114 protein-coding genes, 16 tRNA genes and 1 riboswitch (1 of these 131 cut by a window edge) are annotated in these 90,732 nt (G+C 34.2%); of the genes, 23 read left to right on the plus strand and 107 right to left on the minus strand.

The features are described from left to right. Positions 1 to 521, minus strand: the 5' portion of a protein-coding gene (gene sagB, locus FH144_RS07660) for a peptidoglycan release complex glucosaminidase SagB (protein ID WP_242314825.1). The gene continues 328 nt to the left of window position 1, outside the view; only the first 521 of its 849 coding nucleotides appear in the window; its start codon is at positions 519 to 521; its stop codon lies off the left edge, out of view. Positions 522 to 731: 210 nt separating this feature from the next. Beyond that, entirely contained in the window at positions 732 to 956 is a 225-nt protein-coding gene (locus tag FH144_RS07665) for a hypothetical protein (RefSeq protein WP_103167139.1), read from the minus strand. A gap of 361 nt (positions 957 to 1,317) precedes the next feature. Between FH144_RS07665 and FH144_RS07670 the strand changes: the two genes are divergently transcribed. Then, the gene (locus FH144_RS07670) at positions 1,318 to 1,698 is read left to right on the plus strand and encodes a LuxR C-terminal-related transcriptional regulator (protein ID WP_277953154.1); all 381 of its coding nucleotides are present in this window, start codon (positions 1,318 to 1,320) and stop codon (positions 1,696 to 1,698) included. Position 1,699: 1 nt separating this feature from the next. Continuing rightward, the gene (locus FH144_RS07675; protein WP_107507581.1) at positions 1,700 to 2,146 is read left to right on the plus strand and encodes a competence protein ComK; all 447 of its coding nucleotides are present in this window, start codon (positions 1,700 to 1,702) and stop codon (positions 2,144 to 2,146) included. Here the strand turns inward: FH144_RS07675 and FH144_RS07680 are convergent. Together FH144_RS07680 and FH144_RS07685 are read right to left on the minus strand one after the other, a co-directional pair. Next, positions 2,130 to 2,591, minus strand: coding sequence for a hypothetical protein (locus FH144_RS07680; protein ID WP_242314827.1), 462 nt, complete (start codon positions 2,589 to 2,591; stop codon positions 2,130 to 2,132). The two genes, FH144_RS07675 and FH144_RS07680, sit on opposite strands and share 17 nt — an antisense overlap. A 174-nt stretch (positions 2,592 to 2,765) precedes the next feature. Further along, positions 2,766 to 3,485, minus strand: a complete 720-nt coding sequence (locus FH144_RS07685) for a transaldolase (protein ID WP_242314829.1) — start codon at positions 3,483 to 3,485, stop codon at positions 2,766 to 2,768. A gap of 273 nt (positions 3,486 to 3,758) precedes the next feature. Between FH144_RS07685 and FH144_RS07690 the strand changes: the two genes are divergently transcribed. From FH144_RS07690 to crcB (FH144_RS07700), 3 genes are read left to right on the plus strand one after another with little or no spacing between them, the layout of a single operon-like run. Continuing rightward, positions 3,759 to 4,067 (plus strand): hypothetical protein, encoded by a 309-nt coding sequence (locus FH144_RS07690; RefSeq protein ID WP_198611634.1) that lies wholly within the window; start codon positions 3,759 to 3,761, stop codon positions 4,065 to 4,067. Between the two features lie 47 nt (positions 4,068 to 4,114). Beyond that, positions 4,115 to 4,477, plus strand: coding sequence for a fluoride efflux transporter CrcB (gene crcB, locus FH144_RS07695; RefSeq protein ID WP_242314830.1), 363 nt, complete (start codon positions 4,115 to 4,117; stop codon positions 4,475 to 4,477). Further along, positions 4,477 to 4,833 carry a fluoride efflux transporter CrcB gene (gene crcB, locus FH144_RS07700; protein ID WP_198611697.1) on the plus strand — a complete coding sequence of 119 codons (357 nt, stop codon included), beginning with the start codon at positions 4,477 to 4,479 and terminating at the stop codon, positions 4,831 to 4,833. Before crcB (FH144_RS07695) ends, crcB (FH144_RS07700) begins: the two co-directional genes overlap by 1 nt. A gap of 54 nt (positions 4,834 to 4,887) precedes the next feature. Here the strand turns inward: crcB (FH144_RS07700) and FH144_RS07705 are convergent, their stop codons facing one another. From FH144_RS07705 to metK, 3 genes are all read right to left on the minus strand, one after another. Continuing rightward, positions 4,888 to 5,724 (minus strand): aldo/keto reductase, encoded by an 837-nt coding sequence (locus tag FH144_RS07705; RefSeq protein ID WP_242314832.1) that lies wholly within the window; start codon positions 5,722 to 5,724, stop codon positions 4,888 to 4,890. A 147-nt stretch (positions 5,725 to 5,871) separates the two neighbouring features. Continuing rightward, the gene (locus FH144_RS07710) at positions 5,872 to 6,780 is read right to left on the minus strand and encodes an NERD domain-containing protein (RefSeq protein ID WP_242314834.1); all 909 of its coding nucleotides are present in this window, start codon (positions 6,778 to 6,780) and stop codon (positions 5,872 to 5,874) included. 97 nt (positions 6,781 to 6,877) lie between these two features. Next, a complete protein-coding gene (gene metK / locus FH144_RS07715; protein ID WP_242314835.1) occupies positions 6,878 to 8,074 on the minus strand; it encodes a methionine adenosyltransferase in 1,197 nt (398 codons plus the stop codon). Between the two features lie 115 nt (positions 8,075 to 8,189). After that, positions 8,190 to 8,301, minus strand: a riboswitch (SAM riboswitch). 162 nt (positions 8,302 to 8,463) lie between these two features. On the opposite strand from metK, the gene pckA reads away from it, so the two are divergent. Next, entirely contained in the window at positions 8,464 to 10,056 is a 1,593-nt protein-coding gene (gene pckA, locus FH144_RS07720) for a phosphoenolpyruvate carboxykinase (ATP) (RefSeq protein ID WP_107507589.1), read from the plus strand. A gap of 430 nt (positions 10,057 to 10,486) precedes the next feature. On the opposite strand, the gene FH144_RS07725 is transcribed toward pckA, so the two are convergent. Together FH144_RS07725 and ytkD are read right to left on the minus strand one after the other, a co-directional pair. After that, positions 10,487 to 11,260: an alpha/beta hydrolase family protein gene (locus FH144_RS07725; RefSeq protein WP_242314837.1), complete on the minus strand. Its 774-nt coding sequence runs from the start codon at positions 11,258 to 11,260 to the stop codon at positions 10,487 to 10,489. Beyond that, a complete protein-coding gene (gene ytkD / locus FH144_RS07730; RefSeq protein ID WP_242315035.1) occupies positions 11,241 to 11,678 on the minus strand; it encodes an RNA deprotection pyrophosphohydrolase in 438 nt (145 codons plus the stop codon). The genes FH144_RS07725 and ytkD overlap by 20 nt, the downstream gene beginning before the upstream one ends. Positions 11,679 to 11,779: 101 nt before the next feature. Between ytkD and yidD the strand changes: the two genes are divergently transcribed. Continuing rightward, entirely contained in the window at positions 11,780 to 12,022 is a 243-nt protein-coding gene (gene yidD, locus FH144_RS07735) for a membrane protein insertion efficiency factor YidD (protein ID WP_107508675.1), read from the plus strand. Here the strand turns inward: yidD and menC are convergent. After that, complete coding sequence (gene menC / locus FH144_RS07740) at positions 12,019 to 13,026, minus strand: o-succinylbenzoate synthase (protein ID WP_242314839.1); 1,008 nt, start codon at positions 13,024 to 13,026, stop codon at positions 12,019 to 12,021. The two genes, yidD and menC, sit on opposite strands and share 4 nt — an antisense overlap. A gap of 4 nt (positions 13,027 to 13,030) precedes the next feature. Then, positions 13,031 to 14,422 carry an o-succinylbenzoate--CoA ligase gene (gene menE, locus FH144_RS07745; protein ID WP_242314841.1) on the minus strand — a complete coding sequence of 464 codons (1,392 nt, stop codon included), beginning with the start codon at positions 14,420 to 14,422 and terminating at the stop codon, positions 13,031 to 13,033. 760 nt (positions 14,423 to 15,182) lie between these two features. Here menE and FH144_RS07750 point away from each other — a divergent pair. Next, complete coding sequence (locus FH144_RS07750; RefSeq protein ID WP_242314843.1) at positions 15,183 to 15,422, plus strand: hypothetical protein; 240 nt, start codon at positions 15,183 to 15,185, stop codon at positions 15,420 to 15,422. 553 nt (positions 15,423 to 15,975) lie between these two features. Here the strand turns inward: FH144_RS07750 and FH144_RS07755 are convergent. Then, positions 15,976 to 16,491: a hypothetical protein gene (locus FH144_RS07755; RefSeq protein ID WP_242314845.1), complete on the minus strand. Its 516-nt coding sequence runs from the start codon at positions 16,489 to 16,491 to the stop codon at positions 15,976 to 15,978. Between the two features lie 493 nt (positions 16,492 to 16,984). On the opposite strand from FH144_RS07755, the gene FH144_RS07760 reads away from it, so the two are divergent. Continuing rightward, positions 16,985 to 17,617, plus strand: coding sequence for a hypothetical protein (locus tag FH144_RS07760; RefSeq protein ID WP_242314847.1), 633 nt, complete (start codon positions 16,985 to 16,987; stop codon positions 17,615 to 17,617). A gap of 1,034 nt (positions 17,618 to 18,651) precedes the next feature. Here the strand turns inward: FH144_RS07760 and FH144_RS07765 are convergent. The 56 genes from FH144_RS07765 to FH144_RS08045 all read right to left on the minus strand — a co-directional run bounded on the left by FH144_RS07765 (position 18,652) and on the right by FH144_RS08045 (position 54,420). Next, positions 18,652 to 18,867 (minus strand): hypothetical protein, encoded by a 216-nt coding sequence (locus tag FH144_RS07765; RefSeq protein ID WP_242314848.1) that lies wholly within the window; start codon positions 18,865 to 18,867, stop codon positions 18,652 to 18,654. A 222-nt stretch (positions 18,868 to 19,089) separates the two neighbouring features. Beyond that, positions 19,090 to 19,872 (minus strand): protein NO VEIN domain-containing protein, encoded by a 783-nt coding sequence (locus tag FH144_RS07770; protein WP_242314850.1) that lies wholly within the window; start codon positions 19,870 to 19,872, stop codon positions 19,090 to 19,092. Next, a complete protein-coding gene (locus tag FH144_RS07775; protein ID WP_242314853.1) occupies positions 19,873 to 20,949 on the minus strand; it encodes a DNA adenine methylase in 1,077 nt (358 codons plus the stop codon). A 255-nt stretch (positions 20,950 to 21,204) separates the two neighbouring features. Further along, the gene (locus FH144_RS07780) at positions 21,205 to 22,926 is read right to left on the minus strand and encodes a peptidoglycan recognition protein family protein (protein ID WP_242314856.1); all 1,722 of its coding nucleotides are present in this window, start codon (positions 22,924 to 22,926) and stop codon (positions 21,205 to 21,207) included. Beyond that, positions 22,926 to 23,228, minus strand: a complete 303-nt coding sequence (locus FH144_RS07785; RefSeq protein WP_107365878.1) for a holin — start codon at positions 23,226 to 23,228, stop codon at positions 22,926 to 22,928. The genes FH144_RS07780 and FH144_RS07785 overlap by 1 nt, the downstream gene beginning before the upstream one ends. 179 nt (positions 23,229 to 23,407) lie before the next feature. Beyond that, positions 23,408 to 23,818 (minus strand): DUF2951 family protein, encoded by a 411-nt coding sequence (locus FH144_RS07790; RefSeq protein ID WP_242314858.1) that lies wholly within the window; start codon positions 23,816 to 23,818, stop codon positions 23,408 to 23,410. An 85-nt stretch (positions 23,819 to 23,903) separates the two neighbouring features. Further along, on the minus strand, positions 23,904 to 24,176 hold the full coding sequence (locus tag FH144_RS07795) for a hypothetical protein (RefSeq protein WP_242314860.1): 273 nt from the start codon (positions 24,174 to 24,176) through the stop codon (positions 23,904 to 23,906). Between the two features lie 8 nt (positions 24,177 to 24,184). Continuing rightward, entirely contained in the window at positions 24,185 to 26,101 is a 1,917-nt protein-coding gene (locus FH144_RS07800; RefSeq protein WP_242314861.1) for a tail tube TT1 domain-containing protein, read from the minus strand. Positions 26,102 to 26,153: 52 nt separating this feature from the next. Further along, positions 26,154 to 28,091 carry a hypothetical protein gene (locus tag FH144_RS07805; protein ID WP_242314864.1) on the minus strand — a complete coding sequence of 646 codons (1,938 nt, stop codon included), beginning with the start codon at positions 28,089 to 28,091 and terminating at the stop codon, positions 26,154 to 26,156. Positions 28,092 to 28,103: 12 nt separating this feature from the next. Further along, complete coding sequence (locus tag FH144_RS07810; protein WP_347341116.1) at positions 28,104 to 29,084, minus strand: phage tail domain-containing protein; 981 nt, start codon at positions 29,082 to 29,084, stop codon at positions 28,104 to 28,106. 7 nt (positions 29,085 to 29,091) lie between these two features. Beyond that, entirely contained in the window at positions 29,092 to 32,898 is a 3,807-nt protein-coding gene (locus tag FH144_RS07815; protein ID WP_242314868.1) for a phage tail protein, read from the minus strand. Positions 32,899 to 32,913: 15 nt separating this feature from the next. Next, positions 32,914 to 33,264, minus strand: coding sequence for a hypothetical protein (locus tag FH144_RS07820; protein WP_242314871.1), 351 nt, complete (start codon positions 33,262 to 33,264; stop codon positions 32,914 to 32,916). A gap of 47 nt (positions 33,265 to 33,311) precedes the next feature. Then, positions 33,312 to 33,737, minus strand: a complete 426-nt coding sequence (locus FH144_RS07825; RefSeq protein ID WP_481914059.1) for a tail assembly chaperone — start codon at positions 33,735 to 33,737, stop codon at positions 33,312 to 33,314. 74 nt (positions 33,738 to 33,811) lie between these two features. Then, positions 33,812 to 34,381, minus strand: a complete 570-nt coding sequence (locus FH144_RS07830) for a phage major tail protein, TP901-1 family (protein WP_242314873.1) — start codon at positions 34,379 to 34,381, stop codon at positions 33,812 to 33,814. Positions 34,382 to 34,439: 58 nt separating this feature from the next. Next, entirely contained in the window at positions 34,440 to 34,832 is a 393-nt protein-coding gene (locus tag FH144_RS07835; RefSeq protein ID WP_242314875.1) for a hypothetical protein, read from the minus strand. Positions 34,833 to 34,849: 17 nt separating this feature from the next. Continuing rightward, positions 34,850 to 35,197, minus strand: coding sequence for an HK97-gp10 family putative phage morphogenesis protein (locus FH144_RS07840; RefSeq protein WP_242314877.1), 348 nt, complete (start codon positions 35,195 to 35,197; stop codon positions 34,850 to 34,852). 301 nt (positions 35,198 to 35,498) lie between these two features. After that, positions 35,499 to 35,828, minus strand: coding sequence for a phage head-tail connector protein (locus FH144_RS07850; protein ID WP_242314882.1), 330 nt, complete (start codon positions 35,826 to 35,828; stop codon positions 35,499 to 35,501). Between the two features lie 14 nt (positions 35,829 to 35,842). Beyond that, positions 35,843 to 36,112, minus strand: a complete 270-nt coding sequence (locus FH144_RS07855) for a fibronectin type III domain-containing protein (RefSeq protein WP_242314883.1) — start codon at positions 36,110 to 36,112, stop codon at positions 35,843 to 35,845. Between the two features lie 70 nt (positions 36,113 to 36,182). After that, positions 36,183 to 37,106 (minus strand): capsid protein, encoded by a 924-nt coding sequence (locus FH144_RS07860; protein ID WP_242314884.1) that lies wholly within the window; start codon positions 37,104 to 37,106, stop codon positions 36,183 to 36,185. A gap of 20 nt (positions 37,107 to 37,126) precedes the next feature. Continuing rightward, a complete protein-coding gene (locus FH144_RS07865; protein WP_242314908.1) occupies positions 37,127 to 37,753 on the minus strand; it encodes a DUF4355 domain-containing protein in 627 nt (208 codons plus the stop codon). A gap of 113 nt (positions 37,754 to 37,866) precedes the next feature. After that, on the minus strand, positions 37,867 to 38,040 hold the full coding sequence (locus FH144_RS07870; protein WP_242314910.1) for a hypothetical protein: 174 nt from the start codon (positions 38,038 to 38,040) through the stop codon (positions 37,867 to 37,869). Then, on the minus strand, positions 38,024 to 39,007 hold the full coding sequence (locus tag FH144_RS07875) for a minor capsid protein (RefSeq protein ID WP_242314913.1): 984 nt from the start codon (positions 39,005 to 39,007) through the stop codon (positions 38,024 to 38,026). Before FH144_RS07875 ends, FH144_RS07870 begins: the two co-directional genes overlap by 17 nt. Before the next feature lie 6 nt (positions 39,008 to 39,013). Beyond that, positions 39,014 to 40,462, minus strand: a complete 1,449-nt coding sequence (locus tag FH144_RS07880) for a phage portal protein (protein WP_277953156.1) — start codon at positions 40,460 to 40,462, stop codon at positions 39,014 to 39,016. Between the two features lie 12 nt (positions 40,463 to 40,474). After that, positions 40,475 to 41,752, minus strand: coding sequence for a PBSX family phage terminase large subunit (locus FH144_RS07885; protein WP_242314914.1), 1,278 nt, complete (start codon positions 41,750 to 41,752; stop codon positions 40,475 to 40,477). Then, positions 41,733 to 42,170: a helix-turn-helix domain-containing protein gene (locus tag FH144_RS07890; RefSeq protein WP_242314916.1), complete on the minus strand. Its 438-nt coding sequence runs from the start codon at positions 42,168 to 42,170 to the stop codon at positions 41,733 to 41,735. Before FH144_RS07890 ends, FH144_RS07885 begins: the two co-directional genes overlap by 20 nt. A 255-nt stretch (positions 42,171 to 42,425) precedes the next feature. Further along, positions 42,426 to 42,842, minus strand: a complete 417-nt coding sequence (locus FH144_RS07895) for a transcriptional regulator (protein WP_242314919.1) — start codon at positions 42,840 to 42,842, stop codon at positions 42,426 to 42,428. A 98-nt stretch (positions 42,843 to 42,940) separates the two neighbouring features. Next, the gene (locus FH144_RS07900; protein ID WP_242314921.1) at positions 42,941 to 43,099 is read right to left on the minus strand and encodes a hypothetical protein; all 159 of its coding nucleotides are present in this window, start codon (positions 43,097 to 43,099) and stop codon (positions 42,941 to 42,943) included. Continuing rightward, positions 43,099 to 43,281, minus strand: coding sequence for a transcriptional activator RinB (gene rinB / locus FH144_RS07905; protein ID WP_242314922.1), 183 nt, complete (start codon positions 43,279 to 43,281; stop codon positions 43,099 to 43,101). The genes FH144_RS07900 and rinB overlap by 1 nt, the downstream gene beginning before the upstream one ends. After that, positions 43,274 to 43,510: a DUF7366 family protein gene (locus tag FH144_RS07910; protein ID WP_242314924.1), complete on the minus strand. Its 237-nt coding sequence runs from the start codon at positions 43,508 to 43,510 to the stop codon at positions 43,274 to 43,276. Before FH144_RS07910 ends, rinB begins: the two co-directional genes overlap by 8 nt. Beyond that, entirely contained in the window at positions 43,503 to 43,652 is a 150-nt protein-coding gene (locus tag FH144_RS07915) for a DUF1381 domain-containing protein (protein WP_277953157.1), read from the minus strand. The genes FH144_RS07910 and FH144_RS07915 overlap by 8 nt, the downstream gene beginning before the upstream one ends. A gap of 3 nt (positions 43,653 to 43,655) precedes the next feature. Continuing rightward, a complete protein-coding gene (locus tag FH144_RS07920) occupies positions 43,656 to 43,856 on the minus strand; it encodes a hypothetical protein (protein WP_242314926.1) in 201 nt (66 codons plus the stop codon). Positions 43,857 to 44,039: 183 nt separating this feature from the next. Further along, complete coding sequence (locus FH144_RS07925) at positions 44,040 to 44,564, minus strand: MazG-like family protein (RefSeq protein ID WP_242314928.1); 525 nt, start codon at positions 44,562 to 44,564, stop codon at positions 44,040 to 44,042. Continuing rightward, a complete protein-coding gene (locus FH144_RS07930) occupies positions 44,565 to 44,747 on the minus strand; it encodes a hypothetical protein (protein ID WP_242314929.1) in 183 nt (60 codons plus the stop codon). A gap of 3 nt (positions 44,748 to 44,750) precedes the next feature. Continuing rightward, positions 44,751 to 45,098, minus strand: a complete 348-nt coding sequence (locus FH144_RS07935; RefSeq protein ID WP_242314931.1) for a thermonuclease family protein — start codon at positions 45,096 to 45,098, stop codon at positions 44,751 to 44,753. Continuing rightward, positions 45,095 to 45,280 carry a hypothetical protein gene (locus FH144_RS07940; RefSeq protein WP_242314933.1) on the minus strand — a complete coding sequence of 62 codons (186 nt, stop codon included), beginning with the start codon at positions 45,278 to 45,280 and terminating at the stop codon, positions 45,095 to 45,097. Before FH144_RS07940 ends, FH144_RS07935 begins: the two co-directional genes overlap by 4 nt. Further along, complete coding sequence (locus tag FH144_RS07945) at positions 45,277 to 45,993, minus strand: HNH endonuclease (protein ID WP_242314935.1); 717 nt, start codon at positions 45,991 to 45,993, stop codon at positions 45,277 to 45,279. Before FH144_RS07945 ends, FH144_RS07940 begins: the two co-directional genes overlap by 4 nt. A 2-nt stretch (positions 45,994 to 45,995) precedes the next feature. Next, on the minus strand, positions 45,996 to 46,427 hold the full coding sequence (locus FH144_RS07950; RefSeq protein WP_242314937.1) for a DUF3310 domain-containing protein: 432 nt from the start codon (positions 46,425 to 46,427) through the stop codon (positions 45,996 to 45,998). Between the two features lie 4 nt (positions 46,428 to 46,431). After that, a complete protein-coding gene (locus FH144_RS07955) occupies positions 46,432 to 46,689 on the minus strand; it encodes a hypothetical protein (RefSeq protein WP_242314939.1) in 258 nt (85 codons plus the stop codon). Then, on the minus strand, positions 46,682 to 46,855 hold the full coding sequence (locus FH144_RS07960; protein ID WP_242314941.1) for a helix-turn-helix domain-containing protein: 174 nt from the start codon (positions 46,853 to 46,855) through the stop codon (positions 46,682 to 46,684). The genes FH144_RS07955 and FH144_RS07960 overlap by 8 nt, the downstream gene beginning before the upstream one ends. A gap of 2 nt (positions 46,856 to 46,857) precedes the next feature. Then, on the minus strand, positions 46,858 to 47,046 hold the full coding sequence (locus tag FH144_RS07965; protein ID WP_242314943.1) for a hypothetical protein: 189 nt from the start codon (positions 47,044 to 47,046) through the stop codon (positions 46,858 to 46,860). Next, positions 47,046 to 47,450 carry a DUF1064 domain-containing protein gene (locus tag FH144_RS07970; RefSeq protein ID WP_242314945.1) on the minus strand — a complete coding sequence of 135 codons (405 nt, stop codon included), beginning with the start codon at positions 47,448 to 47,450 and terminating at the stop codon, positions 47,046 to 47,048. Before FH144_RS07970 ends, FH144_RS07965 begins: the two co-directional genes overlap by 1 nt. Positions 47,451 to 47,459: 9 nt before the next feature. Further along, positions 47,460 to 47,684 carry a DUF3269 family protein gene (locus FH144_RS07975; RefSeq protein ID WP_242314947.1) on the minus strand — a complete coding sequence of 75 codons (225 nt, stop codon included), beginning with the start codon at positions 47,682 to 47,684 and terminating at the stop codon, positions 47,460 to 47,462. After that, on the minus strand, positions 47,672 to 47,845 hold the full coding sequence (locus tag FH144_RS07980) for a hypothetical protein (protein WP_242314949.1): 174 nt from the start codon (positions 47,843 to 47,845) through the stop codon (positions 47,672 to 47,674). The genes FH144_RS07975 and FH144_RS07980 overlap by 13 nt, the downstream gene beginning before the upstream one ends. Before the next feature lie 32 nt (positions 47,846 to 47,877). Then, positions 47,878 to 49,113 (minus strand): DnaB-like helicase C-terminal domain-containing protein, encoded by a 1,236-nt coding sequence (locus tag FH144_RS07985; protein ID WP_242314951.1) that lies wholly within the window; start codon positions 49,111 to 49,113, stop codon positions 47,878 to 47,880. Further along, positions 49,106 to 49,465: a hypothetical protein gene (locus FH144_RS07990; protein ID WP_242314954.1), complete on the minus strand. Its 360-nt coding sequence runs from the start codon at positions 49,463 to 49,465 to the stop codon at positions 49,106 to 49,108. Before FH144_RS07990 ends, FH144_RS07985 begins: the two co-directional genes overlap by 8 nt. Further along, a complete protein-coding gene (locus FH144_RS07995; protein ID WP_242314956.1) occupies positions 49,462 to 50,172 on the minus strand; it encodes a DnaD domain protein in 711 nt (236 codons plus the stop codon). The genes FH144_RS07990 and FH144_RS07995 overlap by 4 nt, the downstream gene beginning before the upstream one ends. Beyond that, entirely contained in the window at positions 50,172 to 50,840 is a 669-nt protein-coding gene (locus FH144_RS08000; protein ID WP_242314959.1) for a putative HNHc nuclease, read from the minus strand. Before FH144_RS08000 ends, FH144_RS07995 begins: the two co-directional genes overlap by 1 nt. A 13-nt stretch (positions 50,841 to 50,853) precedes the next feature. Further along, a complete protein-coding gene (locus tag FH144_RS08005; RefSeq protein ID WP_242314961.1) occupies positions 50,854 to 51,285 on the minus strand; it encodes a single-stranded DNA-binding protein in 432 nt (143 codons plus the stop codon). Further along, positions 51,285 to 51,920, minus strand: a complete 636-nt coding sequence (locus tag FH144_RS08010; protein ID WP_242314964.1) for an ERF family protein — start codon at positions 51,918 to 51,920, stop codon at positions 51,285 to 51,287. Before FH144_RS08010 ends, FH144_RS08005 begins: the two co-directional genes overlap by 1 nt. Then, positions 51,913 to 52,134 carry a DUF2483 family protein gene (locus FH144_RS08015; protein ID WP_242314966.1) on the minus strand — a complete coding sequence of 74 codons (222 nt, stop codon included), beginning with the start codon at positions 52,132 to 52,134 and terminating at the stop codon, positions 51,913 to 51,915. Before FH144_RS08015 ends, FH144_RS08010 begins: the two co-directional genes overlap by 8 nt. Further along, positions 52,091 to 52,345 (minus strand): hypothetical protein, encoded by a 255-nt coding sequence (locus FH144_RS08020; RefSeq protein WP_242314968.1) that lies wholly within the window; start codon positions 52,343 to 52,345, stop codon positions 52,091 to 52,093. Before FH144_RS08020 ends, FH144_RS08015 begins: the two co-directional genes overlap by 44 nt. A 63-nt stretch (positions 52,346 to 52,408) precedes the next feature. Continuing rightward, positions 52,409 to 52,600, minus strand: coding sequence for a hypothetical protein (locus FH144_RS08025; RefSeq protein WP_242314970.1), 192 nt, complete (start codon positions 52,598 to 52,600; stop codon positions 52,409 to 52,411). A gap of 12 nt (positions 52,601 to 52,612) precedes the next feature. Next, complete coding sequence (locus tag FH144_RS08030) at positions 52,613 to 52,921, minus strand: hypothetical protein (RefSeq protein ID WP_242314971.1); 309 nt, start codon at positions 52,919 to 52,921, stop codon at positions 52,613 to 52,615. Between the two features lie 37 nt (positions 52,922 to 52,958). After that, positions 52,959 to 53,705: a phage antirepressor KilAC domain-containing protein gene (locus FH144_RS08035; RefSeq protein ID WP_242314972.1), complete on the minus strand. Its 747-nt coding sequence runs from the start codon at positions 53,703 to 53,705 to the stop codon at positions 52,959 to 52,961. 15 nt (positions 53,706 to 53,720) lie between these two features. Further along, a complete protein-coding gene (locus FH144_RS08040) occupies positions 53,721 to 54,167 on the minus strand; it encodes a hypothetical protein (RefSeq protein WP_242314974.1) in 447 nt (148 codons plus the stop codon). Positions 54,168 to 54,177: 10 nt separating this feature from the next. Continuing rightward, positions 54,178 to 54,420, minus strand: coding sequence for a helix-turn-helix domain-containing protein (locus tag FH144_RS08045; RefSeq protein ID WP_242314976.1), 243 nt, complete (start codon positions 54,418 to 54,420; stop codon positions 54,178 to 54,180). A gap of 175 nt (positions 54,421 to 54,595) precedes the next feature. Between FH144_RS08045 and FH144_RS08050 the strand changes: the two genes are divergently transcribed. From FH144_RS08050 to FH144_RS08085, 8 genes are all read left to right on the plus strand, one after another. Next, complete coding sequence (locus FH144_RS08050; protein WP_242314979.1) at positions 54,596 to 54,928, plus strand: helix-turn-helix domain-containing protein; 333 nt, start codon at positions 54,596 to 54,598, stop codon at positions 54,926 to 54,928. Positions 54,929 to 54,942: 14 nt separating this feature from the next. Beyond that, positions 54,943 to 55,404 carry an ImmA/IrrE family metallo-endopeptidase gene (locus FH144_RS08055; protein WP_242314980.1) on the plus strand — a complete coding sequence of 154 codons (462 nt, stop codon included), beginning with the start codon at positions 54,943 to 54,945 and terminating at the stop codon, positions 55,402 to 55,404. 101 nt (positions 55,405 to 55,505) lie between these two features. Then, on the plus strand, positions 55,506 to 56,123 hold the full coding sequence (locus FH144_RS08060) for a DUF4352 domain-containing protein (protein ID WP_242314983.1): 618 nt from the start codon (positions 55,506 to 55,508) through the stop codon (positions 56,121 to 56,123). A 117-nt stretch (positions 56,124 to 56,240) separates the two neighbouring features. Continuing rightward, a complete protein-coding gene (locus FH144_RS08065; RefSeq protein ID WP_242314985.1) occupies positions 56,241 to 56,990 on the plus strand; it encodes a hypothetical protein in 750 nt (249 codons plus the stop codon). 347 nt (positions 56,991 to 57,337) lie between these two features. Next, on the plus strand, positions 57,338 to 57,742 hold the full coding sequence (locus FH144_RS08070) for a sporulation protein (RefSeq protein WP_242314987.1): 405 nt from the start codon (positions 57,338 to 57,340) through the stop codon (positions 57,740 to 57,742). Positions 57,743 to 57,791: 49 nt separating this feature from the next. Then, on the plus strand, positions 57,792 to 57,953 hold the full coding sequence (locus FH144_RS08075; protein WP_242314989.1) for a hypothetical protein: 162 nt from the start codon (positions 57,792 to 57,794) through the stop codon (positions 57,951 to 57,953). A gap of 43 nt (positions 57,954 to 57,996) precedes the next feature. After that, entirely contained in the window at positions 57,997 to 58,200 is a 204-nt protein-coding gene (locus FH144_RS08080) for a hypothetical protein (protein WP_242314991.1), read from the plus strand. A gap of 124 nt (positions 58,201 to 58,324) precedes the next feature. Further along, positions 58,325 to 59,374, plus strand: a complete 1,050-nt coding sequence (locus FH144_RS08085; RefSeq protein WP_242314993.1) for a tyrosine-type recombinase/integrase — start codon at positions 58,325 to 58,327, stop codon at positions 59,372 to 59,374. A gap of 52 nt (positions 59,375 to 59,426) precedes the next feature. Here FH144_RS08085 and FH144_RS08090 read toward each other — a convergent pair. The 12 genes from FH144_RS08090 to hemE form a co-directional block, all read right to left on the minus strand. After that, positions 59,427 to 59,517 (minus strand) — tRNA-Ser (locus FH144_RS08090). Positions 59,518 to 59,569: 52 nt separating this feature from the next. Then, a tRNA-Glu gene (locus tag FH144_RS08095) sits at positions 59,570 to 59,641 on the minus strand. 1 nt (position 59,642) lies between these two features. Then, a tRNA-Asn gene (locus FH144_RS08100) sits at positions 59,643 to 59,717 on the minus strand. Positions 59,718 to 59,729: 12 nt separating this feature from the next. Continuing rightward, positions 59,730 to 59,803 (minus strand) — tRNA-Gly (locus tag FH144_RS08105). Positions 59,804 to 59,816: 13 nt separating this feature from the next. Continuing rightward, a tRNA-His gene (locus FH144_RS08110) sits at positions 59,817 to 59,892 on the minus strand. A gap of 13 nt (positions 59,893 to 59,905) precedes the next feature. After that, positions 59,906 to 59,978, minus strand: a tRNA-Phe gene (locus FH144_RS08115). An 11-nt stretch (positions 59,979 to 59,989) separates the two neighbouring features. Then, a tRNA-Asp gene (locus FH144_RS08120) sits at positions 59,990 to 60,065 on the minus strand. A gap of 15 nt (positions 60,066 to 60,080) precedes the next feature. Continuing rightward, positions 60,081 to 60,154, minus strand: a tRNA-Met gene (locus FH144_RS08125). Positions 60,155 to 60,549: 395 nt separating this feature from the next. Then, the gene (locus FH144_RS08130) at positions 60,550 to 61,110 is read right to left on the minus strand and encodes an RBBP9/YdeN family alpha/beta hydrolase (protein ID WP_242314996.1); all 561 of its coding nucleotides are present in this window, start codon (positions 61,108 to 61,110) and stop codon (positions 60,550 to 60,552) included. A 106-nt stretch (positions 61,111 to 61,216) separates the two neighbouring features. After that, positions 61,217 to 62,611, minus strand: a complete 1,395-nt coding sequence (gene hemY / locus FH144_RS08135; RefSeq protein WP_242314998.1) for a protoporphyrinogen oxidase — start codon at positions 62,609 to 62,611, stop codon at positions 61,217 to 61,219. 18 nt (positions 62,612 to 62,629) lie between these two features. After that, positions 62,630 to 63,553, minus strand: a complete 924-nt coding sequence (gene hemH / locus FH144_RS08140) for a ferrochelatase (protein WP_198611647.1) — start codon at positions 63,551 to 63,553, stop codon at positions 62,630 to 62,632. Between the two features lie 30 nt (positions 63,554 to 63,583). Continuing rightward, positions 63,584 to 64,621 (minus strand): uroporphyrinogen decarboxylase, encoded by a 1,038-nt coding sequence (gene hemE, locus FH144_RS08145; RefSeq protein ID WP_242315001.1) that lies wholly within the window; start codon positions 64,619 to 64,621, stop codon positions 63,584 to 63,586. A 270-nt stretch (positions 64,622 to 64,891) separates the two neighbouring features. Here hemE and FH144_RS08150 point away from each other — a divergent pair, with 270 nt between their 5' ends. Further along, on the plus strand, positions 64,892 to 65,392 hold the full coding sequence (locus FH144_RS08150; protein WP_242315003.1) for a signal transduction protein TRAP: 501 nt from the start codon (positions 64,892 to 64,894) through the stop codon (positions 65,390 to 65,392). 65 nt (positions 65,393 to 65,457) lie between these two features. Here FH144_RS08150 and ecsB read toward each other — a convergent pair whose 3' ends face one another. Together ecsB and ecsA are read right to left on the minus strand one after the other, a co-directional pair. Then, positions 65,458 to 66,681, minus strand: a complete 1,224-nt coding sequence (ecsB, locus tag FH144_RS08155) for an ABC transporter permease EcsB (protein ID WP_242315004.1) — start codon at positions 66,679 to 66,681, stop codon at positions 65,458 to 65,460. Beyond that, positions 66,674 to 67,414 (minus strand): ABC transporter ATP-binding protein EcsA, encoded by a 741-nt coding sequence (gene ecsA / locus FH144_RS08160; protein ID WP_242315006.1) that lies wholly within the window; start codon positions 67,412 to 67,414, stop codon positions 66,674 to 66,676. The genes ecsB and ecsA overlap by 8 nt, the downstream gene beginning before the upstream one ends. Before the next feature lie 131 nt (positions 67,415 to 67,545). Between ecsA and FH144_RS08165 the strand changes: the two genes are divergently transcribed. The 4 genes from FH144_RS08165 to prsA all read left to right on the plus strand — a co-directional run bounded on the left by FH144_RS08165 (position 67,546) and on the right by prsA (position 70,339). Then, positions 67,546 to 67,971 (plus strand): HIT family protein, encoded by a 426-nt coding sequence (locus tag FH144_RS08165; protein WP_103167165.1) that lies wholly within the window; start codon positions 67,546 to 67,548, stop codon positions 67,969 to 67,971. A 104-nt stretch (positions 67,972 to 68,075) separates the two neighbouring features. Next, positions 68,076 to 68,450, plus strand: coding sequence for a YtxH domain-containing protein (locus FH144_RS08170; protein WP_107508443.1), 375 nt, complete (start codon positions 68,076 to 68,078; stop codon positions 68,448 to 68,450). 132 nt (positions 68,451 to 68,582) lie between these two features. Further along, the gene (locus FH144_RS08175) at positions 68,583 to 69,140 is read left to right on the plus strand and encodes a DUF3267 domain-containing protein (protein ID WP_107508444.1); all 558 of its coding nucleotides are present in this window, start codon (positions 68,583 to 68,585) and stop codon (positions 69,138 to 69,140) included. Positions 69,141 to 69,367: 227 nt separating this feature from the next. Further along, the gene (gene prsA / locus FH144_RS08180) at positions 69,368 to 70,339 is read left to right on the plus strand and encodes a peptidylprolyl isomerase PrsA (RefSeq protein ID WP_107508445.1); all 972 of its coding nucleotides are present in this window, start codon (positions 69,368 to 69,370) and stop codon (positions 70,337 to 70,339) included. A gap of 169 nt (positions 70,340 to 70,508) precedes the next feature. Here prsA and yhaM read toward each other — a convergent pair whose 3' ends face one another. From yhaM to FH144_RS08220, 8 genes are all read right to left on the minus strand, one after another. Next, on the minus strand, positions 70,509 to 71,450 hold the full coding sequence (gene yhaM, locus FH144_RS08185; RefSeq protein ID WP_107508446.1) for a 3'-5' exoribonuclease YhaM: 942 nt from the start codon (positions 71,448 to 71,450) through the stop codon (positions 70,509 to 70,511). Beyond that, entirely contained in the window at positions 71,450 to 74,383 is a 2,934-nt protein-coding gene (locus tag FH144_RS08190) for an AAA family ATPase (protein ID WP_242315013.1), read from the minus strand. Before FH144_RS08190 ends, yhaM begins: the two co-directional genes overlap by 1 nt. Further along, positions 74,373 to 75,569 carry a metallophosphoesterase family protein gene (locus FH144_RS08195; RefSeq protein ID WP_242315015.1) on the minus strand — a complete coding sequence of 399 codons (1,197 nt, stop codon included), beginning with the start codon at positions 75,567 to 75,569 and terminating at the stop codon, positions 74,373 to 74,375. The genes FH144_RS08190 and FH144_RS08195 overlap by 11 nt, the downstream gene beginning before the upstream one ends. Positions 75,570 to 75,716: 147 nt before the next feature. After that, positions 75,717 to 76,061 carry a YlbF/YmcA family competence regulator gene (locus FH144_RS08200; protein ID WP_107508449.1) on the minus strand — a complete coding sequence of 115 codons (345 nt, stop codon included), beginning with the start codon at positions 76,059 to 76,061 and terminating at the stop codon, positions 75,717 to 75,719. A 69-nt stretch (positions 76,062 to 76,130) separates the two neighbouring features. Continuing rightward, on the minus strand, positions 76,131 to 77,261 hold the full coding sequence (locus tag FH144_RS08205; protein WP_242315017.1) for a DUF445 domain-containing protein: 1,131 nt from the start codon (positions 77,259 to 77,261) through the stop codon (positions 76,131 to 76,133). 301 nt (positions 77,262 to 77,562) lie between these two features. After that, positions 77,563 to 78,027, minus strand: a complete 465-nt coding sequence (xdrA, locus tag FH144_RS08210; protein WP_053030612.1) for an XRE family transcriptional regulator XdrA — start codon at positions 78,025 to 78,027, stop codon at positions 77,563 to 77,565. A gap of 265 nt (positions 78,028 to 78,292) precedes the next feature. Continuing rightward, positions 78,293 to 78,916 (minus strand): response regulator, encoded by a 624-nt coding sequence (locus FH144_RS08215; RefSeq protein WP_198611658.1) that lies wholly within the window; start codon positions 78,914 to 78,916, stop codon positions 78,293 to 78,295. Positions 78,917 to 78,940: 24 nt separating this feature from the next. Beyond that, positions 78,941 to 80,050 carry a GAF domain-containing sensor histidine kinase gene (locus FH144_RS08220; protein ID WP_242315018.1) on the minus strand — a complete coding sequence of 370 codons (1,110 nt, stop codon included), beginning with the start codon at positions 80,048 to 80,050 and terminating at the stop codon, positions 78,941 to 78,943. Positions 80,051 to 80,266: 216 nt separating this feature from the next. On the opposite strand from FH144_RS08220, the gene FH144_RS08225 reads away from it, so the two are divergent. Beyond that, entirely contained in the window at positions 80,267 to 81,091 is an 825-nt protein-coding gene (locus FH144_RS08225; RefSeq protein ID WP_242315020.1) for an RluA family pseudouridine synthase, read from the plus strand. Between the two features lie 182 nt (positions 81,092 to 81,273). Here FH144_RS08225 and fumC read toward each other — a convergent pair whose 3' ends face one another. The 17 genes from fumC to FH144_RS08310 form a co-directional block, all read right to left on the minus strand. Then, on the minus strand, positions 81,274 to 82,659 hold the full coding sequence (gene fumC / locus FH144_RS08230) for a class II fumarate hydratase (protein ID WP_242315021.1): 1,386 nt from the start codon (positions 82,657 to 82,659) through the stop codon (positions 81,274 to 81,276). Between the two features lie 214 nt (positions 82,660 to 82,873). Beyond that, positions 82,874 to 83,269, minus strand: a complete 396-nt coding sequence (locus FH144_RS08235) for a hypothetical protein (protein ID WP_242315023.1) — start codon at positions 83,267 to 83,269, stop codon at positions 82,874 to 82,876. A 107-nt stretch (positions 83,270 to 83,376) separates the two neighbouring features. Beyond that, on the minus strand, positions 83,377 to 83,556 hold the full coding sequence (locus tag FH144_RS08240) for an SAS053 family DNA gyrase inhibitor (protein ID WP_107508456.1): 180 nt from the start codon (positions 83,554 to 83,556) through the stop codon (positions 83,377 to 83,379). A 23-nt stretch (positions 83,557 to 83,579) separates the two neighbouring features. Beyond that, entirely contained in the window at positions 83,580 to 84,179 is a 600-nt protein-coding gene (locus tag FH144_RS08245; protein ID WP_107508457.1) for a 6-phosphogluconolactonase, read from the minus strand. A 172-nt stretch (positions 84,180 to 84,351) separates the two neighbouring features. After that, positions 84,352 to 84,822, minus strand: a complete 471-nt coding sequence (gene trmL / locus FH144_RS08250) for a tRNA (uridine(34)/cytosine(34)/5-carboxymethylaminomethyluridine(34)-2'-O)-methyltransferase TrmL (protein ID WP_242315025.1) — start codon at positions 84,820 to 84,822, stop codon at positions 84,352 to 84,354. Then, on the minus strand, positions 84,823 to 85,950 hold the full coding sequence (gene queG / locus FH144_RS08255) for a tRNA epoxyqueuosine(34) reductase QueG (RefSeq protein ID WP_242315027.1): 1,128 nt from the start codon (positions 85,948 to 85,950) through the stop codon (positions 84,823 to 84,825). A 225-nt stretch (positions 85,951 to 86,175) separates the two neighbouring features. Continuing rightward, positions 86,176 to 86,898, minus strand: a complete 723-nt coding sequence (locus tag FH144_RS08260) for an amino acid ABC transporter ATP-binding protein (RefSeq protein WP_242315029.1) — start codon at positions 86,896 to 86,898, stop codon at positions 86,176 to 86,178. Then, the gene (locus tag FH144_RS08265; RefSeq protein WP_242315030.1) at positions 86,891 to 88,345 is read right to left on the minus strand and encodes an ABC transporter substrate-binding protein/permease; all 1,455 of its coding nucleotides are present in this window, start codon (positions 88,343 to 88,345) and stop codon (positions 86,891 to 86,893) included. Before FH144_RS08265 ends, FH144_RS08260 begins: the two co-directional genes overlap by 8 nt. 242 nt (positions 88,346 to 88,587) lie before the next feature. After that, positions 88,588 to 89,646 (minus strand): PTS sugar transporter subunit IIC, encoded by a 1,059-nt coding sequence (locus tag FH144_RS08270; protein ID WP_242315032.1) that lies wholly within the window; start codon positions 89,644 to 89,646, stop codon positions 88,588 to 88,590. 299 nt (positions 89,647 to 89,945) lie between these two features. Next, a tRNA-Leu gene (locus tag FH144_RS08275) sits at positions 89,946 to 90,029 on the minus strand. 42 nt (positions 90,030 to 90,071) lie between these two features. Further along, positions 90,072 to 90,146 (minus strand) — tRNA-Gly (locus FH144_RS08280). 13 nt (positions 90,147 to 90,159) lie between these two features. Then, positions 90,160 to 90,234 (minus strand) — tRNA-Gly (locus FH144_RS08285). A gap of 14 nt (positions 90,235 to 90,248) precedes the next feature. Beyond that, positions 90,249 to 90,323 (minus strand) — tRNA-Gly (locus tag FH144_RS08290). Between the two features lie 8 nt (positions 90,324 to 90,331). Continuing rightward, positions 90,332 to 90,405, minus strand: a tRNA-Cys gene (locus tag FH144_RS08295). 5 nt (positions 90,406 to 90,410) lie between these two features. Beyond that, a tRNA-Gln gene (locus FH144_RS08300) sits at positions 90,411 to 90,482 on the minus strand. A 14-nt stretch (positions 90,483 to 90,496) separates the two neighbouring features. Then, a tRNA-His gene (locus FH144_RS08305) sits at positions 90,497 to 90,569 on the minus strand. A 2-nt stretch (positions 90,570 to 90,571) separates the two neighbouring features. Further along, positions 90,572 to 90,645: transfer RNA gene (locus FH144_RS08310), tRNA-Trp, on the minus strand. Positions 90,646 to 90,732 lie beyond the last annotated feature (87 nt).

Below are 90,732 nucleotides of genomic sequence, written 5' to 3' on the forward strand. Positions count from 1 at the left end.
TATTTTTTACCGTCTATTTCTACGCCATTCGCAAGTTCACTTTTAACTGATCCTGTTTCTAATAATGCGTGAGAAATTAAATATACTTCATTAACATGCTTGTCTTTCGCCGCTTCGATAAATGCATCAGTATGTTTCAACAACATAGGTCTATCAAATAACATACGTTTAATACGATTTTCATCAATACCTTGATATTTTGATAAATCTAAAAATTGGTATTTTTGTTTGTCATTTTCAATGAATTTACTACTATCCATTGCTGATTTAATTTCGCCAGCTGACGCATCTCGCCACGCTGTATTATTTTTATTTGAGACTTGTTGACTTGTGTAGTTATCGATTTGTTTCTCAGCAGCTTTATTTAATGTAACATCTAAATGTTCTACACTTTCTTCTTCATCAACGTTCTTGAAAAATATTTGATCAGAAATCATTGAGAAAAAGACAAAACCCGCTACTATTAAAACAATAAGCAACCCTACTAAACTTATAATAGAGCCCTTCTTGTGCTTTGTCATATTCACACCTCTTAGGTCATTGTTGTAATCTTATTTAAAGTCTTTCATGATAATAAAGTTTAACATTATTAATACCTTTAAACAATTTTATAGTTACAATGTTACAAATTCATAAAATAAAAGTAATCAAATTGAAACTTAATAAAATAAAAAGTAATGAAACAAGATTAATTTCATTACTTTAATACGAGTCCGTCGATTTTATAAAATTTACTTATTTTCATTGCGATAATCCATCATGATGAAACTCGCTGCTTGTGATCTATTCTTGTAAAAATATTGATTCAAATCAATAGTTCCTTCGATTTCACCGTCACGGTACATCATTTCATTAGTAAAATTATTAATCATTACAAATTCTGAACGATCTCTAATAATGTCTAACTCATCATTTCTTGCAAAAAAATGCTCAAGATTTAAGTGTGCATAATCCAACGCTATACCTCCCATATTTTAGATTGGCCTTTAGCCTATAGTTTCAATTAATTTACCAATGTTAGGTTCAATTCTATATAAATGTCGAATCACGTTCAAACAAACGAATTTAGACAAATTTTCACTAATATTAGCTATTCTATGTTTACTATTTAACACCTATTTTTTAAATTACGCAAATGATATTTCATTGTTTTTATTTTAATATCTTCTTATCCGGAAAATTTAATTTATGTACATAAATAAGGAGAATTAAAATTTAGCATTGAATTTTGAAGAAATATATCTTAAACATCATAAAATTATTCACTATTTGTTAAAATAATATCACATCAAGTATAATTATGATGAATTTTATCAATTGTTATTAATTAAATTATGGCATTTATCCACGTTATATCATCCCACTTCACACATTACAATGGCTTCCTTTTTCTACACTCGCTTAAAATTCTATCTTATTGACCTTTTCAGAAAAGAAAATTTAAAGCTTGAAGCAATGACTATGGATACTCAAATGATGTCCACTTTACCTATCTCTTCCGACGATTATCATGCATGCTATTTGAACGATGTTAAACTGTTTCTTACGCCTCGTGAATACAGATGGCTTAATTATTATGTTCAAGGTTACAAACAATATGAAATAGCTCAATTTATGCATGTATCAGTGTCGATGATTAAAAAATATAAAACGAATGCGCTTATGAAACTCCGTAACTACTATCATGAAGGTGTATAGTATGTTACCTCATAATTCCTATAATTTATTATATCTCCAAACTTTAAAAAGTAGTTCGCTTAAGACTAAGTGCTGCTTTACCACTTATGACATGGTTCTTCCTTTTCCTATAAAAAAAGTACTTATCTATTATTTGGAGCAACATCATAAATCTTACTTACAACAAGTAAAATTGGCGAAACGTCTGCTCACAATTAATAAATTAGTACCTTTATATATTTCTGAAAAAGTTGTGTTATTTCCTGTTAAACATCAACGCGCTCCCCTACAAGTTTATATTAATGCCTTTACCGTGATAGGTTTAAGTTCACATAAGGATGGAACGCTCATTACTTTTGAAAATAATTTGTCGTTTTACGTGACTGAGCCTTATACCTTAGTATATAAGAAATGGCAAGAATGCTTACTCTTAATGCATTTAGTCCAAAAAACTACCTCATTTTATTAAATTTATATTCAAGTAGCTTTTTAGTAAATAATGCGGTTACCGATTTGATGAGCAATAGACTTACTAATGCTAGGAGTATTGACCCGATTAAAATTAAGATTACGTTAATAACTGACATCGATACTTGGGGATTTATAAAGTAATGAATGGCTGTCAGACTTGTAATAAAACCTACCAGAAACACTCCCATTAAACATGCGTAAATAAGCACCATGCCTATTAACAAAATGAGTAAAGATGTACTAGATACACTCTTTTCTTTAAAAATATTTTGTTTTAAAAAGTTGTTGGCAAATTGTATAGGTTTGTTATATTTCTTAGTATTCTCTTCTACATGGTCATTTTGACTATACTCGTATAATTTATCTTGCAATAATGCCTTTTCTTTCTTATTTAAAAACCACAGTTGTTTTTTTACTTTTTGTTCAAACGCTGCTTGTTTCATACCGTGTTGTCTCTCCTTTTTCTCTCTTAAAGTAAATCTTAATGAGATTTGTTAACAGACACAAGCGTTTAAAGTATATATTTTTCCAAATAAAAACTCCGTGAAAGGAGCGATAGTAAAGCGCTACATAAAACATGCTTTAATACCTCCCTTCACGGAGATGAATTATAAAATTTATAGAATTGATAAACCTGAACTTTGGATATCTTTTGCGAAACCTTGAACAGTGTCTACAGATAATTCATTAATGTCGCGTCCTAAGTTGTTATTTACTTTTTTAACAACGTCGGCTGGACATGTAATGATGTCGGCACCAATTTCATCTGCTTGGATGACATTGAATAATTCACGACAACTTGCCCATAATAATTTAACGCCATCTTTACTGTGCGCCACTTCAACAGATTCTTTCATTAATGGTAGTGGATCTACGCCAGTATCAGCTATACGACCAGCAAATACAGAGATATATGTTGGTACGCCGGCAGTAACTGCTTCAGTAATTTCTTTTACTTGTTCAATTGTATACACTGCAGTAACGTTTAAACGTACATTATCAGCTGATAATTTTTTAATTAATGAAATTGTTGATTCACCTTTTGAGTTAACCACAGGAATTTTAACAAATACGTTATCGCCGTATTGTTTTAAGATTTCTGCTTCTTTCTCCATTGTTTCTAAATCATCTGAAAAGACTTCAAATGAAATTGAAGCATCTTGAATTTCACGAACCGCTTCCTCAGCAAATGCTTTATAGTCAGTCACACCTGCTTTAGCCATTAAACTAGGATTCGTTGTGAAACCATCAACCTCTTTATTTTTATAAGCTGATTTCATTTGTTCGATATCTGCACCATCTGCAAATACTTCTACTTTAAGATTACCTTTAGCCATATTAATTTCCTCCTATATGTATTACGAATATAGTCAAATTCCATCACCATGGAATTAAATTGCTTTGTATATAATGTCCTGTCTCACATGATGTATTTACTATTCCGTATAAATTAAACATTTATAATTTATTTATATCATTCTTAAAGACTGTTAGCGAATGTTTTGCTCTTTTGAAAATGAATTCCCTATGAAAAGAAACTTTAATGACACTATTATATCTTTCTCTAAATATGGTAATATTGTTTAGTGATATCGAGTAGGAGGATATATATGTCGAAATCAAAAAAATACTTCTTTATTTCAGTCGTATTATTAATCATTAGTTTTTACTTTAATACATTTAATCCATTTTTAAGTCAACAAATTACATCTGTTAAATACCTATTAATAGCGTGTAGTATCGTCAATGTCATTATTTTAATCGTTGCAATTATATTTTCAGATAAAGCAATTAAACATTTAGATAAACAACAACGTGGTTGGCTTAGAATTTGTAGCAAACTATTACCTTTTATCATTCTTATAGTGATTTTATTCCACATTTACGCTTCTATTAGTACATTTGGCGTTTTATCATAATCCATGGTAAGTACTATTTCATAATATTGAGTAAAGGTGAAATACAAATGCAGTACGTTTTTATTTTTATAGGGGGTATGGTTGGCGCATTGCTTAGATTTTTAATATCTACGCTTAATCACACATCTTCCTTACCCATTGGCACACTTATTGCTAATTTAGTAGGTGCTTTTTTAATGGGTTACCTGTCCACTGTTGCTATACAATTATTTCAGAAATATCCTTTGATAAAAAAAGGAATGACAACTGGATTATTAGGTGCGCTTACCACATTTTCAACGTTTCAATTTGAACTTGTGAAAATGTTCCATCATGAGTCGTTTAGTTTGTTGTTAATATACGGGCTAACGAGTTATATCGCTGGTATAGTAATGTGTTGGTTTGGTGTTAAACTAGGAGGTCGCACATGATGATTAATGGTTTACTAGTTATGTTAGGTGGCGGTTTAGGTGCAGTGGTGAGAGCATGGCTATCTGATTATATTAAGGAGAAATGGTCTCCAAACTTCCCTATTGCTACGTTAATAGTGAATGTGTGTGGCAGTTTCTTAATTGGATTAGTAGTTGGCGTGACACTACACTATCAATGGTTCAGTATGCTTGTCGTGACAGGATTTTTAGGTGGGTTAACTACCTTCTCAACGATGTCTTATGAACTTGTTCAAATGATGACATCGAAATTTAAGCCATTGCGCTTTATAAGCTATACACTATTGCAATTTATTGTAGGCTTTATCGCTTGCTATATAGGATATTCGATAAATTAAACACTTCATAATTAACGCTATCATCGTCGCTAATTATGAAGTGTTTTCGTTTACTTATTTACCTTCAAATGTATTTGGATCTGGCCCCACTCGTTTATCCTTATTTAAATCATCAATTTTCTTCATTTGCTCCTCAGATAATTCAAAATTAAAGACATTGATATTTTCTTCTATTCTACTAGGTGTAACTGATTTAGGAATGACGATGACACCGTGCTGAATGTTCCAACGTACAATCACTTGTGCAGTAGAAACATTTAGTTCATCGGCCACTTCTTTTAATGTTTCATCATTTAGAATTTGAGCGTTCATAAATGGTGACCATGATTCCATATAAATGTTTTGTACTTCTAAATATTTTCGAAGTTCTTTTTGCGTAAAGTAAGGGTGAAATTCAACTTGGTTAATGACTGGTTTAATAGAAACTTGTGCGAGTAAAGCTTCAAAATGGTCAGCATTAAAATTACTTACACCAATATTTTTTACTTTATTGTCTTTATATAAATCTTCCATACCTTTCCATGTATCTATCATGAGTGCCTCGTTAGTTCCAGGCCAATGTACTAAATATAAATCTAAATAATCTAAGCCTAATTTTTTTATACTCGTTTCATATGCTTGTGCCACATTTTCACGACCGAAATCTTCAAAATACAATTTAGAAGTGATAAATAAATCTTCACGGTTTAAACCAGTAGACTCGAGTCCTTCTTTAATACCTAGCCCTACTTGTTCTTCATTACCATATACTTTAGCTGTATCAATACTACGATATCCCACTTCAATAGCATGTTTCACTGCTTCTTTACATTCTTCATTATTAGCAACTCTAAATGTACCTAAACCAACCTTAGGCATTTTATGGCCATTATAGAATTCAATTGTCTCCATAGTATTCACTCCTCTTCTTACATTATTATAGTTTCATATTCCCTAAATAATAGTATATAAAAACTGTTTTTTTGTATAAAAAATAGGCTAAAGATAAATTCTGTTCGAAATCATCTTTAGCCTATCATATGTGTAGTCATTAGTTATTTAATTAAATGTTTCAATTTTATCCATCACATCTTGTAGTTCATCTACATTATATTGGATACGTCCGTGGAAGACGAACTTATTAAAGAATTCATCTAACTGTTCAGGACCAACTAATACTTTGACACTTGAGCTTTGTGCATAGTTTGAAATAGTGACATCGCCTTCATATTTAGGATTGAAATATAAAATAGATGTTGGTGTATATTTAGCACCTAATTGAGTTTGTAAATCTGTCGCTAACTTTTCAATTGCTGCAAGTTGGTCGGAATAATTTACAAATGATAATGAGTGTTTATCGTCGTTTTGATCTAGCACTAATGTTTGTGGAGATGTAGCGTCTAAATCTAACGTATTAAACACTTGCTCCATTAAAGGTAGCTCTTGGAATTGGTTACCACTAATACCATTATAAACATGACCTTTTAACAGTTGAGAATCAATAATGTAAAGTCCTGTACGTGTTAATACAAGGTGACTAATACGTTGAACATCGTTAAATTCATTACTTGGTAAGAAGATGTTCGCCATAATATGCATATCTTCACGTCTGATACGTTTTTCATTAACTAGGCGATCACGTATACCAATTAAACGCATATCAGTAATATATTCGCTTTTATTTTTTGAGAATACTTTAAGTGCATCGATTTCACGGTTTTTACCACTTACGGTTGCGTCGAAATCTTCTTTTTGTTTCGTCACTTGCTTTTTATTCTCAATTCGTTCTTTTTCAAGAGCTTCTTCGTGAGTAGCTCTCATTTCTTTCTCTTTATGCTCATACTCTTCTTTGGTTTTTTGTTGAATATTATTTTTACTTTTCAAAGCAACTAAGAATAATATTAGGCAGATAATAGCAATTACTACCGCTACAATTAAACCAATCTCGACTGGTCCGAATGAATTCATTAAAACAACGCTCCTTTTAAACTGTCAATTATGTTCATTATAATAGAAAATATCTATAATTTCGACAATTAGCATATCAAATTGCTTAAAGCATTAATTAAGCTTGTACTGCATCTTTCAGTACATTGACTTTATCTAATTTCTCCCATGGTAATAACACATCGGTACGACCGAAATGACCATAAGCTGCAGTTTGTTTGTAGATTGGGTGTTTTAAATCTAACATTTTGATAATGCCTGCTGGACGTAAATCAAAGTTTGTTCTCACTGCTTCTACGAGTTGTGCTTCTGTCACTTTACCAGTGTTAAATGTATCAATCGCTATTGAAACGGGTTCAGCTACACCAATCGCGTAGGCTAATTGTACTTCACATTGATCAGCTAATCCGGTTGCTACGATATTCTTCGCGACATAGCGTGCTGCATATGCTGCTGAGCGGTCAACTTTTGTTGGATCTTTACCACTGAAACAACCACCGCCATGACGTGCATAACCACCATATGTATCTACAATGATTTTACGCCCAGTTAAACCAGCGTCACCTTGAGGTCCACCAATTACAAATCGGCCTGTTGGATTAATAAAGAATTTAGTATCTTCATCAATAAGTCCTTCTGGAACTGTAGGATAAATGACATGTTCTTTAATATCGCTTTGAATTTGTTCTAATTCAATATCATCCGCATGTTGTGAAGATACGACGATTGTGTCGATACGTTTAGGTTTATCATTGTCATCATATTCAACTGTTACTTGAACTTTACCATCTGGACGTAAATATTTTAAAATGCCATCTTTACGTACATCTGATAAACGTTTCGCAAGTTGATGTGATAAGAATATTGGTAGAGGCATATATGTTTCTGTTTCGTTAGTCGCATAACCAAACATTAAACCTTGGTCTCCTGCACCAGTCGCTTCAATTTCTTCTTCTGAAATATCATTTCTATATTCGTATGCTTTGTCTACTCCTTGAGCGATGTCAGGAGATTGTTCATCAATAGCTGTTAATACAGCCATTGTTTGATAATCGTAGCCATATTTAGCACGTGTATAACCAATATTTTTAATCGTTTCGCGTACAACTTTAGGAATATCCACATATGTAGAAGTTGAAATTTCCCCTGAAATTAAAGCCATGCCAGTAGTTACTGTAGTTTCACACGCAACACGGGCATTTGGGTCATCCTTTAAGATTTCATCTAAAATAGCATCAGAGACTTGGTCAGCAATTTTGTCCGGGTGGCCTTCTGTAACTGATTCTGAAGTAAATAAACGTTTATTATAAGTCATGATTGGCTCCTTTTTTCTTGTATTTACGAAAATTCTCTTTAAAATTATGAGCTAAAAAAATAAAAAAGCCTTCTTCACTAATAAGATAGAGAGAAGGCTCAGATACGTCCATTCGCTCTTATCGTTCAGACCATATTTGTCTGCAAACGGTTTGGCACCTTTCTTTAATAAAAAAGAGGTTGCTGGGTTTCATTGGGTCCATGTCCCTCCACCACTCAGGATAAGAGAATCCGCTAAGAACTATACTACCGAATTCACTTATCAATGTCAATTTTGTTTTTTAATGATTTTTTGTCTTTTCCATGTGGAATAATCGTTGTATTGTGTTATACTACTTTAATGTAAAGGCTTACACGAAATATTTATAATTTGATGTTGGAGGGAAAGGTATGTCAGTAGATACATATAGCGAAACACCTAAAATTAAACACTTATTAGAAAAAGAAAGTTCATTATTTCAACTTTCTACTACTCAACTTTATTACAAGATTTTAAACAACAACGAAGGCGAATTAACAGAACTAGGTGCTGTTAACGCAAGCACTGGTAAATACACAGGACGTTCTCCAAAAGATAAATTCATCGTAACTGAACCTTCTTACAAAGACAATATTGCTTGGGGCGATATTAACCAACCCATCGATGAAGAAACATTCTTAAAACTTTACAATAAAGTTTTAACTTACCTCGATCAAAAAGATGAACTTTATGTATTTAACGGCTACGCTGGTAGTGATAAAGATACACAATTAAAATTAACAGTGATCAATGAACTTGCATGGCATAACTTGTTCGCACAAAATATGTTCATCCGCCCTGAATCTAAAGAAGAAGCTCAAAATATTAAAGCTAACTTCACTATCGTTTCAGCACCATATTTCAAAGCTGACCCTGAAGTAGACGGCACTAAATCTGAAACATTTGTTATTATTTCATTCAAACATAAAGTCATTTTAATTGGTGGTACAGAATACGCTGGTGAAATGAAAAAAGGTATCTTCTCAGTTATGAACTATTTATTACCTATGCAAGATATTATGAGTATGCATTGCTCAGCTAACGTTGGTAATAAAGGCGATGTAGCTTTATTCTTCGGATTATCAGGTACTGGTAAAACAACATTATCTGCTTCACCAGATCGTAAATTAATTGGTGACGACGAACATGGTTGGAATAAAAACGGTATCTTTAACATTGAAGGTGGTTGCTATGCAAAAGCGATTAACCTTTCTAAAGAAAAAGAACCTCAAATCTATGACGCGATTCAATACGGTACAATTTTAGAAAATACTGTTGTAGACGAACGCGGCCGTGTAGACTTTGACGATAATACACATACTGAAAACACACGTGCAGCTTACCCTATTCATCATATCGATAATATCGTATTACCATCTAAAGCAGCACACCCTAATACAATTATTTTCTTAACTGCTGATGCCTTTGGTGTACTTCCACCTATTTCAAAATTAACGAAAGCTCAAGCTATGTATCACTTCCTAAGTGGTTTCACTTCTAAATTAGCAGGTACAGAACGTGGTGTAACAGAACCAGAACCATCATTCTCTACATGTTTCGGAGCACCATTCTTACCATTAAATCCAATTAAATATGCTGATTTATTAGGTGAACTTATCGATGAACATGACGTAGATGTTTATTTAGTAAATACAGGCTGGACTGGCGGTAAATATGGTGTAGGTCGTCGTATTAGCCTACATTATACACGCCATATGGTAGATCAAGCGATTTCAGGTAAATTGAAAGATGCTGAATTCACTAAAGATGAAAAATTCGGCTTAAACATTCCAGCTGAAATGGAAGACGTACCTAAAACAATCCTTAACCCTATCAATGCATGGAGCGATTCAGATAAATATCGTGAACAAGCAGATGACTTAATCAAACGCTTTGAAGAAAACTTCAAGAAATTTGGTTCTGAAGTAGAAGACATTGCTCAAACTGGTGGATTTAACAAATAATATTAGAGTTTTCTATTTAATAAGATGAAAACAAGATACTGAGTAAAAGTTCCTATATATAGACGTAGACATGATTCAAAATGGAATCATGTCTACGTCTATTTTCTTCGATTTATATCAATACTTCGTATTGTTTGGCTCGCATTTTCTAGGGGGGAGCGGGACAGAAATCTAATGCAATTTCTAAGATTTCGTAGTCCCGCCCCGGCAAGGTTGACTAGAAATGAAGAAAGTGAGGCTCGAACGCCTCTTCATTTCAGACAACTACTGCCAAGCCGAGCCACGGTCTCGACGCTCATCCTATTCCCTCAGGAGTCTCGCCTACAATACTACATTAGTTATAAGTAATTTCACATTATAATATTAAAAAAATATCTCATAATTATAGTAATTACTATCTTCTCTTTTTTCCAAGATATTTATATCCCTATTAATTGTCGCTCTCAATGCGTTTCATCCAGTTTTTAACGTAAGTTAATGTATCTTTCATTGCTTCTGGTCGTAGTACATGGCCTTCATTGGGTTGATAAAACGTTTCATATTTGGCATCTTTTACTTTTAATTGCTTTTCTAAATAATGCGCCTGGTCAATATTCACTTGTTTATCTTTTCCCCCGTGAACAATTAATATCGGTGGACTTTGACTATCAATTGATTTAACGGCATCTCGCTTATCGTATTGGGCTGCATCTTTCTTAGGATGACCTACCATACGACGTAACATACCACGTAAATCAACACGTTCTTCATACATTAAACGTACATCTGAAACGCCACCCCAAATAATATAACTATCGACTGGGTAATCTTGAAATGTGAGCAATCCTTGTAACCCGCCTCTAGAGAAACCAATCATATGGAGAAAGGCATTCGGATACTGTTGTTTTAAAATACGAATAAGATACGTGACATCTTTTAAATCTGCATTACAGAACTCATCTTGTCCTTCGCTACCACTACTGCCTCTATAATAAGGACCAACCACTAACGTTTGTTCATTTGCAAACTGCATTAATCTCGCGGCTCTTACACGCCCTACTTGCCCTTTACCACCACGTAAATATATCACGATGCGTTGTACTTCTTCACGAGAAGGCACCATTTGTAAGGCTTTTAGCTTTAATTCATCTACAGTATAAGTAATCTCTTCAAAATCATGCGTTTTGGAAGTAATAGGCTTTTTTTTATTCTTGATAATATCCAAGCGCTATCACCCTTTCTAAACAATGTAAGATGGCATCATCTTGAATCAAATAACTTCGTTCATCATGAGGAATATCATTTATATGCTTATATAACAAAGGACCTTTTGTTTCTAAATAATCTTCTTTGGTTTCTAATTGCTCTACATTTATAAGATAGACATCTTTTTTGAACATGGAGCGATCTTGTGTAGATACGTCATATTGAGCAATATAGTGTACATCTTGAGCAATGCCACCCGTTTCTTCATACAATTCCCTTTCAATCGCATATCTACTTTCTTCACCCTGTTCAACTTTACCTCCAGGAAATTCAATCCCCCTTATTTTGTGTTGGGTAAATAAGAGTTGATTTTGAAAAATAGGAATAGCTAAAACGTGATTACCATTTGGCCTATCATTGTCTGTTTTATACTGCATTGTTACGCGTCTATTATCTTTATCTATAAACTCCACATTGCTCACTACTCCTTTATATGTGTTAAAATATTTAATAATTGAAAATCAGTTGGAGGCTTAAAATGCTTAAAAAATTATTTTTAGGAATAATTCATATATATCAACGTTATATTTCGCCTATGACACCACCTACGTGCCGTTTTTATCCTACCTGTTCTGAATATACCCGTGAAGCAATTGAAGTTTACGGGCCATTAAAAGGTGGCTATATGGGCGTTCGTCGTATATTAAAATGCCATCCGCTTCATAAAGGTGGCTTTGACCCTGTCCCTTTAAAAAAAGATAAAGACAAACATAAACATTAATTAAAATATAATAATTTAGACTTATCAACTTGAGGAGGATTAAATGAAATTAATCCTCTTTTTAATTTGCCTACCCCTTGTGTGAAATCTTCATCAAAGTAATATCCATCTGGCGTGACATCACCTGGATAAGATCCCTCTTTAGCTAGTAAAGCCGTGAAATACTTACTTAACCCATATTCATACATTCCACCGACCACAAATTTCACATTATGCGCTTTTAATTGAGTGATTAGTCGTAGCACTTTATCTATTCCACCTATTCTAAATGGCTTTATCACCACTACCTTGACGGGATAGCGCTCAATAATTGATAAAATTGTAGTCTCATCTATAGCTTTTTCATCTATAGCAATTGGTGGATAATTTGTTAAATCAAGTTGGTGTAATGTCGATAAGTCTTTAAACGGCTCTTCTATATATAAAATATTGGCCAGTGTTTGTTTCTTAATTTTCTCAAAATCTGAAATATTGAGTGATTCATTCGCATCCAGTGCAAAGTTAACGTTAAATGGTAGTTCTGTAGTCAAAGTTTCTATATCTGAAAGAAGAGTTTCAGACCATTTCAATTTAATACGAGATGGCTGTGTTGCTTGCAATGCACCAAGCTGATGCTCGGTTAAACCACTAGCTGTAGCGCCATATTCCACTTCAAAGCTAGGCAACGAATGATACATTTGATAAATAGCCATCACTATCGTACATCTTGCTGCCGGTTGATAATCTAATAATTCTAGATAAGGCAACCATTCTTCAAACGTCGTAAACGTTTTATTTTTAATCTTCTCTGACCACTGTGCTAAGGTCTGTTTTACTGAAGTGATTGTCTCTTTATCATACCAATCTGTTTCAAACGCATTACACTCTCCATAAAACGAGTCGTGTGTATCAGTTACCAGTTCTACAATAAGTGCTTTACGATGAGTCAGTTTTATCTTAGGAGTCGTAATCGCTGACTTAAATTCAGCATTATAGTAATAGAAATGAATATCTTGAACTTTCATTAAATTAATCTCCCTGATTCACTTTATTACGTTGAAGTTTACCAGTCGAAGTGTACGGCAACGTTTCTACTCGTTGATACGCTTTCGGCACTTTATACTTCGCTAAATTTTGTTGTAGAAAATGAGTAAGTTGCTCCTCTTGCACGTCTACATCAGATACATAGTAAAGTTTCGGTACTTGGCCCCATGTATTATCCTCAAGTGGTACACATACCGCATCTTGTATCGCCTCATAGCGCTTAGCTACCGTCTCAATTTCATAAGGATAAATATTTTCTCCTCCACTAATAATCAAATCTTTACGACGATCATACACCATGACGAAACCATCTTTATCAATTTCGGCAATGTCACCAGTCTTAAAATACCCTTCTTCAAATGTATAGCTTAAATGACTAGGATATAAATAACCATTCATGACATTTTCTCCCTTGATAAGTAATTCGCCCCGACCCTTTTTATCGGGATGCTTAATTTTAACTTTCACATTGTCACTTGGTTTCCCTACCGTATCATAACGTTCCGCAAGCATTTCAGGCGATGCCGTTAAGAATTGAGAACACGTTTCCGTCATGCCAAATGAATTATATATTGGTAATTGATAACTTAGCGCTTGATCAATAAGCGTAGATGATAGCTTTGCGCCTCCTAATAATATTTTCTCTATTGAAAATGGCTGCGTTAACCCAGCATCCATTAACCATTTCAACGTTTGAGGCACAAGCGATATATGCGTAGGCTCTTCATGTTTTATAATAGATAACATTGTTTCAGTATGATACTTTTTCAAAATACGCACCGTAAAGCCCTCAATAATAGAACGTAGTAGAACGCTTAAGCCTGAAATATGATAAATAGGTAAGACGGATAACCATATCGTTTGTTGATTAAATCCTAAGCTTTCTTTACAGCCGATAGCACTTGCGTAATGATTTCTAAAAGTTTGAGGCACCGCCTTTTGTGGACCAGTAGTCCCTGAAGTGAACATAATTGAAGCAATGTTATCAATATCGAATACTTCATTATTCAGTTGTTTCTTATATGTATGTAAATCACTACTTTGAATGACATTAAATGATGGTAAATCAAAGTGAGTAGTAGTTATAATTGTAGAAATGTTTACTGAATTCATTTGATTAATCATTTCTTGTTGTGTTAATCGTGTATTAATCATCGCCACTTCCACATTAGCTAACCAGCAAGCATTCACTAAAATCACTGAGGCAAGATCATTATTGATATATAGACCTACTCTATCCTCATTTAAAGATAGTATATTCTCAGAAAGTGAATAAGCTTCTTTGTATAAATCTTTAAAAGTGATTGTCGAGTCGCCCTCGCTAATAGCAATCTTATCTCCATTGTATAGGCTTTGTTCTTTTAACCAAAAATCCACTGCGCATTCCTCCATAATTTGTACACATTAATTATAACGATTTTTAAGGAAGTTAGCAGTGGTTATGATTGAATGGGATGATAATTAGGTTATTTATTGGGAATTTTAAAAGCATGGAGTGAATGAATTAATTGGCAATCGCTCTATAATTGAAAATATGCAGCTCAACCAACACAAAAAAAGCCATAACTAATCAACTAGCTACGACTCGTGCCTATGATTTTCAATTATAATGCCTAGTCTCATAGGAAACGGCTACTATCTATCGTTCAATGTATTTTGGTTTACAAAGTCTACGCATTGTCGTTGACTTATTTATAGTATAATATATTTATAAAATAATTAAAGTATAAAATATTATATAAATTTCGCCTTCCATATTGGTGTAGACATAAAAAAACACAAAAAAGCCATAACTAATCAACTAGTTACGACTTATCCCTATGATTTTCAATTATAATGCCCAGTCTCATAGAAAACGGCTTCTATCGTTCAATGTATTTTGGTTTACGAAGTCCACGCATTGTCGTTTACTTATATATAGTATAATATATTTATAAAATAATTATAACATAAAATTTTAATCTTCTTCATTTTTTATTACTATTTCGCTGGAACAATTGTTCAAATCATATTCACAAACGTTAAAATAGATATACTATTAGTATCCACTACTATTATTAATAACTTGTCATGAATAGATGACAGTTTAATGAGACTTTGTGTGATCTTAATATAAATAATAAAGGAGAATGATGAAATGGAATTTAACGGATGGACTATCAATATCATTTATAAAGGAGAATGTGAAGTATTAACAAACAATAATACCTTTGCTATTATAAATGAAGACGATGATTTCGCTCTTTTCATTAGAGAAAAAGACGGCATATTAAAAGTTAATAAGATTAATTACAATAGTGACTTTTATATTAATCAAGATAAAAAAGAACTAACTCTTGAAATACACAATCCCCTTTTAGAAAATGATGAATATTAAAATTCATAGGTAAAAATATAAGTAACTATTTAAGTTAGTGATATATTTATAGTTTTTATTTCTTTGAATTACTTCTAAATAGTATTAAGAGAAGAAGAAATCCGTTTCACTATTTTAAAAAACATAGTAAGATGCCAATGTTAAGTCGCATCCTACTATGTTGAAATCTTAATTATGATTTTTATCAGAGCTAAATATAAACAGAGCAAAAAAAGTGAAAGGAATAATACCAAACGATCTAGTCACAATATTGTAGTTACCTGTTATTTGAGGCAAGATAAAGAAAGCAATAGCAGTAACTATTAATAAAAGTAAATAGATTTTTCTTTTTTTATTCATAAATTAGAAAACCACTCCAATAAACACTCTATTTATGGGGATAAGTCTAGTCACTACTCGCATTAGTGGTTAGATCATGTAAAGAAGATAAACGCCAATTTATCTTCTTTATTCCCCCTTTTTTATTTGTCTACCAAGTTAGTGATAAACAAATAAAAAGTAATGGTATTTAATTAATGTAAATTTATACTTAAATGAATTCAATTGTCAAGCATTAGTTTTGTTCAATAGGTTCTAGGTCAAATATAGTTTTAGATTCCGGTAACTCCACCAGATTTTTTATATCTTCTTTATTTTTCATTAAGAAAGCATTATTTTTCTTATTGTATGAGTCTTTTAAAGTTATTTTTTCTTTATCAAATTTTATTAAACAAACGCTATAAAAATCATGGTCTTTCTCATAATAAGCTGTTGAAAACCCCTCTTTTTTTGTAAAGAAGTCAATTGGTTCATGATTAACTATTAAATAGCTTTTATTATCCTCCTTGACTACCTCATAATTTGCTCTCGCTTCTTCTCCAGCATTAAATTTACCCGGCGCAGATACCATTTTTAAAGTGCCATCTTTCTCAAATGTAAATGTTGCTTCTACCTTACCATCTTGTATTGCTTTATAGCTATGTCCTGCAATACTTTGCGTTGGGTCATCTTTACCACATGCCGTAATAAATACTATAAGCGACATACATGCGATAAATAATAACGTCTTTCGTTGTCTAAATAATTTCATAGTTGCACCTCTTATCTTCAAGACTATTATATAATTAATTTATATTATATATAAACAATATAAATGTGTCGATAAGCTTTTTACTATTATCTAATTAAAATTTAAATACTATACGTTTATAGAGTCCTTTTAGATTTTAAAAGCTTATTTAACGATTAACAGTACTTTTATCTCTTTCATAATATATAAATAATCATCCTACAATATTAATACAAAAAAGTGTTCTAGCGCTTTTCGAAAGTTTAATAAGATATCGCAAAAAACGTAATTTTTCCTTATAATATAGTTAACTAATTAAATAATTTGCATTTAATCAATATATTCATAACTTATAAGAACTTCTAATTTTTGAAGGAACCTAAGGTTTTACGCTATAAAGGATTGAACATTACAAAAATAAACATGATATTTACAAATAAATAGGTAATTATCTAATTCAATTCGAGAATTACCATATGTTTAAATAAAAAGATTAGATTAAAGGAGATTAAAGATGAAAAAAATTTTAGTTTTATTATTTAGCAGTTTACTAATTTTAGGTGCATGTAGTAATAGTAACATTTCACCTAATAAAGATGATTCTGATAAAAAGTCTGAAACTAGCTCAAGCAAAAAAACTAATGATCTTGATAAGGAGAAAGATAAGTCAAAAAATAAAAAGAAAGAAAATGAAAAACCAAATAAATCATTAAATAATAAAGATAAAGACGTGTCTCCAAACACAGAAAGTCAAAATCTTATAGAACAAAATAGTCAAGAACAATCACAACCTCAACAAGCTAATAATCAAGAACAACAATTTCAACAAACTAATAATCAAAAGCAACACGAAAATCAACAAATTAACAACCAAAATCAATCACAAAATTACCAACAGCAAAATCAGCAAGTTGTCGCTAATAGTCAACAAGAGAATGTAAAATTGCCTAAAAACTCAGAAATACCAGAACAATATATAACCGGAGATGTCGCTGACGCATTAAACCAAAAAACTCAAATTGAACAAAAAGCGATAGAAGATAATGAAAAAGGTTTAATTAGCGATGAAGAAAACATTAAAATTCAAGAACAGGCAGGACAACAATTTAATCAAGCTATTGAGAATCAGTATGGCCCGCAAGATTAAAAAATATAAATTTTGAATATACTGGGTAGCGTTCCTACCCTTATTTTTATGTATGTATAATAAATTTAATAACAATAATAAATACTTAAGTAATAAATGATACATTAGCATTTTTTATTTATCATAACTAAACGCGTTGACCAAAATAGGATTTTTTCTTTAAATTTAGTCAACGATTGACTAAAATTTTTTAAATGGATATGAACTATTATTAAGTAAAATATCTCAAAGTATTGGTATATCAAGGTTTATAGAAAAAAGCCTAGAATGGTAAAAAATCATTCTAGACTCTAGTATGGAGAGCAAGGGATTACTTTAACTTTATAATAAGTACGAAAAAGGCTTATTTATCGCACTTTCGCCCCTTTATCTTTCGAACAAAACTGAATAAAATCGAACTATTTTGACACGTGCTTGACACGTGAAATAAAAAATTAACCCGTCGAAATCGACGGGTTTAGAATATTAATACGAACGAGCTAAGTATCATTTTAACATATAAAAATAACCGTACCAATTAAGATACGGTTAAGACACTTGAACCTGTAACGCGTGCCACTTCCTTGTTAGGGATTGCGCTTTTGCTAGCCAGGGAATGAATGTATTATAACAAAAAAACACAACCACTACTATATCTTATATTCGCGACTATAAAATATAGGTTATACGGTTGTGTACCATTTTTACGGTTTCTGTCCTACCGTCAAAGTCATAGTCGTATCCAACCTTCAGACAAGAAGCAAATCCGCAATGGTAAGGGAAAGTAAATAATAACATAAAAAAGCCTACTAGAGACCGTACCATCTAGTAGGTAAATACATCACAATAACCTACCCTCATTCGAGGACACAGTGCTTGTCACTCGTCAGCGACGACATATGAATGCTCAGTTAATGTGATGTAGGCACTTTATGCAGTCTGTGCCAGTAATGACCGAGTCATTTCAAGAATGACCATTTCATATACTTATTATAACATAAAAAAATAAGGCAGTCACTAGGACTACCCTAAAAATGTCTTCGTTAACATTATTTTTAACATTCATGACCTAATTCCTTTTTCTTTGAATAACTATTCAAAGCATTTTGCATATCGACACCAGTAGTATACCAATCTTTTTCAATTTGATCTCTATCACTTCGATAAAGCATATTTATTTTACGCATTTCATTTTTTCTTTTCCCATGATAACCAATCATATCTCCAGAAATCATATATGCTGTAGCTACTTTTTTTAAGATGTTTTGCATAAAGATCTCCTCCTCTATGATTAATTATATACTATATATATTACTTTTTGTAAATTAAATTGAATATTATTATAAACAACCACCCAGTGACATGCTTAGGCGGTTATACATATAAAAGGAAATATTTATGGGTGCATGTCAACTAATTATAACATAAAAAAATAGGGCAGTCGCTAGGACTACCCATAGTTTTTTAATTACCAAGTGTAAACAATTCACCCATTAACTTTTTGTCACCTTATAAGATATAGGGTCAAATTGATATTGTGTAAACAAAGTTTCTGCTGAGATGATTTTTATATCTCCAGTTTTTCGAGCCTCATCATAATTATAAACTCTATAGATAAATAAATTATTTTCATCTTTATATAACTCAAAAAAAGCACGCTCATTCTCAGTCATATAGAAAGGTGTATCTAGACTTCCTTTTGTAGTCTTAACCTCTATATATACCTCCATACCCTTTTCGTTCAACGAAATGATATCAAAACCTGCTCCGTCTCCTTGTTCTTCGCTTAAATGTATTATTCTATTCGTATCCTCTGGAGCAAATTGTAAAATTCTATTGGTTTCATATCTTATTACAAATTCTTCTCCATGTTTACCAAGTTCTTCTCTACTTTCATTTAGACTTTGCCAATCAATTTTTTTAGGTATAAAACGACTTCGTAATTCCTGTCTTCTCTTCAAATCTTTATCAGATAAAATGTCTAAACTATTGTTAGAGTTAAGTCCAGTTAATAAGTACCAGTATGCTTTTCTATCACTTTTATCAATAGCATATGTATCTAAATAAGTTTTATACTTTTCAGTTTGATGCGAAACAATATTGCCAATACGTTGAATAATAAGGGGCTCATTCCTTGTATTACTCATCATTTTATCATCTTCGTCAAAAGGCATGACTGTCTGAAGTAATTTTTTTACTTCTGACGTTTCTAATCTTCCATATTGATTTAATAAGAGAGCTACTGCTTTTCGAATATCTCTTTCTGACGTCGCCATTTATATTTCTCCTATCCAGTAATTCGTAATCACTAAGTGCTTGACTTCTTTCGTATTCCTATTTTTAAAATTCACAGAATAATTTTTATCGAAATGAATTTTATAAAAAGCGTCTTTATCATAAAGTTTTTCAATAAATTCTGTCGATTTTATAACCATTAACCATTTTGTTTTTTTTAATTTTAGTAAATTATCACGTAATCTAATTTGTTCCTTATAATCAAATATATGTAAATTATATGTACTAAATTCCGAATCATATGGAGGATCTAAAAACATAAATGTTTCTTCTTCATCAACAAATACTTGAGAAAAATCTCCTTGCCTAATTTCAGTCTTACTAAGTTTTTTGTATACAGAGTGAGATTTTATTTGTTCTAATCGATTTTCAAAAGATTTCTTCGCATAGGTATTTCCTCCAAAAGGCACATTAAAGTTACCCAAAGCATTGTACCTAAACATTGACGAATATGAATATTCTCTTAAAAATAAATATAAGACTGTTTTAAGCTGCGGCTCTTGATCATAAGAAGAACGATTATATAAACTTCTCAAATAAGTATATATAGATGCTCCTATTACGCCGTGAGCATTTTCTTCCCAATTTTTTATATTTTCATTCTTTGCTACTCGTTTTAACGATTTCTTTTTTCGAGTAATACTTTCTTCTAAGAATAGTGAAAGCTCCTCTTCATTTTTGGGAAGGTATTTAGATAATGATAATAAACTTGAAGACACTTCTTTCAAATCAATTATATTAATATCTTTTTCGCTCATTAATATTTCTTTAATAAAATTAATGTATTTTTTTTTCATTTCCCAAATGATGGAGATATCATTTAATAAATTTAGAAATTTTTCATCTTGAAATTTTGTAAAAGAATATATTGAAACTAATTCTTTCGAAAAATCATTTATTAAATAATTTTCTGCTTTCGTTGCCCAATAAACAGCCCCTCCTCCCAAAAAAGGTTCTATATAATATTTGAAACTTGGAAATAATTTTTTTAAATACTTATATTCAGCGCTTTTACCGCCTGGATATTTAAATAGCGGTTTTAATATTTCTTTTTCCATATTAACATATCCATTCTATTAATAATCAGGTGAAATACTAATCCACCAGTTTTTGTTTTTATTTATAATTGAAAGTATAAAGCAAAGTTTTTACGTTTGTTTGACATAAACATAGATTTCATATTATAACAAAATCGTTCTTACGTGCCTAATATATAAGTTGATGTGAAAATTATAACTTAAAAAAATAGGGCAGTCACTAGGACTACCCTAAATTGGAGTGCTTAGGTAATGTTCTATACATAGTATAACACACTAGAATACTTTTGTAATTCTTAAACGTTCATGCCATATCCACCCGTTATTATTTTTTGAATAAACACGACACCAGCCCTCTTTAACTTCAAACACATAAAATTGACTATATCCTGCTCTATAAACATCGTTTGTTGTATACCATTCCTTACCTTTAAATTTAACTAAAGTGGCTCCGTAATGGTCAACTCTTGCTCTAAATCTAGCCTTAGATGATTTATTCATACTTTTTGGTGGAATGCTACCAACTTTTAATCCAGTAGTACTATCTAGTTTGTTTTTTTGGTTAACTACTTGTTTATTCGGTTTATTCGCTAATTTACTTCCACCTGAAGTTTTATAAATATCTTTAACGATAAGACGTTCATACCATACAAAACCGTTATTGCTAGCACTGTATACTCTAGCCCAACCATCACGAATTTCATAAACATAAAATACCTCACCTGGTTTGTATGTTTCATTTGTAGCAACCATGACATTGTTATGATTTGGTCTACAAATACTTACGCCAGCATTATCTGCAACGGCTTTGAAGTATGGTTGGTTACTCCATGTGAGTTTTTTAGGAGGTGTTGCATTTATAGTCAATGATCCATTTGATTTACGTGTCGCTGTTTTAACTTCTTTAATATCTGTTAAATCTACGCTATCATCGGCAAAGTCTGGAACAATGAAATGGGTTAAGCCTGTATAATCATCTTCACGCAATTTAGCTGGTGTATTGGCATTTCCGTCATAGTTTTGCTCTAAGATTGTGAATGTATTTGTACCACCCGAATTGTCCCAAACTAAGCCTGTATGCCCCCATTCTCTATAAATACCCTCAGTATACACTGCAATAGCGCAAATAGGAGGAACATAATTTCTTGTATTTTTAACTACTTTCCAACCTTTAGGCATAGCATTTAAAGTATGCAATTCTTTGGCATTACCATAAAATCTAACTCCACCGGTAACGCGATATATGAAGTCTACACTTAAATCTGCGCATTGATAAGCATACATATTATCAAAGTCTACAAACTGACCTTTCAGACTGTGCATATATTCAATGGCTTCTTTATATTTAACTGTACTTTGTGGAGATGGTGTTATTTTTTCTTTTGTTTTTTCTGATAACTTTTCACTAGGTTTCTCGCTTGTTTCTTTTTGTACTCCATTAACATATTTTGCTATTTGCTTATCAAGATTTTTAATATTACGTGAATAACCACATGCTTCTAATAAATTGCCAGGGTCGATTTTGTCATTTTGAATATCTTGATGACCTGGCACTTCTGTTTTGTAATCAATGTCCCAATAATTACATAAGTAAGCTAATACACGTGCCATATTATCTAGTGACTTACGAGAACGTGATTGGCTACTAGGGAAGTAACTACCTTCCACACCAAATGCTACATCATTTGCATCAGCGTTATACCATTGATTATCGGTAGGCGTATCATATAATACATGCCATGCTTTCTCAGTAACTGGAATACAAACAATACATTCTTTATCATCAACAAACATATGGGCGCTTGCTACTAGTGACCAATCAATCATATATGTGTTTTTATAATAATTGACGTTTGTTTGTGCAGTGGTTTCTGGATTCCCTGTGTCATGTGCAACTGCAAATAAAGGTTTTTTACTTGTTATAGGTTGTCCACTTCGACGTGTTCCAATTGGTAAAAAATCATATCTTACTGGAACGCCATTCCATTTTTCTGTCATTACTTAACACTTCCTCCACCAATTTTAGTATTCTCTTTCGTTCTGCCATCGCGATTTTTGAAAGTTTCCCATAAGCCTGTAGCCATAAGTCCACTAATCAAACCAGCTAACAGTCGGCCACCGAATGAGAGCTCTGTAACGATTTCAGGAATGAAAACAGTGACGCCTCCAATAACTACACCAATAATCATAGACAGTGCAGGTATGATTGTTTTAGGAATACCTTTAATTCTTTTGAATACCTCTGTTATTGCTATTGTTAAAACTGAGATTACCCCAGCAAATGCGATTATCTGTTCCAAAATTTGCCTCCTAAATATAATTAAAATAAAAAGGCCACTGCCTGACAGGCAATGACCCACATACGACTAACAGCCGTAACTAAACCACATGCAAGTTAAGAAAGAACCTGCAAAAGTAACTAATTTGAATGTCTTAGCTTTCATCATGATAAGCACCTCCTTTCAAAGGGTTGTTATGCTTATCCCACAAACATTTGAATAACTGCAATCACAAAAGAGCCAATCAGAGGCACAGCAATACCAATAACCCATCGGCGCTGCGATTTCATCTCTTTTCGGCTCTCGTCTCTCTCTCTTTTCTGAGTTGTAAGTTCGTCGTTGAAACGCTCAAGCGTTAAAGTAATTTCTTTATTAACGACTTTCTGCTCGGACTGCCCCTCTTTGACTATGTCTAAAGAATTACTGACTTTATCAGAGCTTTGCTTTTGCGATTGAAAGTTACTGTCGATTTTTTTGTCGATACGATTGAAATAATCTTCGATTTTATTGTCGAGCTGCCTATCTTGGTTTCTCAAATCTGTTATTTCACTGTCTTTAATTCGTTTCAGCTCAGTTTCTACATTTGTGAGCCTAGTATCAAAATTCTGCAATGAGCAAACTCCTCAATTATTTGTATTTATGTCTTGTATATAGTTTTAATATAGGCTAGCACCCTAAGTAAAAGAAATCTACAGCCTAGTCAATGTCGAAAACGACAGGCTCATCTTTTTGAGAAACCAATTCTCGTGAATTATCATCTTGAGTGTTTAGTTCCTCTAAAGGTAACAAAGCCTCCCCGTCTTTCAATTTTAATCGTTCCCCATCAAAATAAACCTTATCAGACTGTCTTGCTATCTTTTCGGTTGTAGGCAAAACTTTATCATAAGCCCTATTAGGCACTAAGTCACAACCAGCAAGTACAATTTCAAACTCTCCGTCAATCTTTAACAAATATAAATTCCAATGCATTGCGCTCACTATCCTCTCATGTGTATTCTCATATCTCTAACACGCACTTTATTATGTGATTTACCTGTTTTATTGGCAAATTTTAAGTAGAAATACAGAGGTTTATAGGTTGGCACCCCTAAATCAATTGTTATGTTACTCTCTTTTATATTATCGCCTCTTAAAGCATAAGTTTTTTCTTCAGCGTTGCGGTTACCGCCATTAAACTCTTCTACTCTAAAGCCCACATAACCACCTGCGGCTAAACTGTCAGCGTGAAAATCTATTAAATAGGTAAACGTGATATATCTAGCTGCGTGTTCTGTGTAGACAGCTGAAAATGTTTCAAAACCCAGTGACGAAGTATTATAGAACATTCCGTCATATTCAACCTTGCTAGCTGGATAATATTGGTGAGACTGTACATCAAATGACATTCTAAGCAATCCGTTTTGCATGTAAACAGCTCCGTCAGGTCTGGTTATTGACATTCCTTTAGGGTCAATCTCAGTTTGCGACTTTGAATTAGGATCTTGGGCAATTAAAGTATCGCCGTCAATAGAAAAATAACCTTTTGTACCCTCGATTCTTACAAGGTTTGTATCTATTACGCCGCCCCTAATGTAATTAGCGTTTAGTGCGCCTGTTGTGATTAAACTAGCATTTATTCGCCCTCTTGTTATAGCCTCTTCAAAGGTTTGCCCACCGTCAACACTTACACCTATACCACTAGAGTTGAGTAAGGTCACATAGTTAGGGTCGGACTTATCTGTAAGTAATAAGCCACCCTCAGACCAGCCAATCTCGGAACGGGTACTGTTCAATAATTCTGACGACTCTTTCACTGCTCTTGGCAACACATCATAAGGCAAAGAGCCTCCACCGTGTAAGATAGAGTTAATCTCTTTCGTTAGACCTGCCTGCTGTTTTCGTTGTCTTTGTCTTAGTTGTTGGTCGCCTATCGTGAGTTTCTTGCTGATAGGCTTATGCTTAGCGTCCCTTTTGGTAACAATTCCTACGACTTTCATCTCCTGTTGTATTTCTAGCTTACTATCAATAAAAGGGACAATGTCGTATATTTCAGGTTGTGCGTAAGGGTACTGTTCCATAAGAGACACGAAATCAAACTCAATACTGAATTTCAGTGAGGGGTCTACTCTATCCTGCATATAGCGTTCCATTGTAGACCTTTTAGAAATACGTCCGTCCATGACAGGCTCAGCCTCTCTGATACCGAACAGGTCAATCATCGGGCTTTCAGCACCAGCGGGGTAATCCATTGTGAGATTAGCAGTAGTATACCCTGCATCATCTTCAAAATCGCCAAAACCTCTGACGTAAGTATAAAACTCAGTTGCGTCAGTTTCTATTTTCACATTGTTTGCATTTAATTTTTTAGAGAAGTAATAGGCAGGCCGTCTGTTGAGGTTTTTGCCTAAAATAAACTGCTTGGCATGATAGTCATAACGCCATTCATACCCATAACGCTCAATGCCTTTCAGGAACATTGACAACTTATCCGCACCTTGTCCTGCGTTTTCCCATTCCACTGCGTCAGCATGGTCTAAAAATGTGAAACTGTAAGGTGTATCAGCAAATACGGTTTCAAAATAATGTAGGTTTGTACGACTGCCTGTCACGTCCTCATAGACTCTGTGTGTGGCTAAATAGTCAAAATGTTTTAATCTCGCTGTCAGTGTAATTGTCATTTTATCTTTCCAACGCTCAGGCTCAACAAGAACGACAACATATTCACGTCTATCGTTCTCGCCTGTAACATTGGTTATAGTCCACAATTCACCTATTTTATCGATATAGTCTTTTGTTTGCTCGTTTTCTATGAGTTTGACTTGTAACATACCGTCAGCGTTGGCGTTTTCATCTTCTTGGGTTGGTGCCTGCGCCCTATATGAATTACCTTGCGGATCTGATAGAACTAAAGCCATTAAATCGCCTCTTTTCTTAATACATAAAAACCACCTTTAAAGGTGGCTCTGATTAATATTGAATTTCTTCGCCTAAAATGAGTTTATTTTGGTACTTACCAAACCTGATATAAATTTTACTGTCTGTATCAGATGAATTGATACTATTTTCACTGCCATAAGCTACACAGTTATCTAGCCACATGTCACTGCCTGACGATGTTTGGAAATCTTTCCCTTGATAGCTCTCATAGGCTACTGTGCCTAAATTCCATGACTGAGTACCCTCGTTTACGTCAGCTACATTCCCTCCGTCGTTTCTTGCGTATACGCCGTTAATACGGATAATTGATATGCCGCCGTGCGTCGTGCTACCATTATTCGATTTAACTCCGTTTTGCCCTTTGTCACTACCATTTTCAATACCTTTACAATCTATTTCTATAATTAAAGGGGTAGAGCCGTCAGCCCCTACGTGATAATTAAGTCCGTCATATGAATTAAAACTACCCTCACACTCTTGTAAGATTATGAGGTTGCCACCACTCGCGGCGATACCGTTAAACATGTCTGCTGAATGATAGGCTTTAACATTTTTAAGGTAGGCATTATTGTCAGCGTTGAGGTTTAACTCGATACCATTTTTGCCTCCATAAATTTTTAAATTTTCTAAATATATGTCTGACTCTAAAGAAGATAATTGTATATGGTTAGCGCCAATAAGGGGTGCTATGTTTATATCAGGCTCCTCACCTGTGTTTACATAAACAATTCCATCTAATGTACACCAGCTATCTACCGTTTTGTCTACATCTTCAATGGAACTGACCTCAGTTAAGGCTTTATTATTTTTAAGATTGACAGTTTTGTCCACCGAACTTCTTGATGTTTGATATACACTAGATGCGCCCTCAGTTTTAGTCCAAACGGGTTCGTCTCCCATGATTAGATGAACGTTATCATTTTCTCCTATAATATTTAAACTCTTATCAAAATTCTTAGGAATAACACTTCCACCTGACCTGAAGTGGTACCCCTCACAAACGATAAGAGTATCATTCGTATTAGCATATTCAAACGCTTTTGAAAAAGACTTTAAAGCTGTATCTTTAGCAAGACCTGAATTATCGTCACTGCCGTTAGCATAGTCCACATAATACGTTTTAGAGCTATCTAGTTTATTTTGTGATACGTCATACTTAGTTAAAAATTTACCTTGTCCGTCAGTATATATTAAACCTTTTAGAGGGTAGTCCTTAATAGAAAAACCTTGCGGGGTGTAAACAGGAGCGTCAAAGCCTTTTGCCTCAATAGTTGAATTTTCTGAGCTACTGTTAGATAAAGCCCCTACCGTTTCTTTTAGGTTGTTTATGTCATACTCTAGCCCCCCGATTTCAGGGCTAGTAGGCTGAACTTTACCTCCCTCAAACAAAACAGGGTTTTTAATTACTAAATCGCCTGAGCCGTTTCTGTTGTCGAATCTAATTTCAAGGGTTTGACCTATGCTAAGAGGTTGTCTAAGAACGCCATAAACATTATTTTTATCGTTAAAAAGCCCAATACTATTAAGTTTAGGGTAAGGGTTTTCTTCATCTAAGAGTCTGTATTCTATCTTAGCTCCCTCAACCTTTTGAGGTATCTGAGCAAAAAAACTCAAAGCATTCTCTTTAAAATCATCTGTTTTCACAGAGTAGAAAAAATAGCCCCCTTGTTTAACAACAATATCTTTACCCTGTGACACTTTATTTGAAGCTGTGATGCCGTTGTAATAGGGGTCGTTAATTGACTCGGCGAAATTGTCATAAGAAATGCCTTTAGGAGGTTTGTTAAACAAATCTTTAGACTCAACGTAATTATTGACTATGTTGCTATACGTCAGTAAGTCCTCCTTAAATTCGTCTTTTTGAATTGAGTCAATACCTTTAGTCCTTTCATAAAGTTCTTCATTCATTTTGTTTTGATTTTCTAAATTAGACCCGTCTAAGTCAGGCGTTAGAATTTTTAATACCAATAATGTTCCCTCCTATAAATAATAGTAACGGCAATCCACTTTCAGTTCAGCGTCATATAGCCTATTGAGTTTTAATTTGTTTAAGCCTACATTCAGTTCAGGCTCATAATAATTTGTAGCATGAGTAATATTTTCCCCGTTTCTGAAATAGGCTCCATTCTCATACGTTAATTCATCGCCAGCTCTTAAAGGGGCTATCCTGCTATCAATCTCAGCGCCTATATCATTAAACCCAAATTTAAAGTAACCGTCTATATCTTCGTTAAAAGTGACGCTTATTTTAAAGTATTGGTTAAGTTGATCTATAGGCACATCGCCAAAATTATAAACGTCAAAGGTACCTGAAATGCTTAAATCGAACGTATAACGTCTTGTTTCTGGGTTACGGTTCAAACCCATTCCATAAGCCCATACAGAGCTTTCATCATAGGTTAGACCCTCCCGTTCTAAATCTAGTGAAGTACCTACACTTTCAGCAAAAGGCAACTCCGTCGTATGAAAGGATAACTCGCCTTTGCCTTTAGCATTATGTTTACTTTGCTCTATTTCAGTAGCGCCTGAAAGTCTCACAAGATACCGTTTGCCTGTGTTTACGTCATTATCTGATTGAGGGTTATCAATCACAGTCTCTCGCCCGTACTGGTCTATTGAGATTGCGTTTGAGTCTTTAGTATCTTTGAAAGTGTAACCTGCCACTTGAGGCCTGCGCAATTCTTGAATGTAATAGGGTTCAGTGCTTGTCGTGAGCTTGTAAATCAAATCTCTAAATAGTGGATAAGAGGCCATATTCTGACCTTGAAATGAAAAAGGAACGCTTATCTCGCGCCCCTTGTAAGTTGCCCCCATATCAAAAGAGCCATGCAGCCCCTGTATGTTTTGAGTTTGTTCTTCCATTTCTACTCCACTAATCACAACATCACTGACTTCGACACCGTATTCACCTAGAGTGAATGTGTCGCCGTTTCGTCGTGTGATTTTTAAGTCGATATTAATACACCTCCTAGAATGTGATTACTGAGTCATTACGTGCATTTACGCCGTTCACCTTAGCTGTTAGAACTTCGTCGTCAGTGTCTAGCTGTATGCGTAAGTTCAATTTGCTAGGCTCAGCCTTAACTGTTGTCGCATGGTTTGCCGTAACATGGCCTCTAGTTGATAGATTGTTAAGTTCGCGATTAATGCCTTTAACTGCAGGCTTGGCTTGTAAGTTAGGGTTAAAGCCTTGAGTCATTTGTTGCGCAATTCTTCCTGTATCACGTACGACTTTTCTGCCTCTGTTATTAAGCCCAATTTGCATACCTTGCATCGTATATTGTCCGATTTCTTTGAACACTTTAGACGGCGAATGAATACCAAGTAATGACTTAGCGCCGTTGACTGCGTTAGATACAACGCCTTTAGCAGCACTCACTAAGGAGCCTGCCATGCTCTTGATACCGTTTATCATACCTCTAATAAGGTCTGCACCTGCTGACACCATTGCGCCAACGAATGACTTAGCTGCACTCACTGCGTTTGATACGCCTGATTGTACTGCGCTGACAACACTGCTCATACCTGACGTTACTGCACTGATAATGCCACTCATTGCTGATGTAATTGCGCTTAGTACGCTATTCCACCCTGATGTGACTGTGCTGACAATAGATGATATGAACGAGCTTATTGTGCTGACAATAGATGACCACACGCTCGATACGGTCGACGCTATTGAGCTAAGGATTGATGAAATGGTACTCATCACATTATTCCAACCGCTCGAAACCGTACTCACGATACTTGAGATAAATGAAGAAATCGCACTCACGATTGACGACCATACGCTCGATACGGTCGACGCTATTGAGCTAAGGATTGATGAAATCGTGCTCAGTACACTGCTCCAGCCTGACGACACAACACTAACAATCGTTGATATGATTGAGCTTATTGTGCTGACGATTGATGACCAAATGCTTGATACCGTAGAGGCAACCGAACTAAATATTGATGATGTCGTGCTAGCAATCGCCGACCATGCTGAGCTAACTGCACTGACGATACTTGAAACGATAGAGCTTATTGTGCTGACAAGTGAACCCCAAATTGCGGACGCTATACCAACCAATGATGACCACATTGACGACGCTGTGCTAGTGATTGTTGACCAAATGGAGCTTAGTATGCCAACTAATCCCTGAACTACAGACTGTATCGCTGTAACAATGCCCTGCCAAATTGCAGAGGCCTGACCTTTAAGGGCGTTCCATGTTGTTATGGCATTTTGCTTGATTGAGTTCCATAAATTCATAAGCCAATCTCTTAAAATACCGAATATGTTCTGTGCTGCTGTAACAATGGCTTGCCAAATAGCCTCGCCTGCTGATTTGATAGTTTGCCAAGCGCCCTGCCAGTCGCCAGCTAAAAGTTGAAGTAATGCTGTTATAGTGCTGACGATGACCTCCATCGCAACAGTAATAACCATCTTAATAACTTCCCACGCTACCTGTGTAGCTGCTTTGATTGTGTTCCACGCCTGCTGCACGATTGGTGCGATTAAGTTTACAGCTGTCTCTACTACAGTAACAATTTGGTTCCATGTATTTTGGAAAATCGGCACTAAGGGTGCTACTATTTCCTGTATTCTTGAAATCAACTGAGAAACAAACTGCACAATAGCCTGAACAGCCTGCATGACAGTGTTTTTGATTTCATTCCACGCATTAGTCATTTGAGTTCTAAGTTGCTCTGAGCTTGTCATCAACGCTACGAATATCCCTATAAGCGCTGTAACTACGCCGATTACTGCCCACACTGGAGCACTCAATGCTCCAAATGCGCCACCTAATACTGATAACAGGCCTTGAACGATTTGGCCAACGCCAACGAACCTCATAAATCCTGATACTAAAGGAGCGATAACCTGTATTACAAATTGAATTGCTGGCCATAACGCCATAAATACGCCTGATAGTGAGGCTATAACCCCAATGAGCACGCCGACAATAGGGTGAGTCGCTGTTAGTTGAGCTAGCCACTCAGCAAAGGCATTTGCTACTTGCAACACTTTCGCTCCTAATGGTGCCAATGCTACGCCAATATTGACTAATACGCTTATGATATTGCCAATTAGGCTGATTAAGACTGGGCCATTCTCTTGTACATATTTCACAAACTGCTGGAAACCGTCTGACTCTGCGATTGTTGAACTCCATTGCTCAAACCTGTTTGCCATTTGAGCTAATGACTCAAATATGACTTGTGAGTTAGGCGCAAAAGCTTTCATCAAATTGAAAATACCTTTAAAGGTTGAGCCGAATATATCGCCTATAATAGGCAAGTTTGTTTTCACATAGTTCGTAAAGTCCTGAATGGCTGTACTACCCTCAACACTGTTTGCCCACTCATTGAATGATTTTCCCATGTTCTCGAAACCTTGAGAAACCCATTCGGTAAGTGGTGCTAGTTGTGTGATTAGAGCAATAAAACCTGAGCCAAAGTTGCCAACTGCACTGAGCATGTTATTGAATATGTTCACGCCTGTTGAGCCCATCATCTCAAAGAATTGTGTCGCTGTTTGTGACTCTTGAGCCCATTTCAATGTGGCCTGGCTCGTTTTTTCCATGCCTTGAGCCACACCATCTAAGAATGGCGTTAAGCCTTGCAGTGCAACTTTTGCTGTGTTCACTGCGTTTGCAAGTGTGTTAAATATTTCTGATTGGTTCTGAGCAACTACGCCTTGCCATGCTGATTTGAGGCTGTCGACTGCTGAGCGATACTGTTCAACTTCTCTCGTAACAGCTAGCGTGCCATCTTCAACCATTTGTAGCGCACTCATGGCCATAGCGCCGAAACCTACTGCGCCTGCGCCTGCCGTTGCAAATGCGCCAGCAAGTCCAGCTGCACCACCACCGACAACAGCAATAGCGTTCATAACTGCCATTAATGCTGGAACAAGTGAGGCAATTGCTGGAACTAACGCTGTGATACTTGATAGGAACATACCTTTGAACACGTTTGCTGCAACTGTTCCCACTGTTCTAACTCTGTTAGCAATGTTATGTAAAGACGTTTCAAAATTATCTAATGCGCTTGAAACAGCACGTATTCCGTTCATAGCACTTCTTGAGTCAACTACAAGTCGAGTGCGATGTCTGTTTGGGATAGAGCGCAACATAGCCTTAAATCTCTCAATAGCCGAGATAGCTCCCGAGCTGTCAACGTCTAGGGTCGACTTAGCTCTCATACGGCTGAATGACGCCATTTGCTTACGAGCGCTGGCCATCTTACGTTGGAACTCAGAAATGTCAGCTCCGACTTTCGTGTCCTTAATGCTTTGAGCTGTTGACTTGAAACTATTTGCTATACTTTTAGCTCTGCCCATTTTGGCCTCATAGCTTGCAATGTTTGCGTCAATATCAGCTCTTGCATTAGAACCGTCAAAGCTGTTCAAACTTCTTTTAGCGTTTGCCATTTTAGCTTGAAATTCTGCGACATTCGCACCAATACGGGTGTCTTGAATGCTCTCAGCTTGTCGTCTAAAGTCTGTAAGCGAACGACTTGCTGAGCTCAACTTGCGATTGAAACTAGAGGCGTTCAAGTCAAGGTCTGCGTCTGCCTCAGAGCCGTCAAAGCCATTTAATTGGCTCTTAGCCTGTCTGATTTTAGACATAAACTCTTTAACATTCGCACCGATGTCAGCGTCTTTTATGCTCTCAGCAACTCGTTTAAAGTCTTTAGCAACCTTTTCGGCTGATTTCATTTGTTTTTTAAACTTTGATGTATCTGCGTCTATCTCAGTACTTATTTTATATTCAGATTTAGCCACGCTATACCCTCCAATCTAATTTTTATTATGGTTTTTGATCTGTTTTAAAATATCAAGCGACGGTTTATTCTTACCTGACTTACTGTCAGAGTTTTCAAGTTCAATTGACTGACCTCTATTCAGGCGCTTAATATTTTTCTGATAATCTATTAAATCGTTGACAGAGCTGAGGATATACTCCTCTTTTTTGTTCTTGCCTGTACCTACCTCACGTTTAGCTTCTACATCTCTGATTGCAAAAGCTAGTTTATAAGTTTGATACTCTTCTTTGAGCATTTCATACTCAAGGGCATACATGCGGTAGTTAAATTCTCGCAATGTCATTGTGTCAATGTAGTCAATATCATAAATGCCCAACTCGCTCATACACAATACGACAACACGGTCATACGTGAGGGGGTCAGGCTCTTCACTTACTTGCTCTGTTTCTTCGGTTTGTACTCGTCGGGTACTAGGTTTTGGGTTGTAGGTCTCTTTCCCAGTTCCTTAATGATTTGCTCGCCGAACGCCTCAAAGCCCTCATTCTCTGCAATATCGTCAAGAATGTCGTCAAGGTCTGACTCTTGAGGAGCTTTCTTGTGATGTGCTGTTGTTGCAAGAATAACTTCGCCAATAGTGATTGGATTTCCTTGTGCTAAGTTAGGAACTAAAAGCTGCAAGCCTTGTCCGATACTCATTTGTTCTATTTCCATACCTAGACGCTTGTCGATGATAGATAATGCTTTAAAGCCGAATGATAAGTCGATAGTTTTGCCTTTGAATTGAATGTCCATAATAAAAATAACCTCGCTTGTATGTTTTAATTTAGTAATAAAAAAGAGAGGGCTTTTCGCCCTCATTATGAAGCTAGCCCTACTCTGCTGAAATGCTGATCTCATTAGTGCCTGTTGTTACCTCAGCTATTTCGGGAGCCTTAGGGAGTTTCTTCGCCTGTCGCACCATCGTCAGGCTGTGGAATATCCTCGTCAGGTAAGTCAGCAAGTCCGTCGTTTGCTGGGTCATCTGCTGTAGTGTCGTGGAAGCCATAAGCTGCTTTGTTTTGCTCTACAATTTCAGGTAGTGAAGCAAAACCTCTTTGTTTCTTAGCATAAACGCCGAACTCAGTCTCGAACTCTGCAATAGAGTCAGCCTCATTAGTACGAGTGATTGAGTTGAAATGCCCTTGACGATATTCAGCTTTGTATTTACCCTCTTCATTTTGCACACGTTTGTTGATAATCCATAATTCATATGGCACAGCGTCCTCTGCTGCGTCCTCGATTTCATCACTTAATTCATCATCAACGTCCATATAAGATGTGATTGTTACTGTAGACTCACGTGTTCCTCCTGAGCTAACTGATCCGTCAACTGTAGCCTCGTTGTCAGTATCTCTTTCAGTTTCACGTTCTAATTCTGTAATCCACATAATTTTATCTGCTTCCTTAGCTTCTCCTAACTTACGGATAAGCGCTAATTCATCTGAACCTTGTTTGATTGCCATATATAGTTTCCTCCTAATTTTAAGCATAATAAAAGGCAAGCCTTAGACGAGACCTGCCTTATGACGCTCTATAAGTTGCGTCAATAACTGTATGATGTAATATTTGATTAGTTGTTTTATCTGTGGTGTCTGTAGTATCTATATTCTCGAGAGTCACTCTGTAAGAGGGAAGCATTTCAACATTAAGTAAAGTTTCTTGTATCTGCATATATATACTGTCAGCGTTGGCTAGGTCATCCTCAGTGCTCCACAGATGAGCTCTCACTGTTGGTGTACCACAGAAATTATCAAAGCTCATAACGCTGATGCTATCCTCAGTGTCCTCAAGTACAATAAAAGGATATGATAACTCTTGATGAAGCTCTTGAACTCTTATTACTGGAACCTCCAACGCTCTGAAAGCTTTAAAAAGATAATTGAACAACTCAAATTTTGTTGATTGTTTTGCCATTTATTTTCGACCCCTCCTTAATTGAGTAACCTCTCAAGGTCTTTATTTATCTGAGCACCCTGTCTTTCATAAACCTGCTTCATAAATGTCTCAGGTGCCATATATCTTGTACCGTACTCAAGAAAACCTGAATAGTAGGCGTTTGATGTGATGACATAACTCATCTGACCTCTTTTAGTATCTTCGACCATACGCGCAAGGTTACCGGTCCAATAACCTTTAACCATAACACGACGAGCTTCTAGCACTGTGTTTGAACGAAACTCTTTAGCATTCTGCTGTAAGATGTAATCGACATCGTCGTCAATAGTTTTTTGGTTGTTTTGTATTTTTCTAATCATCTTTTTAACGCCTGTAATTCTCATTCATTGACCTCTTCTATATAAAAAACTGTATCTCTTCTATACTTGACAGAGCGAACTATAAGATATTTTACGTTATCTATATAAACGTGTGTCACAGGCTTCTCAAAGCGATTACTTAGTCTGATGAGACTAATATCTCGAGTTACCTCCCCAAACTCAACAGCTGTACGCTGAGGCGAGAGAGGTGACTTATTACAGGGAAGTGAGTTATATATTTTTTGACCAACAACTTCATATTTCCCAGTGTCAGGGTTGTATTGCTTTTGACCCTCTTTAACAAGGGTAGCTCTATGTTCATATCTCAATAAAACTTGATACTTCCTTTTTTACTTGAAGTAGACGGGAACTCGTCCTCGATGATTGATAGGTACTCGTCGAAGTCGTTCTCTTGAAACTTTGTTGAGCGTCCGTCAATGCTCTCAGAGCTCATACCCTCAGCACCTATACGGTTATATCGCTTAACTGCTACTTCTTCGATTACCCAATCAAGAGAACTAGGGACTGTCTCTACATCTTTAGGGAGCAATGCAATTAAACGTTTCTCCGTCACATCTATAATTTTCTTTAGTTGGTCATCTTGCTTGTCATCATTCAAGCCTATAAGGAGCTTTACGCCGTCAATGTACGCCATTGCTTAACGCCTCCTTATTCTGCGCTCACGTCTGCTGAGTCCTCTGTCGTTTCTGTAGTAACGTTTTGAGGTTCTGCTGGTGCGCTTTCCTTAGTAGTGAAAGCTGGCACGTCAACCTTAGCTGACTCGCCTGTCTCGTTACTGAAAGCTACTTGATACGTTCCTGCTGCGTACTCAGTACCAGCCTCTAAGCCGTCAATCGTAACTGACGCTGTGCCGTCCTCTGCACGTTCTGCTGTTCCTACAACGTTCTCGCCTTGATACACTTTTAATATGTCTGCCATTGTGTAGCCTCCTAATAATTAATTAACTGTTATTCTTGCCGATTTTACGTTAGGTCTAACGCTTACGCCCTTAGGCCTCGCTGGGAGTAGATCCACCGTCAGTTTGTTCGCCCTCAATGTCTACAGCGATAACTGCGTCCACGTTTTCAGGGAACATTGAAATTGCTGACGCATATACAGTATCAGCTGTTAAGCGTTGTGGTTGAATGTCATGAATGACACCTACAAAGCCTGTTTGGTCTGAGGCAAAGTTGAACGCTCTGCTCATTTCGCCTTGTGGGTTTGCATATGCAACATTTAAGTTTTCAGCTGTAGTCATGTATACAGTGCCTTGTGGCACGTCTGCGAACTCGATTACTTGCACGCCTACATAAGGTGTCAATAAGTTCAATCCGAATTGAGAACCGTTTGAGTTGATGAAACCATCTGCTAAGTGTCCTGCTACGTCATTAGGGTTTACTAATGCGATAGGTGTCACTTCATCATCAAGTAATACAGATAAGTTAGCACGGCCACGAGATAACGCACCTTGTAAATTCTTACCTGATAACGCCTCAGTGTTTGTACGATTTTCGTTATCTACAGCTTCCTTAATTGTGTTGAAGAAATCTGTGCGGAATTTTTTCTGTACATAGCGAATAAGCTCAGCGTCTGTACGGTTGATTGCTAAATCATAGCCGTGTGATTGAATAGCTTCAGCTGATGTTGATTTACGGAACTTACGAAATTCTAACTCAGTGATATTCACAAGTTCACGTTCAACTTTAGTTAACGGAATGATTTCTCCCTCTTCAACATTACCGTTTGGAGCCTCTGACTCTACTACATTGAAACGATATTGTTTTAATGCTGAACCAACGTTCATTGGGATTTTGTTTGTGATACCTAACGCCTCAAATAATTTGTTTAAGCGTTCGCCCATCTTGTTTGCGAAGTCAATCGACTTTGCCTCGCCTAATGCCTCTACATCAATTAAGTTATTTTCTACTGCCATTATGTAAAACCTCCGATAGTTTAGAATAAGTGTCTATTTTGAGCAATTGCTCTTTGTCGTGCTGAGTCGTCCTTAATGCCCATGATGTCCTCACGAGTCATTGAGCCTGTAGATTGAAAGCTCTTAGGCGTGCCTTGTGTCAGCTTAACTTGTACCTGCTCTTTAACCATTTTGTTAAGCACATCTGTAAAAGCTTTGACGTTCTCGCTTGTTTGGTCAGCTGTGTCAGCTGTCACAATTTCGAGTAGGTCATCATCTGCTGTGATGTCCTTTTCTTTGAGCATGTCTTTAGCTGTCTGCTTCATTTCATAGCGTGCCTCTTTAGCCTTATAGGCGTCGAGCTCTTTTTGCATCTTCTCACGCTCATATTCTGCTTTTTGATCTTTATTCATTTTCGCTAACTTCTCAGCCTCTTTGGCTTTCTCGTCAGCTTTCTTTTGCTCTCTAGCGATACGTTTCTCGATGATTTGATTTACTTCATCTTGAGTGAATGTCTTTTCATCGCCTTTAGTACCGCTCTCATCTTGTTGCTGTGTGCCAGCACCTTGCTGGCTATCATCGTTTCCAGCCTGCTCATTATTATTGTCTGCTGCTTCGCCTGATTGTTCAGCAAAGTGCTGTAAGTTTAATCTTAATTTGTCAGTCATATGTGATTGCCTCCATTTATAGCCCGTCGGCTCTGATTTCCATACATGCTTTTTACGCCATCAGCACGTTTTGGGCATAATAAAAAGCCACCTCCCAACAATAGGGAAGTAGCTTATATAAAGTCTTTAGGGTCTAGCTCTCTTGTGCTTTTTGGTTTCTCTGCTTTACCCTCAGCTCTGTTGGCTGGGTGCGTGTTGTTTAGCTTGATAAGCTCTTTGTGTATGCCGTGTAGGCTCTGTGCTATCAATTTCAAATAACCTGTATCTTGATTACTCATCTTTGTCATTCGCCTCTATTTCAAAACCGTCTATTTTGTATCTGCCCTCACGCTCTTTGAAAAACTTGTCTCTCCAATTGCCAACATGTGGCACTGTGAAACTTCTGCAATGAGGGTGCATAGGTGGTGCGTTTACACCTGGTGTCATATCTTTAACCTTATAAACATTCTCGTTGTGACTTCTGCATATGTCAGTTGTGCGGTCATCTAAGAAAGCAAGGAACTCATATTCTGCACTGTCGCCCATTGTAGCCTCATAGTGCTGTTTTTGAGCTTGTGTCTGTACTCTTGCCGTCTCTGTTAGTAATAATCTTTTAGCTTGATATGCTGTTGCCCCTGACTGCTTTCTCAACTCAGGGACAAACTCTTTAGGGTGTCGACCTCTCAGCATTGTATGTCTGATTGCCTTGTTTACCTGTGCTCGAGTGTGCTCCATGTTGCGCCATATACGAGTAGACCATACAACGTCGTCAAGCTCTGAGAAGATAACAGCTCTCACATGCTCAATTGAGACATTTGCTGTTGCTCCTATCAGGCCAGCCTGTCTTTGTATCTCTCTATAATACGCACTTTCCATGTAGTTATACATTTGACTCTCAAGCTGTGCTGTAGCGTATGTCATTATCAGCCCTAGCTGCATCTGCAACATACGCTCACGACTCACATACATTTTTGTATTGTACTGTCTGAGTTCCTCATTGGCTTTGTCGCTAAAATCTTTATTGTCTACATACTGTTTTGCTTTATTCTCTAATTTCCTGATATCAGTACGGTCAATTTTCTTTTTAGCATCTTCCAAAGTCATGCCCTCAGCTGTTGCATACTTAGCATAAAAGGCCAGCACCTCACGCTCAATGTCATCGACCATCTCGTCTACAACTTCATTGATACGCTTGATTGTCTCTCTGTCGTCTTGAGCCTCTTTTTTCATGGCCTCTTTAGCACGTTCTCGCCAATATTCCTGGTTTGTCGTCATAGTTTATCACTCTTCCAGTGTGCCGTCATCGTTTGCTACAGGCTCGAAACTATACTCACGTTTGTCAGCTCGTTCGATTTGTTCGTCCTCTTCTTCTTGTATCTTCTCTAGCTCTGCGCTAGGGTCGTCGATAAAGTCTAAGAGGCCAAGCCGAGTTTTCTCTGACACGGTGCCAGCAAGCATGTTGACCATTTCCACATTGTCTTTTAGTGACTTCGGTAAGTTAGGCGTGAACGCTATGTCTATAGTTTCATGGTCATGTGCCTTAGTGCCCTCAATGTTCTTGTTATTGAGTAGCAACTTGTAGCGTTTCATTAAGCCTTTTTTGAACAAACGCTCTTTAGTGGCTCTTGTCTGCTCTAAGCCAAATAACTTGTATTTCATTGACTCGCCTGACTGATGTCCTGAGAATTTCTCGTCGTTCATGTCAGGTGTATTCGTGAACTTGTGAATGTCATCTTGCAATCTAGTCTTGTAGGCCTCTGAGCCCTGCACATCATACTGCTTGTATATGTACTTAGCGTCAGCTTTGCCCTCGCCACCGTTTGCATTGATTTCAGGTCTAATATGTATCATGTTAGCGTCTTTGAACGCCTTAGCGTCCTCGCCATCAAGTTCAGCATTGCCGATTAGCGCAAGCATTGCGTCATTCGTGTCGCTCATGTAGTTTGCTGTGTCTGACTGTGCTGAGTCATACAAGTCAATCAAGCTGAGCACGTTCTCAAAGTCGCCTTGCTTAAATTTATTGTTCAGATACTCAACGATTGGCACATCATTGTAAAAGTGCTGGTATCTCTCAACTGTCTGAGTTGCTCCGTCCTTGATTACATAGTGTTGAATGTGCGTATCTGTGTATACGTCAATGTGATTTGTCTTAATGCTGTCCTTGTCTACTGTGTCATAATAGCGAACGCCTGCAATGACTTTCTTATCAATGTCATGGTTGTATACGACAAATGTGCTCTTAGGGTCTAAGGTCATGAACCTATCGACGCCGTGTTCGTCTCTGAAAACAATCTCATATGCACGACCATATATGCTCAAGTCTAATGCGACATCACTGTTTACAGCGTCACCGTCATTTTGGTCGTTCAGGTCATAGATTGTCTGTTGCGTCTCTTCATCTTCATGAGTGAACGTTATCGGGTTACCTGTTAGGTACCCAACAATAAATTGCGATATGTATTTAGCAAAGTTATGGACTGCACGATGATCAGCTTTCTCTGCGTCTTTTCTGCGCTGTCCCTCAAGTATGCCTGTGTTTTGACTTAGGAAGTAATCCTCTAGCACCTGCAAGCGTGGCACTTGATTGTTCTTATGCTCACTGACAATGCTATTAAGCACGTCAATGTTCTCTAGCTCTTCGGGCGAGTTAGCAAGAATGTCTCTATTTGCCTCTCTGCCAAACTTCAAATTGTATTTATGTTTATTAGTTACATGATAGTGTGAGCCCAAATGCTGCACCTCCTAAAAATAGCTTTTAATGCGTCGTAGCTGCTTAGCGTCTTTTTTGCCTTGCTTGTCTTTGAGCATGAGCTCTTCTACTGCATAGCGTAGGGCGTCAATACAGTGGTTGTATGTGTCAACGGGTTCGTTGTAATATTCATCTGTTTGCTTATCTTTTTTCCATGTGTAGTTGTCCAACTCTTCAATCGTTTTATAGCACCTCTCGTCGACTATGATGTCGAACTGGCTTATAAACTGTATACCTGACATGATACTGTCAGCGCCTTTCATTGATGGCTTAATGCGCTCAATGCCCTCTCGTTTCATTTCTGCAATTGATTTCTTTTCAGCACTGTCTGCTGTTATGCGTTCTTTTGCATAACCTAGCTGTTTGATTACGTTTGCTATTTCATCGTTTAACATGCCTGTCTTGACGTACTCCTCTAATATATAGAGTTTCTTATTCTTCACATCTGCTTTGACATGAATAAAGGCACTCGGGTCGTTAATGTAACCATAGTCAAGCGCAAAGTAAGAGGGTATGTGTTTTAAATCTTCTTTGTTCAGAATATCTGTTTCATATTTAGGAAACACTAGCTTATCAAGCGTAGCAAATTCGCCCAGCGCATATATTTTGTAATAGGCTGGGTTCCTGCTGGCCAAGTCCTCCAAGTTCTGACGAGTCATTTCATCAAGAAACTTATTATCTTTGTAGCTTGATTGCTGTATGAGCGTGTTCTTGTGAGGCTCGCCTGTAAAGAAATACTTATAAACCCAATTGAGCTTGCTCACAGGGTTGAACATTAAGAATATCTGTTTATTAAGATGTTTCTTCTCTCTCAGCCTTAAAGTGAGCTGTGTGTAGTCGTTCAAGTGAAACTCTGAGGCCTCTTCCATTACTACATCACTGATACCTTTAATTGATTTGATTTTCTCGCTATTATCCATGCCCTTAAACAGGAACACAGCCCCGTTAGGCAATGTGATACGATTATCTGTTTTGTTCCACTCGCAAAAGTCCCATATCTTGAAATCGACCAGACAGCCCTTAACGTCCTGGAATAAACTGTCTGCAATCGTTGCACCGACCTTCCTGAGCCATAGTATCTTGCGTGGATATTTCCAATCCTGTAAGGCTTTGAGCACGACTTTCTGAACTACACCGTGCGACTTGCCTGACGAACCACCACCATAATGCACCTCTGTGAAATGGCTGTAGTCTGTTAGGATATTGAAAATATTTCTGTTAAAAACTTTTGCTGGCTTAGGAAAGTTAAGATTAATCTTCGCTGTCGTCATCGTCATAAGCTCCGATGTTCAAATCAATGTTACGCTGAGTGATTTCTTGCTCAACCTTATCTCTATATTTAGCTGGGAGCCTGTTTTTCAGTGCGAATATTAGGCTGGTAGGGTTTGCGTGTTCGTACTTCTCAATTTGCACTACATCGCCTTTATTTGTCACTGTTTCCTCTTTGTAATAATAGCCTGTTGCTCTCTTATGTAGCGCGTTCTCTAGCTCATAGTCAGAAACCTCTTTGCCCTTTTTTATGGCGTCTGAAAAGTCTTGCTTATCTTTTTTCCATTTAATCAAAGTATGTTTAGAAACGCCTAAATTCTTCGCTATTTGCTCATCAGTGAGCCCGTCTCTTTTCCAGCCCTCAACAAGAGCCAATTTATCAGCTATTTCTAACTTCTCGTATAGAGTCTGTCGTGCCATGCCATATAACACCTCCGTTGCGCTAAATGCTTAATTAAATTTGTGTATAAAAATAGTCGACTGAGTTGCTCTCAGCCGACCGAAAGGAGTAATAATCAAATGTCCATTATATGAAATCCCAATTCCATAGCACATTATAAAGTAAAAGAAGAAAAGTATTAACCCACCAAAAACAACTTTAGTGTTCGTTTAATTTGAACATATTACCATATTAAGTCTGTTTTTACTGGTTTTCAATGGGTAAAAAAACCAAATTTAAACATAGCCAATATATTTTGCTAGCTTTTCAAGTTGAGCTGATTTAAAACGTCTCATACCTGAATGACTGACATAGTATCTATCAGCAATAGCGTTCCAAGTGTTGCAGTCTATAGGTTTATCCCAAAACTTTAATCTAAATATCTCTATTGTTTTCTCATCACATTGCTGTAGAAATCTCTCCGTACCCTTTACAATATCCTGCAAACGTCTATATCTAGCATCTTGATTACATTTGATAACCTGCTGTTCAATCGGATTACTAACTAAATTTGCTTTGCCACCCTCAGGGTTATCGGGATAGTGATTACTCATTAGCTCGTATTCTCTAAACTTCAAATCTTCTCTGTATCTGTCTAAATTCTCAATATAATCTTCTAACTTAGCGTAATCAACTTTTTTTAATTCCTGCACGATTTTACCCCCCTTAAAAAAATAAAAAAATAAAGTTATGCTCGTTCAATTCACTTTTTAAATAGTTTGTAGTTGATCTTCTTAAAGTCACACTTCTGTTATATTGTCTTACGTTTTACTTTTATATATCTATTAATGTAATCTTGCATATACTCATTTGCGTATTTATATTCTTGTAACTCTTTTCTATGTTTAAGTTGTATAGCTACTAATATAAGTGATGTGATAGCTAATATAATAGATACAATTCTCCTCATCACTCACTCACCTCTGCTTTGATTTTATTCAAATCAATCTGATCCCAATCACTAGCAAAGTCCTTAGGTGCAGTATCAATATCATCTTCACTCTGCAACTTAACTATTAGTTCGTTTGTTAGGTATTTGCCTAGCTCATACATAGCGATTAAGAATAAATTTTTAAGTATGCGTTTAATCATTGTTATCATCTCCAGTGTCAATTAAACTAGGAATTATTCTCAACATAGCTCTTAATTCATATTCGTTCATATTGGCCATCGTAGGGCTGTAAAACTTACTATCTTTATCATTGATAGCTTTAATAAAATCATCTTCGATTTTCACTTTTTCTTCAGGTGTACTATTTTTATGTTTCCTGATTATCTCGGTGTATCTTTTTGAAAATTTCATTTTAGGAATGCTACTCATTCTTATCCTCCTCAAATTTACTTAACGCCTCTTCCTTACTCTCAGCCTCTACAATAGAGAGAGTTTCATTACTACGTGGTTTCTCAACATCAGTGTGAATGTCTCCTGTGCTATCTTTGAATTGACGTATTAGGTATTGCATTATTTATTTCACCTCATGCGTAATACTGTAATATAATATTTTTCCACCAGAACTTTTAGCAATGTTTTTAGCATTTTCCACATCTGAATATTTCTTTGCACATTCTATATCATCAGTAAAATCATAACCTTTGAACGGACCGTTCTTGGTTAAATAGACACCTTCGTTAATTTCTATAATGTAATATAATTCTTTTTTATACATTTTCTAAATAACTCCTTATCGAAATATTTTTAATATTAGCCATGACTACAAACAAAGAATTAACACGAAGAAAGATAATGTCATTCTTATTTCAGTCCATGCTATATCATGTACTGTTACTAGTATTGAATATAAAAAACCATTCACTTCCCCAGCACCTCTTTTACTTTTTCTAGTATGTCCTTATCCTTCGAGGTCTGCTTCTTTGACGAATTTCCCATCAACCATCTTTCCTTTTCTATCTTTAATTTCGTCATAAGCTAGTTGAACACAAGTAGTTAAGTCTGTATTGTATGTTTTAGCAGTTTCTTCTAACATTCCAATCACATTCGACAAGCAAGCTTGTAATTCTGAAAATAAACTGCTGTCAAACGGTCTTTCATTAACGAATTCATTTAACCTATTGCCTACATCGTTTAATGAGTTAACATAACAAATTGTAGATATATCGTAATCTCCAAAACTCATTAATTTAATGGCTAGTTCCACATCTCCTTTGATTTGTTGCATCATAATTGTAATAACTACAAACATATCTCCTATACTATCTTTGATTACTTGGGTATCTATCTTATTAATACCTTTTACAAGTTCTCCATGTTCTTCGACCAACTTATCAAATTGCTTCATTGGATCTGCAGTGTTTAAATTACGGTCAATACTCCATTTTTGTACTTGTTCTACTAATTGATCTAATGTGTTAGCCATTTATTGTTCCTCCTCGAATTTTCTCTCAAGCCCTTCCATTTCTTGCATAATACCTTCACATGTATCCAATTCAGTCAAACCATAGTCATCTAAACCAGCAACATTATCAGCTTGTTCATACTCTCTAATTTTCATAGACAAGCCATTTCTTAAACTCATCCACATTTGCTTATAACTTTCCATTTTCTATCCCTCATTCCATTTCGAATTTTCTTTCAATAGTCCAGCGTCCCTTAGATCATCATTCAAACTACGTTGCCTGTCCTCGTACCACACGTTAGCTAAGTATCTGCCGAATACATCACTTTTGTATGTCTGCACATATATTTTCTTGCCTTCTACACACGCTTTAGTAAAATCGGTAGCTTCTTTGTAGTTCTCTTGCCCTCTTTCAGGTGTATCTACATTAAGTAACCTTACTCTACGTTCTGCAGTTGTCTTGAAGCCTAAGTCCAGTAAGATATCTATCGTGTCCCCGTCAACTACGTTGGTACATATAGCTTGGAAAGTGTATAAATAATTTTTTATATTCATCTCACACACTCCCTGTTTCTTTTTATGTCACACTCACTAACTTTCATCGTCACTCTACTTCCAGCTACCTTAACCACAAAGCCTTTGACACCTAACTCACGTAACTCATGCTGTATTTGTATAGGTGTCTTACCTTGTGTGTTGTATCGATAGCGTTGGTTAATAGTGTTGGATAATATCATGCGTTCAACTCCTCATATTCATCTGCCCACATGAAAGCTCTATATCCGATTGAGTGATAGTTTTGCCGTAAGTTATTACAACATTCGCAAATCGTATTCCTGTTATATAAAGTCACTTGCTCGGCTTCTCTTGTGCTTTTAAATTCATCTAATAATTCGCCATACTCTCCAATAAAAACAACACCTCTACGTTTACTTTTATGACCAGTAAGACGACCTAATTCTTCTCTAGAAATCTTTTCTAAATTACTTGCTCTAATATCATATTTCAGTCCATTTTTAGAATGAATAACATCGTCTTTATTTAAGTTTCCGTAGAACGCTTCATAAACAAGCCTATTAGCTCGATAATGTTTCTTTTGATATTTGATAAATGGATAACCTTTTTGGCTAAACACAAAATAATAACGCCAACCTGAGTTAGTTTTAGCTCTAAACCTAGCATGATCACTTACATATAAACCTTTTAATCTAGTTTCTCTCCACACTTCGTTAGGTATTTCTATTTGCTGGATAAGTTGGCGTTTCTCTTTAACAGATAAAGGTTCTCTAATAAAGTAACACTCTAATTTTTGGTTATATGTTCTATTTTGAATATATCTTGTAAGTGATGACGGTATAATACCTAATACTTTATGAGCGTATTCGGTTGAAATGCGGGTAAGCCGATTGAATAACGGCTCCCACATGTATACTGGCAATTTCTTTGCCATGCTTATCCCTCCAATACTTCGATAAATCTATTTGCATATTCTTTTAACTTTTGCTGATCCTGTAAGTCGTTCTTTTTTCTACCTGTTCTAAGTGCATAACGTAATTGAGTGAACTTCATTGCACCTCTAAATTCTTCTTCGGTAAATTGTTGCTTACAAAATTCAATTAAGTCGATACCTTCATTGCTTGTATAATGATTAGGTTCTTTAACCATATCCACCTTACGTGTGAAAGGCTCGTTTACTTTCATAAACTCCCAACTATCATCTATCACATCTTTTCTACCGCCTTTTATTTCAACCTTTGCCCAAAAGTAAATTCCGTTCTTTTGATTAGTGCCGCCAGGTTCATCAACAATCGCTAAAATACTACGAGATTTATCATGACTATATAATCTGATTACATCGTTTCTATTTAAATCACTAATTCTCATTTACCTATCCCCTTACCTTTGGAAATATGTCGTTTTCTGATAAGTATCTAAACCACTTACTACTCACTCTATGCTTAGCGACTAATTCTTCTGAACGTCTTGCTCTTGCGATACGTTGCTCACGTCGTTTACGTTTCAACGCTCTTTCATATGCTGCTCTAATATACATAAGCTGACGGTATTCTCTTTCTGATAATCCACCGTACTGCTCTTTATTACTTAATCGTTGCTCTTCTTTTACTAATTCATCATTATTAATCACGATACTCATATACTCCTTTTCCATATAATAATTCTGGACCTCTTAATCCTCGGTTATATCGACCACGTAAAGTAGTATGTGGTACGCTATATTTTTTCGCTGCATTTCTGAGTGAGATACGCTCCCCGTTTAAATAAACATGAGTTGCTCTAGGATTTTTAAGCATATTTACCAACTCCAGTACGCATTTTCTATATATAAACTGTTATTATTGAAATCTGCTTCGTTGAGAATGTCTCTATCTACATTTTCATAAGCATTATTGATTAAGCGCTCCATTTCTTCGTCAGTTGGATTATTCTCTGTTGATATAATAGCTTGCCCTTTAATTTCAAAATCAACGATTAATTTAGCCATTATTTAGCCTCCTTTTTACGCTTGCGTCTTACCGCTTTCAAATCTTCATAAGTTATCCACTCTAAACCTGTATATTTAGGTGCTTTGCATATCCACGTTAATTTGGTATTAGGATATTTGTATCTAAATAACTTTGCTTTCAACTTAGCTGTATCGGTAGCCATGCCTTTAACATCTATAACTTCAATTAATTTGTTATCTAAATAAAGGGCGAAGTCTGCGATATATTCAGTCTTACGTTGTTTACCAAATTTAGGTATCAACTCATATCTTGGTTGTAACTCTATATAGTCATAGTTGACGCCGTTCATATTGCGTTCTAAATATTGGTAGTAGTCGCATTCGACTTTGCTATCGAACACGACACCTTTATATTCAACTTTCTTAGCATTGTACTTACTCATGTGCCACCTCTATATATCAAATATTGTTGCTTGTAGCCCTAATTCTTCTTCGTACAGTAGCCCATACGTCGCTTTAAAATGTTTTAGGTTACTATCTGTCATCTCTTTAGTTTCTGCGCTAAAATGAGCGCCTGTGAGTGATTTAACGATATTCAAATTTGGTTGGTGCTTTTCTACTTTTATATCTTCCGTTCCGTCTGGTCGATATAGGTAATATTTCTCTAAGATAGCCATGTTTTATGCCACTCCACTTCGTTATAAATTTGTGATTGAACTTTTTCATAATCATCAAACGGCGATATCTTGCGCTGCTCTAACAAGCGTTTAGTTGCCCAACCTAGCTCAATAATGTTTTTAGCAATGATTGGATCATCTCGGTAATCTTCTCGGTACAACTTCCCCAGCAACTTCTGAAAGTCTATTACTGTCATGTGGTAAACCTTTGTGTACGTTTATAGTATTCAAATTCAATCACGCCTGTTTCGCCGTCTTTATTTTTAGCTATGTTACATTCGACAGTTGATTTACCGAAATCATCTTGTGCGTCTTGGTCATAATAATCATCGCGATAAAGTAGCATTGCTAGACTTGCATCTGCTTCTATGCCTCCCGCCTCTTTCATATCGGACAACATAGGACGTTTATCATTACGTGTTTCTACGCCTCGACTCAGTTGAGATAATAAGACGATAATTGCACCCGTTTCATTAGCAATTACTTTCAAATCACGACTGATTTTTTCAATACCATTTCTGCGGTCTAATTTGACGTCTGTTTGCATTAATTGAAGGTAGTCGATAAATATTACCTGTTGCTCATCTTTGCTCTTTAATGCCTGTTTACGCACTTCCTGCGTTGTGACATTACTTTGTGTGTTAATGTCGATACCTAACTTTAAAATTTGGCTTGCAGCTTTTGTTAATACTGTTAGCTCATCTATCTTCAAATCTTTCAATTCTTTAATTCTCGTTAACTCAATACCAGTTTTAGTAGCTAACATTCTTTTTAAAATTGATACGCCTGTTGTCTCTAAACTAAAGAAAGATGTTTTATAGCCCTGATTTGCGATATTAAGCATCATATTAAGCGCAAATGCTGTTTTACCTACTGACGGTCTAGCAGCGATTACAACTAACTGTGTAGGCTCTAAACCGCCAATTTTGTAATCCATTAACGGAAAGCCTGTTTTGATTTGTGCTTTAGGTTCATCGCTATACAATTCTTCAACAAAATCATCAATAATCGCTTTTGTGTTACTCTCATCATTAGCGCTAATCATCGACACATCATTTAGTCCGTTTAACATACTTTCAAAATTTTGAATGGTAGGTTGTTGGTTGAAGTCATTAATCACTTCATAGGCTTGTGAGATTTGATATAGTTCTAATAATCTTTGTTGGTAGCGTTCAAAAATGCCGTAGCCAATAAATTCAGAATTATAAAGTCGTTCGATTATTCCAAAGTTGAGGAATTCTCTGTCTTCTGTTGTTTTTAAATAGATATCTTGGTGGTCGACTTTACCGACTTCAAATACATAATCTATAAATGTTTTTAAATCTTGGTTGTAGAACATTTCAGGTTTAATACGTAACTTTTCAATCAGTTCTGGTTTTTTAAGTAAGCTAGCGATAATCGTTTGTTCAATCTCTCTGCGTTCATTCATCGCTACCACCACCAAACTTATTAAGTTCTGCTTTAAATTCATCTAGTACCTTTTTACGTGCTGCTACATACTCTGGATCATTCTGCATTTTCCATCTATGATCTTTGATGTCCTCTGGCGCTTCTTCATACTCCAGTTTTTTAGGTGCTTTCCTCATAACGCTAGGAAGATTAGGAGGATAAGGATTGCCACTGTTGATATATTCTTTAACCGCTTTTTGAGTTGGTTCATAATCACCGTTTTCACTTAATACGTCTATCCATGTTTCTAATTTAGGAGTATCGAATTCCATGTTATAAATACGTCTGACTTTATCTATAATTTCGAATGCTTGTTGTTTAGTCATACTCATTCGTTAACACCTAATTTCTCTTTCATTGCTGCAAATACATCTTCAGTTTCATTAGATTTCTTTTTCTTAGGTGTCACTTTAGCTAGTGCTTTCTCTTTAGTATCTACACCTTCGTTATTCCAATTCCTTAATACTTTAATTAGATAGTTGATACCTTTCTTATTTTGTTTACAGTAGTTAATAGCTACTGTTGTTATTTCTAATTTATTTCCTTTAATAAGATTGAGTTCATCTTCTAACTCCTGTACTTTTAAAGGACTTTGTATCATTTCTAATTCTTTATTAACTAACTGAAAGATTTGTGACGTGTCGCCTGTCTCATTATTAGTATTATTATTATTAGTGGAGTTATTATTAGTAGTGTTGGATTTTCCTATGTTGGTTTTTCCTACATAGGTTTTTCCAATCTGGCTAGGTTGCTCAAATACTTGATATTCGTATTCTCTTAATTGACCTTTTTCGTTTCTTTTTCGAGTACGATGAATATATCCAGCTTGTTCTAATTCTTTAATGCCAGTTCTTGAACTATCTCTACCATCAGACGAATGTTTATTTAATTCTGTCTCATAAATTCTCCAATCATCCGGCCTACTTAATAGGTAAAGAAGTATGCCTTTTGCTTTCCAGCTTAGGTTGTCATCGTGAATAAAACTTTTGTGTACAGTTACGAAGTTCCCGCTTTCTTTGTAAACTCTAAAAACTGCCATTATTTCACTCCTTTCAACATCTTATTTAGTCGATCGTCCACATCAACCCAACTATCTGTTAAGTGGTATTTATTATTGAATGTATCCATTCCTATTTGGTGCTGTTCGTTATGATGAGTTCTACATAGTGCTAATACTTGGTTGCCTACATGATTTATCTTGTTACGATTGCGCCCTTTACCTACTGCGTATCTATGCGCTAAATCTGAATGTGGTTTCCCGCAAATTACACAGTTACGATTGACCGTTGACCAGTACAAGAATGATTTATCTGATTTGAGTAAGTCGCTTGTTTTAAAAGCAAGCGGGATATCGTTGTGAAATATCCAATCAAGTGTTACTTCGATAATTTGGCTTGCTTGTGTACGTGTGCAGTCACTTAATGAGATACGCTTGTCGTAGCCGTAGTACGTTCGAACGTATTCGATGAATAAATGCCTCATATAGTCCATAGGCGTTCCTGTATGAGCCTCTATGTCCTTTACAAGCGCAAATATCTTTCTACGTTGCTTGTCAGTGATTTTAAAAGGGTCTACGACTTGCACATCAACTTCTACTTCTAAACCGTTATCGAGTAGTAATGTTTCTTTGTTACCTAATTCAACACCGGAGATGACGACGGTTGTTGTGCCATCATCTTCAGTGATGTAATTTTTGATTAAAGCCATTTAATCAGTCCAATCAGAATGGTAAATCGTCATTATCTATATTTACGTTGTTGTCATTATTGAATGGATTATTACCACTTTGCGCTTGTCCACTTTGCTGTTGTGGTTGGTTGTTAGATTGGTTGTTCTTCGGTTCAAGGAATTGAACACTATCCGCTAATACTTCAGTTACATATACACGTTGGCCTTCATTGTTTTCATAGCTACGTGATTGAATACGTCCATCAACACCAGCTAAATTACCTTTAGATAAATAGTTATTTACGTTCTCTGCTTGTTGTCTAAATACAACTACATTAATAAAGTCTGCTTGTTGCTCACCGTTTTTATTTTTAAAGTTTCTATTTACTGCTAGTGTAAAATTGGTAACACTTACACCGTTTTGTGTTGTTCTAAATTCAGGATCTTTTGTTAATCTTCCTGCTAATACGACTCTGTTTAACATTAGTCATTACCTCCAGTAATTTTTTTGGCGTTGTTTTGTATTTTATTGATTATTTGTACTGCTTCACTTTCTGTTAGATCGTAGTGTTTAACTCCAAATCGTTGCTCAACAACGTTTTGTGGCGCTTCATTTTTAGTACCTTTAATTAAATTTGTGAAGTTGCTAACTTCTTTTTTTAATGTCCCTATGGTTTGGTTACTCGCTTTTTGTGGATGTGTTTGTTTGCTTTTATTATTTTTGCCACTCGCCTCATTACCGTCATCATCTTGATCACTAGTAATTCCAAACACTGCACTCAATGAGTAACGACGCATGTATGTTAATGCTGAACCTACACCTTGTGCCGTATTCTTATCTGGTTTAGTTGTTGCAGGCGGAAATTCTATATATTCACCACTTTCATGTAGTAATACCGTTGATATTCCAACTAGTCCGTTTTCTGTAGTGACTGGATATTGTGAGTAAGTTAAGCCAAATTTAGGTGCCACATCATCTATCGCCTCAACCACATTCTCGAGTGGTACATATTTACTTTTGAAAAATGGGTTATTAGCGTCTTTCATAGGTTGTTTAACTTCTTTGTGGAAACTAGCTAATGCTTTGTTAAGTTCTGTAATACTTTCTGATTTATTCATATTCAACCTCCTCATAATCAGTTGTTTCGGTCACTGTCTTTTTAATCGCTATGTGGTTAGACATATCTATTGTTGCGTTGTCTAAGCCGTCAAATTCTTTTGCGTCACGTCTTTCAGTTGAATATTTAATTGCAGGGAAGTTATCTGTTGGCTTATTAGTTATCCATAAATTACGATCTTTCAGTTTGATTAAATATGTTACGGATTGTTTCATCCAAATACGCCTCCAATCGTTTGTATTTAGCTTTCTCCTGCGCTATCCTTTCACTTTTATTAGTGTTTAACTCATTTAAAACAGCTATATGGTCATACGCCGTTTCTAATTGATTAGCGGCATGTTCAAGTTTCATTTCTAATGCGTCTGCCTTTGCACGATAAGATAGAAGTTCTATATATTCATCTTTTGTTACTGTGAACTCTTGCATAATTACGCTCCTTGTAATACGATTAGGGCAGTTATTTATTTTGGTATTTTGTTATTTTGACTGTTACTCATTGGCGTGAGTATCAGTCTTTTTTTGTGCGTAGTACACATATTCGAAGAATAAATATGTCGCTATCGCACTGAATAACGCATATCCTGCTGACTTAGTGATGACAACTTCAGCTAGCATGAGTAAGAAGAATACTAAGTTGAACATCATGCCACTGATTAAGATTGTTTTGTCTGAGTTCGTCATAATCTCACCTCCTTATAAATCACTTTCTGCTGTCATTAAATTGTTTTCGATAAACTCCAATGCCGGTTTAGTTTTGATGTATCGTTTACGACTATCTTCGAATTTATAGATAAATTTTTTAAATTCTTGCATCTTAGCGACTTTCTTTTCGAAATCATCTTTCGAAAGACCGCTTAGCTCAATGAACTCTTCGGCATTAGAAAAATGTTTGTATTTCGGTTTGTTATTTTGATTTAATATTTCGTTCAGTTCTTGAGCTTTTAACTCTAAATTATCTAGTAGCAAATTAAGTTGCTCAAAACGTGAGCGGTTTATATCCATTTGTTTTCCTCCTTTAATTTGTTTGTTCAATTGTGGGTTATAGTTCATTTTTTAAAAATTTGTTAATAAAGTATTGTTGCCCTTTACCTGTTACTTTAGGTGTCTTACTAATTGATGTATGCCCATCTGAATGTGTGATTGACGTTTCCTTAATTTCGAATAACTCACGTTCCATTGAATATTGTGTTGGCATGTTATAATCAACGCCTTGACGTTTTATTAAAAAACCATTTTGTCTTAACCATTCAAACAGTCTTCGTTGCCCTATGTTGACACCATTTTGTTTAATGATTTTTGCCAACTCCCCTACTAAAATAGAAGTTTTAGTTGTTGCTACTGCGTCAGCAAACAATACTTTAGGTTTATCGTTCTCTATTTGTGTTTCCAGTTGGTTGATTGTGTTATTAGCCATCTTCAATGCACGTTTCATAATCATTTCTGGACTGTTCCATGCTTTCTCTACTTGAATGAAGTATTGTCTTGCACGTTTACCTGGTTCACTACGTTGAATCATTGCGATTTCTTTTGCAGTGTCTAATGTTAGTGCGTGATCAATATAGTGCGTCATATTACCTTGAGCTGTTGCTCTTTTTTGAGCGATAGCTGTATAATCTGTATTTTCTTCAAATCCGTATTTAAGCATTCTTGGAAACCAATCTTTATATGCGGTCTTAACTTCTAATGCTTTATGTAGCTCTCGACCACTTATTGCGATTTCTCCATTTTCTTTTTCTTGGATATTGAACATTTCTCCGATATTTGGTTTACTTTGTAAATCTTGCATTCACTTTCCTCCTTCTTATTCGAAATCTTCGATTGTTAATTTTGAAAGTCTTTTTTTGTACAGATATAGGTACATATCTTTGATGTTTCTATAAAATTTAATTGCTTCTCCATATTCTCTCTCTTGCAAATCAGAGTTTTTAGTAACTCCAAAAATTGCTAAAGTAAGTTTTCTAATATGGTCGTGTATTTGATCATCATGGATATTTCCATTAAAATAATCGTTTCCTCCACAAGGATATTTTTTTAGAGCAAGCGGTCTATAATGGTGACCTCTATATGGTGTTTGTATAATATTTGTAAATTTGAATTTCTCGTTGATATCTTTGATTTCATCTTCTTTGAGCCTTACATCTGTAAAAATTGAAATGGGTTTCATAGGTTTAACGCCATCCAACCTTTTACTTACTTCTCGTTCTACAATTTCAATTAATTCTTGTTTAGTTAATGTGATTTGTTCCATAGCGTCTCCTTTAATTTAAAATTTTATTAATTCCCGTTTTCGGGACGTCAGGGTTATAAAAAAACTCATTCATATTTAAATCAAGTATATAACATAATAAACTAGCCTCTTGTAATGTGAAGTCACTTTTATTTCTGTTGATTTTCTGACTAAATCTGTTTGTTGTCATTCCCATAGCTTTCGCAACTTCTTTATGTTTTATACCGTGTTTATCTAAATACAAACGGAGTTTAGTATGTTTTTGTTGTACCATACTTCCACCTCCTTTTATCCCGTTTTCGGGATTACACATAGTATATTACATGCCTATATATTCAAATTCAATGAAAAAATTCCGTTTTTGGTAAATTTATTCAAAATAACCGTTGCGTTTTTGGGATACAAATATTATAATAATATTTGTAAAATATGAACTTAGGAGAAAAAATATGGAAACTTTCGAAAAGAATTTAAAAACATTAAGAAAAAGCAGAAATTTATCTTTACAAGAATTAGCAACCAGACTTAATAAAAATTATAATGTTAAATTTTCAAAAACTTCCATTGACCGTTGGGAAAAAGGAGAATCAAGCCCTTCTATGGACCATGCGAGTGCATTAGCGCATTTTTTTGGCATTTCATTGGATGAATTAAGTGGAATTAAAGAAATGAAACAAAAAGAACCTACTACTCTTGCAGCTCATTTAGAGGGCGAACTTAAACAAGAAGACGTGGATTACATAATGAGTTTAATTGATAGATTTAAAAACGAAGATAAATAAAGGGATTGGTTTTATTGTCACGTTACGAACAATTACTTGCTCAGAATGAACACATTAAAATAAAAGACACACATTCGCTACCTGACGGTTACAGTGGTTTTTATAAGGATGGAATAATTCTTATTGATAAAAACCTATCCGAAACACGCAAAGCTGAAGTCTTATACGAAGAGCTCGCACATCACAAACTTACATACGGTAACATTTTAGACCAGTCTAAATGGATTAACCGCAAGTTCGAAAATTACGCTAAACGTCACGGGTACGAGGCAGCACTTCCCCTACGCATCATTGTGGAAGCACATAACTATGGTGTAAGTAACTTATATGAACTAGCACAGTATGTTCAATTAAGTGAAAATTACATAGTAGAGATACTGGGACATTATAAACAAAAATATGGATATCCTACTCGGTACGGTAAATACGTTATTCAGTTTGAGCCATTGCGAGTGTTTGAATATAAAGATATATGAATATTACATATTTAAAGGCGGTGGTTTTTATAAGAAAACAAGTGCCTCACCTTAGAATACAAATGAATATAAAGACTTAATCTACATATAGGAGAAAAATCATGGAAGAAAAGTTTAATAATGAACAAGAAGAAAGACAATTTAGACAGTTTCAAGAATATCAAAAACAACAAGAAGAAGAGAAAAAGAAAAAACGTAAAAAAAGTTGGCTATTCGGCTGCGGCGGTTGTTTAGTTTTATTAATTCTATTAATTATCGGTCTTACATCATGTACTGGAGCCTTTGTCAATGAAGTAGATAAAGAAATAAATGAAGAAGGTAAGCTTGACAAAGATAAGGATACAAAAATTAAGTCTGTAGGTGAAACTACTGAAATAGATGGAGTGTCATTCACATTAGATAGCGCTTATTATACAGATGAAAGAAATGAATTTTCAGATGTTCAAGCTGATAAAGTCTTAAAGGTAGACATGACTATTAAAAACAACTCTGAAGAAGAAATTCCAGTGGGTGGAGATGTAAAAGTTTATGTAGATGGAAAACAAGCTAAATCTTACCCTATCACTGACGGATTAATGGATTCATTATCACCTAATAGAGAAATTAGCGGTTCTGAAGGTTTTGCAATCAATGGTAACCCGAAAAAAATCGAATTAGAGTTTCAACCTTTAACGTCATTTTCTAACAAACGTTACATTTATGATATTAAACCAGAATAACTTAGGGCATTCACTTGCCCTATTTTTATTCTTCTCTATGGCTTAGGGTATTAAGACTTTTAAAGAATGGAATAATCTATTAATTATAAAATCTTTAGTTTAGTAAGGAGAGTATATATGAAAAAGTTTTTAGCTTTAATCTTTAGTAGTGCTTTAATCTTAGGCGCTTGTGGTAATGACAACACATCTAACAATGATTCTGATTCTAAATCAGAAAATAAAACCGAAAAGAAATCAGAAGATAAAAAATCTAAAGAGGATAAAAAGTCTAAAGAAGAAAAGAAATCTCAAGAAAACGAAGATAATAAGTCTACTGAAGAACAAGACGCTTCAAATGTAGAAGAACAGAATAATGAGAATCAAAGTGATAATGAAACAGACACTCAAGATAATTCATCAAATGAAAAATCTCAAAATACGCAAAATGTTGATGTAACAAATATCAAAGATAGAGGTACTCTTGAGTCAGTTATCTATGGTAATTATAGCGAAACAGATAAAATTCAAGCTTATAACAATGCAGTAGCTAATGGTGTCATCCCTCAAGGTAATGTTATGGAGGGACCTGCTAGTGCAGCTTATGAAAGTTCTTTGAGAGTTGAGAGTGGTCAAGAAAAATCAGTATATGATAATTCTAATTCTTCCGAATCAACTCCTGGTACAGACGCGGGAATGATAGATTATGACGAAGTTGATAAACAAATAGAAGCTGATAGAAAAGCACAAGAAGAAAAAGAAGCTAAACTTCAAAAAGAATATTTTGATCTATCAGATAAAATGTTTGAGGAAGATGTAAGCGACGAAGAATATGAAGCAATGGAAAAACGTCAAAATGAAATATTAGACGAAGTTGAACCTATTAATTAAAACTCACTACGGTAATTACTCTATTACGTTTGAGCCGTTGAGAGTGTATTAGGGCCCCAGTGGCGGGATGATGTAAATTTAATTTAAAGAAGGTTTTATAAATGTTGATTTTTATAATAATTCTACTAGTTATAGGTGTGTGTTTATATGGATTCAGTTTTTTCTTGGCTCAAACTCAGGGTTTATCTTATAAAATGAATGCTAGAATAGTTTCAATTATTTTAATTTCGATTGCAATATTAAGCCTAATAGGTCGTTACTTTAATAATAATTTATAAACATGCGCAATACCAAATACACTTTATTAAATTATATAATTGGAAAATTAATTAGAAAGGATTGATTCTATGTTTGAAAATTTACTTGCTTCGATCGGAATAAACTCTATGAAAATTGAGACTTTAGTAAAAAATAAAAGTATTCATAGTAATGATACTTTAGAAGGAATAGTAAAAATAGAGAGTGGTATTTCTGCTCAAACTATCAACAAAATTTCATTAACTTTAGTAGAAAGATATGAAAATCCTGATAAAAACAGCCAATTTTCAGTTTTAGAAAATGAATTACAAACATTTATATTACATACAAATGTTGAATTAGAAGAACATCATACAATAACAGAAAAATTCAAGTTTAATATTTATGAGTATGAGTTTAAAAGTGAACCGAAACATTTAATTTTAAAAACACATGCATATATAGGACATTCAGTTGATGCTTATGACGAAGATCAAATTAATTTTAAACAATAATTTGATATTTATATAAAATATTATTTAAATAAATCAAAGGAGTAATACCATGAAAAAAATTTTACCATTAATTCTTGCAAGTACATTAATTTTCGGCGCATGCGGCACTAAAAATGTAGAAGAAAGCACAAAGAAAAAGAAAGAACCTAAAACCGAGGTAGATGATAAAAGTAGAGCTAATGGAGATGAAATTGAAAAAGAATTGAAGTAAGAATCAATTTTTATTTATATTTTTAATAAAGAGGTTAAGAAAAATGAAGATTTTAAATTGTAAAATAAAATATAATGAAATTATTTATGAAGTTGAAACAAATAAGAAGAACAACTTCACTTACACATTACCTAAAGACACTTCTTCCTATATGGTTAGAAAGACACTCAAGATTTTAGAAAGTAAAATAGATAACGAATTAGAAGAACACACTACTAAAAAAGTCGTTTTAGAGAATATTGAATAGCATTCAAATCTATATCATTTGTTCTGCTTTCATTTTTCTTACCACTTTTTTAATATTATATCTTAATTTCAGGGTACTAGGTACCCTTATTATTTTTTACTTTTTTTGAGGAGGAATGAGTAAAATGGCGTCATTTACAGTGATAAAACGTAAAAATAAGAATTCAACAAGCTGGCAATACGATGTTAAGCACCCCTATTTTAAGTCGGGTAAAAAGCGTAAATCAGGATTTAAAACAAAAGCTGAGGCAACAAATGCAGCGCAACAATTAATTAGAGATATAGAAGACGGTAGCAAGTTTGAAGAGAATAAAAAATTTGAAGATTACTATAATGAGTGGCTAATTATTAAAAACAAAAAGAAAGTATCGCCTATGCAGTATTATTGGTATGAGCGTTCATTGAGGTTATTTATTGAATACTTCGGTAAAAATATGTTGCTCAAAAACATTACACGATCAGAATATCAAAAATTTTTAAATGAGTTTGGAAATGGTCACACTAACGAAACAGTTCGTAAAGTGAACGGTTGTTTAAGTCAGTGTATGAAAGATGCAGTATATGACGGTCATATTAAGAAGGACCCAACTTATAATATTGAAATTAATGGTACAGTTGAAGCTAAAGAAGAACGTTATAAGTATATGTCTATCACTCACTATTTAGCTATGCTAGATTATTTTAAAAGTAGAGATGAACAAAGTTATATATTTTTATACTTATTAGCTATTACTGGAGCAAGATATAGTGACTTAATCAATATGACTTATAAAGATTTAAATAAAAGTGAAGGTATTGTTCACCTACCGGGAACTAAAACGAAAAATAGTAAACGTGATGTAGAAGTATCAACTAAAGATGTTTTGCTAATTAATTCAAAACTAGCGAATTTACCTCGTAGAATTGATGGTAAATTATTTAGCGTTAGTCATACAGCTGTAAAAAAATCATTTAATCATACTAAGAAACAAATTGGTTTAGATAATGATAATATAACACCTTATTCACTTCGACATACACATACGTCTTACCTACTTTCTAAAGGTATACCGATTGAATATATAAGTAAGCGTTTAGGTCATGCTAGCATATCTATCACATTAGAAACATACTCACATTTACTAGAAGAACATAAAAAAGAACAAGGTCAACGTGTCAGAGAATTATTTTCTTGACACCAAATTGACACTTGCTAGCTTGAAACACTGATATATAAAGGTTTATGTATGGAGAGCAAGGGATTCGAACCCTTGAGACGCGATAAAGCGTCTACACACTTTCCAGGCGTGCTCCTTCGGCCAGACTCGGACAGCTCTCCTTAATAATAAATGACAGAAAAAAACAGAAGCGATATTTCACTTCTGTTTGTATGACTCCTACGGGACTCGAACCCGTGTTACCGCCGTGAAAGGGCGGTGTCTTAACCGCTTGACCAAGGAGCCATGGCTCCACAGGTAGGACTCGAACCTACGACCGATCGGTTAACAGCCGATAGCTCTACCACTGAGCTACTGTGGAATAATTTTATAATGGAGCGGGTGATGGGAATCGAACCCACAACATCAGCTTGGAAGGCTGAGGTTTTGCCATTAAACTACACCCGCATCTTAACGATTATGGGGCGGTTGAAGGGAATCGAACCCTCGAATGTCGGAACCACAATCCGATGCGTTAACCACTTCGCCACAACCGCCAAAATGATTGAATGGTTCAGGACAGAGTCGAACTGCCGACACATGGAGCTTCAATCCATTGCTCTACCAACTGAGCTACTGAACCGTAATAGGTAATGGCGGTCTCGACGGGAATCGAACCCGCGATCTCCTGCGTGACAGGCAGGCGTGTTAACCGCTACACTACGAGACCAATTAAAACTATGTATTGCGGGAGGCGGATTTGAACCACCGACCTTCGGGTTATGAGCCCGACGAGCTACCGAACTGCTCCATCCCGCGCTAATATTATTTGATGTCTCAAAAATCAGTACTTAACTAGTGTATCATTAAACACTTAACAAAGTCAACATTTTTTTAAATTAATTTTAACATTTCTTTAATTTAATCTTTATAAATTAATGCGATAATTAAAAGTAAGTCGTTGCTTTTTTCAATACTTTATTAGTATATATATTTAGTCCCCCATAGTCAATAACTATTATAAAGTAATTTGTGTAAAAAAACGCTTCACATAAAAAATTTTAATTAAAGATACCAATTGGATGTCGCTAATCAAATAAATACTAGTATAAATGCCTCTTATACATACTTCCCTATGCTTTAACTTCGTTTGTAATCATTCTAATCAGCCCGTAACTAACACTAAAGTTAAATAAAAATATATTTCATTCTACTTATTTAGTCATATATTTTTGCATTTTTTCTTGTAGTTCAGTAAATGAAACAAATCCCTCTTCTTCTAAGAAATGGCCGCCTTCTTCGACGATTCTAGTTCTTCCACCTAACTCATCTATTAGACTTTGTGTTTCCTTATATGAAACATAACTATCATCTTTAGATACTAAACCGTAAAAACGTTTAATCTTTTGTTTAATTAGATCATAATCAATCGTAATGTGATCTACCCTTATTGATTCGTCAATATCTTGGGCATCTTCTTTAAAACCAGCAATACTAAAGAAACCTTCTATAGGAAAGTCTAAATGTAATCCCTCAACAAATTTTAAAGTCGCAATTGAACCATAACCATGTGTCATAAAATAAGTATCTGCTGACTTAATATCAATTTGTCGTTTCATTTCATCAACCCATGTTTCAATATTTCTATTATTTTCCTTATCTAAATGAAATAATTGAACATCATATCCTTCAAGTTCTAAATTGTGTTGAAGCCATTCATACCAATGATTATGCGAATTGCCTAATTGTGAATGAACGATAATTACATTTGTCATTTATCTCTCTCCTCCTATGTAATAACACTAATAACCAATTTTCTACTTTATTTTAAAATAAAACACTTTTAAGAGATATGGTTAACCTCTAAAAAGTGTTTCAAAATTATAATTCTTCTATTAATTCTTCTACAGCGTGTTTACCTTGTTGAATACAATCAGGTAAACCAACCGCTTCAAATGGTGCGCCAGTGATGCGCAGTCCTGTATAAGTTTGTTTAACATGTTGTTGGATTTTTCTAATTTGACTGATATGACCTATATGATACTGTGGCATACTTTTAGGAAGTCGATTAACAATGGTAAAGTCGGGATCGCCTTTAAAAGTCATCATTTTTTCTAAATCGCGTCGTGCGATAGCTGCTATTTCTTCATCAGTATGATCTTCAACTACAGTATCCTCTGGTTTACCCACATAAGCACGGATGAGTACTTTACCTTCAGGCGTCGTAAATGGCCATTTTTTTGTCGTCCATGTACATGCAGTAATGTCTGTATTACTTGTACGTGCAATCACAAATCCAGTACCGTTATAAGTGTTTTCAATATTTTGTTCATCAAAAGCAAATACTACTGTGGCAACTGAAGTAGAGTCCATTTCATTGAAATATTTAAATGCTTCATCATGATTGAACCATTTCATAAATGTTTGATGTGGTGTAGTTATTAATAAGCCATCAAACGTTTCACTACTGTCCCCAATTTTGATGTCATATTCACCTTTTTTAGTCACAATATCTTCAACTGCTGAATTATATCGAATAGTCACACCTTTACTTTCAACGTCTTTCGCCAATGCTTCAATGAAAGAACTTAGCCCATGTCTAAATTGTTTAAACTGACCTTTAGGTGCGCCAGGATATAATTGGCGTTGTTTCACTCGTTCGGCTTTCTCATGTTGCATCCCTTTAATTAAACTGCCGTACGATTCCTCTTTCTTTTTAAAATCAGGAAACGTGCTCATTAAACTTAGATGATCGATGTCGGTGCCATAGATGCCACCCATCAATGGTTCGATAAGATTTTCAAGAATTTCATTACCTAGACGTTGTCTAAAGAAATCCCCTACTGAAATATCATCTTCAATTTGGATTGGAGATTTAAATAAGTCTAAACTTGCTCTAAGTTTACCTAATGGAGAAATTAAACGCGTCTTTAGAAATGGTTTAATATCTGTTGGAATCCCCATAATTGACCCACCAGGAATAGGATAAAGTTTATTCTTGGCAAAGATATATGATTGGCCGGTTTGATTAGTAATCAATTCATTCTCTAAGCCAAGATCCTTCGCAATCTCCGTCATGATTGTTTTACGACCTAAATAAGATTCTGGGCCTAATTCAATTGTATAACCGTCTTTAAGGTACGTTTGAATTTTACCTCCTGGTCGATTGGTTGCTTCAAAGATTGTGACATCAATATCTGGTTGATAACGTTTAAAATAATATGCACTAGCGAGTCCAGTAATGCCAGCGCCTATGATTGCAACTTTTTTACTCACAACGAGTCCCTTCCTTTATTAAAAAACTGTTTTAATTTCGTCTACGATGGCACCAATAAATAATGAATCTGTATTAGGCATTTCAGGACGATAGTAATTTGCGCCTAACTCATCACACACGACTTTACATTCATAGTCGTTATCATAAAGTACTTCTAGATGTTCACATACAAATCCTACTGGTGTATAAATGAAGTTTTTATAATGATGTGCTTCAAATAAGTCTCTAGTTAAGTCTTGCACATCTGGTCCTAACCATGGTGTACCTGTATTACCTTCAGATTGCCAACCTTGGGCAACGTGTTTAATGTTAGTAGAAGCTTCTAAACGTTTCATTGTATCCTGTAATTCATCCGGATATGGATCATTATTTCTTTCAATCAAACCTTTAGGTAAACTATGTGCTGAAACAATTAAGATAGTTTCATCGTGTTCTTCACTAGGAATTTGTTCTAACGTTTCATTAATTTTATTCGTCCAGTATTCAATAAATTTCGGTTGATGATAATATTGTTCAACATGATGTAACTTAATACCGTATTTATCTGCTTCTTCTTTAGCACGTTCGTTATAAGATCCCACTGAAAAGCTTGAATAATGAGGCGCTAAGACTACAGTGACTGCTTCTTGTATACCGTCATTATGCATCTTTTCAACTGCTTCTTCTATATATGGAGAAATATGTTTCAATCCTAAATACAACTTAAACTCAACGTCTGAATATGCTTCATTGAGTGCGTCTTTCAATGCTTCAGCTTGACGATCAGTAGTACCAGCTAAAGGAGAAAGACCACCGATGAATTCATAACGATCTTTTAAATCTTGTAGTTCTTCTTCAGAGGGTCTTTTACCGTGTCTAATATCTGTGTAGTATGGTTCAATATCGCTTTCTTTGTATGGTGTACCATAAGCCATAACTAATAAGCCTACTGTTTTAGTCATTATTTAAAACCTTCCCTTATAATAGTTTCTTTATTTTCTAGTATAATCATGCACAAATTGAGTCACACGTTTAAGTGTATCTGGTTGTACTTCAGGGAACACACCATGACCGAGATTAAAGATATGCTGACCTCTGTGCATGCCTTCATCAAGGATAGCTTTAATTCTCTTTTCAAGAATGTCCCAAGGTGCAAGCAATAAGGATGGGTCCAAGTTACCTTGTAATGTTTTATTGACACCTAATTGCGTAGCCTCAGTAATTGAAGTACGCCAATCTAAGCCTAAAACATCAATCGGTAAATCATTCCATTCATTGATTAAATGACTCGCGCCTACACCGAATAAAATGACGGGTACATCGTAGCGTGCTTTAATACCTTCCACTAATCGTTGCATGGCTGGTTTAATGTAGTAGCGATAATCTTCTACATTTAATGCGCCTACCCATGAATCGAAAATTTGAATTAGCTCCGCACCCGCTTCGATTTGTGCTACCACATAATCAATAGAAACATCTACAAGATGGTTCATTAAAGCAAACCAAGTTTCTTCATCCCCATACATCATTGCTTTAGTAAAATTATAATTTTTTGAAGGGCCACCTTCTATCATATATGAAGCCAAAGTAAATGGTGCTCCGGTAAAGCCGATAAGTGGCACGTTTAATTTTTCTTGAGTTAATAATTGAATTGTTTCTAATACGTATGGCACATCTCTTTTAGGATCGATGTGCGTAAGCTTTTCAACATCTTTGATACTGTGAATAGGATTATGAATAACTGGGCCTATGCCAGACTTAATATCGACGTCCACACCGATAGGCTTTAACGGCGTCATAATATCTTTATATAATACAGCAGCATCTGTGTTGTAATTATCAACAGGAAGTTGTGTGACATAAGCGCATAATTCTGGCTGATGTGTAATCTCAAAGAGAGAATATTTTTCTTTTAGTTTGCGATATTCTGGTTGAGATCTTCCAGCTTGGCGCATAAACCATACTGGTGTATGGGACGTTTCTTCCCCTTTTATTGTTTGTAGAATTGTATTGTTTTTATTATGCACCATAGCGTCCTCCTAAATTAAAATCATTCTTATCTATAATATCATATCATCATAATATTATCGTTTATACCGGCTTAAATGTCATAAAAAAGACATAGCGCAATAATATCTTTAACCTTTATTTTTAAAATTAATTATAGATGATTTTGCATGTATAAAACTACATGTTACATAGATTTTTTATTTTTTGAAAATAATAACGTTATATAATTAATTATTATAGTCACATTTTATATTTAACCGTATAATATAATCAACAAGGGAGGGATAATCATGAAGATAAATACGACGTATGGCACATATGGATTTTTAAATCAAATTCGTTTGAAACATCCAGATAAAGATTTATTTTTATTTTCAACTGAGGATTCAACAGTCATTATTGAGGAAACTGAAGATAAATCTATATTGAAACACCCTACGATTTATAACACGATTAATGAAATTAATGAAATGAGTAATGACCATTTTTATTCAGCACTATTCATCCCATCTTCAGATGATCATGCACATCAATTAGAAAAACGTCTAGCTAATTTAGATTTAAACTTTGACAACTTTGCAGGATTTAAAAGTTATCGCTTCTTAAAACCTGTTGAAGGTACGACATATAAAGTGTATTTTGGATTTTCTAATCGAGAAACTTATGAAGATTTTAAAGAAACTGACACGTTTAAGGATTATTTTTCAAAAGATGCATTAAAGCGCTACTTTGGTTCAAGTAGTCAGCACTCAAGTTATTTTGAACGATATTTATATCCTATTAAAGACTAGATAATTTTAAAGGTTGCTTTATATTTGTGAGCTATAACGCCCATTCATATAAAGCAACCTATTTTTTAATCTCTAAGTAATGTTTCTTGATACTCAAGCTTTTTAATTGTACTTCTAATCGTTAGCCACCCAACGATAAAGAAGACAATCGCAAAGAAGAAAAATTGTGGGTACATGACAATAAATGTCACTGCAAAAATGATGCCAATCACAAGCATTAAGCGATATAAGAATTTTTCATATCCTCTAATTACCTGTGTGTCAGATACAGGCCATACCTGTGGCCATAAGCCATATGCTTGTTGTGTATAGAATTGCGACATTTGTAGTAACGTAATATACATAAATAGGCTTCCGATAATAACTGTCACTATTGGTGATGACAACCAAATCATTAACACTAAGGCAATAATGACTAAACGTAAAATAATGCTAAATGCATCTCTACCTCTTACGAAACTACGCGTAAACAGATATAAGTACATATTTTTCGGATTGAATCTTTGCCCTTTTGGTGTTGGTAATAAAAAGTCTAAATATTTACGTCTGACTGCACTCTCTTTAAGATGCTTAACATCTGTAAACATGTTTACAAATTTATAGTAATTCGTGTGGTGTCGTTGCTCGACTGCAATCATTCTTTCCCATGGGAATAAGTTGATTTGCTTCATTTTCGGAATAAGGAAAATTGCTACAGCTAACCCGATTGTTAATATAATAGCCCAATAGAATTGATGACCTAAAACAAGATAGTAAGTCAGGGCATTAACTATAAACAATAAGATATTGATAGACCAACTAGATAAGCAAAGTTGATACCATTGCCATCTCAATCTTAAACCGAGATAAGGGTGTACGAGTAGTAAGATAACAAATAACACATAAGCGGTTACAAGTTGATTGCTTAATTTATAAAATAATGGAAATAAGACAATCGCTACTATTATTTGTAACGCAATACGATTAAAGTAACTATATTGTAGACTTAATTTCATATAATCTTTCATGTTTTTTTCAAATGGTAAGAGAAAGATTCGGTCTGCGTCTTTTAAAAATGTTCTAATTGGAAATATAGAAGTAATAGCTAATACAATACTCGCAAATAATGCATAGTCAATATCATGTGGAATGTGTTGCAACCATTGACCATATCCTAAAATAAATGAACCAAGTAAAATCACTAAAAAGACTGTGAAATGACCATTAAATATAAACTTATTGTAATAGCTCTTTTCTTTACGAATTGCTTGATGACGCTTTTTAAATAAGTTTGAAGCTATCTTATTCATGATGTTGACCACCTTGAGTTACATGAATGTAGATATCATCAAGCGTTGAATCATGTAGCCCTGTTTGTCCACGAAGTTCTTCTAAATTACCTAAGCCTACTACTTTCCCTTTGTCTAGAATGATAAAGCGATCACAATAACGTTCAGCGGTTGCAAGTATATGCGTACTCATTAAAACAGTGCGGCCTTCGTTTTTCTTTTCAACCATTAAATCAAGCATTGATTGAATACCTAACGGATCGAGACCGAGGAAAGGTTCGTCGATAATATATAATTCCGGATTAACGATAAAGGCGCAAATAATCATTACCTTTTGTTTCATTCCTTTAGAAAAATGACTTGGAAAGATGTTTAATTCATTTTCTAATCTAAATGTTTTAAGTAATGGTCGCGCGCGTTTCATAGCTTCTTCTTCACTTATTTGATAAGCCATCGCAGTCATCGCAATATGTTCTTCTAAAGTCAATTCTTCATATATTACTGGTGATTCAGGTATATAAGATAATTTCTTACGATAAATTTCAATATCTTCTGTTATGTCTGTATTTGAAATAGAAAGATTGCCTTGCATTGGCGTTAATAGTCCTAACATATGTTTAATGGTAGTACTTTTACCGGCTCCATTCAGTCCTATTAAACCTACTATTTCGCCTTCTTTTAATTCAAAATTTATATCTTCAATAACAGGACGCTTACCATAGCCACCTGTTAGATGTTCAACTTTTACTGTCATATGGCACCTCCATGAATTATATTGTACCAAAATCATTGTCTAACTACTAAAGTTAGATATGTCTTACTAACGAAATTTTAATATACTAATGATATAATAAGATACAAATATGACATAAGGAGTGTATTTAAATGGCAGAAACTGTTTTCGGCAAAATCCTTACTGGAGAAATCCCAAGTTTTAAAGTCTATGAAGATGACTATGTGTATGCATTTTTAGATATTTCGCAAGTTACTAAAGGACATACGTTACTTATTCCGAAAAAAGCGTCAGCAAACATTTTTGAAACTGATGAAGAAACAATGAAACATATTGGCGCTGCATTACCTAAAGTGGCTAATGCAATTAAGAAAGCATTTAACCCTGATGGCTTAAATATTATTCAAAATAACGGTGAGTTTGCAGATCAATCTGTGTTCCACCTTCATTTCCACTTCTTACCTCGTTATGAAAATGATATCGATGGATTTGGTTACCATTGGGAAACTCATGAAGAAGAACTTAATGATGAACAGAAAAAAGAAATTGCTGAACAAATCAAAGCGCAATTTGAATAATTCTGCATATTGAATGACATAATAGGGTAATATAGAATTAAACTAACTTGTCGAGTTTTTCTAAAGATAAAAATATAACGACATATTAAGTGAGGAGAATAAACATGAAAGTAACACGCGTATTATTTGGTATTAGTGTGGGAATCGCATCAGGTATTGCAGTTTCATGGATGAATCGTGATGCTGATAGCGTGAAAAATAATACTATTGATTCTAAGACCCCTACTGGTTCTCGTTCAGAATTAGAACGTGAAATTGAATCTATCAAACGTAGTTTCCATAATATTGTTGACTATGGTAAACAAGTTAAAAATGATGGTGTAGAATACGGTAGCGAAATTGGCGATGAATTTAAAACATTAATTGGTGATTTTAAATCAGATATTAATCCTAATATTGAAAAGTTACAATCACACATCGAAAATCTTCAAAATCGTGGCGAAGAAATTAGTAATACATTTTCAAAAGATAAAAAATAATTACTTGTTAAGAGAGAGGTCGGAACATAATTATGTTCCGTCTCTTTTTTTATACCTAAATTGTCTTGACTGTTGTAGTGGTTAGTTAGATAATACGTAGCGTATATAAAAGAGTTATAAAGAGGTGTCTCTATGTTCCTATGTAAACGTCAAATCGATATTCATGCACGTTTTGGTGTGCCAAGAATTGCATTCCTTAGCTTTACTATAACTGTCATTGCTTTTTTAGTGAGTTATGAAATTATGTATTATTTTGTAGACACTCCTTTATCAGATAGACATTTTATTATTTTATTATTTTTTGTAATCTTAATGTACCCTATTCATAAATCGATACATTTACTCTTCTTTATTCAACATTTCCACTCTTTTAGAATGCATAAGTTGAATAAAAAAAGATGGTTACCTTATTTTAATACTTATGTCAGCACGCCTGTTCACAAAGTATATTTTTGTATTAATTTATTATTACCATTTATTATAATTACCTTATTTTTAATCTTTATGACAATGATGTTCCCGCAATATGGTCATTATTTTATGTTCTTATTAGCATTAAATTTTGGAATTTCTGTACTTGATTTTTTGTATCTTAAAATAATCATTTTCTCAAATGAAGGTCAATTTATTGAAGAACATCAAACGGGTATCAATATCTTAAATAAAGTGCCTTATAGTTCATTTCATTAAGGTATAACGTTGTGAAATAAATTTGAATACCATTTAAATAAGCGAAACATTAATTCTTTGAATATGAATTTTTGTTTCGCTATTTTATTTTAGAAAAATGATTAAATTTTAATGCTAAAGACTTATATTGACTAGTACTTTGGTAGTAATGAGGCTGTTTCTAATTGGTGTAGCATAGATAATATGTTATATTTACTTTGTTATTATTGTAAAAGGAGCTTTCAACTATGAAAATTATGAATAAACTAATTGTTCCCGTAACAGCAAGTGCCTTACTTTTAGGTGCATGTGGTTCTAACGCAACTGATTCGGAAAGTAATACGCTTATTTCTTCAAAAGCTGGAGACGTAAAAGTAAAAGATGTCATGAACAAAATTGGTGATGAACAAATCGCTAGCACATCATTTAGTATTGCGCTTAATAAAATTTTAGCTGATAAATATAAAGATAAAGTAGATACTAAAGATATTGATGAAGATATTAAAAAAGAACAAAAACAATATGGTGGTAAAGATCAATTTGAAAGCATGCTTAAACAACAAGGTATGACATTAGATACATATAAAGAACAGAAAAAACTTGCCGCTTACCAAAAAGAATTATTAAACGATAAAATCAAAGTTTCTGATAAAGAAATAAAAGAAAACTCTAAAAAAGCTTCTCACATTTTAATTAAAGTTAAATCAAATGATGATGATAAAGAAGGTTTATCAGATAAAAAAGCTAAAGCAAAAGCTGAAAAAATCCAAAAAGAAGTTGAGAAAAACCCAAGCAAATTTGGAGAAATAGCTAAAGATGAATCAATGGATTCTTCAAGTGCTAAAAAAGATGGTTCTTTAGGCTATGTAGTTAAAGGACAAATGGTAAGTAAATTTGAAAAAGCCCTCTTCAAACTTAAAGAAGGCGAAGTATCTGATATCGTTAAAACGGATTATGGTTACCATATCATTAAAGCCGATAAGGAAGACGATTTTGATAAACAAAAATCTAAACTTAAAGCTAAAATCATAGAACAAAAAGTTCAAAAAAATCCAAAATTACTTACAAATGCATACAAAGACTTGCTTAAAGAATATGACGTAGATTATAAAGATAGTGACATCAAAAAAGCTGTTGAAAACACTATTCTTAACCCAGACAAATTAAAACAACAACAACAATCATCTGACAGTTCAGCATCATCTAATTTATCTTCATAATTTTCTAGAATTAACTCAATCATATATTAAAATGCCTTGTCTAGAAGTTGCATAGAAACGTGCAATAAGTCTAAACAAGGCTTTTTTAGTTATAAAAAAGCTTTCTACTTAATAAAGTGAAACTGCTTCGTTCTTCACTCATGGTTTAAGTAGAAAGCTTATATATGTTTTAATCTAATTTTTCAGGATTATAGAATTGGCGATTTTCCATACCAAATATACGTTCAGTAAATTGCCCTTTTTCTGTCTTTTTAAAGGCTTTATCAAACATATTCATTTTAGCATCAATGTTATCAATAAAGAATAAGATTTCCGCTTCTTTTAAGTGTGGTAATTTTGGTGATCCAAATTCCATCTTACCATGATGCGCTAAAATCATATGACGTAGTAACATCACTTCTTCACCTTCAATATTAAGTTCCTTAGCTGCTTCTGCAACTTCATCACTCGCTATTGAGATATGACCTAGTAAATTCCCTTCTACTGTATACGTCGTAGCAACTGGGCCACTTAGTTCTCTTACTTTTCCTAAATCGTGTAAGATGATTGAACTATATAATAAACTACGATTTAGTAATGGATAAATATCACATAATGATTTAGCAATTTGAAGCATTGTCAATACGTGATAGCTTAATCCACTAGCGAAATTATGATGATGTGAACTTGCTGCTGGGTAAGTGAAAAATTTAGTTTGATATTTTTTCAATAAATGACGTGTAATACGTTGTAGATTAGCATTTTCAATTTCTAAAATATAATGTGAGATTTGCTCTTGAATCTCATCTGCTGTCAATGGCGCTCCGTCGACAAAATCTTGCGTTTTAAAGCCATCTTCTGGCGTAGCTAATCTAAATTTATTTACTTTCATTTGTTTACGGCCACGATAATTTATAACGTCGCCTTTAACCCATATAATTTCCTCAGGTTTTAAAATCTGCATATCCTCTTTACTTACTGTCCATAATTTGGCTTCGATATCTCCACTTTTATCTTGGAGGAAAAGCGTCATATAATCTTTGCCTTGAGCAGTCACTCCTTGTGTAGCTCTATGAACTAAAAAGAAGTTCTCTACCGAATCTCCCGGATTTAACTTTTCTACATTTCTCATTATTTTCCGCCTTCCTCTATTTTATTTAATATCAACATCTCTTTAGAAGGAATTGCAGTATCTTTAGTACATGTAAAGTACAATACTTGATAATCTTTAGCCAATTCTCTTAAATAGTTTAACATCATTGATTTTCTTTGTTTATCAAAATGAACGAACGCATCGTCAATAATGATTGGGAATGGATAATACGGTCTTAGTATATGAATTAAACTTATTCTTAGCGCTATATACAATAATTCTTTAGTTGACTGACTTAATTCTAGAGGATGATACATTTGTCCATTACTGTGTCTTACCATAATGGAATCATTCTCATAAGTAATTAGATTATAATTGCCATTGGTTAACGTTTTAAATATTGTGATTGCTTCATTTATCACTTGTGGTAAACGCTTATCCTTAATCTGTTTGATATGTTCGTTTATAAGCGCTTCTAAATAGCTTAAACTAGCCCAATCTTTCGCAATATCATTCATTCGATTTTTCAAGCTGAAATATTCATGGCGTAATCTAGATAAGGTTTTATCTGTTTCCATTTGATTGATTTGTGCAGTGAAATCACTTACTTCAGTTTGTTTGTCTAAGTATTGCTCGTTATAATCATCTACTTGTTGAGCTAGTAATTCGTCTTCTTCTTCTAGTTGGGCTGTTGTCTTTTCACTTAAATTAGAGCTATCTTCATATGAGAAATGATGATTTTCTAAGTAAGTTGATAAATCATTAAAACGTGCAAGTTGTTGTTGATACAATTGATAGCGTTCATAAGCTTCGTAATACTCTTCTTCATTATTAACATTATTCGCTTTGAATAACTCAGCAATGATATCTTTATTTTCTGTTAATCTATCATTTAATTGTTTTAGTTCGTTGCTTAATAATGTTATTTGACTTTCAAGTTGTGTTTTTTGTTCTTTATCTTTCTCATATTTAGCTATCCAACGTTTTAAATCACTAAATAGCGATACTTTGTTAAAGCTAGAAAATTCATCTTCAGTTTGTTGTTGAGCCTTTTCATAAAAAGCAGAGAGTTTTTTTGTAAGCTTTGATCTTTGTTCTAATAATTGATTAAGATAATTATCATTCGATTTGACCTGATTCATCGTATTGAAGCTATCGACTAATAATTCATCTGACATTGTTCCAGGTAATCTTAAATCTTCTTTTACTTTATTAATATGACTTGATAAATCACTTATATCTTGTTCAGTCTGATTTAATAAACCTTGTTGATGTTCTAATTTATTAGTTACTACACTCTTATTATTGCTAGTATTACTCCAACGCTCACGCTGTTGATATTGATGGTCAAGATCGAAATCTAAATCATAATTAGCTTCTAGCTCGCTTAGTTGACGTTCTAAATCACTAATTTCTTCACTAATAGTTTCACTATAATCAACTTCTTTAGTTCTAGTAAAGAAAATGCCTACTACAAAAATTACAGTTAAAATGACGAATATAATGCCAAAGATAAGATTTTGAGTCGCAAATGAGAAAATAGTTAAGCCTAGACCAATTAATGCAAGAATGATAAAACTAAATCTTAACCACCATTGGCGTTTTTGTTTTTTCTCTTTATCTTTGTTGAAGGTGTCTTTTAATTTATTATAAAGATTTTCTTTTTCATGTAATTCTAATTTTTGTTGGTTATATTGTTTTTTCTTATCAAGTGCATCTTCAGGAACTAATTCTTCTTCAAGACCTTCAATTTCTTCACTTAAAGCATTTTGTTCAATTGTATTCTCTTCAATCGTTCGCTCGATTTGTTGTTTTAGTGCACTTTGGTTATTACGTTCTTTAACCTTTTCGCTTACGTAATTTTTTGTAGCTTCTGACGTGTCAGTCTCATGATAAACATCTTGCCATCCAATGCTTGTTTTTAAATCTTGTTGTTGACGTTGATATGTTTCGATTTCTTTTGAAAGCGACTCTGCTTTTAATTCGGTTTGCTGGATATCATTTTCATCATGACTGAGTCGATAAAGGTGATTGACCGTTTCCTCGCTAGGTAGATCTATCGCATTAAAGTCATATTCTAATTGCTTTATCTTTTCCTCTCTTAAACCAATATCTCTGCTAAGTGATTGTTTATATTGTGAAGCTGTTTCATAGCGCTCGATGCCATTTTCCGAGAATTTAAGTGGTTCAACATTCAATTCTTGTTCAAGTCGCTTCCATTCTTGGGCTTGCTCATGAATCGCTAGTTGCTTTTGCTTCGTTTCATGCATTTTAGATAATTGATTTAAATTTTCTTTTAAATGGCCTAAATGTCGTTGTGATTTATCTCTTTCGTCTACAAGACGTTGATATTCATCTAGTTTCGTTTCTTCTTCACGAATTTGAGCTTCTAATTGTTTCAATTCTTCTATTTGTTGATTTAAAATTGGGTTCTTACCCGCTTTTTTATACAATGTTGCTTTCTTTTGACTAACTAAATTACCCATAGTCGTAAATTCGGAAGACCCTAGTGCACCAGCTTCAAGTAAGTAACTTTGTAATTGCTTTTCATCTAAATTACGATGAATATCTTGTAAACCTAGTACGTTAAATGAAAATATTCCTTGATAAGTTTTTTTAGAAATGTAGTTTAATTTCTTCTTCAACCAAGCTTCATCACGAATTAAGCCATTTTCAAGATAAACCTTTACATCGCCTTGCGCACTGCCTTTAACACGTTCTACAATGACTTCTGATTGGTCTTCAAAAAGCAACGTCAGCTTACCGCCATATTGATTACCCATGCGTGGTTCTAATCGCGGTTCTTTTTCTTTCTTTGTAGGAAAGCCAAATAATATAGAGTGGATAAATGCTTGAATTGTAGATTTACCCGCTTCATTTTCACCAAAAATTTCGGTAAATTCTTTATTAAAGTCAATCTTACGTTGCACAAACTGACCGTAACCATAAATCTCAAGCGTTTTAATGATCATTGTGTTCACCTCTCATATCCGCTTTCAATAAATTCTCAGCGCGATTAACTAACTCAACTTTGTCAAATTCAGTATAATCTTCCAGATATTTAGAAGCTCTAGGATTTAAATATAGTTCTGTCATAGCATCGTCAAAGACTTTCGAGTCATTAGTCAATTCTTCTGAAAATTCCTTAACCAGAGGCGTTTCTTCATTTTGAAGATAATTATAAGTAATTTCATCGATGACTACGAAATGACGTTCATTCTCTTCATAGTCATCAATCATTTCTTTAATTTGCAATATATCTTGTGAAGATAACATAGTTTCACTATCAATATTGACCGTTAATTTGTAGAATGCTTTGCCTTCATGACGCACACGATCTTTAAAAGATTGAATTTCTTCATAAATTCCTTGTCTACTCGTCTTATGCGTAGTTATAGTAGCTTCATCAAAGCGAATAGATTGTGTTGGTATAAATTTAGTATTTAATCTTAAATGGTCACCTTCTACAAGCAAACATCCTTTTAATCCTTGTTCCCCAAAATGTCTACCTTGTACGTTACCTGGATAATGAGTTGGAGGCATATCACTTAATTCTTGGCGTTCATGGATATGTCCTAATGCCCAATAATGGTACAACTTTTTATTTAAATCTTCTAAGATAAATTCAGTGTAGCGATCTTTAATTGAAGATTTACTATATGTTCCATGAAGCATGCCAATGTGAATACCATTTTGGCCTTGACTAGATGGGAAATCATCTATTTTATTCTCATAACTTCCATCATTTTGATAACTAAAGCCGTGGATGTAGATTGTTTCACCATCTTTAGTTATAGCTTGATATGTTTCAACATTACTAGAGAACACCGACACATTCTCAGGCCAATCGTCTGTAATTCTCTTAGTAAGTGGGTCGTGGTTACCATGACTTATGTATACAAAAATTTGTTCTTTTTCTAAGCGTTTAAATTGTTCTTTCAAAAATACTTCAGCACGTAGTGTTCGATTCTCACTATCAAATAAATCCCCTACGATAAGTACAAAATCTACTTCTTCCTTTAAAGCCGTATCGACTATTTTTTTGAAGCTTTCATATGCGCTATTTTGTATATCTTCAAAAATTGTAGGTGCTAAATAGCTTTTAGACTTAAAGGGGCTATCAAGGTGCAAATCAGCACAGTGAATAAATTTTATCATGAATATTAACTCCTTAATAATATGATAATGTAGCTTTGATATTCCTATATTTTACCATACCTTATTTATCTGGGTCGATGAACTTTATCAAACTAAAAAAAGCTACAAAGCTTTCGTTGGAAAGCAATGTAGCTTTAAACCTATAAATTAGTCAGCGTAGATTTCATCTAAAGGTTTAACAATGATTTGGTTGATTTCTTGGAAGACTTGGCTCATGTTTTGTTCAGCTTGCATTAATTCAGAGATGTTTTCATCTTTTTCGATTGCTTGAGCTTGTTCTTGAGCTTTAGCTAAGTCTTCTTCAGGAATTTCTTCACCTTGCATTTGTTTTTGTTGGAAGCTTAATTGAGTTTCACGGAACTCATCAAATAATTTTTTAGATTCTTCATTATCTTTTACTTTAGAAAAAGCATCTTTAATAGCTTTGTATTCATCACTATCTCTTAAAGCTTGTTCTAATTGGTTTGCATAATCATATAAATTTACTGCCATGTTTGTTTGCACTCCTTAGTGTAAAGTTATTTTTGACAACTCTTTTATACCATAACATATAATTTATTGTTAGACAAAGATTGCAACCAATCCTTGGAAGAAGCCAATGATACCGCCTAAAATGAAACCTAACGACATGATTAATTTTAATTCTTTATTAGCTATTTCAATAATCAAACGTTCAATATAATCTAAGTCGAACGTGTTAATTTGATCTTCAACTAATTTACGTAAATTGATTTTTTCCATAATAGTTGATAAGTGTGTTGAAGCTTGATTAATGATTAAATCTGATATTTTATTTACAACTTCATTTTCTAGATAATCAATAAAATTAGGCGCTAATCGATTTAAAGGCGTATCGACTTTTTGATTTAAATTAAGATAATTTGTAATTAATTGTGAAGTTGAATCAGATATTTTTGAAAATTGTTCTTCCTTAACGACTTGTCCTAATGGTTGTTTTTTTAGTGTTTCATATTCATTGTGAATCACTTTATCAATAATAGACTTTGCTTTAGGATGACGAGTTAAACGTATCAATTCATGTTGAATTCTATCTGCAATGCTTTCTTTAGTCATAAACATTTGTAGTAAACCGACTATTTTCCCCTTTTCAGTGAAGAAAGTCTCAAGCATATCATAAATATCTCGCGCACCTTTATCTGATTCTAAATACACACGTGCACGCTCACACAATAAATCTCCAACATCATCTATTTTATTATCAATCATAGCAACCGCTTCTACCGGCAAAATTTCATTTATTGCGACATCTCTATGTGATGCATAATATTCATTAAGTTTTGTAGCAATTGTACTATCTAATCGTTCGTTCACTAATTTATCAATATCAATGTCGAAATGACTAGCGAATCGACGAATGGTTGCATCATCGGATTTTAGCTTAGACACTTGTTCTTTTACTAACTCGTTAATCGATGCTCTAGTATTACTTTCATTTAATTTATTATTGATGACAGTTTCTGTAATTAAGTGTTCTTCTATTACCTGTCCAATTTTACTAGCGATTTCTTCTCTTCTCTTTGGAATAAGACCGGGTGTGAATGGGACACGCATTTTAAAAATATAGTACGGTTTAAAAGGATGGAATAGCATGCGTATAGCGATAACGTTGGTAATACCACCTATCACTGCGCCTACTACCACCATGAATAATATTACTAAGAAAGCTTGCATTGAGATTACTCCTTAATTTGTTGAGATAACATTACGATGATTATATCATGAGAGAAATTAAACTTCACAATTTAAATTTATTAAATCATCAAAAGGTTCAGTCAGTTTATTTTCAAAAAATAGGATACCTATTATTTATTAGAATATGAATACTTCTATACAATGATAAATGACAAAAATAAGGAGCCTAGTCCATTTCAAGTGCAAATGTTCAAGGCTCCGTCATTATCTATATTAAAATAGTGACTAAATCTTTAATAGACTCTTCTATCACTATATCGCTATTTTGAAAATTTATATTTTAAACGTGCATTAATTCTTCTTTCGCATTTCTATTAAAATAAGTTTCTGCTTCTCTTAATTTTGAAGTACCGAAGATAGGTTGTTTTTCAGAATTTAGCACTCTGTAGATATTACTTACTTTATTACTTTGTAAGATGAAACCGTTACGCGTTTCAATTGTGTTCCAATAAATATCACTTGTTGTAGAATGATTTGGGTACGCACAATGATTACGTGAAATTGTTTGAACGATTTCTAATGGATCACAACCAAATGTGTTATTTAATACATCTGAATCTCTAAATAACGCACAAATAGAAACACATGTCGTCCAGTTTGGTAATACTCGTTCTTTTTCAATTTGAACTAATGTCTTTTTTGAAAGGCCGATTGTTTGAGCCATAGTATCTTGCGTATAGCCCGCTTCAATTCTAACCATTTTAAATTTTGTTTGAATTAAATCTGTAAAACTCTGTCTATCCATATTTATTCTCTACCTTTCTAATAGGGGGTTATTTAATCCGGACACAAGAAATTGCAATAATACACATTTCTTGAAACACAAATTACATCTTAATATATTTTTAATCAAATGAAAAGAGGAATTTTTGTTTTTATACACAATTTTATTAAAGCCGAAATTATCAAAATAATTAAATTAGTTATATAATACAGTTTTTTTAAACAAGTTAAGTATTATAAAATGTGATTATTTCAATGAAATTTCCCTATTACACTTAATTGTAAACTTAAATTAGTTTATTCTCTATCGCATAAATAGCAGCTTGAGTACGATCGGTTACTTCTAGCTTATTAAAAATGTGACTCACATGTGTTTTAATCGTCTTTTCAGACACATATAACGCATTAGCAATTTCTTTATTTGTTTTACCTTTTACCATTTCACTGAGTACATCTAATTCACGTTTAGAGAGTTTATGATTATAGTGTGGTTTCTGAGACATAGTTTCCATCACACTTTTAGCTTCTGGATGAATAACTTGCTTATTATTTAACACATCTAAAATAGTAGTGATAAGCTTTTGTGGTTCAACGTCTTTCATTTCATAACCATCTGCGCCTTTATTTATTGCTGAAATAACATGTTCATCATCTACATAGCTTGTTAGTACTAAAACTTTAATCTCAGGATAGTGTTTCTTTATGTATTCGGTCACTTCAATGCCATTCATTTCTGGCATTACTAAATCTAATAATATAATGTCTGGTGCTGAATTCTCTTCTAAATACTTAATGAAAGACTCACCATTTGCAAAACTAGCTTGTACTTCTAATTCATCGACAGTTGATATCAAGAATTCTAAGCCTTGTCTCACAATATGGTGGTCATCAATTAAAATGACTTTTGCCAACTGTTGTTTCCCCTTTCAATATTATTAAAGTGGTATTTGCATCGAAATTTTTGTTCCTTTATGAGGCGCTGAATCTATATGTAGTTGCCCGTTCAAAAGGCGTATACGCTGACTTATATTTTTTAATCCTTGCGATTCATTACTATTTGATTTGTTGATTTCAAATCCCACTCCATTATCCGTTACATCTATGAATAATTTATCAGTTGTTTGTTTTAAATTTACATATATATGTTGTGTCTCTGCGTGCTTTTTAGTATTATTCATCGCTTCTTGAAGTATTCTATAAATATGTTCTTCAATAACAATAGATAGATTAATTAACCCCTCAACTTCAATATGTAAGTTTAATTGAAGGACTTGGGCATATTTTTTAAGGGCTTGTACTAAGCCATATTCCAATCCGGCTGGCTTTAGTTGCCAAATAAGCGAACGCATTTCATTTACGGCACTTTGACTCGTATCCTCAATCGTTTTAAATGCTTTCTTAGCCATGTCATCGGGCGTGATATCATGTGCTGCATGCGCCGTTAATTTTAACGAAAATAGCATTTGATTTACTGAGTCGTGTAAATCTCTAGCTAAACGATTACGTTCATTTATACGCGCCGCTTCTTTTTCTTGATCAGTTAAATAAATTCGTTTAATGGCAGACCCAATTTGTAACGCTACAGATTCTAATAATTCAAGGTCTTCTTCACTATAATGAGAGGTATAGGGCGTCGCTACATTAAGCAAACCATACTGTTCATCCCCAGAGCGTAATGGGACGGTGGCATGATGAGTAATACCATCTGTCTCCTCTTGGTGCGCTTGATTTGCTAAATTTATACGTGAGCAATTTATAATATTAGAAGCTTTAGTCAATCGTTCATTGTGATAAGCACTAACACACCAGCACGAACCTTCTTTCATATAATTGCAATTATTTTTACGCAAAGCTCCAGGAAGTTGTACATCTACGACCAATTCATGCTCACCTACATCGTTTATAAAAAAAATCCAACCAGTCGTAAAGTTGCTTCCGTTTATTAAATATTTCACTGCGCCTTGCATCATACTATATAATTCAGTTTCTTCATTGAGATATTCTGCAATTTCTTTTAATAACGCTAAGCGTGTAGGTTTTTCCATTCAATCGCTCCAATATTATACTAATTTCGCAATAGTATTATTATACAGTGTGTTGTTATTTTTTAAAATTATTTATCAATTCGCACCATATTTTCAACCTTCTAAAAGTTTAACATGTATGTATTTTGAAATTCATTACTGTATATCAAGCTCATTATCATCTATCAAATTTCAAAAGATATGATATGATAAATACGTACTTAATAGGAGGACTTTATGAATTTTAATATACCTAAAAACTTTAATAATTTTACTCTGAGAGAAATTTTCCAAAGTTTAAAATTACCTAAAAAAGATTTGCATCAACTTAATATGTCTAAAGATATCACTATCAATCATCAACCAGCTAAACTCACAGATAAAGTAGTGACAGGTGACGAGGTTTATATTCCTACGCCTACAGAGAAAAGTAATTACTTGCCAAGTTATCGCTACGCCCAAATTAGTTATGAAGATGATGATTTAGCCATTGTAATGAAACCTAAAGGTGTGAAAACACATCCAAATGATTTAAAAGAAAGTAATACATTAATGAATCATGTGATTTATACGATAAATAGTGACTACGCAGAACCTATTCATCGTCTTGACCAAGAAACGGTCGGCTTACTTATTATCGCTAAGAATCAATTAATGAAAAAAATATTAGATCGTATGTTAGAAGAGAATGAAATTAACAGAATATATAAAGCGAACGTAAAAGCGTTATTACCAATTAAACCTCAAACAATTGATAAACCTATTGGTAAAGACAAATTCCATCCTAACAAACGCCGTATTTCTAACACAGGTCAACGTGCAGTCACTCATATTTTATCTTCAAAAATGATTAAAGAAGGCGTATGTCAATTAGACATTAAATTAGATACTGGGCGTACACATCAAATTCGTGTACACTTAGCCGAAATCGGACATCCTGTTCTTGGTGACCCATTGTACGGCGACTCAACATTACGTCAATTAGAATTAAATAGTTATAAAATTGAATTTACACATCCTCTTACACAAGAATTAATTTCTGTTAGCTTAGATGATGAGTAATATAGAGTATAGTATGGGATGAGCAATTCTGATGTAATTGCATTCGATTTGCTGTCCCGCTTCACCTTGTAAATAGGAAATCATATAATAGAATAAGGCGTAGAGAGGATTCATTTAACTGAACCTCTCCTACGCCTCTATTTTTGAATAATACTCCAAACTCTTGCTTATATTTGAAAAAATTAGTGTGGGTCAACCATATCTTCTGGTTTAATCCATTCTTCAAATTGTTCTTCAGTAACATAACCAGACTCAATTGCAGATTCTTTTAATGTTAAGCCTTCTTTATGTGCTTTTTTAGCAATTTGAGCTGCTTTTTCATAACCAATGTGTGGATTTAATGCTGTTACTAACATAAGTGATTGATTTAAGTAATTATTGATGTTTTCTTCAATTGGTTCGATACCTGCTGCACAGTTATTATTAAATGTTTCCATACCATCTGCTAATAAGTAAATTGATTGTAATGTATTATGCAAAATAATTGGTTTAAATACATTTAACTCAAAGTTACCTTGTGAACTTGCAATACCTACAGTCGTGTCATTACCCATTACTTGCACAGCTACCATTGTTAACATTTCACATTGTGTTGGGTTAACTTTACCTGGCATGATTGAAGATCCTGGCTCATTTTCAGGTATAGAAATTTCAGCAAGACCTGCTCTAGGACCTGACGCTAACCATCTAATATCATTCGCAATCTTCATTAAATCGGCAGCTAATGCTTTCAATGTGCCATGTAATTGCACTACTTCGTCATGTGAAGTCAATGCGTGGAATTTATTCTCAGATGACACAAATGAATAACCTGTATTATCTGAAATAAATTTAGCTACTTTATCGCCAAATTCTGGATGTGCATTAATACCAGTACCTACTGCCGTACCACCAATAGCTAAATTTAGAATATGTTTCTTAGATTCAGATAATAATTCTTCACATTTATCTAACATATAACGCCAGCCACTGATTTCTTGGCCTAATTTAATTGGTGTAGCATCTTGTAAATGCGTACGTCCTATTTTAATAATTGATTGATATTGGTCTTCTTTTTCTTTAAAAGTATCACGTAAATGTTTTAACGCAGGTTCTAATTTAGTTTCGACCTCGTGATATAAAGCCACATGCATTGCAGTCGGAAATGTATCATTAGAACTTTGTGATTTATTCACATCATCATTAGGATGAATTGTTTCATCACTATTATTCTCTTTTAAATATTCATTTGCTACATAACTAACTACTTCATTGACGTTCATATTACTTTGTGTACCGCTTCCAGTTTGCCAAACGACTAATGGAAAATGCTCATCTAATTCGCCTTTTAAGATTAAATCACAAGCATGGACAATTGCATCTTTTTTAGCATCGCTTAATTTGCCAAGCTCATGGTTAGCTAAAGCAGCCCCTCTTTTCAACTGAGCAAAACCATAAACTACTTCAATTGGCATATGTTCTTTACCTACTGGAAAGTTACGTTTACTTCTTTCAGTTTGAGCACCCCAATATTTATCTCCAGGTACTTCAATCTCTCCAAAAGTATCGTGTTCAATTCTTACTGACATACGATAATCTCCCCTTATTCACTTATTTACCAATAGTATAGCATTATTTAAATTAGAGGAGCAACGCACAATTAAAGCGTTTACAAATATATTTAGCTAGTTCAATCAATAGTTGAATTTTAAAGCGCGGTTCATTTTTCATTTAAAAATAGAAGCGAGACCACGAAATCATTGAACTACAATAAATTTCAGTCACGCTCCTAGCTTTAGTTGATTATTTAATAAATTTAACTTTAACAGCCTGTACAACGGCAAAGGCACTTAAAATATATAAAACAACACTTATAATCAATGTAAACGGACTAAGCATTACTAAATAGCCTAAAATGCCTGTTAAGCCTTGATAAAAATCATTTAATGTATAAATCAAAATGCCAGTAACTAGTAGACAACATAACACACTAATAATGATTCCTGTTTGATTACTTTTAATAAAAGGACGCGCATTGATATCATCAATCAATCCTTTAGATAAATTTAATTGTAACTGTACGATTTTAAATAACAATGGCAAATATAAAGCCCCTAGCGCAATTGGAAAGCCTTTAATTGATAACAAACTTATAATGATAGTGGCAATAGTTAAATGCAACCAATATTTATGTAACATTATTTTATCTCCTTAGTGATTTCATTAAGTTACATTTTAGCATAAAAAAGCACTCCATATTAACCTTATACAAAGCGTCAATATGAAGCACAATGAACAACATTTATTTAGTTGTCGCTTAAATCAGAACGAACCTCTGAATCATGCGATTGATTCAATTTCTCTTCATCATTTTTCTCAGAAATTTGTTCCATTTCTTTACCTAACTCTTTTAAATCATCTAAGTCCTCAACCATAGCATTTTCTTCTTCACTATAATATAGTTTAGATTCTTTATTTTCAGTCATAAATTAGACCCCACAATTTAAATTTATGCAAATTCAGCTGTGAAATATTCTTTGACGTCTTCAGGAAGACCTTCAGCTGCTGCTCTGTCTAACACTACAGTTACCATGCGATGTGTTTTCAAGTCAGCTGGTTCAAAGTTTGATTTACCATTTTCTTCATATAATTTTTTAATAACTTCTTTTTTATTAGCACCAGTAACTACTAACACAACTTCACGTGCTTTTAAAAGACCTTGTCTTACATTTACATTTAAGCTACCAGATTCATCAATAGACGTAACTTGTAAAATAAGTTTGCCTTTATTTTCTTTAGTTTTCATTTTATCGTCGATTAATGATTCAGCATCGTCGTCTAAATTAATAGGATATACTTGGCTAGCAGGTACGCCTAATGTTTCATAATATGAACGATTATCATCATAATCTAAGATATTGATTTGACTGAAATCTACAGCATTTCTATCAACATCTTTTTTTAATTCATCTAATACTGGAGCTGCATCCTTAGTTAAATGAATTCCAGCAATAGTAGTTGGATTGTTGTTAAATTGTTTTCTAATGATATCTGCAGTGAATTTAGCTACATGTTCAACATCATTAAATACTTTAAAGTTCATTGCCATTGTCATTACACTCCTCTTACTTCATCAATATTTTAATAATTGTCGTATTATAAGTTAACTTACCCTACTACACATTAATTCAAACCATTTAACAGGGTATATTAAATCACTCATTAATATAACATTTTTTAGTGTTCAGTTGCATTTAATAATTCTTCTTAATCACTTTTGCTTAAGATAATCCAGGAAAATTCTGTTGACGTAACGCTTCATAAATTAATAGTGCGGCCGTATTAGATAAATTTAATGATCTAATTTTATCACTCATTGGGATTCTTAAAGCCGTGTCAGCATATTTCTCTTTAACCCAATCAGGTAAGCCTGTCGTCTCTCTACCAAAGATAAAATAATGCTCAGTTTCAAGTTGTGAAAAATCGAAATCGCTATAAGTCTGTTTACCAAATTTAGTAAGTAAATAATATTCGCCATCAGTAGCTTCAAAAAATTCTTCGATACTTTCATGATAAGTAATATTTACATGTTCCCAGTAATCTAAACCTGCACGTTTCAACATTTTATCATCTGTACTAAATCCTAATGGTTTGATTAAGTGTAAATGTGTATTTGTTCCAGCACACGTACGTGCTATATTCCCAGTATTTGCGGGAATTTCAGGTTGAAATAATACGATATGGTTGGTCATTTATGGTTTCCTCATTTCTAGTCCTTTTGTCATTTCTTGTTGAACTTCTTCGAGTTCATTATCATAATGTGCTTCAATAAAGCCACGTGCCTCTTCGCCAAGAATCTGACCAATAGCCCAATAAGCAGTACCTCTAATCATTGGACGCGGATCATTTAAAGCTACCTCTTTTAATTTGGGAATTGCAGTTTCTTCATTAAAATGCGCTAATGCTATTATAGCATTTCGTTGAATAGGCTTTTTACCTCTCCATGCTCCAGCAAGATGTCCATAAGTATTTTTAAATTCTTTATTACTCATTTGTAGTAAAGGTACAAGACGAGGTTTAAGAATTTCAGGTTCTAACACGATATCATCATGAACGGTGTTAATACCTCTATTTTTAGGACAGACTTGTTGGCATGTATCACAACCGTATAATCGATTTCCGATTTTATAGCGATATTCATCTTGTAAATAGCCTTTTGTCTGAGTTAAAAAACTAATACATTTTTGAGCATTGAGTTGTCCATTTCCTACTAACGCACCTGTAGGACATCTATCTACGCAAATTGTACAGTCTCCACAGCTATCTAAAATTGGATCGTCGGGTTCAAATGGGATACTGACTAACATTTCGCCTAAATAGGTCCATGTCCCTAAATCTGGATTTATGATAAAGCCATTGCGCCCGGCAAAGCCAAGTCCAGCTCTTTCGGCTACAGCTCGATCAGATAATACACCTGTATCTACCATACTTTGAATCTCAACATCAGGAACTTTTGTTTGGATAAATTCAGCTAGTTTATCAAGTCTTTTTCGCATGATAGTGTGATAATCTTGTCCCCATGAAGCACGAGCAAACATACCTCGTCGGTCTCCTCTAACGCTCTTAGGTGCGCCTTTAAGTTTATTAGGATAACCGACTGCAATAGCTATAATTGAACGTGCAGTCGGTAAACTTAATTTAGGCTCCGTACGTAATGCAATATCAGATTCTTCAAAACCAGAGGCATAGCCTTTTGAATGATAATCTTCTAACTTTTGCTTAAGTTCATCAAAAGGATCTGCAGTTGTAAAACCAATACTATCTATCCCTATTGAATGTGCAAAGTCGATGATTTCACTTTTTAATTCTTTATAATCCAATTACTTTGCCTCCTATAAAAATATACATAGGATATTTTAACATAAACAAGAATACATATATTTAAAAATTTTCATAAAAAAGAAGGACAAAGTTTTAATTGTCATTACTACAATTTCTTTGTCCTGCTTACTATATTAGGTAACGAAGTAAACTTGTAAATAGATTCATTATTTCATGATTCCACTTCGCTAGGATTAATTAACATTTATATTATTATTAGTTGATTATAAAACTCTCTCAAGAAATTTTTGAGTTCTTTGATGTGTTGGCGTATTAAAAATTTGTTGTGGTTCTCCACTTTCTACAATTTCTCCATCCACCATGAACATCACTTTATCACTCACATCTCTGGCAAAGCCCATTTCATGTGTTACAATCACCATGGTCATGCCTTCTTTCGCTAAATTTTTCATAACTTGTAATACTTCGTAAACAACTTCGGGATCTAATGCAGAAGTTGGCTCATCGAATAATATGACGTCTGGATGCATTGCCAATGCTCTAGCAATAGCAACTCTTTGTTTTTGACCTCCAGATAATTGAGATGGATACGACGATATTTTATTTCCAAGCCCTACTTTTTCCAACAATTTTTGACCTTCGATTTTCAAGTTTTCCAACTTATTCTTATTAAGTAATTTAGGCGCTAAAATAACGTTATCTAATACTGTCTTATGAGGAAATAAGTTGAAGTTTTGAAATACCATGCCCATTTTTTGGCGTAAAATATTTAAGCTACTTTTATTCTGCATTAAATCTTTTCCTTCAAATATCACTTTTCCACTAGTTGGTGTTTCAAGTAAATTCATACAGCGTAACAAAGTACTTTTCCCACTTCCAGAAGGACCAATAATAGCTACAACTTCACCTTTATTTATTTCTAAATCAATATTTTTTAATACTTCATTTTTACCGAACGACTTATTTAAATTTTGAACTTTAATCACTGGCTTTCATTCTCCCCCCAATTAAATTCATTACTCTCGATAAAGAGAATGTTAGGACAAAGTACATAACTGCAGCTATCATAAGTGGTGTGAAAGGATCAAATGAGATACCTTGCACTACCTGAGCATTAAACATTATTTCGCTCACACCAATTGTAGAAACGATTGATGACTCTTTAATTAACGTTACGAATTCATTACCAAGCGCAGGTAGTATATTTTTAATAGCTTGAGATAAAATAATATGAATCATTGTTTTAGAGTAATTTAATCCCAGACATTGCGCAGCTTCGGTTTGTCCCTTGTCTACAGCATTAATACCAGCTCTAATAATTTCAGCAATATATGCGGAAGAGTTAATCACTAAAGCAATGGTTCCACAAACTAGAGCTGAAACATCTAATCCGAGCAATGCTGTAGTACCGAAGAATACAAGAAATACTTGCACTAGCATTGGTGTTCCTCTAAGAAATTCTATATATATTGAAGCTAACCACGAAATAACTTTAAACTTACTTAACTTCGCTAAAGCAATAAGTGCACCGATGATTGCTCCACAAATTACGCCGATAAATGAGATAAGTATTGTATTTTTTAACCCCTTAATAAAGAACGTTCCATATTTTTGATAAAAATTACCATCATCTACTATAGCTTTAGAGGCTTTATCCATATAACTATTGATTAAATTTTTATCTTTAACATCACTAATCGTTTTGTTAACACGTTCTAATAACATCGGTGATTGTTTCGGTACTGCGATGACTGTAGGTTTCTTTGCTTCGTTAAAAGAGACCTTTGCAAATGTAAGTTCTTTATTTTGTTTAATATATGCTTCAGCTACTGGTTTTTCGATAACTAGACCATCGATTTTGTTACTTTTTAACGCGAGAATAGCATCTGGCAAACGATCTAAAGAACTCACTTCAGCTTTATCAATTTCTGTTTGAGCTATCTTTTCTTGTTCAGTTCCCTTTTGAGCACCTATTTTTTTCTTTGAAAAGTCTTTTAAGTCATGGTATTTGTCTAAATCAACTTTTCTTATTAACAAAGTATTACTTGTTTCCATATATGGTTCAGAAAAATCAACTTCTTTTTTTCTTTCTGGTGTTGATGTCATACCTGAAATAATCAAATCAATTTTCCCTGTCTTAAGCGCCCCTAATAAACTATCAAATTGCATATTTACTATCTTAAGTTTCACATCATTATCCTTAGCAATTTTCTTAGCTAGTTCAATATCGACTCCTTCATATTCACTCTTACCATTAACTGTTTTTTCAAATTCAAGCGGTGCATAATCAGCAGATAAACCTACTTTTAATTCTCCACTTTCCTTGATTCTTTTCCATGTTGCATCTTCATCAGCCTGAGCCATTGGTTGTATATATATCAAGGTCATACTAATTAAGATTGCTATGACTACTAATTTAGAAAAATATTTCATATAGCAACCTCCCTTTTTTATAGTTCATTATTATACAATTAAGTGTATTAATATGCAATAACAATTTTAAAAAAAGAGCGGAACAGAAATCTATTATTATTTCAAAAATTTCGTTATCCCGCCTTAGCAAGTCAATTAAAAAATGTAAAAGTGTAGTTTAAGGGCAAACGCATTTATTCACCTACTGCATAATAAAAAAACTGAGCCATTTTAAATTAATGACCCAGTTTTTTAATAAACTATTATTGTTTAGGAATCTCAAATCTATAAATTTCATCACTATAAGTTGGTACAAATTTTTTGCATATTTCATGTATAATAAATGCACTAACAAATGGAATAATTAAATAGCCAAATAATAGTAATACAATATTCATGGTAGTGTCTCCAGGCATTCTATTAAATGCATTAATTGGACCAACCAATCCAGTATAACCAAAACCTGCAGATAGCGGTGTACCTTTAATGCCAATAACATACGTCAATATACCAGACACGATACCATTTAAAGTTAACGGTACAGCAATGATTAAATGCTTTAAGTATACAGGTATCATCATTTTCGCTGCTCCAATTAGTAACACGATATTTACTCCTAAAGAATTAACTCGAAGTGATCCAAAGATAAATGTAACACACGCTGCAACAATTCCCATATTCGCAGCACCACTACCTAGTCCAGTCAGACTTATAGCAGTAGCTATGGCAACTAGAGATATTGGTGTAACCATTAAGAGTGAGAACGCTACACTAATTAGTATAGACATAAGCAATGGATTGAGTTCCGTAAATGAGTTTATCATGTGTCCTAACGCTTTAGTTATAGTTTGTACGTAAGGTAATATTAATAAGCCAATTAAACCACTGACAACAGGAATTAAGACTGGCAAAATAATCATTTCTAATGAGCCAAGTTTACCTTGTAACAAGATATATAATGCACACGCAATAATTACTACCAAAATAGCATTGATTATATCCCCTATACCTTTCAACATAATTCCATTTGAAGTGACTTGAATTGCTCCAGAACCTAACATAGCTGATACCCCAACCATACAAGCGCCAGCACCATTAAATTTTAATTGATGCGCAGCTAAAACACCGATAATAAAAGCCATAAATGATTGAATAATTGTAACAAGCTGATAAATAAGCTCTAAAGTATGGTGATTATGCATAAACAGTTTCAAAAACTCACCTAACAATGCATTAGGTAGTAATGCTATAACCACGCCTGCGCCAACAGCATTAAGGATATTACTAAAAAAATATTTTAAATTCATACGTTGTTTAGTCATAGTAGCCTCCGTTTTTAAACATTAGCTTTATATTAGTATATTATTTTGTTATAAACAATATAAAATGAATACTTTTTATTAAATTTTAAAGTTTGCGTCAAAAATTTGTAATTTTATCTAGCAATTTAAATTTAAATTAGTTAACTATTTTACCGATAATCGATTATTTAATGTTACTTCTAACACCTTTACAATAGGTTATATCTATAATAGAGTCTATCAACCCGATTAGACAGAAAGCCTAAAAAAAGAGTAAGAAAATTGAATTAACAACATTCTTACTCTTACATTTATTCATATACCGGCGGTCGGGATCGAACCGACACTCCAATAAAGGAACGGGATTTTGAGTCCCGCGCGTCTGCCAATTCCGCCACACCGGCTCAATCTAGATAAATAAAAAACTTCCACTTGGAAGCAAAATATGGAGCGGAAGATAGGACTTACACCTATATCTCGTTCCGGGAAGGAACGTGTTTTAAGAGTTAAACTACTCCCGCAGATATTAAATTATGGAGCGGAAGATAGGATTTGCACCTATATCTCATTCCGGGAAGGAATGTATTCTAAGAGTTGAAATACTCCCGCATGTATTAAAATTATGGAGCGGAAGATAGGACTTACACCTATACTTCATTCCGGGAAGGAATGTGTTCTAAAAGTTGAACTACTCCCGCATAGTACTTGGAGGCGGCAACCGGATTTGAACCGGTGATAAAGGTTTTGCAGACCTCTGCCTTACCACTTGGCTATGCCGCCAATAACTGGGCTAGCTGGATTCGAACCAGCGCGTGACGGAGTCAAAGTCCGTTGCCTTACCGCTTGGCTATAGCCCATTAATAAAATTAAGGGCGGTTGAAGGGAATCGAACCCTCGAGTGTCGGAACCACAATCCGATGCGTTAACCACTTCGCCACAACCGCCATGGCAGGGACAGTAGGAATCGAACCCACATCAAAGGTTTTGGAGACCTCTATTCTACCGTTGAACTATGTCCCTATAAAAATAGATGGTGGAGGGGGGCAGATTCGAACTGCCGAACCCGAAGGAGCGGATTTACAGTCCGCCGCGTTTAGCCACTTCGCT

The organism is Staphylococcus sp. acrmy, from assembly GCF_022690565.1.
Taxonomy (GTDB): domain Bacteria; phylum Bacillota; class Bacilli; order Staphylococcales; family Staphylococcaceae; genus Staphylococcus; species Staphylococcus caledonicus.

Bases quoted from the DNA above. Each gene is read 5' to 3' on its own strand.
- FH144_RS07830 (WP_242314873.1), bottom strand. From the start codon at position 34,381: ATGGCAATCAAACAAGGTTCAGATGAATTAGCGCTTATCCGTAAGTTA.
- FH144_RS07950 (WP_242314937.1), bottom strand. From the start codon at position 46,427: ATGAGAATTAGTGATTTAAATAGAAACGATGTAATCAGATTATATAGT.
- FH144_RS07705 (WP_242314832.1), bottom strand. From the start codon at position 5,724: ATGGAGACAATTGAATTCTATAATGGCCATAAAATGCCTAAGGTTGGT.
- FH144_RS07875 (WP_242314913.1), bottom strand. From the start codon at position 39,007: ATGACGACAAACCAGGAATATTGGCGAGAACGTGCTAAAGAGGCCATG.
- yidD (WP_107508675.1), top strand. From the start codon at position 11,780: ATGCTTAAAAAATTATTTTTAGGAATAATTCATATATATCAACGTTAT.
- FH144_RS07920 (WP_242314926.1), bottom strand. From the start codon at position 43,856: ATGTATAAAAAAGAATTATATTACATTATAGAAATTAACGAAGGTGTC.
- yhaM (WP_107508446.1), bottom strand. From the start codon at position 71,450: ATGAGAAATGTAGAAAAGTTAAATCCGGGAGATTCGGTAGAGAACTTC.
- FH144_RS08065 (WP_242314985.1), top strand. From the start codon at position 56,241: ATGAAAAAGTTTTTAGCTTTAATCTTTAGTAGTGCTTTAATCTTAGGC.
- FH144_RS07765 (WP_242314848.1), bottom strand. From the start codon at position 18,867: ATGCAAAACATCTTAAAAAAAGTAGCTACAGCATATATGATTTCTGGA.
- FH144_RS07865 (WP_242314908.1), bottom strand. From the start codon at position 37,753: ATGACTGACAAATTAAGATTAAACTTACAGCACTTTGCTGAACAATCA.
- FH144_RS08270 (WP_242315032.1), bottom strand. From the start codon at position 89,646: ATGACTAAACAACGTATGAATTTAAAATATTTTTTTAGTAATATCCTT.
- FH144_RS07940 (WP_242314933.1), bottom strand. From the start codon at position 45,280: ATGATATTATCCAACACTATTAACCAACGCTATCGATACAACACACAA.
- FH144_RS07935 (WP_242314931.1), bottom strand. From the start codon at position 45,098: ATGAATATAAAAAATTATTTATACACTTTCCAAGCTATATGTACCAAC.
- FH144_RS08070 (WP_242314987.1), top strand. From the start codon at position 57,338: ATGTTTGAAAATTTACTTGCTTCGATCGGAATAAACTCTATGAAAATT.
- FH144_RS07770 (WP_242314850.1), bottom strand. From the start codon at position 19,872: ATGGCGACGTCAGAAAGAGATATTCGAAAAGCAGTAGCTCTCTTATTA.
- FH144_RS07960 (WP_242314941.1), bottom strand. From the start codon at position 46,855: ATGCTTAAAAATCCTAGAGCAACTCATGTTTATTTAAACGGGGAGCGT.
- FH144_RS08045 (WP_242314976.1), bottom strand. From the start codon at position 54,420: ATGGTACAACAAAAACATACTAAACTCCGTTTGTATTTAGATAAACAC.
- ytkD (WP_242315035.1), bottom strand. From the start codon at position 11,678: ATGCAGTATAAAACAGACAATGATAGGCCAAATGGTAATCACGTTTTA.
- FH144_RS07975 (WP_242314947.1), bottom strand. From the start codon at position 47,684: ATGGCTATCTTAGAGAAATATTACCTATATCGACCAGACGGAACGGAA.
- FH144_RS08195 (WP_242315015.1), bottom strand. From the start codon at position 75,569: ATGATAAAATTTATTCACTGTGCTGATTTGCACCTTGATAGCCCCTTT.
- prsA (WP_107508445.1), top strand. From the start codon at position 69,368: ATGAAAATTATGAATAAACTAATTGTTCCCGTAACAGCAAGTGCCTTA.
- FH144_RS08000 (WP_242314959.1), bottom strand. From the start codon at position 50,840: ATGGCTTTAATCAAAAATTACATCACTGAAGATGATGGCACAACAACC.
- FH144_RS08010 (WP_242314964.1), bottom strand. From the start codon at position 51,920: ATGAATAAATCAGAAAGTATTACAGAACTTAACAAAGCATTAGCTAGT.
- FH144_RS08050 (WP_242314979.1), top strand. From the start codon at position 54,596: ATGGAAACTTTCGAAAAGAATTTAAAAACATTAAGAAAAAGCAGAAAT.
- FH144_RS07825 (WP_481914059.1), bottom strand. From the start codon at position 33,737: ATGAGGGCGAAAAGCCCTCTCTTTTTTATTACTAAATTAAAACATACA.
- FH144_RS08020 (WP_242314968.1), bottom strand. From the start codon at position 52,345: ATGCAAGAGTTCACAGTAACAAAAGATGAATATATAGAACTTCTATCT.
- ecsA (WP_242315006.1), bottom strand. From the start codon at position 67,414: ATGACAGTAAAAGTTGAACATCTAACAGGTGGCTATGGTAAGCGTCCT.
- FH144_RS08190 (WP_242315013.1), bottom strand. From the start codon at position 74,383: ATGATCATTAAAACGCTTGAGATTTATGGTTACGGTCAGTTTGTGCAA.
- FH144_RS08060 (WP_242314983.1), top strand. From the start codon at position 55,506: ATGGAAGAAAAGTTTAATAATGAACAAGAAGAAAGACAATTTAGACAG.
- FH144_RS07925 (WP_242314928.1), bottom strand. From the start codon at position 44,564: ATGGCTAACACATTAGATCAATTAGTAGAACAAGTACAAAAATGGAGT.
- FH144_RS07930 (WP_242314929.1), bottom strand. From the start codon at position 44,747: ATGGAAAGTTATAAGCAAATGTGGATGAGTTTAAGAAATGGCTTGTCT.
- FH144_RS08005 (WP_242314961.1), bottom strand. From the start codon at position 51,285: ATGTTAAACAGAGTCGTATTAGCAGGAAGATTAACAAAAGATCCTGAA.
- FH144_RS07800 (WP_242314861.1), bottom strand. From the start codon at position 26,101: ATGGCTTTAGTTCTATCAGATCCGCAAGGTAATTCATATAGGGCGCAG.
- FH144_RS08015 (WP_242314966.1), bottom strand. From the start codon at position 52,134: ATGAAACAATCCGTAACATATTTAATCAAACTGAAAGATCGTAATTTA.
- fumC (WP_242315021.1), bottom strand. From the start codon at position 82,659: ATGTCAGTAAGAATTGAACACGATACTTTTGGAGAGATTGAAGTACCT.
- FH144_RS07690 (WP_198611634.1), top strand. From the start codon at position 3,759: ATGTCGAAATCAAAAAAATACTTCTTTATTTCAGTCGTATTATTAATC.
- FH144_RS07945 (WP_242314935.1), bottom strand. From the start codon at position 45,993: ATGGCAAAGAAATTGCCAGTATACATGTGGGAGCCGTTATTCAATCGG.
- FH144_RS08075 (WP_242314989.1), top strand. From the start codon at position 57,792: ATGAAAAAAATTTTACCATTAATTCTTGCAAGTACATTAATTTTCGGC.
- FH144_RS08205 (WP_242315017.1), bottom strand. From the start codon at position 77,261: ATGCAAGCTTTCTTAGTAATATTATTCATGGTGGTAGTAGGCGCAGTG.
- crcB (WP_242314830.1), top strand. From the start codon at position 4,115: ATGCAGTACGTTTTTATTTTTATAGGGGGTATGGTTGGCGCATTGCTT.
- xdrA (WP_053030612.1), bottom strand. From the start codon at position 78,027: ATGGATAGACAGAGTTTTACAGATTTAATTCAAACAAAATTTAAAATG.
- FH144_RS08220 (WP_242315018.1), bottom strand. From the start codon at position 80,050: ATGGAAAAACCTACACGCTTAGCGTTATTAAAAGAAATTGCAGAATAT.
- menC (WP_242314839.1), bottom strand. From the start codon at position 13,026: ATGAAAGTTCAAGATATTCATTTCTATTACTATAATGCTGAATTTAAG.
- hemH (WP_198611647.1), bottom strand. From the start codon at position 63,553: ATGACTAAAACAGTAGGCTTATTAGTTATGGCTTATGGTACACCATAC.
- FH144_RS08080 (WP_242314991.1), top strand. From the start codon at position 57,997: ATGAAGATTTTAAATTGTAAAATAAAATATAATGAAATTATTTATGAA.
- FH144_RS08025 (WP_242314970.1), bottom strand. From the start codon at position 52,600: ATGACGAACTCAGACAAAACAATCTTAATCAGTGGCATGATGTTCAAC.
- FH144_RS07995 (WP_242314956.1), bottom strand. From the start codon at position 50,172: ATGGCAGTTTTTAGAGTTTACAAAGAAAGCGGGAACTTCGTAACTGTA.
- FH144_RS07795 (WP_242314860.1), bottom strand. From the start codon at position 24,176: ATGCATTGGAATTTATATTTGTTAAAGATTGACGGAGAGTTTGAAATT.
- FH144_RS07685 (WP_242314829.1), bottom strand. From the start codon at position 3,485: ATGGCTAAAGGTAATCTTAAAGTAGAAGTATTTGCAGATGGTGCAGAT.
- FH144_RS07835 (WP_242314875.1), bottom strand. From the start codon at position 34,832: ATGGCAAAACAATCAACAAAATTTGAGTTGTTCAATTATCTTTTTAAA.
- pckA (WP_107507589.1), top strand. From the start codon at position 8,464: ATGTCAGTAGATACATATAGCGAAACACCTAAAATTAAACACTTATTA.
- FH144_RS08175 (WP_107508444.1), top strand. From the start codon at position 68,583: ATGTTCCTATGTAAACGTCAAATCGATATTCATGCACGTTTTGGTGTG.
- FH144_RS07915 (WP_277953157.1), bottom strand. From the start codon at position 43,652: ATGCAATACCTAATACGTCAATTCAAAGATAGCACAGGAGACATTCAC.
- FH144_RS07990 (WP_242314954.1), bottom strand. From the start codon at position 49,465: ATGAGTATGACTAAACAACAAGCATTCGAAATTATAGATAAAGTCAGA.
- hemE (WP_242315001.1), bottom strand. From the start codon at position 64,621: ATGGTGCATAATAAAAACAATACAATTCTACAAACAATAAAAGGGGAA.
- FH144_RS07985 (WP_242314951.1), bottom strand. From the start codon at position 49,113: ATGAATGAACGCAGAGAGATTGAACAAACGATTATCGCTAGCTTACTT.
- FH144_RS07755 (WP_242314845.1), bottom strand. From the start codon at position 16,491: ATGAAATTATTTAGACAACGAAAGACGTTATTATTTATCGCATGTATG.
- FH144_RS08225 (WP_242315020.1), top strand. From the start codon at position 80,267: ATGAATTTTAATATACCTAAAAACTTTAATAATTTTACTCTGAGAGAA.
- FH144_RS07860 (WP_242314884.1), bottom strand. From the start codon at position 37,106: ATGGCAGTAGAAAATAACTTAATTGATGTAGAGGCATTAGGCGAGGCA.
- FH144_RS07840 (WP_242314877.1), bottom strand. From the start codon at position 35,197: ATGAGAATTACAGGCGTTAAAAAGATGATTAGAAAAATACAAAACAAC.
- FH144_RS08200 (WP_107508449.1), bottom strand. From the start codon at position 76,061: ATGGCAGTAAATTTATATGATTATGCAAACCAATTAGAACAAGCTTTA.
- trmL (WP_242315025.1), bottom strand. From the start codon at position 84,822: ATGACCAACCATATCGTATTATTTCAACCTGAAATTCCCGCAAATACT.
- FH144_RS07890 (WP_242314916.1), bottom strand. From the start codon at position 42,170: ATGGCACGACAGACTCTATACGAGAAGTTAGAAATAGCTGATAAATTG.
- FH144_RS07680 (WP_242314827.1), bottom strand. From the start codon at position 2,591: ATGAAACAAGCAGCGTTTGAACAAAAAGTAAAAAAACAACTGTGGTTT.
- FH144_RS08165 (WP_103167165.1), top strand. From the start codon at position 67,546: ATGGCAGAAACTGTTTTCGGCAAAATCCTTACTGGAGAAATCCCAAGT.
- FH144_RS07970 (WP_242314945.1), bottom strand. From the start codon at position 47,450: ATGAGTAAGTACAATGCTAAGAAAGTTGAATATAAAGGTGTCGTGTTC.
- rinB (WP_242314922.1), bottom strand. From the start codon at position 43,281: ATGATTAAACGCATACTTAAAAATTTATTCTTAATCGCTATGTATGAG.
- FH144_RS08130 (WP_242314996.1), bottom strand. From the start codon at position 61,110: ATGACAAATGTAATTATCGTTCATTCACAATTAGGCAATTCGCATAAT.
- FH144_RS07850 (WP_242314882.1), bottom strand. From the start codon at position 35,828: ATGGCGTACATTGACGGCGTAAAGCTCCTTATAGGCTTGAATGATGAC.
- FH144_RS07710 (WP_242314834.1), bottom strand. From the start codon at position 6,780: ATGAATTCATTCGGACCAGTCGAGATTGGTTTAATTGTAGCGGTAGTA.
- FH144_RS08240 (WP_107508456.1), bottom strand. From the start codon at position 83,556: ATGACTGAAAATAAAGAATCTAAACTATATTATAGTGAAGAAGAAAAT.
- FH144_RS07675 (WP_107507581.1), top strand. From the start codon at position 1,700: ATGTTACCTCATAATTCCTATAATTTATTATATCTCCAAACTTTAAAA.
- FH144_RS08150 (WP_242315003.1), top strand. From the start codon at position 64,892: ATGAAGATAAATACGACGTATGGCACATATGGATTTTTAAATCAAATT.
- FH144_RS08085 (WP_242314993.1), top strand. From the start codon at position 58,325: ATGGCGTCATTTACAGTGATAAAACGTAAAAATAAGAATTCAACAAGC.
- crcB (WP_198611697.1), top strand. From the start codon at position 4,477: ATGATTAATGGTTTACTAGTTATGTTAGGTGGCGGTTTAGGTGCAGTG.
- FH144_RS07855 (WP_242314883.1), bottom strand. From the start codon at position 36,112: ATGGCAGACATATTAAAAGTGTATCAAGGCGAGAACGTTGTAGGAACA.
- FH144_RS07885 (WP_242314914.1), bottom strand. From the start codon at position 41,752: ATGACGACAGCGAAGATTAATCTTAACTTTCCTAAGCCAGCAAAAGTT.
- FH144_RS07820 (WP_242314871.1), bottom strand. From the start codon at position 33,264: ATGAGCGAGTTGGGCATTTATGATATTGACTACATTGACACAATGACA.
- FH144_RS07910 (WP_242314924.1), bottom strand. From the start codon at position 43,510: ATGAGTAGCATTCCTAAAATGAAATTTTCAAAAAGATACACCGAGATA.
- FH144_RS08030 (WP_242314971.1), bottom strand. From the start codon at position 52,921: ATGGATATAAACCGCTCACGTTTTGAGCAACTTAATTTGCTACTAGAT.
- ecsB (WP_242315004.1), bottom strand. From the start codon at position 66,681: ATGAATAAGATAGCTTCAAACTTATTTAAAAAGCGTCATCAAGCAATT.
- FH144_RS07780 (WP_242314856.1), bottom strand. From the start codon at position 22,926: ATGACAGAAAAATGGAATGGCGTTCCAGTAAGATATGATTTTTTACCA.
- FH144_RS08170 (WP_107508443.1), top strand. From the start codon at position 68,076: ATGAAAGTAACACGCGTATTATTTGGTATTAGTGTGGGAATCGCATCA.
- FH144_RS08035 (WP_242314972.1), bottom strand. From the start codon at position 53,705: ATGCAAGATTTACAAAGTAAACCAAATATCGGAGAAATGTTCAATATC.
- FH144_RS08245 (WP_107508457.1), bottom strand. From the start codon at position 84,179: ATGGCAATGAACTTTAAAGTATTTAATGATGTTGAACATGTAGCTAAA.
- FH144_RS07750 (WP_242314843.1), top strand. From the start codon at position 15,183: ATGGAATTTAACGGATGGACTATCAATATCATTTATAAAGGAGAATGT.
- FH144_RS08040 (WP_242314974.1), bottom strand. From the start codon at position 54,167: ATGGAACAAATCACATTAACTAAACAAGAATTAATTGAAATTGTAGAA.
- metK (WP_242314835.1), bottom strand. From the start codon at position 8,074: ATGACTTATAATAAACGTTTATTTACTTCAGAATCAGTTACAGAAGGC.
- FH144_RS07965 (WP_242314943.1), bottom strand. From the start codon at position 47,046: ATGGCTAAATTAATCGTTGATTTTGAAATTAAAGGGCAAGCTATTATA.
- FH144_RS07900 (WP_242314921.1), bottom strand. From the start codon at position 43,099: ATGAGGAGAATTGTATCTATTATATTAGCTATCACATCACTTATATTA.
- FH144_RS07760 (WP_242314847.1), top strand. From the start codon at position 16,985: ATGAAAAAAATTTTAGTTTTATTATTTAGCAGTTTACTAATTTTAGGT.
- FH144_RS07775 (WP_242314853.1), bottom strand. From the start codon at position 20,949: ATGGAAAAAGAAATATTAAAACCGCTATTTAAATATCCAGGCGGTAAA.
- FH144_RS08265 (WP_242315030.1), bottom strand. From the start codon at position 88,345: ATGAAATATTTTTCTAAATTAGTAGTCATAGCAATCTTAATTAGTATG.
- FH144_RS07870 (WP_242314910.1), bottom strand. From the start codon at position 38,040: ATGACAAAGATGAGTAATCAAGATACAGGTTATTTGAAATTGATAGCA.
- FH144_RS08235 (WP_242315023.1), bottom strand. From the start codon at position 83,269: ATGTTACATAAATATTGGTTGCATTTAACTATTGCCACTATCATTATA.